104 protein-coding genes and 1 tRNA gene (2 of these 105 running past the window's edge) are annotated in these 115,343 nt (G+C 44.2%); 69 read left to right on the forward strand and 36 right to left on the reverse strand.

Going from position 1 to position 115,343, the window contains the following annotated elements:
* From L2096_RS05130 to tatA, 5 genes are all read right to left on the reverse strand, one after another.
* Positions 1-1,099, reverse strand: the 5' portion of a protein-coding gene (locus L2096_RS05130) for a PhoX family protein (protein ID WP_250364983.1). The gene continues 1,088 nt to the left of window position 1, outside the view; 1,099 of the gene's 2,187 nt are visible here — the first part of the coding sequence; the start codon lies at positions 1,097-1,099; its stop codon lies off the left edge, out of view.
* Between the two features lie 221 nt (positions 1,100-1,320).
* Complete coding sequence (locus L2096_RS05135; protein WP_250364984.1) at positions 1,321-3,348, reverse strand: PhoX family protein; 2,028 nt, start codon at positions 3,346-3,348, stop codon at positions 1,321-1,323.
* Positions 3,349-3,525: 177 nt separating this feature from the next.
* Positions 3,526-4,287: a twin-arginine translocase subunit TatC gene (tatC, locus tag L2096_RS05140; protein ID WP_004932804.1), complete on the reverse strand. Its 762-nt coding sequence runs from the start codon at positions 4,285-4,287 to the stop codon at positions 3,526-3,528.
* Positions 4,284-4,739, reverse strand: a complete 456-nt coding sequence (tatB, locus tag L2096_RS05145; RefSeq protein ID WP_119025633.1) for a Sec-independent protein translocase protein TatB — start codon at positions 4,737-4,739, stop codon at positions 4,284-4,286. The genes tatC and tatB overlap by 4 nt, the downstream gene beginning before the upstream one ends.
* 12 nt (positions 4,740-4,751) lie before the next feature.
* Positions 4,752-4,973, reverse strand: coding sequence for a Sec-independent protein translocase subunit TatA (tatA, locus tag L2096_RS05150; RefSeq protein ID WP_004932808.1), 222 nt, complete (start codon positions 4,971-4,973; stop codon positions 4,752-4,754).
* A 148-nt stretch (positions 4,974-5,121) separates the two neighbouring features.
* Between tatA and L2096_RS05155 the strand changes: the two genes are divergently transcribed.
* Positions 5,122-6,015 (forward strand): AEC family transporter, encoded by an 894-nt coding sequence (locus L2096_RS05155; RefSeq protein ID WP_227264984.1) that lies wholly within the window; start codon positions 5,122-5,124, stop codon positions 6,013-6,015.
* A gap of 30 nt (positions 6,016-6,045) precedes the next feature.
* On the opposite strand, the gene rdgB is transcribed toward L2096_RS05155, so the two are convergent.
* The 7 genes from rdgB to L2096_RS05190 form a co-directional block, all read right to left on the reverse strand.
* Positions 6,046-6,678 carry an RdgB/HAM1 family non-canonical purine NTP pyrophosphatase gene (rdgB, locus tag L2096_RS05160; protein ID WP_250364985.1) on the reverse strand — a complete coding sequence of 211 codons (633 nt, stop codon included), beginning with the start codon at positions 6,676-6,678 and terminating at the stop codon, positions 6,046-6,048.
* A gap of 79 nt (positions 6,679-6,757) precedes the next feature.
* Positions 6,758-7,345, reverse strand: a complete 588-nt coding sequence (locus L2096_RS05165) for a tetratricopeptide repeat protein (RefSeq protein WP_004932816.1) — start codon at positions 7,343-7,345, stop codon at positions 6,758-6,760.
* A complete protein-coding gene (metW, locus tag L2096_RS05170) occupies positions 7,342-7,935 on the reverse strand; it encodes a methionine biosynthesis protein MetW (RefSeq protein WP_004932817.1) in 594 nt (197 codons plus the stop codon). Before metW ends, L2096_RS05165 begins: the two co-directional genes overlap by 4 nt.
* Positions 7,935-9,098 carry a homoserine O-succinyltransferase MetX gene (gene metX, locus L2096_RS05175; protein ID WP_151814937.1) on the reverse strand — a complete coding sequence of 388 codons (1,164 nt, stop codon included), beginning with the start codon at positions 9,096-9,098 and terminating at the stop codon, positions 7,935-7,937. Before metX ends, metW begins: the two co-directional genes overlap by 1 nt.
* An 85-nt stretch (positions 9,099-9,183) precedes the next feature.
* On the reverse strand, positions 9,184-10,881 hold the full coding sequence (gene leuA / locus L2096_RS05180; protein WP_004943722.1) for a 2-isopropylmalate synthase: 1,698 nt from the start codon (positions 10,879-10,881) through the stop codon (positions 9,184-9,186).
* A gap of 451 nt (positions 10,882-11,332) precedes the next feature.
* Positions 11,333-12,016 (reverse strand): Fe2+-dependent dioxygenase, encoded by a 684-nt coding sequence (locus L2096_RS05185; protein WP_151796139.1) that lies wholly within the window; start codon positions 12,014-12,016, stop codon positions 11,333-11,335.
* A gap of 107 nt (positions 12,017-12,123) precedes the next feature.
* Complete coding sequence (locus tag L2096_RS05190; protein WP_004932828.1) at positions 12,124-14,319, reverse strand: TonB-dependent receptor; 2,196 nt, start codon at positions 14,317-14,319, stop codon at positions 12,124-12,126.
* 534 nt (positions 14,320-14,853) lie between these two features.
* Between L2096_RS05190 and tig the strand changes: the two genes are divergently transcribed.
* The 4 genes from tig (at position 14,854) to L2096_RS05210 (ending at position 19,189) form a co-directional block, all read left to right on the forward strand.
* On the forward strand, positions 14,854-16,188 hold the full coding sequence (gene tig, locus L2096_RS05195) for a trigger factor (RefSeq protein WP_004932831.1): 1,335 nt from the start codon (positions 14,854-14,856) through the stop codon (positions 16,186-16,188).
* 194 nt (positions 16,189-16,382) lie between these two features.
* Positions 16,383-16,988 (forward strand): ATP-dependent Clp endopeptidase proteolytic subunit ClpP, encoded by a 606-nt coding sequence (gene clpP / locus L2096_RS05200; protein WP_004932834.1) that lies wholly within the window; start codon positions 16,383-16,385, stop codon positions 16,986-16,988.
* A 28-nt stretch (positions 16,989-17,016) separates the two neighbouring features.
* Positions 17,017-18,330 (forward strand): ATP-dependent Clp protease ATP-binding subunit ClpX, encoded by a 1,314-nt coding sequence (clpX, locus tag L2096_RS05205; RefSeq protein WP_151753412.1) that lies wholly within the window; start codon positions 17,017-17,019, stop codon positions 18,328-18,330.
* A 145-nt stretch (positions 18,331-18,475) separates the two neighbouring features.
* Complete coding sequence (locus tag L2096_RS05210; protein ID WP_119690859.1) at positions 18,476-19,189, forward strand: DUF2846 domain-containing protein; 714 nt, start codon at positions 18,476-18,478, stop codon at positions 19,187-19,189.
* A 54-nt stretch (positions 19,190-19,243) separates the two neighbouring features.
* Here the strand turns inward: L2096_RS05210 and L2096_RS05215 are convergent, their stop codons facing one another.
* Positions 19,244-20,770: a fumarate hydratase gene (locus tag L2096_RS05215; protein WP_004943712.1), complete on the reverse strand. Its 1,527-nt coding sequence runs from the start codon at positions 20,768-20,770 to the stop codon at positions 19,244-19,246.
* A 162-nt stretch (positions 20,771-20,932) separates the two neighbouring features.
* On the opposite strand from L2096_RS05215, the gene L2096_RS05220 reads away from it, so the two are divergent.
* On the forward strand, positions 20,933-21,541 hold the full coding sequence (locus L2096_RS05220; protein WP_119690858.1) for a class I SAM-dependent methyltransferase: 609 nt from the start codon (positions 20,933-20,935) through the stop codon (positions 21,539-21,541).
* 68 nt (positions 21,542-21,609) lie between these two features.
* Here L2096_RS05220 and pta read toward each other — a convergent pair whose 3' ends face one another.
* Positions 21,610-23,772 (reverse strand): phosphate acetyltransferase, encoded by a 2,163-nt coding sequence (gene pta, locus L2096_RS05225; protein WP_151808453.1) that lies wholly within the window; start codon positions 23,770-23,772, stop codon positions 21,610-21,612.
* Between the two features lie 41 nt (positions 23,773-23,813).
* Complete coding sequence (locus L2096_RS05230) at positions 23,814-25,019, reverse strand: acetate/propionate family kinase (protein ID WP_004932868.1); 1,206 nt, start codon at positions 25,017-25,019, stop codon at positions 23,814-23,816.
* Positions 25,020-26,382: 1,363 nt separating this feature from the next.
* On the opposite strand from L2096_RS05230, the gene edd reads away from it, so the two are divergent.
* From edd to L2096_RS05255, 5 genes are all read left to right on the forward strand, one after another.
* Positions 26,383-28,230 carry a phosphogluconate dehydratase gene (gene edd / locus L2096_RS05235; RefSeq protein WP_104124594.1) on the forward strand — a complete coding sequence of 616 codons (1,848 nt, stop codon included), beginning with the start codon at positions 26,383-26,385 and terminating at the stop codon, positions 28,228-28,230.
* A 32-nt stretch (positions 28,231-28,262) separates the two neighbouring features.
* Entirely contained in the window at positions 28,263-28,892 is a 630-nt protein-coding gene (gene eda / locus L2096_RS05240; RefSeq protein ID WP_004943699.1) for a bifunctional 4-hydroxy-2-oxoglutarate aldolase/2-dehydro-3-deoxy-phosphogluconate aldolase, read from the forward strand.
* A 163-nt stretch (positions 28,893-29,055) separates the two neighbouring features.
* A complete protein-coding gene (locus L2096_RS05245) occupies positions 29,056-30,414 on the forward strand; it encodes a GntT/GntP/DsdX family permease (protein WP_004932875.1) in 1,359 nt (452 codons plus the stop codon).
* A 16-nt stretch (positions 30,415-30,430) separates the two neighbouring features.
* Positions 30,431-30,943, forward strand: a complete 513-nt coding sequence (locus tag L2096_RS05250; RefSeq protein ID WP_004932877.1) for a gluconokinase — start codon at positions 30,431-30,433, stop codon at positions 30,941-30,943.
* 149 nt (positions 30,944-31,092) lie between these two features.
* Positions 31,093-32,718, forward strand: a complete 1,626-nt coding sequence (locus L2096_RS05255; RefSeq protein ID WP_250364986.1) for an NADP-dependent glyceraldehyde-3-phosphate dehydrogenase — start codon at positions 31,093-31,095, stop codon at positions 32,716-32,718.
* A 122-nt stretch (positions 32,719-32,840) separates the two neighbouring features.
* Here the strand turns inward: L2096_RS05255 and L2096_RS05260 are convergent, their stop codons facing one another.
* Entirely contained in the window at positions 32,841-34,106 is a 1,266-nt protein-coding gene (locus tag L2096_RS05260; protein ID WP_004932889.1) for a glutamate-5-semialdehyde dehydrogenase, read from the reverse strand.
* 306 nt (positions 34,107-34,412) lie between these two features.
* Here L2096_RS05260 and L2096_RS05265 point away from each other — a divergent pair, with 306 nt between their 5' ends.
* Complete coding sequence (locus tag L2096_RS05265) at positions 34,413-35,747, forward strand: alpha/beta fold hydrolase (RefSeq protein WP_250364987.1); 1,335 nt, start codon at positions 34,413-34,415, stop codon at positions 35,745-35,747.
* Here the strand turns inward: L2096_RS05265 and L2096_RS05270 are convergent.
* Positions 35,744-36,601 (reverse strand): class I SAM-dependent methyltransferase, encoded by an 858-nt coding sequence (locus L2096_RS05270; protein ID WP_250364988.1) that lies wholly within the window; start codon positions 36,599-36,601, stop codon positions 35,744-35,746. The genes L2096_RS05265 and L2096_RS05270 overlap by 4 nt on opposite strands.
* Positions 36,602-36,709: 108 nt before the next feature.
* Positions 36,710-37,729: a beta-N-acetylhexosaminidase gene (gene nagZ / locus L2096_RS05275; RefSeq protein ID WP_212515077.1), complete on the reverse strand. Its 1,020-nt coding sequence runs from the start codon at positions 37,727-37,729 to the stop codon at positions 36,710-36,712.
* A 232-nt stretch (positions 37,730-37,961) separates the two neighbouring features.
* On the opposite strand from nagZ, the gene L2096_RS05280 reads away from it, so the two are divergent.
* The 31 genes from L2096_RS05280 to L2096_RS05430 all read left to right on the forward strand — a co-directional run bounded on the left by L2096_RS05280 (position 37,962) and on the right by L2096_RS05430 (position 67,480).
* Positions 37,962-40,145, forward strand: coding sequence for a carboxy terminal-processing peptidase (locus tag L2096_RS05280; protein WP_119025182.1), 2,184 nt, complete (start codon positions 37,962-37,964; stop codon positions 40,143-40,145).
* A gap of 160 nt (positions 40,146-40,305) precedes the next feature.
* Positions 40,306-41,589 (forward strand): glycosyltransferase family 4 protein, encoded by a 1,284-nt coding sequence (locus L2096_RS05285; protein WP_111812077.1) that lies wholly within the window; start codon positions 40,306-40,308, stop codon positions 41,587-41,589.
* A gap of 25 nt (positions 41,590-41,614) precedes the next feature.
* On the forward strand, positions 41,615-42,166 hold the full coding sequence (locus L2096_RS05290) for a phosphatase PAP2 family protein (RefSeq protein ID WP_004943680.1): 552 nt from the start codon (positions 41,615-41,617) through the stop codon (positions 42,164-42,166).
* 71 nt (positions 42,167-42,237) lie between these two features.
* Positions 42,238-42,438, forward strand: a complete 201-nt coding sequence (gene iscX, locus L2096_RS05295; RefSeq protein ID WP_004932909.1) for a Fe-S cluster assembly protein IscX — start codon at positions 42,238-42,240, stop codon at positions 42,436-42,438.
* Positions 42,439-42,546: 108 nt separating this feature from the next.
* Positions 42,547-42,978 (forward strand): nucleoside-diphosphate kinase, encoded by a 432-nt coding sequence (ndk, locus tag L2096_RS05300; RefSeq protein WP_004932912.1) that lies wholly within the window; start codon positions 42,547-42,549, stop codon positions 42,976-42,978.
* A gap of 121 nt (positions 42,979-43,099) precedes the next feature.
* Positions 43,100-44,344, forward strand: a complete 1,245-nt coding sequence (rlmN, locus tag L2096_RS05305; RefSeq protein ID WP_004932914.1) for a dual-specificity RNA methyltransferase RlmN — start codon at positions 43,100-43,102, stop codon at positions 44,342-44,344.
* A gap of 59 nt (positions 44,345-44,403) precedes the next feature.
* Entirely contained in the window at positions 44,404-45,162 is a 759-nt protein-coding gene (gene pilW, locus L2096_RS05310; RefSeq protein ID WP_004932917.1) for a type IV pilus biogenesis/stability protein PilW, read from the forward strand.
* A complete protein-coding gene (locus L2096_RS05315) occupies positions 45,153-45,935 on the forward strand; it encodes a helix-turn-helix domain-containing protein (protein ID WP_004943670.1) in 783 nt (260 codons plus the stop codon). The genes pilW and L2096_RS05315 overlap by 10 nt, the downstream gene beginning before the upstream one ends.
* Positions 45,936-45,960: 25 nt before the next feature.
* A complete protein-coding gene (gene ispG, locus L2096_RS05320) occupies positions 45,961-47,076 on the forward strand; it encodes a flavodoxin-dependent (E)-4-hydroxy-3-methylbut-2-enyl-diphosphate synthase (protein ID WP_004932923.1) in 1,116 nt (371 codons plus the stop codon).
* Positions 47,073-48,365, forward strand: a complete 1,293-nt coding sequence (hisS, locus tag L2096_RS05325; RefSeq protein ID WP_216197795.1) for a histidine--tRNA ligase — start codon at positions 47,073-47,075, stop codon at positions 48,363-48,365. The genes ispG and hisS overlap by 4 nt, the downstream gene beginning before the upstream one ends.
* Positions 48,366-48,396: 31 nt before the next feature.
* Complete coding sequence (locus L2096_RS05330) at positions 48,397-49,098, forward strand: YfgM family protein (protein ID WP_004932928.1); 702 nt, start codon at positions 48,397-48,399, stop codon at positions 49,096-49,098.
* Positions 49,098-50,252 carry an outer membrane protein assembly factor BamB gene (gene bamB / locus L2096_RS05335; RefSeq protein ID WP_250364989.1) on the forward strand — a complete coding sequence of 385 codons (1,155 nt, stop codon included), beginning with the start codon at positions 49,098-49,100 and terminating at the stop codon, positions 50,250-50,252. Before L2096_RS05330 ends, bamB begins: the two co-directional genes overlap by 1 nt.
* Positions 50,253-50,438: 186 nt before the next feature.
* Complete coding sequence (der, locus tag L2096_RS05340) at positions 50,439-51,848, forward strand: ribosome biogenesis GTPase Der (RefSeq protein ID WP_025095396.1); 1,410 nt, start codon at positions 50,439-50,441, stop codon at positions 51,846-51,848.
* 160 nt (positions 51,849-52,008) lie between these two features.
* Entirely contained in the window at positions 52,009-52,623 is a 615-nt protein-coding gene (locus tag L2096_RS05345; protein WP_025095397.1) for a beta-ketoacyl synthase chain length factor, read from the forward strand.
* Positions 52,596-52,916: a hypothetical protein gene (locus L2096_RS05350; RefSeq protein ID WP_004943660.1), complete on the forward strand. Its 321-nt coding sequence runs from the start codon at positions 52,596-52,598 to the stop codon at positions 52,914-52,916. Before L2096_RS05345 ends, L2096_RS05350 begins: the two co-directional genes overlap by 28 nt.
* 67 nt (positions 52,917-52,983) lie before the next feature.
* On the forward strand, positions 52,984-53,244 hold the full coding sequence (locus tag L2096_RS05355) for a phosphopantetheine-binding protein (RefSeq protein WP_004932939.1): 261 nt from the start codon (positions 52,984-52,986) through the stop codon (positions 53,242-53,244).
* A 117-nt stretch (positions 53,245-53,361) separates the two neighbouring features.
* Positions 53,362-53,916: a COG4648 family protein gene (locus L2096_RS05360; RefSeq protein WP_250364990.1), complete on the forward strand. Its 555-nt coding sequence runs from the start codon at positions 53,362-53,364 to the stop codon at positions 53,914-53,916.
* Positions 53,909-55,579, forward strand: a complete 1,671-nt coding sequence (locus L2096_RS05365) for an ApeI family dehydratase (RefSeq protein ID WP_250364991.1) — start codon at positions 53,909-53,911, stop codon at positions 55,577-55,579. The genes L2096_RS05360 and L2096_RS05365 overlap by 8 nt, the downstream gene beginning before the upstream one ends.
* Before the next feature lies 1 nt (position 55,580).
* Complete coding sequence (locus tag L2096_RS05370) at positions 55,581-56,318, forward strand: glycosyltransferase family 2 protein (protein WP_004932947.1); 738 nt, start codon at positions 55,581-55,583, stop codon at positions 56,316-56,318.
* A 2-nt stretch (positions 56,319-56,320) separates the two neighbouring features.
* Positions 56,321-57,244 (forward strand): lysophospholipid acyltransferase family protein, encoded by a 924-nt coding sequence (locus L2096_RS05375; RefSeq protein WP_250364992.1) that lies wholly within the window; start codon positions 56,321-56,323, stop codon positions 57,242-57,244.
* 25 nt (positions 57,245-57,269) lie between these two features.
* Entirely contained in the window at positions 57,270-58,817 is a 1,548-nt protein-coding gene (locus tag L2096_RS05380; protein ID WP_250365029.1) for an HAL/PAL/TAL family ammonia-lyase, read from the forward strand.
* The gene (locus L2096_RS05385) at positions 58,807-59,235 is read left to right on the forward strand and encodes an acyl-CoA thioesterase (protein ID WP_055414434.1); all 429 of its coding nucleotides are present in this window, start codon (positions 58,807-58,809) and stop codon (positions 59,233-59,235) included. The genes L2096_RS05380 and L2096_RS05385 overlap by 11 nt, the downstream gene beginning before the upstream one ends.
* Positions 59,236-59,285: 50 nt before the next feature.
* Positions 59,286-59,903 (forward strand): LolA family protein, encoded by a 618-nt coding sequence (locus L2096_RS05390; RefSeq protein WP_370685087.1) that lies wholly within the window; start codon positions 59,286-59,288, stop codon positions 59,901-59,903.
* A complete protein-coding gene (locus L2096_RS05395) occupies positions 59,878-62,202 on the forward strand; it encodes an MMPL family transporter (protein WP_171494865.1) in 2,325 nt (774 codons plus the stop codon). Before L2096_RS05390 ends, L2096_RS05395 begins: the two co-directional genes overlap by 26 nt.
* A gap of 21 nt (positions 62,203-62,223) precedes the next feature.
* On the forward strand, positions 62,224-63,516 hold the full coding sequence (locus tag L2096_RS05400) for an NAD(P)/FAD-dependent oxidoreductase (protein ID WP_250364993.1): 1,293 nt from the start codon (positions 62,224-62,226) through the stop codon (positions 63,514-63,516).
* 3 nt (positions 63,517-63,519) lie between these two features.
* Positions 63,520-64,083, forward strand: coding sequence for a DUF3261 domain-containing protein (locus tag L2096_RS05405; protein WP_250364994.1), 564 nt, complete (start codon positions 63,520-63,522; stop codon positions 64,081-64,083).
* A gap of 10 nt (positions 64,084-64,093) precedes the next feature.
* Entirely contained in the window at positions 64,094-65,299 is a 1,206-nt protein-coding gene (locus L2096_RS05410; RefSeq protein WP_048765576.1) for a beta-ketoacyl-[acyl-carrier-protein] synthase family protein, read from the forward strand.
* The gene (locus L2096_RS05415) at positions 65,296-65,739 is read left to right on the forward strand and encodes a hotdog family protein (protein WP_250364995.1); all 444 of its coding nucleotides are present in this window, start codon (positions 65,296-65,298) and stop codon (positions 65,737-65,739) included. Before L2096_RS05410 ends, L2096_RS05415 begins: the two co-directional genes overlap by 4 nt.
* Positions 65,736-66,461 carry a 3-ketoacyl-ACP reductase FabG2 gene (locus L2096_RS05420; RefSeq protein ID WP_250364996.1) on the forward strand — a complete coding sequence of 242 codons (726 nt, stop codon included), beginning with the start codon at positions 65,736-65,738 and terminating at the stop codon, positions 66,459-66,461. Before L2096_RS05415 ends, L2096_RS05420 begins: the two co-directional genes overlap by 4 nt.
* A 59-nt stretch (positions 66,462-66,520) precedes the next feature.
* Positions 66,521-67,165 carry a 4'-phosphopantetheinyl transferase family protein gene (locus L2096_RS05425; protein ID WP_250364997.1) on the forward strand — a complete coding sequence of 215 codons (645 nt, stop codon included), beginning with the start codon at positions 66,521-66,523 and terminating at the stop codon, positions 67,163-67,165.
* 42 nt (positions 67,166-67,207) lie between these two features.
* Positions 67,208-67,480, forward strand: a complete 273-nt coding sequence (locus L2096_RS05430) for a hypothetical protein (protein ID WP_151794849.1) — start codon at positions 67,208-67,210, stop codon at positions 67,478-67,480.
* A gap of 64 nt (positions 67,481-67,544) precedes the next feature.
* Here L2096_RS05430 and secF read toward each other — a convergent pair whose 3' ends face one another.
* The 5 genes from secF to queA form a co-directional block, all read right to left on the reverse strand.
* Complete coding sequence (gene secF / locus L2096_RS05435) at positions 67,545-68,513, reverse strand: protein translocase subunit SecF (protein ID WP_119025193.1); 969 nt, start codon at positions 68,511-68,513, stop codon at positions 67,545-67,547.
* Between the two features lie 8 nt (positions 68,514-68,521).
* Positions 68,522-70,423: a protein translocase subunit SecD gene (gene secD / locus L2096_RS05440; RefSeq protein ID WP_004932990.1), complete on the reverse strand. Its 1,902-nt coding sequence runs from the start codon at positions 70,421-70,423 to the stop codon at positions 68,522-68,524.
* Between the two features lie 54 nt (positions 70,424-70,477).
* Positions 70,478-70,807, reverse strand: a complete 330-nt coding sequence (gene yajC / locus L2096_RS05445; RefSeq protein WP_004919921.1) for a preprotein translocase subunit YajC — start codon at positions 70,805-70,807, stop codon at positions 70,478-70,480.
* Between the two features lie 102 nt (positions 70,808-70,909).
* Entirely contained in the window at positions 70,910-72,040 is a 1,131-nt protein-coding gene (gene tgt, locus L2096_RS05450) for a tRNA guanosine(34) transglycosylase Tgt (protein WP_250364998.1), read from the reverse strand.
* Between the two features lie 205 nt (positions 72,041-72,245).
* On the reverse strand, positions 72,246-73,292 hold the full coding sequence (gene queA, locus L2096_RS05455; protein WP_250364999.1) for a tRNA preQ1(34) S-adenosylmethionine ribosyltransferase-isomerase QueA: 1,047 nt from the start codon (positions 73,290-73,292) through the stop codon (positions 72,246-72,248).
* A 178-nt stretch (positions 73,293-73,470) separates the two neighbouring features.
* Here queA and L2096_RS05460 point away from each other — a divergent pair.
* Positions 73,471-73,557, forward strand: a tRNA-Leu gene (locus L2096_RS05460).
* Between the two features lie 59 nt (positions 73,558-73,616).
* Here the strand turns inward: L2096_RS05460 and L2096_RS05465 are convergent.
* A complete protein-coding gene (locus tag L2096_RS05465; RefSeq protein WP_250365000.1) occupies positions 73,617-74,990 on the reverse strand; it encodes an MFS transporter in 1,374 nt (457 codons plus the stop codon).
* A 395-nt stretch (positions 74,991-75,385) separates the two neighbouring features.
* On the opposite strand from L2096_RS05465, the gene L2096_RS05470 reads away from it, so the two are divergent.
* The 10 genes from L2096_RS05470 to L2096_RS05515 all read left to right on the forward strand — a co-directional run bounded on the left by L2096_RS05470 (position 75,386) and on the right by L2096_RS05515 (position 87,056).
* Positions 75,386-76,810 (forward strand): aldehyde dehydrogenase family protein, encoded by a 1,425-nt coding sequence (locus tag L2096_RS05470; RefSeq protein WP_250365001.1) that lies wholly within the window; start codon positions 75,386-75,388, stop codon positions 76,808-76,810.
* Positions 76,811-77,044: 234 nt separating this feature from the next.
* Positions 77,045-77,263, forward strand: coding sequence for a hypothetical protein (locus L2096_RS05475; protein ID WP_119690183.1), 219 nt, complete (start codon positions 77,045-77,047; stop codon positions 77,261-77,263).
* A 221-nt stretch (positions 77,264-77,484) separates the two neighbouring features.
* Positions 77,485-78,753 carry a sensor histidine kinase gene (locus L2096_RS05480; RefSeq protein WP_004943606.1) on the forward strand — a complete coding sequence of 423 codons (1,269 nt, stop codon included), beginning with the start codon at positions 77,485-77,487 and terminating at the stop codon, positions 78,751-78,753.
* Positions 78,754-78,821: 68 nt separating this feature from the next.
* Positions 78,822-81,572, forward strand: a complete 2,751-nt coding sequence (glnE, locus tag L2096_RS05485) for a bifunctional [glutamate--ammonia ligase]-adenylyl-L-tyrosine phosphorylase/[glutamate--ammonia-ligase] adenylyltransferase (RefSeq protein WP_250365002.1) — start codon at positions 78,822-78,824, stop codon at positions 81,570-81,572.
* Positions 81,573-81,600: 28 nt separating this feature from the next.
* Positions 81,601-82,527 carry a branched-chain amino acid transaminase gene (locus L2096_RS05490; protein WP_004933014.1) on the forward strand — a complete coding sequence of 309 codons (927 nt, stop codon included), beginning with the start codon at positions 81,601-81,603 and terminating at the stop codon, positions 82,525-82,527.
* Positions 82,528-82,594: 67 nt separating this feature from the next.
* The gene (locus L2096_RS05495; protein ID WP_250365003.1) at positions 82,595-83,482 is read left to right on the forward strand and encodes an ELM1/GtrOC1 family putative glycosyltransferase; all 888 of its coding nucleotides are present in this window, start codon (positions 82,595-82,597) and stop codon (positions 83,480-83,482) included.
* A 4-nt stretch (positions 83,483-83,486) separates the two neighbouring features.
* The gene (locus L2096_RS05500) at positions 83,487-84,515 is read left to right on the forward strand and encodes a glycosyltransferase family protein (protein ID WP_250365004.1); all 1,029 of its coding nucleotides are present in this window, start codon (positions 83,487-83,489) and stop codon (positions 84,513-84,515) included.
* On the forward strand, positions 84,512-85,267 hold the full coding sequence (locus L2096_RS05505) for a polysaccharide deacetylase family protein (protein ID WP_004933022.1): 756 nt from the start codon (positions 84,512-84,514) through the stop codon (positions 85,265-85,267). Before L2096_RS05500 ends, L2096_RS05505 begins: the two co-directional genes overlap by 4 nt.
* Positions 85,267-86,031, forward strand: coding sequence for a glycosyltransferase family 2 protein (locus tag L2096_RS05510; RefSeq protein ID WP_250365030.1), 765 nt, complete (start codon positions 85,267-85,269; stop codon positions 86,029-86,031). The genes L2096_RS05505 and L2096_RS05510 overlap by 1 nt, the downstream gene beginning before the upstream one ends.
* 11 nt (positions 86,032-86,042) lie before the next feature.
* Entirely contained in the window at positions 86,043-87,056 is a 1,014-nt protein-coding gene (locus tag L2096_RS05515; protein WP_208476837.1) for a glycosyltransferase, read from the forward strand.
* A gap of 5 nt (positions 87,057-87,061) precedes the next feature.
* On the opposite strand, the gene L2096_RS05520 is transcribed toward L2096_RS05515, so the two are convergent.
* Complete coding sequence (locus L2096_RS05520; RefSeq protein WP_250365005.1) at positions 87,062-87,952, reverse strand: glucosamine inositolphosphorylceramide transferase family protein; 891 nt, start codon at positions 87,950-87,952, stop codon at positions 87,062-87,064.
* Between the two features lie 67 nt (positions 87,953-88,019).
* Between L2096_RS05520 and L2096_RS05525 the strand changes: the two genes are divergently transcribed.
* The 4 genes from L2096_RS05525 to L2096_RS05540 all read left to right on the forward strand — a co-directional run bounded on the left by L2096_RS05525 (position 88,020) and on the right by L2096_RS05540 (position 90,417).
* Positions 88,020-88,787, forward strand: coding sequence for a glycosyltransferase family 25 protein (locus L2096_RS05525; RefSeq protein ID WP_250365006.1), 768 nt, complete (start codon positions 88,020-88,022; stop codon positions 88,785-88,787).
* Positions 88,788-88,805: 18 nt separating this feature from the next.
* Complete coding sequence (locus tag L2096_RS05530) at positions 88,806-89,579, forward strand: glycosyltransferase family 25 protein (RefSeq protein WP_250365007.1); 774 nt, start codon at positions 88,806-88,808, stop codon at positions 89,577-89,579.
* A 23-nt stretch (positions 89,580-89,602) separates the two neighbouring features.
* On the forward strand, positions 89,603-89,911 hold the full coding sequence (locus L2096_RS05535) for a hypothetical protein (RefSeq protein WP_250365008.1): 309 nt from the start codon (positions 89,603-89,605) through the stop codon (positions 89,909-89,911).
* A gap of 176 nt (positions 89,912-90,087) precedes the next feature.
* Complete coding sequence (locus tag L2096_RS05540; RefSeq protein ID WP_250365009.1) at positions 90,088-90,417, forward strand: hypothetical protein; 330 nt, start codon at positions 90,088-90,090, stop codon at positions 90,415-90,417.
* A gap of 47 nt (positions 90,418-90,464) precedes the next feature.
* On the opposite strand, the gene L2096_RS05545 is transcribed toward L2096_RS05540, so the two are convergent.
* The 3 genes from L2096_RS05545 to L2096_RS05555 all read right to left on the reverse strand — a co-directional run bounded on the left by L2096_RS05545 (position 90,465) and on the right by L2096_RS05555 (position 93,510).
* Complete coding sequence (locus L2096_RS05545) at positions 90,465-90,680, reverse strand: hypothetical protein (RefSeq protein ID WP_004943578.1); 216 nt, start codon at positions 90,678-90,680, stop codon at positions 90,465-90,467.
* A gap of 125 nt (positions 90,681-90,805) precedes the next feature.
* Positions 90,806-92,584 carry an aspartate--tRNA ligase gene (gene aspS / locus L2096_RS05550; RefSeq protein ID WP_250365010.1) on the reverse strand — a complete coding sequence of 593 codons (1,779 nt, stop codon included), beginning with the start codon at positions 92,582-92,584 and terminating at the stop codon, positions 90,806-90,808.
* A gap of 149 nt (positions 92,585-92,733) precedes the next feature.
* Positions 92,734-93,510 carry a DUF4184 family protein gene (locus L2096_RS05555; RefSeq protein WP_151745893.1) on the reverse strand — a complete coding sequence of 259 codons (777 nt, stop codon included), beginning with the start codon at positions 93,508-93,510 and terminating at the stop codon, positions 92,734-92,736.
* A gap of 151 nt (positions 93,511-93,661) precedes the next feature.
* On the opposite strand from L2096_RS05555, the gene znuD (L2096_RS05560) reads away from it, so the two are divergent.
* From znuD (L2096_RS05560) to L2096_RS05570, 3 genes are all read left to right on the forward strand, one after another.
* Positions 93,662-95,743: a zinc piracy TonB-dependent receptor ZnuD gene (gene znuD / locus L2096_RS05560; protein WP_208476834.1), complete on the forward strand. Its 2,082-nt coding sequence runs from the start codon at positions 93,662-93,664 to the stop codon at positions 95,741-95,743.
* A 233-nt stretch (positions 95,744-95,976) separates the two neighbouring features.
* Positions 95,977-98,037 (forward strand): zinc piracy TonB-dependent receptor ZnuD, encoded by a 2,061-nt coding sequence (gene znuD / locus L2096_RS05565; RefSeq protein WP_208476833.1) that lies wholly within the window; start codon positions 95,977-95,979, stop codon positions 98,035-98,037.
* A 142-nt stretch (positions 98,038-98,179) separates the two neighbouring features.
* Complete coding sequence (locus L2096_RS05570) at positions 98,180-99,643, forward strand: phospholipase D family protein (RefSeq protein WP_151808481.1); 1,464 nt, start codon at positions 98,180-98,182, stop codon at positions 99,641-99,643.
* Between the two features lie 33 nt (positions 99,644-99,676).
* On the opposite strand, the gene L2096_RS05575 is transcribed toward L2096_RS05570, so the two are convergent.
* Positions 99,677-100,123, reverse strand: coding sequence for a hypothetical protein (locus L2096_RS05575; protein ID WP_250365031.1), 447 nt, complete (start codon positions 100,121-100,123; stop codon positions 99,677-99,679).
* Positions 100,124-100,287: 164 nt separating this feature from the next.
* Here L2096_RS05575 and L2096_RS05580 point away from each other — a divergent pair, with 164 nt between their 5' ends.
* The 3 genes from L2096_RS05580 (at position 100,288) to L2096_RS05590 (ending at position 101,961) form a co-directional block, all read left to right on the forward strand.
* The gene (locus tag L2096_RS05580) at positions 100,288-100,749 is read left to right on the forward strand and encodes an RcnB family protein (RefSeq protein ID WP_250365011.1); all 462 of its coding nucleotides are present in this window, start codon (positions 100,288-100,290) and stop codon (positions 100,747-100,749) included.
* A 213-nt stretch (positions 100,750-100,962) separates the two neighbouring features.
* Positions 100,963-101,316: an RcnB family protein gene (locus tag L2096_RS05585; protein WP_004943554.1), complete on the forward strand. Its 354-nt coding sequence runs from the start codon at positions 100,963-100,965 to the stop codon at positions 101,314-101,316.
* Between the two features lie 204 nt (positions 101,317-101,520).
* Complete coding sequence (locus L2096_RS05590) at positions 101,521-101,961, forward strand: RcnB family protein (protein WP_048765445.1); 441 nt, start codon at positions 101,521-101,523, stop codon at positions 101,959-101,961.
* 48 nt (positions 101,962-102,009) lie between these two features.
* Here the strand turns inward: L2096_RS05590 and L2096_RS05595 are convergent, their stop codons facing one another.
* Positions 102,010-102,504 carry a phosphate-starvation-inducible protein PsiE gene (locus L2096_RS05595; protein WP_004943542.1) on the reverse strand — a complete coding sequence of 165 codons (495 nt, stop codon included), beginning with the start codon at positions 102,502-102,504 and terminating at the stop codon, positions 102,010-102,012.
* 140 nt (positions 102,505-102,644) lie between these two features.
* Here L2096_RS05595 and L2096_RS05600 point away from each other — a divergent pair, with 140 nt between their 5' ends.
* The gene (locus L2096_RS05600) at positions 102,645-103,274 is read left to right on the forward strand and encodes an FMN-binding negative transcriptional regulator (RefSeq protein WP_250365012.1); all 630 of its coding nucleotides are present in this window, start codon (positions 102,645-102,647) and stop codon (positions 103,272-103,274) included.
* Between the two features lie 49 nt (positions 103,275-103,323).
* Here L2096_RS05600 and L2096_RS05605 read toward each other — a convergent pair whose 3' ends face one another.
* The 3 genes from L2096_RS05605 to L2096_RS05615 all read right to left on the reverse strand — a co-directional run bounded on the left by L2096_RS05605 (position 103,324) and on the right by L2096_RS05615 (position 107,746).
* A complete protein-coding gene (locus L2096_RS05605) occupies positions 103,324-105,105 on the reverse strand; it encodes an acyl-CoA dehydrogenase C-terminal domain-containing protein (RefSeq protein ID WP_119690196.1) in 1,782 nt (593 codons plus the stop codon).
* A gap of 178 nt (positions 105,106-105,283) precedes the next feature.
* Positions 105,284-107,086 (reverse strand): acyl-CoA dehydrogenase C-terminal domain-containing protein, encoded by a 1,803-nt coding sequence (locus L2096_RS05610; RefSeq protein WP_004933074.1) that lies wholly within the window; start codon positions 107,084-107,086, stop codon positions 105,284-105,286.
* A 294-nt stretch (positions 107,087-107,380) separates the two neighbouring features.
* Positions 107,381-107,746, reverse strand: a complete 366-nt coding sequence (locus L2096_RS05615) for a hypothetical protein (RefSeq protein ID WP_004943537.1) — start codon at positions 107,744-107,746, stop codon at positions 107,381-107,383.
* A gap of 164 nt (positions 107,747-107,910) precedes the next feature.
* On the opposite strand from L2096_RS05615, the gene baeS reads away from it, so the two are divergent.
* Together baeS and L2096_RS05625 are read left to right on the forward strand one after the other, a co-directional pair.
* On the forward strand, positions 107,911-109,608 hold the full coding sequence (gene baeS / locus L2096_RS05620) for a sensor histidine kinase efflux regulator BaeS (protein ID WP_119026342.1): 1,698 nt from the start codon (positions 107,911-107,913) through the stop codon (positions 109,606-109,608).
* Between the two features lie 3 nt (positions 109,609-109,611).
* Positions 109,612-110,298, forward strand: coding sequence for a response regulator (locus L2096_RS05625; RefSeq protein ID WP_048765438.1), 687 nt, complete (start codon positions 109,612-109,614; stop codon positions 110,296-110,298).
* 92 nt (positions 110,299-110,390) lie between these two features.
* On the opposite strand, the gene L2096_RS05630 is transcribed toward L2096_RS05625, so the two are convergent.
* Positions 110,391-110,765: an MmcQ/YjbR family DNA-binding protein gene (locus tag L2096_RS05630; RefSeq protein ID WP_250365013.1), complete on the reverse strand. Its 375-nt coding sequence runs from the start codon at positions 110,763-110,765 to the stop codon at positions 110,391-110,393.
* Positions 110,766-111,076: 311 nt separating this feature from the next.
* Here L2096_RS05630 and L2096_RS05635 point away from each other — a divergent pair, with 311 nt between their 5' ends.
* A complete protein-coding gene (locus L2096_RS05635; protein WP_250365014.1) occupies positions 111,077-112,459 on the forward strand; it encodes a hypothetical protein in 1,383 nt (460 codons plus the stop codon).
* A gap of 49 nt (positions 112,460-112,508) precedes the next feature.
* The gene (locus tag L2096_RS05640; RefSeq protein WP_104124628.1) at positions 112,509-113,585 is read left to right on the forward strand and encodes a hypothetical protein; all 1,077 of its coding nucleotides are present in this window, start codon (positions 112,509-112,511) and stop codon (positions 113,583-113,585) included.
* Between the two features lie 3 nt (positions 113,586-113,588).
* On the opposite strand, the gene L2096_RS05645 is transcribed toward L2096_RS05640, so the two are convergent.
* Both L2096_RS05645 and L2096_RS05650 read right to left on the reverse strand, forming a co-directional pair.
* A complete protein-coding gene (locus L2096_RS05645; RefSeq protein WP_250365015.1) occupies positions 113,589-115,031 on the reverse strand; it encodes a protein adenylyltransferase SelO in 1,443 nt (480 codons plus the stop codon).
* Positions 115,032-115,142: 111 nt separating this feature from the next.
* Positions 115,143-115,343, reverse strand: partial view of an acyl-CoA desaturase gene (locus L2096_RS05650; RefSeq protein WP_250365016.1) — the 3' end only. The gene runs 969 nt beyond the window's last position; the window shows 201 of its 1,170 coding nt (coding positions 970-1,170); the start codon falls outside the window, past its right edge; its stop codon occupies positions 115,143-115,145.

Genomic DNA, 115,343 nt, shown 5'->3' on the forward strand with positions numbered 1-115,343 from the left:
CAGGGTTTTGGCGCACATCAAATGGATCGATTTCGACCATCCAGCCAAAGGTATTCGGGCTATTACGATAATCCTGCGCTGCCTGTGCTGCATTGACATCGGCATTCCAGCGGCTATAGAGGTCTTGTGCTTCAATTTGACCAATCGCCGTTTCCCAGCCGTAGCGCGAGCTTGCACCCGCTTTAAGGCCGTAACGGTTGAGTGCGATAATTTCATGCGGTTGACGTTTCAGGTCATCGCTGCTCGAACGCTGAAAATAGCCAATAAAGTTTTCTTCGGTGGTTAAATACGTGCCCCAAGGTGTGTAACCATTACCACAGTTGTTGTGGGTTCCTCGGGTTTGTTTACCGCTTGGCGAGTAGCTGGTCACCAACAGATCAGCACCGGCTGCTGCACCCGCAAAATCCATCACGGTCGAGGCTGTAATACGACGGTTAAACACCGAACTTTGAATGAATTCGACTTTTTGCGTGGTGGTGTCTTTTTTAATGTGGATAATCGACACACCGTGTGCGTTCATTTCGCGAAGCACTTCATCTTCTGGTCGGCGATTATCGACTTTGGTTGGGCCTTTCGGATGCAAAAAGGTTGGGTTGATGTACTCATGATTCATCACCAGCAATCCCTGTGTCGAGACGTTGTCATCAAAACGGTTGCTGCTCGTGTTTAAACCAAAATAATGCATGCCGTCGTGGCAGTCTCCAGAACGGAACTGGAAGCTCGGACCTGATGGAATATTGTTGTCGTCCCACGCACCAACACGCGGATTAATTGAATCGCCGAGCGCATAGAGTACTGTGGCCTGATAGCCTTCTGGTACTGTCACGATATCGTTTAAGTTTTTTGCAACAGGTTTGAAGTTGAGCTTTTCAGGGCGTTTGTTTGGATCAACCGCAGGGGTAGAGTTGTTATTGTCATCATTGCTATCGTTACAACCCGTCAATGTAGAGGCCAAGGCCAGTGCAACGGCACCGCTTGCCGTTTTCGCAATGAGTGAACGGCGAGACATCGATTGTTCTAAAATATCGCGGAAATGAATGTTGTCAGATGTATTGTTGTCTAACTCTTGATCTTCATGATATGGCGTTGGCTGTGTCATGTATTTTCCCCAAACAATAAATGGATATCAAAATTTTCCATTCAAAGTAGAGTTTTAATATGACGGTGTCTTTACATTCTGATTGCAATTCGATGAATTTAAGCAAGTTTTAAGTTTACACTGGATTGAAAAAAACTGGATGTATACCTGCAATTTACACTGATCAAAAAAACTGAGCCCGCAGTTGCGAGCTCAATTTTTTATGGTTCAAGCCATCTAGATTAAGATTTTTTTACACTCGACGGCGCAATTGGGTCTGCGGTGATATAGCCGACAGCCGCAGCATAACCGTTGCTGTAATTGGCATTGATATAACTTTGTAAAGTACCTTTTACATTTGAGTGAATGCCTTCCCAGTCACCCGGATGTTGGAAGTTGCTCATGATATAGGTCCAGCCATTAATCGAATCTACCGCATGCAAACCAGTCGATTCAGCGCCTGATGGCGTCGACAAAATACGCGAGAGCACTTTGGTATCAACGCTATACGCCCACAAGAAATTATTGACATGCATGCCGCTGTCTTCGCCAATAAATAAGGTGCGCAAACTTTCCGAAAACTTCAGGTTGTCTGGATTGGCAATTTTATTCGGATTTGCCGTATTGCCTAGCGCATCTGGCGATGCAAGATCTTCACCAGTAATCAAGACACGCGATTGATACGCAACCCAGTCACTATTGATGACCGCACCCGTCGAGTCGATTTGACCGCCTTTCATGTCGTGGGCAACCACAGCGCCTGAATTGATTGCAGCACTAAATGACACGTTATTAGATTCTGTCCAGCCAGCGCCATTTTTGACCATCGATTTTTGTAAATACGATACGGCAGAGTAAGCCACTTTATCTTTGATATTGACGGTTGTTCCTTCAAGTTTGGTAAAGGCCATACTACCGCCTTTAAGTGCTGCATAACGGTGTGTTTCAAGAAACGCCGCAGCTTTTTCCATTCCCGATTTAACTTTTACCCAGAGGGTTTTGGCATTGAGGATAATCTTGGTGTAACCAGTTAGATCGGCAGGTTGAGTGGTCAGACTCTCCATGATATCGCTTGGCTTGATTTTGCGAACGTTAATCAGGTCTGAAATCTCTTGGCTGGTGGCGTGACCTAAATTAATCCATTGAATTGGGGCAATGGTATTTTCAGAAAATACACTGGTGTATTTGGCGACATACAGTGTACCTGCAGATAAGTCTTTTTCTTTGTCTGCAACAAACATGAAAAAGCCACCGTTGGTATAGTCATCCCCCATAATTAAGGTACGGTTGTCTGGCATTACTTGCACCAGTTCATGAGAAATACGCCCCAAACAGAAATGCTTCTTCACGCTGCCTGTACCGTCTTTATTGACTGTAATTTCAGGCAAGTGACCATAGTTGTACGGATTGGCAGTCGTGCTATCACCAAAATAGTTTTGGCTATATGCGGTCACGGTACTCAACGCTGTACCAATACCCTGATCAAAGGCGTCTGGCTCGTATTCTTCGCTCGACAGATGTGTTCCCCACGGTGACATGCTGGCACCACAGGTGATCCAGAGTCCGTAGGCACTCGACATATCAACGTTGTAATATTTCTTCAGCTCTAAATGACCAGTTTTTTGGTCTTGATCGAGTGTCAAAATCGCAATCGGAGAAGGCAGCTTGCCATACATATTATTTTCATTACTGACTTTGCCTGTCGTTGCGATATCATTAAGACCAGCCAAATTTTTAGTGGTGTATTCAAATTGCACTACATGAAAAACCGGATTGGTGACACCTGCGACACTGGCATTGGGTACTGTAATTAATGAAGAACCATCTGGACAGTCAGAAAAGAATTGACGCTCTTTACCCGCCACCGACTTATCGACAATTGGGTTGCCTTTTGCATCGACATAACCCCCTGCAATGATGGTTCCACCACTCAGGTTAGGCACTGAATCGCCTGTTTTGAAGAATGGCTTATAGGCCAACTGATAGTCTGTTTGCGAGCCATCGTCCCAGCTTACGCTCAGTTTCGAGTTGACCGTTGTGGTGGCCATTGCAGCAGGATTGGCAAGTGAAGGGGCATCCATTGAGGTAAAGGTTGCCGTTTTTAAATTAACGGTTTTGGTTGGCATCGTAGTGGTGCCATTATCACTGTCATTGCAGCCTGCCAGTGTCGCGGCTGTTGCCATAGCCCCGAGTGGTAAAAAAGGAAGACCAGTAAACCATTTGAGTAGATCGCGACGGGTAGGATGTTGATTTGCCGGTGTCGTTGTCATGAGAGATCCGTGTTCATTATATGTGAGAAGGAAAACAGCACTGATTTTAGAAAAGCTTAATGACGCTTTTTTTGCACTTTGATGTCAGATTGAAGACAGTGTGATGAATGGCTTATAGGAATTTATGAAACTGATGATGCGTAAAATACGAAAATAGCGCATAAAAAAACGCAGAGATTAAGCTCTACGTTTTTCCAGCATTTTTCCAAACAGAAGTCCCAATTCGAACAATAGCCACATTGGTACCGCGAGCATGATCATCGAAATCGCATCGGGTGGTGTAATAAACATTGAGATAAAAAAGCATCCCACCACAATAAAGCGTCGCTTTTCAATCAAGCTCTGAGTGCTCACAATGCCGATTAAAATAAGCAGCAAGGTGGCGATTGGAATTTCAAAGGTAAATCCAAAAACCAGAAATAATTTTAAACAAAAGTCCAGATAACTGTTGATGTCGGTCATCGGGGCAACAGTTTCTGGTGAAACACTCATAAAGAAATGCAAGATACCGGGCAGGGCAATAAAATACGCAAAGGCAATGCCGGTATAAAAAAGCACAATACTGCCTACAAGTAGCGGAATAGCCAGATGTCTTTCCTTTGCGTATAGCGCGGGCTTAATAAAGGTCCAAAGCTGAAATAGGATAAACGGCATCGCCAACATGAGTGCAACACATAAATTGAGCTTGAACGGCGCCATAAATGTAGCGGTAACGTCGGTGGCAATCATCGACGATGTACTTGGCATCTGGCGACGCAGAGGCTCAGACAGCCACTGATAGGTGGTGTTTCGAAAAGGCAATAAAATAAAAAACAAAAGCAGTGTCACGCCCACAATCTTAAAAAGATGACGTCTTAAAGCAATCAAATGTTGAGTAATAGGCATCTGCTCCAGAGACTCTGGTGCAGGCATGATGTCATTTGAAGGAAGCTGGCTCATACGGCAATCTTTAACTCGACAGAAGAATGTTGAGGAATCACATCGTTTTGGCGTTCACATCTTCGGGGTTGTTGATGTGTACAAAACGGTACAACGTGTTGTGGTACATGACACAAGATGTAAGTTGTTTTAAGCTGGGGTACACAAGTGGCTTCAGGTTGCTCTGCGAGATGGATTCGTTGTTCTTGAGAGGCTTTTTCGATTTCTTTTAAACGGGCCTGCATACTTTGTTCTAACGAATGTAAACGGTCTAGCTCATCTTGCATTTCTTTTCTAAATTCAGACAGCTTGAGCTCACGATCAATCTCGTTTTGTATATTGGAAATGTAACGTTTGGCTCTGGCATACCAGCGGCCAGCAAAGCGTGCGGCAACCGGAAGTTTATCTGGGCCTAGTACCAGCAGGGCAATTATCCCAAAGCAAAAGAGTTCACCAAAACCGACATCTAACATAGCAGCGTACTCTTAGCTTTTGGCAGAAGAACGTTCAGCCGTCTTCACTTCTGCATCAATCGTGCGCGGGGTGTGTAATTGTGCATTTTCTTCTGTTTCATCGCGCATTGATTTTTTAAAGTCTTTAACCGCGCCGCCGACATCTTTACCCAGATTTTTTAGTTTTGACGTACCAAATAACAGCACCACCACCACTAAAAAGATAATCACGTGCCAAATTGATAAACCTGCCATTTTTTCTACTCCAATGTTTTGCAGATATTTGAGCAAGAAGGCATGACAGGAATGTGACTGATTTATTTCAGTTTTAAGACAAGCGTATTTTAAGCGAGTACTGTTAGACTCAAGTTGAATGAGTTTATTAAACATATAAGGCGATGTTGTGAATTTAGTTTTGCCCGTCGTGGCATTTATTGTTGGGCTTTTGCTGGCACAAGGTACATACAGTGAGCGACTCAAGCCATGGCTTGCCACTGTGCTTGCCCGTGTATTTATCCCAGTTGTCATTATTTACAACATGGTATTTTATCAGGCGGGAAGCCTTGCCTTAATGCTGTTTAGCTTCGTTGTCTCTTTAATCTTGTTTGCTGTCTATATGGCCTTGTTTAAAGAGCGACTGGGCGCACTGTGCTTTAGTTATGTCAATATGGCGTGGCTGGGCTTTCCTTTTGCAATTGCGATTTTTGGCCCTCAAATCAGTTCGGCCATGGTGGCGCTTTATATTGGCGGTTCTATTTTTGGCAATATTTGGGCAGTCACAGCTGTTTCTGATGCGCCGCAGTCCATGCGGATCATTGTGCAAAAGGTCGTACAGTCTCCGCCATGTATTGCGCTCATTCTGGCTGGGCTATGCCGTTTGATCGGGATACAAAATATTCACGATCCTCACATATTTGAGCTTATTTACAGTGCTGCGAAAATAGGGATGAGCTTTGCTGGCATGTGTGTGCTCGGCATGTGGTTACGACATACAAAAGTGCATGTTCAGGATTTAAAACGTAGTGCTGCCATTTTAGGTTTAAAAGTGATCTGCGGCGTCGTGCTCTGCACATCAGCTTATTTTTATTTACCCATTGCCAATATACAGCAATCGATTGGCGTAATGTTTTTACTGTTTTGCTTGCCACCCGCGGCGAATATTGTGGCACTGGAAACACATTATCAAGGTACCGGTGTATCGGCTAAATATATTGCATCAGGTACAATCATGAGCTGTATATTAATTGCACTCTATGCACTGATAATTCATACAACATCTTTGCTGAGTTGGATGTAAGGCGAGCCTCACATCCACTTCGAGGCGTGATTAAACCGATGTCGAAAGACTGTCGCGGAAAAGCTGCATGGCTTTACCACGGTGACTGATTTTATTTTTTTGTTCTTTTGGCATTTCGGCGCTACTCATACCGAGTTGAGGTAGCCAAAACAGCGGATCATAGCCGAAACCGTGCTCACCTTGCGGTGCATCGAGAATCTCGCCGTGCCAGAAACCTTCAAAAATACGCGGTAGCGGATCATCAGCATGTTCCACAAAAGCCAATACGCAGACAAACATACCGGCAATCGGCTGATTGCGCTGTCGATAAGGGCGTAAATCCTCTAGAAGCTTTGCGTTATTGGCGGCATCATTGCCATGATCGCCCGCATAGCGTGCTGAATAAATACCCGGCGCACCGCCCAAAACAGGTACACACAGGCCCGAGTCATCTGCAATAGCGGGTTTGCCTGAAATCTTGGCGGCATGGCGCGCCTTGATAATGGCATTTTCGATAAAGCTTAAACCATCTTCAATGGCATCGGGAATATTGAGCTGACCTTGTGGAATGACATTAACAGGAAGTTTGAGTTCGCCAAACATCTTTTCAAACTCACTAATCTTCCCTTTATTGTTACTGGCTAAGACCAGTGTGCCTTGATTTAACCATGCTGAATTGGACATAATAAATGCTCGAACAAAATTTTGAGGTGATTTTAACAAAAGAAAAAGCACCCGAAGGTGCTCTTAATGCTAAAAAAATTTACTGCGCTTGAATCCATTTGTCTGCACGGTCAACCGCTTGACGAATCTGATCTTGGGTCAGGTTTGCTGCCAAAGCTGTTTTTTTGCTTTGCGACATATTGATGACTTTATTGTCAAGCATGCCATCGCGGGTGGACAGTTCGTACCACTGATAAGCACCCTGATAGTTTTTCTTTTGCTCTTCCATCATTGCCAGATTGTAGCTGGCACGGTTATCACCATTGCTGGCCGCTTTTTCAAAATACTTACGCGCCATGCTTTCGTTTTTAGCTACACCCACGCCATCTGCATACATACGGCCTACATTTAACTGAGCAGGGGATAAGCCTTGATCTGCTGCTGCTTTAAACCAAGTAAACGCTTGCTTATCATCTTTGGCAACATCTTTACCATGTTGGTAATGTGCGCCCAGATAAAACTGAGCACCTGCCTGACCAGCTCGTGCAGCTTGAGTCAGTTCGCTGATACTCATCACTGAATAACGTGCAGCCTGTGCAGCAATCGATTGGGGTTGTGGAACGTAATCGGCATGTGCTTGAAAACTTAAAAGTCCAATTACTAGTGTGCCAAACAGTGCTTTTTTCATAGAGCGCTCACTCGATAAATTGCGACTTCACCAAACAAATTCGGGACATGCTTACTCAGAAGGCTCCCTTGCTGATTCCCATTCACGGCAAGTCGATTAATAATTTGAATATCATTTTCAGCACAGAGTGCTTCAAAATCCTTAAATGTACACAGGTGGATATTGGGTGTGTTATACCACATATACGGCAGCGCATCTGAAACAGGCATCATTCCTTTCAAGGCTAAAAAAGAGCGCGTTTTCCAGTGCGCAAAGTTTGGAAAGGTAATAATGGCTTGTTTCCCTACACGCACCATATCGCGTAATAACACGTCAGGTGCATCGACGGCTTGCAGTGCTTGTGCCATCACCACCGAGTCAAAAGACTGGTCGGCAAAACGGCTCAAGCCCAAGTTCAAATCCTGTTGAATAATATTTAACCCGCGACTGACCGCAATTGCAATCTTTTCTTGATCAATTTCTAGTCCATAGGCACGAATTTGATGTTTTTTGCTCATATGGGCCAATAATTCACCATCGCCACAGCCCAAATCCAGCACACTTGTACCCGGTTTAATCCATGTTTCTGCCAGTTGTTGGTCAATACGCATTAGATCGCCTCCAGATTTGGTGTCGATTTGAGATGTGCCTCACCACCTAAAAATGCGCGAAGCGTTTTGACGTAAAGTGGAATCGGAAACAAAAATGAATCGTGACCTTGCTCGGCATCGATATCGAGATAAGTCACAGGTTTATGATTGGTAATCAGCGCATCTACAATTTCTTGTGAACGCTCAGGTGCAAAACGCCAGTCGGTGGTAAAAGACACCACTAAAAAGCGACATTTTGTTTTGGCCATGGCGCGGGTCAGCGACTGCTCGTATTCACGTGACGGATCAAAGTAGTCGAGTGCCTTGGTCATGATTAAATACGTATTGGCATCAAAGTTTCGGCTAAATTGCTCGCCTTGATAACGTAAATAACTTTCGACCTGAAACTCAACATCAAAGCCATACATAAATTTACCCGATTTTAAGTCTCGGCCAAATTTTTGCTTCATGGCTTCTTCTGATAAATAGGTAATATGCCCCACCATACGTGCCAAAATCAGACCACGTTTTGGATAACTGTCATGTTCTAAATAACGACCGTGATAGAAGTCGGGGTCGGAAAGAATCGATTGGCGGGCCACCTCATTAAAGGCAATATTTTGTGCAGAAAGTTTTGGCGCACTGGCAATAATCACACAGTTTTTGAGACGATCTGGATAATCGACCGACCATTGCAGTGCCTGCATTCCGCCCAAAGAGCCACCAATTACGGCATACCATGCATCAATTTTTAGACGGTCTGAGAGTAATGCTTGTGTTTTGACCCAGTCACGCACCGTCACCAGTGGAAAGTCAGGACCATAAGGACGGTTTTCATTTTCAGGATTAGGAGATGTCGGGCCTGTCGATCCGTTACATCCGCCAATGTTGTTTAAGGCCACCACAAAAAACAAATTGGTATCAATCGCTTTGCCGGGGCCTATGCATGCATCCCACCAGCCTGCTTTTTTATCGTCTTGATGATGATAACCTGCTGCATGATGATGGCCAGATAAGGCATGACAAATCAAGATGGCATTCGAATGATCGGCATTGAGTGTACCGTAGGTTTCAACCATAAGTTCGAAACGCGGCAAGATACGTCCACATTCTAAATGCAAAGGATCTTCAAATTGGAATTTTTGCGGAGTAACCAACCCCACTGAGTCAGATGGAAAAGACACGGGAGCAATTCGCCTTTTATCTTTAAATCAATAATAAAAGAAAGGATACCATAGGTATCCTTTCAAAAAGAGGGTTTTAGCGAGATTAAACTGCGGCGGCGGCCACTTGATCCGTACTGAGCACGCCTTGCTCAATCAAGCGGTTGGTACAGGCTAAAATCGCTTCAATAGATGAGGTGACTGTATTGTCGTGTACGCCTGCACCAAATGCACTCTTGCCGGTTCCTTTAACCTGAATTTCAATCAAGGTGAGGGCTTTGGCATTGGCACCCGAACTGATACTGCGTTCTTCGTAGTTCAAAACATCAATTGGCAATTGAAGCGCATTCATAAAGGCCGAAATTGGTCCATTGCCTTCACCGCGAAGCTGCTGAACTTCACCGTCGATATCCACATCTAACTCAATAATTTGAGTACCATTAATATCTGAAAGACGATAGTTTTTGGCAGTATAGTGCTGTTCTTTCACTTTCACATAAGTGTCTTGAAACAAGGTCCAGATATCAGATGCACTGATTTCGGTTCCATTTTCGTCGGTACGCTGCTGTACAATCTGTGAAAACTCGATCTGTAAACGACGAGGCAACACCACGTTGTAATTCGATTCGAGCAAGTAAGCAATACCGCCTTTACCAGATTGGCTGTTCACACGAATCACGGCATCGTAGTCGCGGCCCAAATCTTTTGGATCGATTGGCAAGTATGGCATATCCCAGATGTCTTCGTTTTTCTGGAACTCAAAGCCTTTTTTAATGGCATCTTGGTGTGAGCCTGAAAATGCAGTGAAGACCAAATCACCCGCATATGGATGACGTGGATGCACAGGCAAGCCAGTACATTCTTCAACTGTCGCAATGATTTCATTAATATTAGAAAAATCTAGCTCAGGTGCAACGCCTTGGGTGTACATGTTTAATGCAATCGCAGCCACATCGACATTTCCGGTACGCTCGCCGTTTCCAAACACGCAGCCTTCCACACGGTCTGCACCAGCCATAATGGCAAGTTCAGATGCCGCAATACCACAGCCACGGTCATTATGGCAATGCACCGAAATAATCACACCGTCACGACGAGCAAGATTGCGATGCATCCACTCGATTTGGTCGGCATATACATTCGGTGTAGAAACTTCGACTGTAGCCGGTAAGTTTAAAATCACTTTGTTTTCAGGTGAGGCTTCCCAGATTTCGGTGACAGCATCACAGACATCTTTGGCCACTTCTAATTCAGTGGCAGAGAAACATTCTGGGCTGTATTGAAAAATCCAGTCGGTCTGAGGGTATTGTGCAGCGTATTCTTTTACTTTTTCAGCGGCGTTAATTGCCAATTTTTTGGCACCCTCAACGCCAACATTCAACACTTTTTGGCGGAAAGTTGGAGAGTTCGCATTGTAAATGTGCACAATTGCACGCTTGGCACCCACCAAAGATTCAAACGTACGTTCGATCAAGTGATCACGTGCCTGAACCAATACCTCAATGTACACATCATCTGGAATATGATTTTCTTCGATGAGTTTACGGGTGAAATCAAAATCGATTTGTGATGCCGATGGAAAGCCAATTTCAATATGTTTGAAGCCGATTTTGACCAACATTTGAAACATTTTAAATTTCTGTTCAATGCTCATCGGCTCAAAAATGGCTTGGTTGCCATCGCGTAAATCCGTACTCATCCAGATCGGCGCTTTGGTGATTTCGTTATTTGGCCACTGGCGATCAGGTAAATCGACACGTTGATACATACGGCGATATTTCTTGCTTGGATCTGCTAACATCATGAGAGTGCTCCTTGTTGCAGTGTGCATGCTGTCGTGTTATTGGCGTTGCGCACTGCTCTTATATGGGTATTCAATAAAAAAGTGAAAGTCAAAAATTAAGGCTGCCGATTACGGCATAAGGTTTATACGCGCGCGAGGCGCAGCATCAGGAGAGCCATGATGGATGTGGTGAGCGAGGGACAAGCAAAAACGTGTTTCATTTCCATATACCATGAGTTAAATGCTGAGGTATTTCAATTCACTCAATACCATTGTTGATCATTTGAGTCTAGGCGAAAAACCACAGGCATGCAAAATTATAGTGTAGATTTTAATTTGAAAAACTGGAAAATATTTCCCTGAGTTTTGCATATAATTTAAATTAAGTGGAAATTTTTCCCACTTAAAATTCTTAATTCGATAAAAATTATTATCTCTAAAACATTTTCCGAATATTGTAAGTATCTGCTTATTACAGCTCAGACCACATGCGCATGAGATTGTGGTAGATGTTGGTTAGCTTAACCACTTCAGCATAACCATCACCATGCTGCATGCGAAGACTGCGAACACTTTCATCTAAGTTAAACAACAAATGACGTTTACTGTCATCACGAATTAAGCTTTGCACCCAGAAAAAGGAGGCAAAACGTGTCCCACGGGTAATGCTGCTTACTTCGTGTAGGCTGGTCGCCGGATACAGTACAACATCTCCGGCAGGAAGTTTGACTTCGTGATAGCCGTAAGTGTCTTCAATCACGAGCTCACCGCCATCGTATTCGTCTGGTTCACTCAAAAATAGCGTACATGAAAGGTCGGTACGCATTTGCTGCTGTGTGCCTCGAATTAACCGAATCGAGTTGTCGACATGAAAGCCAAAGCTTTCCTGAACATCGTAACGGTTAAACAGGGGGGGAATCATTTGATGCGGAAGTGCAGCTGCCTGAAATATCGGATGATTCCAGATGGCTTTCATGACTCGGTCACTTAACTCGTGGGTCAGCGGGTCTTGCTCTGAAAGTTGTTGATTGTTTTTTACAGAGGCAGACAGTGTTCCCGCGGTAACTTTTCCATTAACCCAGTTGGCACTAAGCATAAGGGTACGAAATTCGGCAACTTGTTCTTTACTGAGAACATTTGGAATATGATGGATCACGTGTAAAACCTGTCTGTTCAGTGGATTTAAAATTAAAAAATAGCCCCATGCTGAGGCTATTTTAAATGATCAAGCATCAATCTCAACGAGGTTGAGCTGAATAGCGATTAGTATTTAAAGTTGATTGCCAACACTGCATTGCGACCGTCACCTTCAAAAGCATAGTGTGCCGCATGTGCGCTAGTGAAATAGCGTTTGTCCGAAATATTGTTGATGTTGAGCTGTAGATTCACATTCGGATTAATATCGTACTTGGCCATGGCATTATAAATGGTATATGCCGGTAAGTATTTCTCTGCTGTTGTACTTGAGTTTACAAAGACTTTGTCTTTGTACTGTGCACCTGCACCAAGGGTGAATTTTGGCATCACTTTATAAGTTGACCAAAGCGTCGCACTGTTTTTGGCTACAAAAGGAATTGGACCGCCCGATGGTACGGCTGTACCACGTGAATAGCCACCATTTTTCAGTTCGCTATCGAGGTAGCTATAGCCAGCAGAAATATCCCATTTTTGTGTGATATGACCGTTTAACTCCAGCTCAAAACCATCAACTTTGCTGTCACCTACATTTGAGTACAGACCAGATGCATCCTGAATGCGTGTATTTTGCTTTTCGGTACGGAAAATGGCAGCTGTTAAATTAGCACGCTTATCAAATAAATCCCATTTAGTGCCCAATTCGGCAGTACGTGCTTTTTCAGGTGAAAGATCTGCAATCGAGGTACTCACACTGGATTCGCTGCTGTCTCCTTGACCAATTCCCACAGGGTTTGCAGATGTGGCATAGCTTACATAGATGCTGCCATTTTCTGTTGGCTTAAAGGTCAGACCAGCTTGATAAGAGAAAAAGTCACTGTCACTGTCTACATCGACACCTGTAGATGCGACACCAGCATAGTTCATCGCGGCTTTATGATATTTCACACTGGTATCAAATTTATCCCAACGCACGCCTAAATTCAGTAACCATTGTGGCGTGAATTCAATGCTATCCAGTGCGTACAATGAAGTTGTTTTACTGCGTGTGGTATACATATTGGCATAAGGTGTAATGGTACCCGTGTATGCCGGATTACTTGGGTTATAGAGATCTGTGCATTGATAGTTGGTGCTGGTACAAGTGCTACTTGTGGCAGGTGTGATATATAGACCAAGATCAGTGCTTTGATCGCTGTATTCAATACCAGTATTAAAACTGTGCTTGAGCATGCCAGTATTAAATTTACCTGTTAGAGCCAGTTGATCTGCAAAGGCATCGGTATTTGAGATACGACTCAACGAATGACCACGCCATACGGTGCCATTAGCCACATTACCTTTTGAATCGTCAGCATTAGTATAAATGTAGTCAGTTTTGGATTTGGTATAGGTGGCTACATTCGATACAGTGAGATTATCACTTAAATCGTGTTCAAGCTTGAACGTACCAATGTGGTTTTCGCGTTTATCAAAATCACGATTTTTCCAGCCGTAGTAAGTGCCTTGCTTTACCGAAATCGGCTTGCCGCCTGTGGTTGGAAATGGAATACCTGCATCTGGTTCATCGTAGCTTTGTAAGTAGTAATAACTGAGCAAACCACGTGTTGCAGTACCCAGCCCCCACGCAATACTCGGGGCTAAACCGACACGATTGTATTCGGCACCATTGCTTTGGCCCGGCTTTTCATTTTGATGTCCCATCACGACCACACGGCCTGCAACACCGTTGCCGAAATCTTTGTTGGCATCGAGTTGAATATGACGGTAATTATCTGTGCCGCCAGCAACAGTCCCTTGGTATTCATCGCCTTGGTGTGCCTGTTTGGTGATCAGATTGATACTACCACCCACGCCGCCACCACCTGAAAGAGTAGAGCTTGAGCCTTTGGTGACTTCAATTTGTTCGACTGCAAAGTTATCACGATTTTGTGTGGTGGCATTTCTTACGCCATCTACATAAATGGAAGACTGCGCGCTATATCCACGGATATAAGGCGTATCACCAAATGGTGTACCGCCTTCACCGGCTGCAAAGGTAATGCCTGGTACATTTTGCAATGCTTGGGTTAAAGAAGTTGCACCCGTATCCTGTAGTAATTTTTGTGAAACGATCGCAACGGATTTTGGGGTATCGAGTAGCGGCGCGACATATTTTTTGTTGGCAGATGTATCAACTTTTAAGCTTTCTGTTTGTTCTGCTTGTGCACGAATGGTCGCAAGGTGAGAGACCTCGTCTTGCGCAATAACGGGAGTGGCCATAACAGCGAGGGAAGAGGCAATAGCAGAAGAAACAATCTTCTTTCGAGTGGTGATAAACGCCATAGAAGTCTCAGTATCAATAAGAAACAGTATGCGAATAATAATGATTATTATTAAAATTTGTAGTCGAATGTAATTGGATTTAATTATTAAAAATGGAGAAATTATGGAATTTAAACGATACCAAATTTGCTATTTTGGTATAGGTTATTGTTTTAATTTGTATTTTTTAAATTAATTAAATTTTAAGAAGAGAAAAAATCATTTTTTTATAAATTTTTTAAGACTTTTTTAATATTTCAATAAATTTTTTTGGTAGTAACGACTAAAAGACTTTATATCATTTAAGTAAATGCGCTGAGACTTTCTTTCAGCTATTCAATTCATCACGATAAAGTGGTGATCTAGCGCAATCTGTGCTGTAAAGATGCTACAAATCTGATTTGATCGCTTTATCAGACCTATTTCAGCCAACTTTACCTTGAAAAATGAATAAAAAAGTTGCAATTTCATGATCCGTTTTGTATATCGGTAAAGTTGTCATATAATGTGGCACTTTAAAAATTGTTACTACCTAACCAAATTATCGAGGAAGCCATGCAAGTAACGACTGAAGCGGTTTCGGGCGTTGCCCGTCGTTTAAATGTTTCTGTACCGACGAGCCGTATTAATGAGCAATTTGAAGCTCGTTTAAAACGCACTGCCAAAACTGTGAAAATCAACGGCTTCCGTCCTGGAAAAGTGCCTTTGTCTCGCGTTCGTTCAGATTTCGGTGCTGGCATTTACCAAGAAGTGGTCAATGACATCATTCGTGACACCGTATTCGAAGCGATTCAACAAGAAAAAATCAATGCTGTTGGCATGCCAAACATTGAAAAAGTTGAACATAAAGATGATGCTTTGGTGTACGAAGCAACTGTCGAAGTGTACCCAGAAGTTGAAGTAAACGCGTTTGATGCATTAGAAGTTGAGCGTAAAGCGACTGAAATCAACGACAAAGACGTTGATGTCATGATCGAAAACTTGCAAAAACAACGTCAAACTTGGGCTGTGACCAAAGGCATGGCGAAAAAAGACATGCAAGTAACTTTTGATTTCGAAGGCGAAGTAGACGGTGAGAAGTTTGAAGGCGGTTCTGCTGAAGACTTTAAATTGGTCTTGGGTTCTGGCCGTATGATTCCGGGCTTTGAAGACGGTATCGTGGGCATGAAAGCGGGTGAAGAGAAAGTCATCGATGTGACTTTCCCAGAAGATTACCAAGCCGCTAACCTTGCAGGTAAAGCAGCGAAATTCAAAATCACTGTGAAGCAAGTTGAAAAACCAAAGCTTCCAGAAATCGATGCAGAATTCTTAAAAATCTTCGGTCTTACTGAAGAAGAAGGCGTAGAAAAGCTAAAATCAGATGTACGCAAAAACATGGAGCGCGAAGTACGTAACGGTCTTCGTAACCAAGTGAAACAAGCGACTTTTGATGCACTTGTTGCAGCGAACGAAATCGAAGTGCCTGAAGCAATGGTTGCACAAGAAATTGATCGTCAGCGTCAGCAAATGATTCAGCAGTTCACGCAGCAGTTTGGTGGTGCAGGCGCTCAATCATTTGACAAGAGCATGCTTCCAGACGAATTGTTCAAGGAACAAGCTGAAAAATCAGTGAAACTTGGCGTACTTGTAAGCAAAGTACTTGCTGATGCGAAACTTGAAGTTGATCAAGCGCGTGTTGATGCCTACATCGACGAAATGGCGTCTTCTTACGAAGATCCAACAGAAGTCGTTGAATACTTCAAAAATGATCAGCAACAACGCGCTCAAATCGAAGCTGTTGTGCTTGAAGATCAGGTAGTGGACCACATCTTGGCTGCTGCAAAAGTAACAGATACAGCGGTATCTTACGAAGAGTTGTTAAAAGAACAGCAAGCTCGCCAAGCGCGTTAATTGTTGTTGATAAAAAAGGGCGCGCAAGCGCCTTTTTTTATGGTTGTAGTGATTTTGTTGTGTTTCAACCAAATCCGCTATCTTCAGCTGAAATTATCTGATATTTCCTTTGGAATCTTTTTGCAATTTCAGTAATTATCCCTCATATTGTGATTATGGGTTAAGTTACAAAAAATTTAGGAATAAATAAACGTATGTATGTTCCAACGATTGAAAATGCTTTAGTTCCTGTTGTAGTTGAACAATCATCACGCGGCGAGCGTTCATTTGATATTTTTTCACGTCTTTTACGTGAGCGAGTCATCTTTTTGACGGGTGAAGTCGAAGACAATATGGCAAACTTAATTGTTGCTCAGATGTTGTTTTTAGAAGCAGAGAACCCAGATAAAGACATTCACCTTTACATCAACTCACCAGGTGGGTCGGTGACAGCGGGCATGGCAATTTATGATACCATGCAGTTTATCAAGCCTGATGTCGTGACTTACTGTATGGGTCAGGCTGCATCTATGGGTGCTTTCTTGCTGAATGCGGGTGCCAAGGGCAAACGTTATTGCCTTGAAAATGCACGTGTTATGATTCACCAACCTTTAGGTGGATTCCGTGGTCAGGCATCGGATATCGAAATTCACGCGCGTGAAATTCTATTTATCAAAGAGCGCTTAAATCGTCTGATGGCAGAGCATAGTGGCCAAGACTATGAGCGTGTCGCACGTGATACCGATCGTGATAATTTCATGACTGCGCAAGCGGCAAAAGAATACGGTTTAGTCGATGCAGTGCTCTCTAAACGTCCCTAATTTTTAAGATTTAAGTTGTGGAGTAGATATGTCCGAACATCCTCAAGGACAAAAACACTGTTCATTCTGTGGCAAGTCTCAGTCTGAGGTTGGGAAACTAATCGCAGGCGAGAACGCCTATATCTGTAATGAATGCGTGGATGTGTGCTTGGATCTTGTTCAAACGAGCCAGCAAGTTGAAGCAGGAGATTGGGCAAGTCGTGATTTGCCAAAACCTCATGAGATTCGGGCGGCACTCGATCAGTATGTGATTGGTCAAGATCTGGCAAAGAAAACCTTATCTGTTGCGGTATATAACCATTACAAGCGTTTAAAAGCAGGACAGTCTGGGCAGGCCAACAAGCAACATGCAGTCGAAATTGCAAAAAGTAATATTTTGCTGATTGGACCAACGGGTTCTGGTAAAACTTTACTGGCACAAACACTGGCACGTTTGCTGGATGTACCGTTTGCAATGGCTGATGCCACCACCCTTACCGAAGCAGGCTATGTGGGTGAGGATGTGGAAAATATCGTACAGAAGCTGCTTCAAAAAGCAGATTACGATGTCGAGAAGGCGCAAAAAGGGATTATTTATATCGACGAGATCGATAAAATTACCCGTAAGTCTGAAAACCCATCTATCACACGCGATGTTTCGGGTGAAGGTGTGCAGCAAGCCTTGCTTAAAATGATTGAAGGCACTGTGGCTTCTATCCCGCCTCAAGGTGGTCGCAAGCATCCACAGCAGGAATTTATCCAGATTGATACTTCAAATATCCTGTTTATTTGTGGTGGTGCTTTTTCTGGTCTGGAAAAAATTGTACAGCAGCGCCATGAAAAAGGCGGTATCGGCTTTAATGCAGAAGTCAAAAAGAAAGACGAAAGCAAAAAGCTGGCTGAGCTTTTCCGTCAGGTTGAGCCAACCGATTTGGTTAAATTTGGTTTGATTCCTGAATTTATTGGCCGTTTGCCAGTGATTGCAACGCTTGAAGAGCTAGACGAAGCAGCACTCATGCAAATTTTGACTGAGCCAAAAAATGCATTAACGCGTCAATACGAATCTTTATTCCAGATGGAAAATGTAGATTTGGTATTTGAAGAGTCGGCTTTACGTGCCATTGCCAAAAAGGCATTAGAGCGTAATACCGGTGCACGTGGTTTGCGTTCGATCATGGAAAATGTATTGCTTGAAACCATGTACGACCTACCAAGCCGTCAAGATGTCGGTACTGTGATTGTCAATGAAGAGGTGATTCAGGGCAAAGCTGCGCCTGTTTACAAGAAGGAACATTTAGCCAAAACATCTGGTCAAGCGCAAAGTGCTTCAGACCTAAAGGTGATTGATTCAAAATCGGCTTAATTTATTTCGTCTGAAAAAGCATGATTTGTTTACGCATTTCATGCTTTTTTATTGGCTTTAAAAACAGCTGGTGTTAATCTAAAAAAACAAAAGATGCAAAGTGATTGCTCAAAAATAATTCAAAAAAAGCGCTTCGAGGGATGTCATGCGTAATCTATGTTTTTTATTATGTGGTGTGGGGTTGCTTACAGGATGTCAGCACAGTGTGCCTCAATCGTCTGATGCGCAAGCACTGCGCTCGACTTTACCGCCTGTCGATGTGACGCAGAAACCCGGAATTACCGATCAGTATCATGTCGGGAAATTTAGCGTGGGAGGGTGGGTCAATCAAAAACTGGGTCAATACTTTCAACCCATTCAGCCACAAAATCCACAAGCGGCCGTGGTATATCTATATCGACCCGACACGCGCTGGAATCAGCAGGAAATCGCGGCAGCCAATTTATTTATCAATGGTAAACGCATTCCAAGCTTGTTAAACAATCATTATTACTGGATTGAGCTTCCCGCGGGTACCTATCGACTGTCGAGCAGTCGTCCACTCACAGTGTTTCATTTTCAAGACCCTAAATATATCGACATGAGTGTTGAGGCTGGACAAAGCTATTACGTGAAATACGATGAAGAAAATCCGGGGCGCAAAGAGCGCTCTGGACCATTTTTAATCGTGCCTGAAAAAACTGGGCGCAATCAGATTGCATTTACCCGTCTAAAATCATCGAGTTATAATTTTGTTGCACAAGATCAAAACGGTAAGATTCGAAGTAAAGCGCAAGAGCTTAAACCGGCAAAGTACGATGAAAAGAGTGATGTATTGTTGGTCAAGCCGTTTAAACTGTGGAATCCACTCACATGGTGAGTGAGCGTAAAATCTGAAGAATAAAAAAGCGCCCGAAGGCGCTTTCTCTTTTGATTAACCCGCAGTGGCATCAATCACAGGGATTTTGCCAATTTTTTCTTGCCAGATTTTAGGTGCAATGGCATGTACCGATGTACCGTTTACATCAACTGCAACGGAAACCGGCATATCTTCAACTACAAATTTGTAGATGGCTTCCATCCCCAAATCTGCAAAGGCAACCACTTCGGCTTCACGAACTGCTTTTGAAACCAAATACGCTGCACCACCGACAGCCATCAGATAAGTGGCTTGATTGTCTTTAATCGCTTCAATGGCTGTTGGGCCACGGTCTGCTTTACCAATCATGCCAAACAGACCCGTGTGCTCAAGCACTTTACGTGTGAATTTGTCCATACGCGTTGCGGTTGTTGGGCCAGCAGGTCCAACCACTTCGTCACGTACAGGATCAACCGGGCCAACGTAGTAAATAAATTTACCTTTTAAGTCGACAGGAAGCTCTTCACCGTTGTCGATCATTTCGACTAAGCGTTTATGCGCTGCATCACGGCCAGTATACATGGTACCACTGAGCAACAAGGTATCGCCCGGCTGCCAAGAGTTCATTTCTTCTTGGGTGATGGTATCAAGATTCACGCGTTTTGATTTAGACGCATCCCACGTCACTTCTGGGTAATCTTCAAGTTTAGGGGCTTGAATATGCGCTGGGCCTGAACCATCTAGCTGAAAGTGGGCATGACGAGTTGCGGCGCAGTTTGGAATCATACCAACTGGCTTACCTGCTGCATGACATGGATAATCTTTAATTTTAATATCGAGGACTGTGGTTAAGCCGCCCAAACCTTGTGCACCAATCCCGAGCGCATTTACTTTTTCAAAGATTTCGATACGAAGTTCTTCGATTTTGTTTTCTGGCCCACGGCGAAGTAGCTCGTCCATGTTGATTTCTTCCATCAATGCTTCTTTGGCAAGCATCATGGCTTTTTCAGCAGTACCGCCAATCCCGATACCGAGCATACCTGGCGGACACCAGCCAGCACCCATGGTTGGAACTGTTTTGAGTACCCAGTCTACAATCGAATCTGATGGATTCAGCATGGCAAGTTTAGATTTGTTTTCAGAACCGCCACCTTTTGCTGCAACAGTAATATCAACTTTGTTGCCCGGAACGAGCTTATAGTGAATCACGGCAGGTGTATTGTCTTTGGTATTTTTACGACCAAAAGCCGGATCTGCAAGCACTGAAGCACGCAGTACGTTGGTATTTTCAAGATAACCTTGGCGTACACCTTCATTGATTGCATCGTCTAGGCTCATGCTCAGATCAAACTTAACGTCTAGACCTACATCAACAAAAACGTTGACGATCCCCGTATCTTGACAGATTGGGCGATGGCCTTCTGCACACATACGAGAGTTGATGAGAATTTGCGCGATTGCATCCTTTGCAGCTTGGTTCGCTTCACGGTCATACGCGCGGCTCATGGCCTGAATGAAATCTTGCGGATGATAGTAGGAAATGAACTGAAGGGCGTCCTTGACCGAAGTGATCAAGTCTTCTTGTTTGATAATTGTGGTCATACCAAAAAATCTCTTGAGCGGGCAGTTAGCTAGCGGGCTAAATTATATGATAAAACGATCAGGCTGTGGGGAGTTTTGGCGAGATTTTGGCTAAAGGTCGAAGGGATACATAGATTGCGATTCAGAGCAGGAAATTGTGCTTTTAATACAGAGAAGATCCTAATGCAGTATAGTGATTTAGCAAAAAATATTATTGAAATTTATCAAAAACATGGTCGTGATTGGACACAGTTAAGAGGCGATTTTCTACACGAAAAAATATGGCTTGATCGTTTTTTAGGTCTATTACCCATGTCTGCAAAGGTAGTTGATTTGGGATGTGGTTCGGGGATACCTATTGCAAAATATTTGATTGAGCAGGGTTGTCAATTGACGGGAGTTGATGCGTCCACAGTCATGCTAGATATGGCACAGCAAAATTTTTCTGAACAGATATGGATAAATGCCGATATTCGTCAGTTTCGTGCTGAGCAAACCTTTGATGGTATCTTGGCGTGGGATAGTTTTTTTCATCTTAACCCTGAAGATCAGCGCCAAATGTTTGCACAGTTTTCAATGCTTGCTGCATCAGGTGGTGTGCTTATGTTTACCAGTGGGCCAAGCGATGGGGAGGCGATTGGTGATATGTTTGGTGAGCCACTTTATCATGCCAGTTTAGATGCCGCAGAATATCGGAACTTACTGGCTCGATATGGCTTTAAAATCATCAAAATGATTGCAGAAGATCCAGAATGTACTGGACATACGGTATGGTTGGCTCAAAAGAAGTAACACTGGTAATCAATTTAAAAAGCCACTTGATCGTGGCAAATGGCTTTTTAAAGAGCGATTAAAAGTGATTATGAGGCTAGCGCAGCAGCTTTTGCTTCAAGTTGCTGCTCGGCCTGAATCGCGGTCAGCGCAATGGTAAACACGATGTCATCGACCAATGCGCCACGTGATAAATCATTAACCGGTTTATTTAGGCCTTGCAACATCGGGCCAACACTCACCACGTTTGCCGAGCGCTGAACTGCTTTATAGGTGGTATTACCCGTATTTAAGTCTGGAAAAATAAATACATTGGCGCGGCCAGCGACTTTTGAATCTGGTGCTTTTTGTCGACCAACACTTTCAACCGAGGCGGCATCGTATTGCAGTGGTCCATCGATCAGTAAGTCTGGGCGACGTTGTTTGGCAATTTCAGTGGCACGGACCACTTTTTCTACGTCTGCACCTGTGCCCGAAGTGCCGGTAGAGTAACTGATCATGGCAATGCGCGGTTCAATGCCAAAGGCTTTTGCAGAATCTGCCGATTGAATGGCAATCTCGGCCAGTTGATCGGCATCTGGGTCTGGATTAATTGCGCAATCACCATACACATAAACTTCATCTGGAAGCAGCATGAAAAAGACAGAGGAAACTAAAGAATAGTTGGGTGCTGTCTTAATCAATTGAAAAGCGGGGCGAACTGTATTGGCGGTGGTATGAATTGCACCAGAAACCAATCCATCCACCTGATCGAGTGCCAGCATCATGGTGCCTAAAACTACGGTATCTTGAAGCTGCTCTTTGGCTTGAAGATCGCTCAGCTTTCCTTTACGTAGCTCCACCATTGGTGCGATGTACTGATTGCGAATCAGATCGGGATCAATAATTTCCAGATCATCGGGCAATTCAATTCCTCGTGCTTTGGCTACCTCTACCACAGTTTCAGGTTTGGCCAACAAGATACAGTGCGCAATTCCGCGAGACTGGCAAATGGCAGCGGCCTGAACGGTGCGTGGTTCATCGCCTTCTGGCAGTACAATGCGCTTTTTGGCTGCAATTGATTTTTGTACCAGTTCATGACGAAATGCCGATGGAGATAAACGCGGTTGAACCCCTGTATTAATCTGGGCTTGCAGCCAAGTCACATCGATATGACTTGAGACAAAACGCGTGACTTGTTCTGCACGTTCGGTGTCATCAGTGGGGATCTCGTTTCCAAAATCGGCCAGTCGTTGTGCAGTTTCCAGTGTATTGAGTTGAGTGTGTAAAATCGGTAAGCCTTGCTTGATGGCATGCTGACAAAAATCCAGAATTTGTGGATTCGGCGCTTTACGTTCGGTGAGCACCAAGCCTGCCAGTGGAATACCGTTACTGGTGGCTAAGCTACTGGCCAACAGGACATCTGTGCGCTCCGATGCACTGATAATCAGTTCACCCGCAGTAAACTTATTCAGCTCATATTCGATACTGGACGCAATTAGACTCGAATGCAAAATACGACGATGTTTGGCATCACCCTGATGAATCCAGTCACCTTCAACCACAGAGGCAATATCGAGCGTGCGCGGTACACTTAAGGTATTGCTAAAAGGCACCATGCCAATAATTGGCAAGGTTGGTGAGCCAAGATGTCGATTATAGCGTTGTAGCTCTTTGCTAAAGTCTGCAATTTCAGTATCTAGACGCAATGACGGATCAATGGTCAGTGGAATATGCGCAGTTTCTTCAGGTAAGCCACGGGTACGCATAAACAGCACACCAGCGGTACGATTTGAGGATGTACCGCCAAACTGATGTAGATGTGCTTCAACTTTCTCTGCTGTACGACGCGGATTTTGCACATCTGCTGTACTCACCAGCACCACCTTTGCATCGAGTGCTTGAGCCAACGCTGCATTCAATTCAGTCGCAAAATGATCTTGAGCAGTGGGTAAAAGGCCTTCCACAATGATCACGTCATAATTGGCTGCAACATTTCGATGTAGACTCACTGCTTCTTCAAGTAGTTCGTCGCGCTCACCGAGTGCCCAGCGTTGTAGCACTTTTTCGTGCGCAATCGAAGTCACGGTGGTGCCTTGGAAAAGATGGCTGAATAAGGAGGTGGTTCGATCCACCTGATTTGGGAGTTCCTGTGAAAATGGCTTTAAAAATCCGGCCTTAATACCGTTGCAATCGAGTGCATAAATCAGGCCTAAACAGGCTGAAGTCAGGCCAACGCCTTCCCCGGTAGGAATCAGTAAAAGAGTATTCATAACTGCCTTATCAAAAAAGAATTATAGAAATCATTGAATGCTTACGCCATTTGCACATGCACATCAGCAGTTTTAGCCTGTTCGACGACCTGTTCGGTTTCTTTGGCAATCCGGCCTTCTTCATCGGTTGGAATAACCCAGATTTGAGGTCCAGTGCCATTGTCGATTCGACCTTCCGTACCACGTTTTAAGCCGTTATTGCGTGTTTTGTCGAGCGCAAAACCAAAGTGTGGCAAATATGCCATGGTTTTTTCACGAATATATGCTGAGTTTTCTCCAATTCCACCTGTGAAGAATAAACCGTCAAGGCGTGGAAGTGCGCAGCTTAATGCAGCCAGCGATTTGGCTAAACGATAGCAGAACACTTCAATTGCAAGTTGGGCATCTTCATGCCCTGTATCTGCGGCCTCAATCAGCGTGCGCATATCATTGGAGAGTTGATCTGAAAGCCCCAGTAAGCCACTTTCTTTGTTGAGCATGGTGTCGATCTTGGCAATATCCCAACCTAGATTGCTGGCTAAAAAGCTATGAAGACTAGGGTCAATATCACCACTACGTGTGCCCATAACAACACCTTCAAGTGGGGTCATGCCCATCGACGTATCTTGGCTTTCGCCGTTCCAAATGGCGCAGGTCGAGCTCCCATTACCTAAATGAGCAGTTAACCAACCCCCTTGTTTAACTTGCCCTGCCAACTGACTTCCACGCTCTGATACATAAGCGTGACTGGTGCCGTGGAAACCATAGCGGCGAACATTGTGTTCGGTAAACAAAAATTTAGGTACAGCATAGCGGTAGGCATGTGCCGGCATGGTTTGATGAAACGCCGTGTCGAATACAGCCACTTGTGGCAATTCTGGGAACAAACGCATGGTGGCGTCAATACCAATTAAATGTGCTGGATTGTGTAGCGGAGCCAGCGGTGTGGCAGCGCGGATTCGATCAATAATTTCTGGCGTGAGGAGTTCGGCTTTGGTTAAGCTGCCACCATGAACGACGCGATGCCCGATGGCTTGCGGTTTGTAATTGGCGAGTCGAGCCAATAAGGTTTCTAGTGCTTTTTCGTGATCTGCATATGGAATAGAGAGTTCAAGCGGCTCGCCTCCAACGGTAATACCTTTGATACGCGCATCTGCACCACCCAAATTCTCTGCCAGCCCATAGATCCGATCTTCACGTCGTTCAGAAACCAACGCATATTTGATAGAGGAAGAACCGCAGTTAATAACTAATACTGATGTAGACACGATAGGTTACCCGATTGCTGTTGTAAATTATTTGTTCACTTGAAATTCAAATTCATGAACGATTCGAAGGTTAGCGCATACTTAATGTTTTAACATGTGTTGTTTTTATGTCCAAGATAGACTTTAGCAGATTAGACTTAAGCACTATCGACGATTAAACAATTTATAGCCTACTGCCAAGCACCAATCACACTGGCATTGAAAAAAGAGCACGATATTGGTTGTAAGGAATTGCACCACGCACAAGATCCATGCCGAGCTTTGATCATAGCGAATTAGACTGTCTGTCAGGTAAATGATTGATGAAAATCGCGTGATCTGGAACTCTATAGGGGCGAACCTCCTGTATAAAGATTTGGCTTTTGGTAAGATAATTTCATTTAAAAATGGTTTTAATTTTAAATAAATGAATATAAATCAATCCCTTAAGTTGTTTTTGTTTTTCGGATATTTGATTAGTGTGAATCTAAACAGCGCGATGCAAACTATAAGCCAGCATCAATAGGGATAGATAAAGCGAAAAGAATATTCGCTGATAAAAATGAAGCATGACTAAGAAGCCATTACGAACAGAAAGGCAGTTTGGTTTTTTTATAAAAATTGAAATAATTAAGTTTGGTGCCTAATTAATACACTTTAAGATTTATATATATTAAGTATTAATCACTCAGAATAATCTTCTTCAAACCATTTCTCACTAATCTTAATTTCGTCCATATTTTAATCGATGTGTTTATTTTCACAGCAGTGAATAGTTCGGTTTTTTGTACATAAATAATTTATGGCTCATACAATTAATTTTTTAAATACCTTTAGATTTATTTGAATAAATTCTTTCCATTCAGAATATAAATAAGCTGTATTAACTTAACAAGGTATACAGATAAGTATATGTACTATTAAAATTGGTAATCATGAATTGATATAAAAAATAGAAATACTACTATTAATTTTGAAAATATAATGAAATTTTTCTATTAAATTTCTTGTATAATTAAAAGAAATAATCAAAATAAAAACATAAAAATCAAATATTTAATTTGTAATATGATTTTATTTTATACAGTCATTGGATGGTGTGTATTTAAATGTATTTCTTGGTATTGATATTGAGATAATCTTGCTGTAGTTTTAAAAACCGGTTTTGAGTGTAATGATATATAGGCTTTTTTAAGAGCTTCTGATTTTAAAAATCTAATTTCTCTATACCATTTAAAGTATGTATACGGACTGTCGAATTAGTATTCACTGAGATAGCACGTGGCTTTTTACCCCAATACTATTATTTATTTTTTCAAATGATCTTAGAATCATTTGGTTTATTTTTTTGCCAGCTTATCCGGTTGTAAAAGGAGCGCCCAGCATGGACTTGCCGAATCCGATATTAGTAAAAGTGACCGAGCGTGTGATTGCACGTAGCCAAAAAACCCGTGCTGCATACTTACAGCGTATTGAAGATGCGCAAGGCAAATTTCCTGCTCGTGGTGCGCTTTCATGTGCCAATCTGGCACATGGTTTTGCCAGCATGGACGATTCAGAAAAACTCATTATTAAAGTCGGACGCGAACCCAATATCGGCATTGTATCTTCTTATAATGAAATGCTCTCGGCGCATGCACCTTATAAATCATTTCCAGATTTGATTAAAACAGCAGCGCGAGAAAATGGTGGTGTAGCACAATTTGCCGGCGGTGTACCCGCAATGTGTGATGGCATTACGCAAGGTAATGCTGGTATGGAGCTGTCGTTATTTTCTCGTGAAACGATTGCGATGAGTACTGCCATTGCGCTGTCTCACAATATGTTTGATGCGGCATTGTGTCTGGGTGTTTGCGACAAGATCGTACCGGGCTTATTGATTGGTGCGTTGCAATTTGGCTATTTACCGACCATTTTTGTGCCTGCTGGCCCAATGACCAGTGGTTTGTCGAATGACGACAAGGCCAAAATCCGCCAACAGTTTGCAACAGGTGAAGTCGGGCGTGACGTGTTGTTAGAGGCTGAGTCTGCTGCTTACCATGGTCAAGGGACCTGTACATTTTACGGTACCGCGAACAGCAACCAAATGCTGATGGAAGTGATGGGCTTGCATTTGCCGAGTGCGGCATTTGTTCATCCTCATACGCCGTTGCGCGATGCGCTGACGGCAGAAGCAGCAATTCGTGTGCTCGATTTAACTGTTGAACGCGGCAACTATACGCCAATTGGCCATGTTGTGGATGAAAAATCAATTATCAATGGCATTGTGGCCTTACTGGCCACAGGTGGATCAACCAACCATACCTTGCATCTGATTGCGATTGCCCGTGCGGCAGGCGTTTTAATTGACTGGGATGACTTCGATGAGTTGTCTGCTGTTGTGCCATTGCTTGCGAAGATTTATCCAAATGGCAAGGCCGATGTCAATCACTTCCAAGCTGCCGGTGGTGTTGCCTTCCTCATTCGTAATTTGCTTGAGGCTGGATTGTTGCACAACGATGTCAACACGGTAGCTGGTAAAGGTTTGCAGCACTATACCAAAGAGCCAAAACTTATAGACGGTAAGCTGACTTGGGTGGATGCAGTCGCGCAAAGTTTAGATGAAAAAGTATTGCGTAGCATTGATGCGCCGTTTCAGCCTGATGGTGGTCTGCGTTTAATGCAGGGCCGTTTAGGTCGGGGTGTGATCAAGATTTCTGCGGTTGCACCGGAGCACCGTAAAGTCAAAGCGCCTGCCATTGTGTTTGATTCACAAGAGGCGGTACAGGCTGCATTTGATCGTGGTGAGTTGCATCGTGATTTTATCGCAGTGGTTCGCTTTCAAGGTGCACGCGCCAACGGAATGCCAGAACTACATCGTTTAACACCTTTGCTGGGTGTATTACAAGATCAGGGTTTTCATGTTGCTTTGGTCACCGATGGGCGCATGTCGGGTGCATCGGGCAAAGTTCCAGCCGTGATTCATCTGTCTCCAGAAGCCTTGCTCAATGGTCCGATTGCCAAGGTACAAACCGGCGATATGCTGATCATCGATGCCGAGGCTGGCGTACTTGATGTGGAGCTTGATGAGCAAGTTTGGCAATCACGTCCTGTTGCACAGCCAGCGCATCAGGCTGAAAACGAAGTTGGTTTTGGTCGTGAGTTATTTGGTGTATTTCGCTCGGCGGCCGCACCTGCCGAGCATGGTGCTTCTGTATTTGGTGCCTTGGTCGGCGAAGACGTTCAAGTTTAACGTTGAAGAATAAAGAATAGGAACAAAAAATCATGATCAAGATGGAAGATGTTGTTCAGTTAGGTCCTGTGATTCCGGTACTGGCATTTGATTCGGCGGAACAAGGTGAGCATGTATCTCGTGCATTGCATGCTGGCGGTGTGAAAGTGCTTGAAATCACCTTGCGCACGGCTGCCGGGTTGGCTGCAATCGAGCGGGCAAGTCAGTTGGCTGATGACATTGTGGTTGGTGTCGGTACCATCACCAAACCGGAACACTGCGCCCAAGCCAAAAAGGCAGGTGCACAATTTGGTGTGTCGCCGGGTTTGACTAAAGACTTGCATCTGGCAGCACAAGACGCCGGTTTGCCGCTATTACCTGGTGTGATGACGCCAAGCGATTTGATTCAGGCGATTGAGCTCGGCTATGACATGGTTAAGTTTTTCCCAGCCCAGCAAGCGGGTGGTGTGGCAATGCTTCAGGCATTTTATGGCCCATTTCCAAATTTACGCTTTTGTCCAACCGGTGGCATCACAGTTGAGACCGCTCCAGATTTCTTAAAGCAACCGAATGTTGTGTGTGTGGGTGGCTCGTGGTTAACACCTAAAAAGGTAGTAGCGGCGCAAGACTGGGCTGAAATTACGCGTTTGGCGCAAGCCGCAAGTCAGTTACGTACTGAATAAGTATCAATTTTAATTAGTTTTTAGATATTGCATGAACGTGATCATCTGATATTGATCATACTTAAAGATAAAAAATAGTGTCTCAGTCGCAGGAAATTAATCGATTGAAGACACTCGTTTGGGTGGTTTGCTCAAATTGAATTAAATCAAGGAGAAGTGTCACATGGAGACCGTACAGGGTGGCATGTTACTTATTTACACCATAGTTGCGATTATTGCCTTAGTGGTCATGATCGCGAAGTTCAGAATTTACCCGTTTCTGGTGCTGATTATTGTTTCACTCGGTTTGGCCTTAGCTGTTGGTATGCCAATGGGTGACATTGTTAAATCATATGAAGCTGGTACTGGTAAAACTTTGGGCCACCTTGCGATCGTGATCGCACTCGGTACCATGCTCGGTAAGATGATGGCCGAGTCGGGCGGTGCAGAACGCATTGCGATTACACTGATTCAATGGTTTGGCGAGAAAAATATCCATTGGGCCATGATGGTGATTGGTCTTGTGGTGGGTTTACCTGTGTTTTTTGAAGTCGGATTTGTACTGCTCATTCCGATTGTTTTTAATATTGCCAAGCGTACGGGTAAGTCGTTACTGATTGTGGGTTTACCTATGCTGGCAGGCTTATCTGTGGTGCATGGCTTGATTCCGCCACATCCAGCAGCACTACTCGCGGTGCAGGCCTACAATGCTGATATTGGCAAAACCATTGCTTATGCACTTTTAGTCGGTGTGCCTACCGCGATTGTTGCGGGGCCTGTATATGCGCTCTGGATCAACAAATATGTCAAATTGCCTGAACATAACCCTTTGGCTCAGCAGTTTATTGATGCAGACAGCAACAGAACACGCGAATTACCAAGCTTTGGTATCACGATCTTCACCATTATGTTGCCTGTGGCCTTGATGCTGGTAGGTAGCTGGGCGGATCTATTTTTTGCACCTAAAACTTTTGCCAACGATTTGCTGCGTTTTATTGGAACCTCTGATATTGCATTATTAATTGCAGTATTGGTGAGCTTTATTACCTTTGGCACCATGCAAGGTTTCACCCGCGTACAAATTGAAAAATTCTGTGGCGGCTGTTTGGCTTCGATTGCCGGCATTATGTTGATCGTTGGCGCGGGTGGTGGTTTTGGTGGCATTTTGCGTGATAGCGGGATTTCGAATGAAATTGTCTCTACAGCATTAAAAGCAAATTTATCACCATTACTCTTAGGCTGGTTTGTTGCAGCCTTGATTCGTCTGGCAACGGGTTCCGCTACTGTTGCAATGGCGACAGCCTGCGGTATTGTCGCGCCGATTGCGGCCACAGCGGGCGTTGAAGTTAGACCGGAACTGTTGGTTCTTGCTACAGGTTCAGGCTCATTGGTGTTTTCACATGTCAATGATGCAGGCTTTTGGCTGATCAAAGAATATTTCGGTATGACGGTGGGGCAGACACTTAAAACTTGGTCTGTATTGGAAACCATTATTTCGGTGTTGGGTTTGGCTTTTACGCTGTTACTCAGCGTCCTCATATAGTTAAAGGTGAATCGCCATGATTGTGATCGCAATGGGTGTCTGTGGAACAGGTAAGTCGTTAATTGGCAAGTTATTGTCCGAGCGGTTGTCTTGTGATTTTCTTGATGGCGATACGCTGCATTCCGCTGCCAATAAAAGCAAGATGAGCCAAGGGATTCCGCTCACCGATGAAGATCGGTTGCCGTGGTTACACGCCATTCGTCAGGCAATCGAGCAAAAACAGCAGATGGGCCAGACCGCAGTGTTTACTTGTTCTTCGCTCAAACATGCATATCGCGAGATCTTGCGCGCGAATGATCAAGATGTGCGGTTCGTCTATTTAAAAGGTTCGTTCGAGGTTTTGCAAAAGCGACTTGCTGAACGAGCGGATCACTTCTTTGATCCATCGTTGTTGCAAACCCAGCTAGATACACTCGAAGAGCCGAGTGTCGGTGAAGCGATTGTTGTGGATATCACGCTTTCACCGAGACAAATTATCGAACAAGTGACCCAAAAATTAGGCATAAGCAACAGTGTCTGTCGCGGGTAGTAGTTTTTAGAAATATGCAATTCTCGAAGGCTTGTGACCCCTATGGTACAAGCCAAGATCCATACCAGCTGCAATGCTGGTATTTACAGGAGCTAAATCTGACCGTTATTGATCAGGTTTAGACATATAATTAATTGGAGATAACAACAATGGGCTTATCAAATCATTTGCAGCAGAAGTTCCCTACAGTAGACGGCGTTCCTGAAAATATGCGTCTACCTCAGATTCATCAACGTGTTTCACTGGTCGATGGTGAACTCAAGACATGGGCAGGAGCAACCAAGACCACATTGTCTCCGATCTGGACACAGCAGCCAGATGGCAGCCTACAGCAAGTTGAGCTAGGCAGCTATCCGTTAATGGGTGAAAAAGAAAGTGATGAAGCACTAGACGCAGCCGTACGTGCTTACAGCAATGGCCGTGGTGAATGGCCAATGATGAAAGTGGCCGAGCGCATTGTGTGCATGCAAAACTTCATTCAGCGTATGGTGAAACAGCGTGACTTGATTGTGAAGCTGATCATGTGGGAAATTGGCAAAAGCTTGGCAGATTCTGAAAAAGAATTTGATCGTACTGTGACCTATATGCGTCAGACCATTGATGCCTTAAAAGATCTGGACAACGCCAACTCACGTTTTGTGATGGCCGAAGGAACCATCGGGCAGATCCGTCGTACGCCATTGGGTGTCGTGCTGTGTATGGGACCATACAACTATCCGCTCAATGAAACCTTTGCAACCCTGATTCCGGCCATGCTGATGGGTAACACCATTGTATTTAAGCCACCTCAATTTGGTACTTTATTGTTCGAACCACTGTTAGAGGCATTTCGTGATTCATTCCCGAAAGGTGTGATCAATACCATCTATGCGCCTGGCTCATTGGTGGTTCCTCATTTGCTGGCATCGGGTAAAATCAATGTGCTGGCTTTGATTGGTTCGAGTAAAGTTGCAGATTACTTGAAAAAACAACATCCAAAATCACATCGTCTGCGCTCAATTTTAGGACTAGATGCCAAAAATGCAGCGATTATTTTGCCAGATGCAGATTTAGACCTGACAGTGAAAGAGTGCTTGCTCGGAGCATTGTCGTTTAATGGTCAGCGTTGTACGGCGCTTAAAATGTTGATGGTACATCGCTCGATTGCCGATGAATTTGCACAGCGTTTAACGGCTGAACTAGGCAAGCTTAAAGTCGGTATGCCATGGGAATCAGGTGTATTTATTACGCCATTACCAGGTATGCATCGCACAGCCTATATGACCGAAGTGATCGAAGATGCTGAAGCCAAAGGGGCGAAGGTAATCAATCCAGAGGGCGGCGAGCACTGTAAAACCATGTTCTATCCGGCCGTGGTGTATCCAGTGACAGAGGAGATGCGACTGTATCGTGAAGAGCAATTTGGTCCAGTTGTGCCGATCTGTGTGTATGATGATGTTGAAACAGTACTGGACTATGTCACAACTTCTGATCACGGTCAGCAGGTGAGTATTTTTGGTAGTGATCCTGAGCAGATTGGTCATTTGGTCGATCCATTGGTGCATCAGGTTTGCCGTGTCAATATTAACAGTCAGTGTCAGCGTGGTCCGGATGTATTCCCATTTGGCGGCCGTAAAGATTCTGCGGAAGGAACCTTGTCTGTGCATGATGCCTTGCGTGCCTTCTCTATCCGCTCAATGATTGCAACCAAACAAACCGATGACAATAAAGGCATGTTGGCTTCTATGGTGTCTGAGCATTACTCGAAGTTTGTAAATACCGACTTTATTTTCTAAACACTAAATATAAAAAAACCAGCCTGAGGGCTGGTTTTTTTATTTAAACATTTAAAGATAAAAATAAAAGCGCCTGAGATTGATCAGACGCTTTGATTGAAAGTTATGAATGGTTTATTAACTTAATGGCGAATTTGACCGTCGCCAAACACAATCCATTTTTGTGAGGTTAATCCTTCCAAACCAACCGGACCGCGTGCGTGAATTTTATCTGTCGAGATGCCAATTTCAGCACCTAAACCATACTCAAATCCATCGGCAAAGCGTGTAGAGGCATTGATCATCACTGAGCTTGAATCGACTTCGGCCAGAAACTTACGGACTTTACTGTAATTTTCGGTCACGATGGCATCGGTATGATGCGAGCCATATTTATTAATGTGTTCAATGGCTTCATCAATATTGGCAACCACTTTAATGGCCAAGATAGGGGCCAAATACTCGGTATACCAGTCTTCTTCAGTCGCTGTTTTTACACCGCTACCGAGGATTTTACGCGTTGCATGACAGCCGCGCAGCTCGACATGTTTTTCTGCATATAGTTCGGCAATGCCCGGCAAGAATTCTTCGGCAATTTCCTCATGAACCAGTAAGGTTTCCATGGCATTACATACGCCATAACGATGTGTTTTGGCATTGAGTGCGATGGGTAAGGCTTTATGCAAATCAGCTTCAACATCCACAAACACATGACAATTGCCATCGAGATGCTTGATGACTGGAATACGGGCCTCGTTGGTGATGCGTTCGATCAGGCTTTTTCCACCACGTGGCACAATCACATCTACATATTCAGACATGGTAATGAGCTGACCTACGGCAGCGCGGTCAGTGGTTTCAATCACCTGAATGGCTGCTTCTGGTAGGCCCGCACGTTTGAGACCGTGCTGGATGGCTGCTGCAATGGCTTTATTTGATTCAAAAGCCTCAGAGCCGCCACGCAAAATAATCGCATTACCCGATTTTAGGGCTAGCGCAGCAGCTTCTAGTGTCACGTTAGGACGAGACTCATAAATCATGCCCACTACACCAAGCGGAACACGCATCTTGCCAATTTGAATACCAGATGGACGATAGGCCAGATCGGTAATTTCGCCAATGGGGTCGACCAATGCGATGACATCGTTTAAGCCTTGCAGCATTCCTTTAAAGCGTGTGGGGGTAAGTTCCAATCGATCCAGTAATGCGCTGTCAAGATGCTGTTCTTGGCCTTTTTTCATATCAATGGCATTGGCCGCAAGAATCTCGTTCTGACGGTCTGCCAAAGCTGTATAAATCGACGACAGTGCATGGTTTTTGACGGACGTAGATGCGCTTGAGAGCAGTCGAGATGCACGACGTGCCTGCTGACCTACTGTCTGCATATAATGTTCAATTGAATCTTGCATACGCTTTCAAAGAATTATTCTTGGACTTTCCATAGTAGCAGGCAATTTACAAACAATGAATGCTTGCAATGCAAAAAGCGTGCATAAATAGCGCGCGATATATTTTGTAATCTATTTAAAAATGAATCTGGATAAGTGGCGGTGAAATGTATTGCTTAAAAATCCTGCATCTGTATAGAATGAAAACACGGTCACTTAACTCTTTTTTTTAGTGAAATAACAGCGTTACCTGTAAAACTCAAATTTTAATGAATGGTTGAACATAGCTTGTAGAAATAAAAATCCAATGCAAGCAGGAGGGAGAACATGAATTCCATTATCCGCATGGATGAGGATGTTCATCGTGAAGGGATGTCATCAGGTTTTTTTGATTTATACCACCGAGATAGCTTTAAACAGCCAGCAAGAGAAACTTGGATCGCAGGCTGGAAAGTCGAATACATGGCGATTGCCACACCAGAAACCGCGCATAAAACGCCGATTTTAATTGTTGGCGGTGCCTTTCAAAACTTTAATTCCTATAAATATTGTGTCGAACAGTTATTCCAGTGCGGCCCTGTGATTTTAATCGATCTGCCATCGATGGGCGCAAATCAGCAAATTACCAACCGTGACAGCGGTGTATCGGCAGCAACCTTGGAGCTGCCTGATCTGGCGCGAATTCTCGTACAGTGGCTTGAGCAGGTTCAACTGAGTAAAATTTCGGTCATGGGAATGTCTTTGGGCTCGGTGATCGCTTCTTGCTTTGCAGACTTACGCCCCGATATGGTCGAGCGCTTGGTGCTGATGGGAGTTATGCAAAAAACGCGAAAAAGCTGGCGCATGATTTTGGAAGAGTCGCTCAAACTCATGCAAGAAGACCGTATGTCTGAATTTGGTCAGGCGGTGATTTTATATTTGGTCAATCATGCCAAGCTAGATCAGACCCGAATGTCACCTACAGCAAAACGTTTGTTTTTTCAGCAAATGTCAGACTTTAATGCCACTGAACGACTACGCTATCAAATCAACTGTGAGCGTTTGTTACGTCTAACCGATGTGCCCGTACCAACATGCGAAACACTGGTCGCGGCAGGGCAGTTCGATAGTTTTACCTTGCCTTATGAAAATGCCAACTTTGCACTGCAATGTCCGAATATGCAATTTGCGCTTATTGCCAATGCCGATCATGTTCCCCAGCTTCAGCGCCGTAAGGAAACCATGCGTCTGTTTGAGGCATTTTTAAGTGGTCGTTCAATTCATCAGTTAGACGGAATTTTACCGATGACTCGCGATCAGATGCAGATGATGGAGCGTCGCGGCGAAATTCGCATTCAGGTTAATCCGTCTAAAACGAAGCTGACCCATCGATTACACGATCATTCGATTAATGTGCAAATTGTCGATCTGAGTTTTTTTGGGGTATTTTTTCGATTAGAGCAGTTGAAGGATTTAAATGCAGTCAATGATGCACCTCGTGATTTGGCACTGCATTTACATGATGACGAAGGGAGCTTTCAGATTGAATGTCTGATCTTTGAAGCTGAAGCCTCTGGAGTTAGAGCGATCTTTAAACATGGTAGTTTCACGCTTGCCGATCGCTTATTGCGTTATGTCGAGCGTCAAAAGCAACGTCAGCAGCACTTTGCAGCGGTCGTCTAGGATTGCGCCAAGTGTTGTGCATGGACCATCCAGACCAAATCACCTAAATGTGCCTGTTGTTCTGGATTCACTGAATTAAATGGTTGAGATAATTGTGCAGGTTGAAGAATTTGAACCTGCGCAAATCCGTGCTGATTAAAAAAGCGCTGAATTTCTTGTGGGGTGGTGAAGTGAAAACTGAATGCACTGCGTGACACCCATTTAAGAAGCTTACTGCTATGCCAAATTATAGCAGCCAGTTTGTTTTGTGTAGGCTCGGGATACCAGTCGGTCAAATAATGTAATTGTTTAAATTCATGACCATGAGTCGAGAGTGCATCTAACAATTCGCCCAGCAGGGCTTTGCTAAAATAATTGATCAATCCTTCACTGATAATCACCAACGGTTTTTTAGGGTCGAAAAGTTCAAATACTGTTGCAAAATCAGGTGTAAACAGATCCACCGACAATACATCCGGACTATTTGGGTCAAGTTGTTTAAGGGCGGCCTGTTTGACAGCTGCCATATCTGGTAAGTCCAGTTCGCGAAACTCAATATTCGGATATTGCTGCCTAAACCACCAGCCACGCGGTGATAGGCCACAAGCAATTTCAAGTACTTGAAGGTCTGGATATTGTGCAATCAGCGCTTCAAGTGTCTGATCCAGCATTTGATGGCGTTGTTTGAGTGTGCTGCGCATGCTGCCGCCCACAAATTTTTCTGCCCAAGTTTCCAGTGGGTGCGCCAAAGAGACCAGCGATCGACCTTTACGGGTGGCAAACACCTGATGTGAAATACCCATTTTGTACCAAATGTAACCGGTATAATGTGCGGTAAACGAAATATGTCGATGTTTGGAAAGAGATGGCTTCATATCGTCCTGACTCATTTTTATTTTAATCGTTGTGTTTTGCTTCTCGCGTTTTACCAGAAGCTGCGTACAGCTTCTGGTTTAGATTAGATCCTTGCTGCTCTATGCAAGTTAAAATGAATTTTTAAACGCTTCAATAGCATTTTTAGTCGTTTGCCATGTTTCTCCGAGCGATAATGCACTTGAAATTTTCAGTTCAGGGCATTGACCACGCATGCGGCTTAAACGATCTTGATTAGGAAGTGCATAAGTGGAAATGGCATCCAGCGCCAAACATGCTGCTGCGCGATCATTACAGACCAGTCCCATATCACAGCCTGCATCAAGTGCCGCTTTTAAGCGTGCATCTGCGCCACCAGCCACGCAAGCGGCTTGCATCGTCAAGTCATCTGAAAACAAAACGCCATCAAAACCAAGTTGCTTGCGCAGCACCTCTTGAATCCAAAACGGTGAGAAGCCAGCCGGATGTGGATCGACCTGATCATAAATCACGTGTGCAGGCATCAGGGCATCCAGTTGAGGCATCAACTGAATAAAGGTCTGCATGTCGGTCCGATAAATCTCATCGTAGTGACGCGAGTCAATCGCCGCGGCTACATGCGAATCGGCTTTGACAGAGCCGTGTCCCGGAAAATGTTTTCCTGTAGTCGCCATGCCTGCTTGTTTCATTCCACGCATAAAGGCCGCCGCAAGCACGGTAATATCATGCGGATTGTTGGCAAAGCTCCGATCGCCAATCACATCACTGATGGCATTGATATCAAGTACTGGCGCGAAACTAAAGTCGATTCCGACAGCCAGTACTTCGGTGGCCATTAGCCAGCCGCATTGTTCGGCCAGAGCAACTGCCTGCTCGGGTTGCTCAAGATAATATTCACCGAATTTACCCATGGCAGGAAGTGCGCTAAAACCGGTTCTCAGGCGTTGCACACGTCCGCCTTCTTGATCCACGGCAATTAAAATGTCGGGACGAATTTGACGCATGTGATCGGTCAGGGCGCGTACTTGAGCGGGTGATTCGATGTTTCTTGAAAATAAAATCATGCCGCCGACTTGCGGAGCGCGCAAGAGTTCAATATCTTCTTGAGTAAGCTCTGTGCCAGCAATGTCGAGCATCAATGCGCCAATCATATAAGAATCCGTTTTGGGGTGTGAATTAAAGAACGATAACGGAATTTTGCAATGATTTGCTACATTTTGTCAGCACAGAATATGATAAAACTACACGACGTACACAAATTAAGTTGATTAAGATGTTGAATCGACGATAAAGATCGAAGACTCGGCGTGTGGGGTGAATTGCATTTTCAACGGCTAGGCAATCCACCCTGATAATGGAAAGCTCAGGACGTATTAAGAATTTATGAAACTTCAAGTACTCGCATGTGCAGTTGCGCTCGCAACTGGCGGTTTTTTCTTCTCCCATGCAATTAATGAGGCAATCGCCGCGACCGATACTGTTTCTGTTTCTCAGTCGATTCAACCTACCAAAGAACAAGCGCTGGTGTCGCGCCAACTCGCAACGCTGGTGGATCGTCAGCATTATCTCAACATGCGTCTGGATGCCACCACATCGAACCGCATCTTAGATATGTATCTCGATAGCCTCGATCCGGATCATTCGATTTTTCTTGCTGCTGAAGTGGCTCAATATAAGCAAAAATACGGACCGACCTTCGGTGCTGCCTTAAAAGCAGGCGATTTATCTGGTCCGTTTACCATTCATGCGCAATACCGTGAACATCTTAAAGCGTTTTACGAGTTTGTACTTAATGAGCTGAAAAAGCCGCAAAATCTCAAACAGCCAAATGTCTATATCGAGACAGACCGCGAAAAAGCACCATATTTTAAAACGGCTGCCGAGCAGCAAGATTACTGGCGTAAAATGCTGGTGTCGCAGTTGATCAACATGACCATCAGCAAAGAAGAGGATCTGGCCAAACAAAAGGCACTTAAAGACAATCCTTCACTTGCAAATGGGCAGGACTTGGCCAGTGCAGATGATTTAACCCCTGTTCAAACCTTGGTGAAACGTTACACACGTCAGTTGGAACGTTTGAAGCGGGTGAAAAGCGATGACGTGCTCGATAAGACACTCAACGCGATGATGGCCACTTATGATCCACATAGTAATTATTATCCGCCAATCGATGCCATTGAGCTCAACCGCCAGACAACGTTACAGCTTGAAGGGATTGGGGTATCGATTCGTCCTGAACGTGGCAATGAAGACTACACCAAAATTGAAACCATTGTAGAAGGTGGTCCGGCAAGTAAGTCGGGTCAAATTAAATCTGGTGATCGTATCATTGGGGTGGCTCAAGATGGCGATAAGATGGTCGACGTGATTGGCTGGCCAAGTTCGGAAATTGTAGGACTGATTCGCGGTAAACGCGGTACCAAAGTCACGATTCGTGTGTTGGGGCCGGGGGCGCAGATGAGTCAGGCCCGCAGTGTGACTTTGGTACGTGATGTCATTCAGGAAGAAGATGCCGGTGTGCGTTCACGTACTGTAGAGCTGACTCGTGACGGTAAAAAACATGTGTACGGTGTGATTGAAATTCCATCGTTTTACTTGAACTATCGCGCCCGTCGTGCCGGTACCGAGTATCGTTCGGTCTCTGAAGATACCAACAATGCCTTGAAGGCACTTTCTGCCAAAAATGTTGAAGGGATTATCATCGATTTACGTAACAACCCAGGTGGTTCGCTTGAAGAAGTGGCGCGTATGCTTGGGCAAGTGATTAAATCTGGTCCTGTGGTTCAAATTCGAGATGGCAACGGTAATGTCAGTGTCTTTGAAGACAACGATGGTGGCGCACAGACCTACGCAGGTCCGCTGGCGATTTTGGTGAATCTGGCGTCTGCATCGGCGAGTGAAATTTACTCTGCGGCCATACAAGACTATGAGCGTGGCGTGGTGATTGGTAGTACCACTACAGGCAAGGGAACGGCACAGGTGCAGTTAGACAGTCTGGCCTACGGTCAGGCGACCTTGACACAGCGTAAATTCTACCGCGTGACCGGTGGAAGTACCCAAAATAAAGGGGTTATTCCAGACATCAAGCTGGTGGATATTTACGATGAAGAGTTTGGTGAGCGTAAAGCCAAAAATGCATTGAAGTGGGATACCATTCCAACCGCACCGTTTAAACGTGAAGGTTCAATTCAGCCTTACGTGACTAAATTGGCGCAGTTATCAACGCAACGTGTTTCGAAAGATCCGCAATTTAACTACTTGGAAACACGTAAGTCGATTGCACAAGAAACCAAAGATCAGAAGCGCACTGTGCTCGATATCGATCAACGCAAGGCTGAAATTTTGGCATTAGAGAAGCAAACCCTAGATGCGGAAAACAAACGCCGTGCGGCGACAGGTTTGAAGCCTTATGCTAATTGGGAAACCTATCAGGCTTCTTTGGATGCGCTCAGTGAATCGCGTGCCAAAATGAAAGCTACGCAGCGTCCGCCGCTTCCTGAAGAAGAGGCTTTTGTGAATGAGGCGATGAATGTGTTGCTAGACTACTCAAAGCTCCAAGGAAAATAAGCCTTAACATACTTTAAAAAACCTTCTCGCGATCAATGTATAAGGATGGCGAGGAGGTTTTTTTATAGGGTTGTCAGAAAACTGTCATATCAAGATCATGAAAGTGTCAAAGAGGCTGCTTAAACTTTGAGCTATGATAAATACGCCAATGGACGCTTGTATGTACGGTATTCCCGCTACAACGCTACTAAAACAACAACAGATTCCAGAAAGTTTTAAATTTTATTTTAAACGTCGCTTCAATCCTTTTTCACGGGATCTAGATTGCCTGAATGAGCTGGTTCGCCCACGTTTAAAAATTGCGATCGTAACCGAAACGTGGCCGCCAGAAATCAATGGGGTGGCCATGTCTTTACTACAGCTCTGCAAGGGCTTACAGGCACAAGGTCATAAAATTCTACTGATTCGACCACAACAAAAACGGGCTTGTGCTGAATTTACGCCGCATCGTGAATGTTTGGTGCATGCACAAAAAATTCCCAAATATCCAGAGCTGCAATTCGGCTGGCCACAGTATCTGAAAGTATCTAAAGCTTTAGAAAGCTTTGTACCTGATGTGGTGCATATTGTAACGGAAGGGCCATTAGGACTCTGTGCGTTATATGCGGCGCAGGCCCGAAAAATCCCGCTTTCCAGTGGGTTTCACTCGCCGTTTCAGGATTTTAGCCGCTTTTTTGATTTGGCATTTTTACTTAAACCTATACAAGGCTATTTACGCTGGTTTCATAATCATACCCAAATGACCTGTGTGCCCAGTAAAGACACCGAGAAAGCCTTACGTGCATTTGGTGTAACCTGCCCGCTAGCGATTGTGGGGCGAGGGGTTGATCCAGATTTTTTTTCACCAAGCCATCGAAATGAATCTTTAAGGCAGTCTTGGCAGGCTGCACCCGATACATGCGTGATGCTTTATGTCGGGCGTCTGTCTCCTGAAAAAGAGATTGATCTACTGATTGAAAATTATCTGGCGATGCAGCGTACCGAGCGGGTACGCCAGAAACTGGTGATTGTTGGGGATGGCCCAGACCGAGCACGATTGCAGGCACTTGATCAAAATCGTGACGTAATATTTACGGGAAGTTTAAGTGGCAGGAATCTTGCAGAAGCTTATGCAAGCGCAGATGTATTTGTGTTTGCAAGTCAAGTAGAAACCTTTGGTAATGTGGTGCTCGAAGCCATGGCCAGTGGTCTGCCTGTCGTGGCTTACGATTACGCCTGTGCGCATCAATATGTGCAACACGGTGTAACAGGATGGTTGAGCCCTGTCGGGCAACCTGCTACGTTTATTCACAACATGCGTCAGCTGCCTACTGCTATGATGCTACGGCAAATGGGACGTCTCGCGCGGCAGCGCGTAGAACAAGATGGCTGGCAATTTCCCGTACAACAAATGGAACAAGCCTTATATCGGGTGGTCAAGGAGCCCTACATGACATCATTCTAAGCGTTAAGCGTGAGGAGAACACACCATGAATTTTAAGAATGCAAAAATAAGAATACTGGACCTCGATTTAAGAGGATGTGTGTATCTAAATCATTTTTCACACTCACAGCGTGTTGCCACATTTTTTAAAGTGGTCAGCCGTTTGGGTGACGGTTCGTTTTGGTACGCTATGCTGGCGATGGTCTGGATAACAAAAGGTTTGCCTTATGGCATACAAATCGTGTACCTCGTGCTGGGTAGCTCAATTGGAACCGCGCTATACAAATTTTTGAAGCATAAAACGACTCGGCCTCGCCCTTACCAAGTGCATCAAGTGATTGTACTGGGAGAGCGTCCGCTAGATCATTTCAGCTTTCCGTCTGGGCATACCTTACACGCGGTCATGGCAACCATCTGCTTAGGTTATGTTATGCCTGTACTTGTAACGCTCATGCTGCCGTTTACCTTGCTGGTGGCGTTATCTCGCATGATTTTGGGTTTACATTATCCAAGTGATGTGATGGTCGGCGCACTGATTGGTGCATCAATCGCTGGCATGATTATTTTTTGTGCGCCAATGTTGGGCGTTGTGCTTTGAGAAACGATTCTCTCTGTTTTATAAATTTGCTACAGTAACCAGACTTCATCTTAAACAGACAGGAACCTCGAATGGGCCTACGTTGGACAGACACCATTGATATTGCCATTGAGCTTTCAGAAGCACATCCAGAGGTCGATCCGCAATGGATTCGTTTTACCGACCTACACGCATGGGTGTGCGCCTTACCCGATTTTAATGATGATCCGCAAAAATCGACAGAAGGACTGTTAGAGGCCATCCAAATGGCCTGGATTGACGAAGTTCGATAAAAATCACAGAAAAAACCAAACTTTTACCGATTCGAAGCTGATTATTGGCCCGGACATCGGTATAATGCGGCAAATTTTTTTCACGTTTAAAGCGTATAGGAGCCACTCATGGCAATTGAACGTACTCTGTCTATTATCAAGCCAGATGCTGTAGGTAAAAATCACATTGGTGAAATCATCGCTCGTTTCGAAAAAGCAGGTTTGAAGCCAGTTGCTGTTAAATACAAGCACTTGACTCAAGCTGAAGCTGAAGGCTTCTACGCTGAGCACAAAGAACGCGGTTTCTTTGCTGACCTCGTTGCGTTCATGACTTCTGGTCCAGTGGTTGTTTCTGCGCTTGAAGGCGAAAACGCTGTACTTGCTCACCGTGAAATCTTGGGTGCAACTAACCCGAAAGAAGCGGCTCCTGGTACAATTCGTGCAGACTTTGCAACAAGCATTGACGAAAATGCTGCGCACGGTTCTGACTCAGTTGCATCTGCTGAGCGCGAAATTGCGTACTTCTTTGCTGCGGACGAAATCTTCCCGCGCACTCGCTAATTAAAAGCAATTAAACCAGATAAGTGGTATCATACTTATCTGGTTTTTTTATTCTCTCATGAAGTGATTGTTTTATTTTTAAACAATCGAATTTCATCTCTATTTTGGTTTAGGTAATCTCATGACATCTGCAGTAGGCGTTTCAGTGCCAAATACAGACGCACCGCATTCTTCATCTACATCTCAAATGGCTGTGGACAAAGACGTCGTGAAGCCGAAATTAAATCTTTTAGGGATGTCGCGTAAAGAACTCGAACAATTTTTTGAACAGATTGGCGAAAAGAAATTTCGTGCCGGTCAGATCATGAAATGGATTCATCAGTATTTTGTTACCGATTTTGCCGAAATGACCAATATTTCGGGCAAACTGCGCGCCAAACTTGAGCAAGTGTGTGAAGTCAAAGCGCCGCATGTGGTGCATCGTCATTATTCTAAAGACGGCACGCGTAAGTGGGTGTTTCGTGTGGGGGATGGTGAAGGCTCACTGGTCGAAACCGTTCTGATTCCAGCAGAAGATAAAACCGGTTCACGTAAAACCCTATGTATCTCTTCACAAGTGGGCTGTGCATTGGATTGCTCGTTTTGTTCGACGGGTAAACAAGGCTTTCAGCGTGATTTAACGCCTGATGAAATTATTGGTCAGCTTTGGGTGGCCAATCAGTCTTATGTTGAAGATGTACCCGTCGCAGAACGTACCCGTTCGGTGACCAATGTGGTGATGATGGGCATGGGCGAGCCGTTATTGAACTTCAAGCCTGTGGTTCATTCGATGTCGATCATGTTAGATGACTTTGCCTACGGTATGTCGAAGCGTCGTGTGACTTTGTCGACGTCGGGTGTCGTTCCAATGATCGATAAGTTGGCTGAAGAGTTGGATGTCGCCCTCGCGATTTCTTTACATGCGCCAAATAACGAACTGCGTGATGAGTTGGTGCCGATCAACAAAAAATATCCGCTTGAACAGCTTATTCCGGCAGCACAGCGTTATATTTCCAAAGATGGCAATGAAAGTGCACGTAAGCACGTGACCATCGAATATGTGATGCTCGATGGCGTAAACGATCATCCTGAACATGCACAGCAGATGATTAAACTGCTGAAAAATTTACCAAGTAAAATTAATTTAATTCCGTTTAATCCGTTTCCGCACGCGCCGTATGGTCGCTCAAGCCGTAATCGTATCATGGCGTTTCAAAAAGCTTTGTCTGATGCTGGTTTTGTGTGTACGATTCGACAGACACGTGGTGATGACATTGATGCGGCATGTGGCCAGTTAGTCGGGCAGGTAGCTGACCGTACACGTCGCGCCGAACAATGGAAAAAGAAAGTTGCGCAGCGACAAGAGATTATGCGCTCACAAGGATAAGCATTGGGAGTGGTAAGTTGAGTAAGGCCTATACAATTAGAAAGTCATTCGCTGCCACTATGCTGGCGGCGCTTCTTTTATCTGGATGCCAAACGACTTCAATAAAAAAAGATCCGCAAAAAGGCGCGAAAGTCCGGACTCAACTTGCAGCCGAATATATCAAAACAGGTGATCTTGATGCTGCCAAGCGTGCGCTAGATCATGCACTCAAAGTCGAACCGAGAGACAGCAATGCCAACATGATGATGGGGGTGTTGTTGCAGCAAGAGGGCAGTCGCCCAAATCTTGAAAAAGCCGATGAATATTTTGCACGTGCTGTAGCGCTGGATCCGGAGAATGCTCAAGCCAGAAACAACTATGGCGCTTATTTGTATCAGATGAAACGTTATCATGATGCAATTCAACAATTGACACGCGCCGGTAGTACATTAGGATATGACCAGCGCTATCTGGCATTGGAAAATTTAGGTCGGATTTATTTGCATCTGGGGGGTGTTTCGAATGCTGAAAAAATGTTCAAACAGGCACTTCAGGCAAACCGTGATTCAACTGTTTCAATGTTAGAGTTAGCAGAAATTTATTATTTGCAACACAAAATTCCTGCCTCGACAGAGATGTATGAACAATATGTTCGAACTGTTGGGCAGAAAAATCAGAGTGCTCGTGCACTTTGGGTGGGAATTCGCGTCGCGAGAGCGAATGCCGACCGGACTGGGGTGCAAGTATTGGTAAATCAGCTTCGTATTTTTTACCCAGATAGTCCAGAATATCAACGTTATATGCAATTACAGTACAGTACTGAGGCCGTATGGAAATAAATCCTAATTCACAGCAGCCAACTGGCTCAAGTTTACCCACTTCTGCATTAGGAAATGTACAACGTCCCGGTGAGTATTTACGTCAAATCCGTATTGCGAAAAAGCTGGAGCTCGAGCACGTTGCGGACGCGCTGAAAATGCCGGTAAAAACCTTAACGGCACTTGAAAGCGATGATTATAAAGTGTTGCCAGAAGCCACGTTTATCAAAGGTTATTATCGTTCGTATGCAAAGTATTTAAATGCGGATGCATCGATCATTATTCAACGTTTTGATGAAATCTATGCCAATGATACGGGCTTATTGCCGAATCATGCGCTGACCAACTCGCCGATTAAGATCATGGGTAAATTGCCGGGTTCAAACAGCGAGCGTAATCGTAAATGGTTAAAACGTAGTGTGCTGATTGTATTGGTTCTGGTTATTCTTGGACTGATTTTTACCGCCATTCAAAACTGGTCAAGCAAAAAAAATGATGCCACTGCGCCTGCGGCATCGAACGTTGAAATTTTACCGATGGGAAATGCTTCGGCAGCATCGGGCGACCAATTGGTCTTGAACTTTACCCGTCCGACCTCTATTCATATTGTAGATTCAACCGGTAAGGTGCTTGCAACAGGTCGTCAGGCATCCACACTGGAGTTGTCGGGCCAGTCACCTTTTCAGATTCGACTTGATGATGCGTCTGCTGTGTCGTTGAGTTTAAATCAAGAGCAAATTTCATTGTCGCCTTATACCGTAAACGGCAAAGCAGAATTCCGTTTATCGCGTTAAGACAGAGAAAGTAGAGCACCCAACGATGATCGAAAATCCTATAAAACGCCGTCCGACCCGTAAAATTCGTGTTGGCTCTGTCTATGTCGGTGGCGATGCGCCTATCAGTATTCAAAGCATGACCAACACAGAAACCTGTGATGTCGATGCAACTGTTGCACAAATTCAACGATGTGCAGATGCGGGTGTTGATATTATGCGTGTCTCTGTGCCTTCTATGGAGGCTGCTGAAGCGTTTGGTCAAATCCGTAAACGTGTTTCAGTGCCATTAGTGGCGGATATTCATTTTGATCACAAAATTGCCTTGGCTGTGGCTGATTACGGAGCAGACTGCTTGCGTATCAACCCAGGCAATATCGGCTCTGATCAAAAAGTGCGTGAAGTGGTGGCCGCGGCTCGTCATCATGATATTTCGATCCGTATTGGTGTCAATGCTGGCTCGCTAGAAAAAGATTTGCAAAAAAAGTATGGCGAACCGACAGGTGCAGCCTTGCTTGAATCGGCCATGCGTCATATCGATATTTTAGATCGTTTGAACTTTCATGAGTTTAAAGTCAGTGTGAAAGCATCGAATGTATTTTTAACCATGGATGCTTATCGCTTGCTTTCGCAGCAGATTGATAATCCACTGCATTTGGGTGTAACCGAAGCTGGGATTTACCGCACAGGCACGGTCAAATCTGCGATTGCACTCGGTGGCTTGCTGATGGAAGGCATTGGCGATACTATGCGTATCTCCTTGGCAGCTGAGCCAGAAGATGAAGTTAAAATCGGCTTTGATATTCTCAAATCACTTGGTTTGCGTTCAAACGGGATTAACTTTATTGCGTGTCCAAGCTGTTCTCGTCAAGAGTTTGATGTGATCAAGGTCATGCAATCGCTTGAAGAGCGCTTAGAAGATGTTCGTACCCCAATGGATCTGTCGGTGATTGGGTGTAAGGTAAATGGTCCGGGTGAGGCGAAGGAAGCTGATATCGGTGTTGTGGGTGCTTCTCCTCGTTCATTGGTCTATCGTAACGGTGAAAAAAGTCACCTGATCGATACGGACCAGTTGGTTGATGAAATCGAATCAATGGTTCGTCAGCGTGTGAAAGAGATCGAAGAAGCTAAATCTAAAGAAATTATTCGTAGTTCATCATGAGTTCAATTGTCGCAATTAAAGGTTTTAATGACGTTCTTCCTGCTCAAACGCCAGCATGGAGACGTCTTGAACAGCATCTCGCTTCTTTGATGGATGCATACGGTTACCAACAGATTCGCTTGCCGATTGTTGAACAAACAGGCTTATTCAAGCGTGCAATTGGTGATGCAACGGATATTGTCGAAAAGGAAATGTACACCTTTCTCGACAAAGGAACACCACCAGAATCTTTAACACTGCGTCCTGAAGGTACTGCAGGTTGTGTACGTGCCATGCTCGAACACAACTTACTGCGTGGCGCCACTCCGCGTGTTTGGTATGTTGGACCTATGTTTCGCTACGAAAAACCACAGAAGGGACGTTATCGTCAATTTCATCAGTTTGGTGTAGAAACCTTTGGGGTGGCAACGCCAGACATCGATGCCGAACTGATCATGATGACGGCACGTTTGTGGAAACGCATGGGTGTATCCGATAAAGTTCAACTTGAGCTCAATACCTTGGGTGAAATGGATGAGCGTGCTGAATATCGAGCTGCATTGGTCGATTTTTTAAATCAGCACAAAGATGCACTTGATGAAGATTCTCAGCGTCGTTTGGGCACCAATCCACTACGTATTTTAGATTCGAAAATTGAATCAACTCAAAAGATTTTGGAAAATGCACCGAAATTACATGATTTTCTTAAAGAAGAAAGTCTGGCTCATTTCCAGCAATTGCAAGATTATCTGACTCAGGCGGGCGTATCGTTTGGCATTAACCAAAAACTGGTTCGTGGTCTCGATTACTACAACAAAACGGTATTTGAATGGACCACAACGTTGTTGGGTTCGCAAGGGACGGTATGTGCAGGCGGTCGTTATGATGGTCTGGTGGGGCAACTCAAAGGTAAGGCGGATCAATCTGTACCTGCGGTAGGTTTTGCCATGGGCATGGAGCGACTTTTACTCTTGCTTGAGCAAGTTGAACAGGTTCAAGCCGTGCGTGATTGTGATGTCTTTTTAGTGGCCGAACCGGCCTATCAAGGCAAGGCACTGGTGCTGGCAGAACAGGTGCGTGATCAGCTCGAGCAGCTCAACCATCCGCTTCGAATTAAAACCGGTTCTCAGGGCAGTATGAAGAGTCAAATGAAAAAAGCCGACCAATCTGGTGCGCGCTTTGCTGTGATTCTTGGAGAACGAGAGTGGACTGCACAGGAGCTTGCGATTAAAGAGTTGGCAACTGCAGAACAGTCTCAGGTTGCGCTCTCGGCGCTTGTACCATTTTTAATTGAAAAAATTGCAAATTAAGCTGAAGATTTGAAGGATAAAGGACACACGCATGAGCGCATTAAGTGAAGAAGAACAACTCGATAACTTGAAGTCGTTCAGTAAAAAATATGGTTCAGCTCTTATTATCGGGATCCTTATTGCGCTCATTGCCTTTTTGGGTTGGCAGTATTGGCAAAAGAAAACCTTGGCTGAAAACCAGACTCGTACCGCAAAAGTTCAGCAACTGATGGATCAGGCGCAAGCGGCTGAATCGAATCCAGATGCACTCAATAATCTTTATGCAGCAGCAGACAAGATTGTCAAAGATGCACCAGATTCAATTCAAGCGATTCAAGTTGAATTCATGTTGGCTAAAATTGCCTACGACAAAGGTGATTATGCAGGCGCTGAAAAATCGCTGAAAAAAATCGAGACTACAAAAATAAATGATGAAGGGCTTGTGCAACTCATCAAATTACGTTTATCTAATGCGCAACTTGCGCAAAAGAAGTATGATGAGGCGTTAAAAACGCTATCATCTGTTACCGATCCAGCATTCAAAGCCACAGCTGAAGAAGCTCGCGGCGATGTCTACGTTGCAAAAAATGATATCGCTTCTGCTCGCAAGGCGTATCAAAGTGCATGGGATGTTTTGCTAGAACGTAAACAAGAGCGTCAAATTTTACAAATTAAACTCGAAAGTGTAGGCGTTTTAGTAGATGATCCTGAGATCGAGCGCCCGATTCTAGACACACAGGTGGATGAGTCTTAATGGATATAAAGTATAAATTTCCGTTTGCATTAATGATTGTATCAGCCGCCTTAGTCGGTTGTTCAACCAACAAGTTAAAAAAGGAAGAGGCCAAGCCGAATCCTTTGCCTAAACTTGCACAGACGCAAACGCAAGCGCTCGTACCTGTTTATTCTCAACGTGTGTCATCAATGCCTAAGGCAGATCCTTTGCGTCTTCAGCTTGATAATGTCAATGGAGTCATTTTTGTACCAGATCCGAAAGGTAAAGTTTCGGCATATCGTGGTAAAGATCGCCTCTGGACTACACGTGTGACCAAGCATCGTCTGACTGCGGGTACGGTCGCAGGTGAAGGTATTGTCGTGGTCGGGACTGCAAAAGGTGAACTTTTCGCGCTTGATCAGCAAACGGGTGAGCAAAAGTGGAAAGTACAGCTTAGTGGTGCTGTGCTTAGTCCGTCTCTGATTTATCAAGGACGCGTCACCACCATCGCCAATGACGGTACAGTGTTTGCACACGATGCTGCCACAGGTCAGCAGGTCTGGACCTACAAAATGCCAAGCATTCAATTTAGTTTGCGCGGCCAGCCATCACCTGTCATGCTCGACGACCGTACAGTTGTTGCAGCCAGTGCCAACGGCTATGTTTATGGTATTGACGTCATCAGCGGTATTCCACGTTTTCAGCGCCGCGTTGCTGTAAGTGAAGGACGTTCTGACGTACAGCGCCTGATCGACATCGATGGTGATCCGGTCGTTTCTGGCCAATATTTGGTGACGGTGAGTTATCAAGGTCAAGTGACAGTTACTGACCTCACTAATTTGAGTGTGGTATGGAATCAGGATTCAAGCAGTAACAAGCGTCCGGCTGTCTATGACAACAAAGTGTTTATTTCGCAAAGCGACGGTAAACTTAGTGCCTTTGATTTAGGTACAGGTTCGAAGCTCTGGGAAAGTGATGTACTGCTCAATCGTCAGTTAAGTAATCCTGTTATGCTCGGAAAAGACTTGGTGGTGGGTGATCTAGATGGCGTGATTCATTTGATCAATCCAAATTCTGGTCAGCTCATCGGGCGTGCCAAAACACGTGGAGAAGTCAGTTCGCTGCGTGTAGTAGACGGTCATTTATATACCTCTACCGCAAAAGGTGCCTTAACCATCTGGGAAGTACGTTAATTTTTCCTCAGCTTGTGTTAAACTAGCCGCTCGGCGAAACGCTTATCAAATTCATCGGGGTATTTTGAATACTAAACCATTCAAAACCCCGTATTTTTATTTGGGCCTCTGGCCTTTTGTCTTCCTTATTTATCGTTTCTGATGCAGATGCCATGAGAGATGGCAGATCTTGAAAAAGGTTACTCTATGAAACCCGTTATTGCGCTCATTGGTCGTCCGAATGTCGGAAAATCAACATTGTTTAACCAGATTACCAAGAGTCGTGATGCACTCGTGGCTGATTTTGCAGGGCTTACCCGTGACCGTAAATATGGTGATGCGGTTTACCAAAATAAATCATTTATTGTTGTCGATACCGGTGGTATTGGTGAGGGTGAGGCGGGCATTGATGCCTACATGGCTGAACAATCCAAAACAGCCATTCATGAAGCAGACATCATCATTTTTGTGGTCGATGCCCGTGCAGGTCTGTTGGCATCGGATGAGCAAATCGCACGTGAAATCCGTAGCTTAGGTAAAAAAGTCTACCTTGTAGCCAACAAAGTAGACGGAGTACATGCAGAAGCCGCTGTGGTTGAGTTTTACAAACTTGGCTTTGGTGAGCCGTTACATGTGGCGGCCAGCCATGGTCGTGGCGTGGCACAAATGCTTGAAGATGTGCTAGTAGATGTGCCTGAAGATGAAAATCCTGAAGAACACGACAAAGCCACAGGCTTGCGTTTGGCGATTATTGGTCGCCCGAATGTGGGTAAATCGACCTTGGTCAATCGCCTGTTAGGTGAAGAGCGTGTAGTGGCATTTGACCAGCCAGGCACAACGCGTGACTCGATTTATATTCCATTTGAGCGTGATGGACGTCAATATACGCTGATCGACACTGCGGGTGTGCGTCGTAAGGGTAAAGTCGATGAAATGATTGAGAAATTCTCGGTCGTTAAGACGCTACAAGCCATGAAAGATGCGCATGTGGTTGTGGTGGTGGTCGATGCGCGTGAAGGCATTGTCGAGCAAGACTTACACTTGATCGGTTATGCGCTTGAAGCTGGCCGTGCCATGGTGATTGCCATTAATAAATGGGATAACATGACCGAATATGACCGCAAGCAATGTAAGCTTGATGTCGAGCGCCGTTTTGACTTTATTCCATGGGCAAAAATTCACTTGATCTCTGCTTTACATGGCACAGGTGTTGGTGAGCTGTATCCATCGATTCACCGTGCTTACGAGTCGGCAAATCTGAAAGTTTCACCAGCCAAACTGACCCAGATTTTGAATGATGCCACCGAAGCGCATCAACCTCCAATGGTGAGCGGTCGTCGTATCAAGATGCGTTATGCGCATATGGGCGGACAAAATCCACCAACGATTGTGATTCACGGAAACAAGGTTGATAAAACACCAGCGGATTATCGCCGTTACCTCGAAAATGTATTCCGTAAAGTATACAAGCTTGAGGGTACACCTGTTCGCATCGACTTTAAAACCTCTGAAAACCCATTTGAAGGGCGTAAATCGCAAGTCGATGAACGTGTGGCTGCTCGTCGTCGTCGTTATGTACAGAAGTTCAAGAAAGCCGAGAAGAAATTTAAGCGTTAATTGCTCAATCGAGAAACCCCGAACATGTTCGGGGTTTTTTATTGCGTGTTTGTGTGGATGCATCCTCATGCATCGCCTTTAGCGTTTGTTTTTACTGAATCGACTAATGCTATAATTCGTGCGGTTTCAACACAATAATGAAAATAGGCTGAAATTTTACATGCTCAAACTTCATCTTTCTTCTTTACGACATTGTTATGCTGGTGAGGGGCTAAGTGCTTTAGAATCTGTACCCGCCATGCAGCGTCGGAGACTTTCGGCATTGGCCAAGCTGGCCTTAAATGTGGCCATCGAGACCGTGAATGAGCAAGCAGTCGACTATATTGTCTGGGCTTCATGTTATGGCGATGAAACCAAAACCTATGGCATCTTAAAAGATGTTTTGACCGACCAGACCCCATCACCTACGCAGTTTTCAACATCGGTTCATAATGCCATTGGCGGCCTATATTCGATTTTATGTCAAGATGACACTATTTCGACGAGCTTAAGTTGCTCATGGTCGAAAGCCATGATTGAAGCCTACGCCATTTTAAAAACACAACCACAGGTAAAACGCGTCATGGTGGTGTTTTACGAAGAGCCATTGCCAGAGATTTACGATGATAAAGTGACATTTGACGCTTTTGCTATGTCGGCAGTGGTCAGCTTGGAGGCGCCAAATTTATCGCTTGAAGGATTAATCTCTTCGCAGGAAATAGAAGCACTTGGCTTTTATGCGTTTTGGAATGCATCGGAACAACACGCATGGCGCGGCTGGCACAAGCTGAAGTAGTAGCATTTATCTCGATGGTGCAGCGTGTTGGCCTGATTACATTTCTGATGCAAGATCTCATCAATTTATTCATGATTGTGTTCCACGTTTATCGCACAATATTCCCGAACGTTTCACGGATGATGGCAAATTGTGACGCATCAAAACTGCATCGCAGTACACGCGAATCGATAAATGCAGGCTATAATGGTGCGACGTGGGCCTGTCAATTTAACAAAAATGCAAGAAGGTCGCGTGATGGGTTGAACATTCTCGATCAACAAGACAGTTTTCAACTTTTTTCGCTGGTTTAAGTGTCACATTTAGATGTGTTTACGCTTTTAATCGGTATGGGTCAGATTTTTGATATGAGTGATTTACATGAGCAATCTTGCGAATGAATTAAAACAAATGATCATTGATGTATTGGCATTGGAAGATATTCAAGCCGCTGACATTGATGATACTGCACCGCTTTTTGGTGAAGGCTTGGGGCTCGATTCTATTGATGCCTTGGAGCTAGGTTTGGCCCTTAAAAAACGCTACAACATTCATTTGAATGCTGAATCGGATGAAACTAAACAGCATTTTCGTTCGATCCAGAGCTTGGTGGCTTTGGTTGAAAGTCAGCAAAAAGCCTGACGGATATGAGTGATACGCACGGGGTGACTGCATGATGGTGATAAACGCTCATGCTGGTGACATTGGCCGATATCGAAGTGGACTCATCCACAAATATGAAATAGGAATCGCCTATCCATGCAAAAATTAATGCAGGTGTTGATTGCCCTCATGTTTGTGGCCTATCCCTTTTTGGTCGGCTGGAGTCTGGCCCGAGGCAGCTTTATGGCAGTCAGTATTATGCTGATTGCGCTTGGTTTACTACGTTTACTGGTCAAAAGTAGCGCTTTTTTATGGCCTCTCAGTCTATTTACTGTGGTGTGTGGTGCCATGAGCGTCTTGTTTAATGACCATATGTGGCTAAAAGTCTATCCTGTATTGACCAGTCTGGGGACCTTTGCCATTTTTGCATCGACTTTGTGGCGCCCACCTTCCATGATTGAACGTTTTGCCCGAATCATGCAGCCTGACTTACCAGCCTCGGGCGTACAGTGGACGCGCCGAGTGACCTTTGTATGGTGTGGTTTTTTTATTCTCAATGCGGCCATTTCATGGTGGACCAGTGTGTATGCGTCCACCGAGATCTGGGTACTTTATAATGGTTTTATTTCCTATGTCCTCATGGGAATTTTATTAATTGGCGAATTTATTTTAAGAAAACGCCACCAGCGTTTGCAGCACAATAATGAATGATCTTTTAAGTCAGCGTATAGCGTCAACTTTGCCTCTGGCCTTTAACCGAGACTTACACCCCATATCATTTGCCGATTTCTGGCAGGATGTGGGTGAGCAAGCCGCCTGGATTGCCCAGCGGATCGAGCCTGTTTGGGCGCTCTGGGAACAAGACAGCTATGACTTTCTGGTGCTTTTCTTTGCCGCTTTGCAGGCTGGAAAGCATTTACGTTTGCCGCCACACAAAGTGGCGCAGCTTGAACAGAAATTTAAAGCTGAATCGATTTATTTTTTAAGTCGTCAGGAAGTTGACCGTACTCTTGCGCCGCTCGTATTGGATGTCAGTCCGAATTTTGCTGCTCGGGCTCAAATTGATTTTTATACCTCAGGTTCGACCGGAGAGCCAAAGCTCATTGCACGAACGCTCGAGCAATTGCTGCTTGAGGTAATCGGGCTTCATGCAACATTTGCAATTTCATCTACGGCCGTCAGCTTGGCAACAGTTAGCCATCAGCATATTTATGGCCTGCTGTTTAAAGTACTTTGGCCCTTGGTCGGTGGACGGAGTTTCTATGCGCCGCAATTGACATTTCCTGAAGAAATCCTTGCTGTTCAGAATGCTTTTGCTGCGCAGGGAATCGCGAATATATTGATTTCAAGCCCTGCATTGCTCAAGCGATGGCCTGCAGATCACACCTTGAGTCGTAACGAGATCGTCTTTTCATCGGGAGGCAAACTCGATGATGGTGTGCGTGCACAGGTCGATTTTACGATTACCGAAATTCTGGGGAGTTCTGAAACCGGTGGGATTGCCTTTCGGGATCAGGATTTGCACCCATGGCGGGCATTTGACGATGTTCAGATTCGTATCGATCAGCAACATTTAATGGTGCAAACCGCGCATGCGCATACCGATGACTGGATCATCACGGGTGATTTGGCTGTATGGGCAGATTCGGATCATTTGGGGCATGGCTTTCATTTGGGCGGACGTGCCGACCGATTGATTAAACTTGAAGAGAAACGTCTGAGTTTAGATGCCATTGAGCAGGCGATTGCCACATTATCATGGGTCAAGCAGTGCCATGCATTATTGATCGATCGTCAGCAGCGTCAGTTGCTGGCCTGTATTGTGGTGTTGCATGAAGAAGCACATCAACAGTTGAGCACCGAAGGCAAGCAGTACTGGGTGGCAAAAATTAAACAGGCATTGCAAGAAGCGCTGGAGCCTATTGCAATTCCACGTTTGTGGCGCTTTTTAACAGAGCTGCCACACAATACGCAGTCCAAGCTCGATCATCGGTATTTAAAGCGGCTTTTTGAGCCGATGCAGCAGCCTGTGATACTTCAGCGCCTATCATGCGATGAGGCTTGGCGTTATCGGCTGGAATTTGTGCCAGAACTGGAATGCTTTAAAGGGCATTTTCCGAATCAACCTGTTTATCCGGGCGTAGCCTTAATTGGCTGTGCCGAAGCCTTTGCTCGGGAGGTTTGGCCAGATTTGGTGTGGTGCAATGGTTATGAACAAGTGAAATTTCAGCAGGCAATTTTGCCATATTCTATTGTTGAGTTAACGCTGATACGTAAGGCCAACAAGATCAGCTATACATTTGCTCAAGCTCAAACCAGCATGGCCACTGGACGTTTAAGCTTTATCGAAACAGATTTGGGTCAGGATGTTTAACATGACGAATTATGGTTTTATTGTTCCGGTGTTTAATCATCCGCACCATTTGGATCAGCTCGTGGCCACGCTTGATCAATTCGATTTGCAGATCATTTTGATTAATGACGGCAGTGATGCCCATTGTACCCAAAAGATGCGTGAGCTGGATCAGAAATACATCAAGGTTCATCTGCTCGAACATCCATATAATCAGGGCAAAGGGCAGGCCGTCATCACAGGCCTGATCTATGCCGATCAGTTGGGCCTGACCCATGCCTTACAAATCGATTGCGATGGCCAACACCACTGGGATGATATTGAAAAATTTCTGACGGTCTCGCAGCAATATCCCGATCGCGTGATTATCGGGCAGCCTATATTTGATGACTCCATCCCGAAAGAACGTTTGTATGGACGTTATCTGACGCATATTTTGGTCTGGATTCAAAGTTTATCGTTTGAGATTAAAGACAGTATGTGTGGTTTTCGCGTTTATCCGCTGGCACCCACCCTTAAACTGATTCAAGCAAGCAAGTTCCAACCGCGTATGGGCTTCGATACCGAAATTTTAGTACGTCTCAAATGGGAAAATCTGCATTTTATTAATGTACCAACGCCAGTGATTTACCCTGATGATGGAATCTCGCACTATCATTTGTTGCGTGACAATATTGGGGTGACGCAGGCACATATTCGCTTGGTGGGCGGTATGCTCAAGCGCTTACCACGATTGTTGAAACAAAAAATTAAGGGCTAAATATGCAGCAGCCGACACAAGATTGGAGCAAAATCCGAGAGCGTGGCAGTTCAAGCCTGCTGATGGTCGTGCTGTATTTTTATCGCTTGGGCGGGCGCTGGCTCTGCCGCAAATTGATGCTTATCGTGATTGCATGGTACTGGCTATTTGCGGTGACTGCACGTCAGGCATCGCTGGCTTATTTAAGGCAATTACACCAGTTTGCTGGTACACGTTCGCCCTTTATTTCGGCGCCTTCATGGCTACACAGCTACCGTCATTTTATGAATTTCGGCGAATGTATTTTAGATAAAATGGAAGGCTGGCTGGGCGATGTTTCTGAACAAAAATTAAAGCTATTTGGCGATCAGCATTTTCGTGAAGCCTACCAAAAAGGTACCTTAATGGTGGTGTCTCACTTTGGTAATATCGAATTATTTCGGGCGATTAAAGCGGAACATCCGCAGAAAGTCACGATTTTGGTGTATCAAAAAAATGCCACTGAATTTAATCGCTTTTTAAAACGTCTCAATGATCAGGTCGATGTCAATCTAATTTCAGTCGATGAACTTGGACTTGAAACCGCCATTTTACTTGAAGAAAAACTCAAACAAGGGGAATGGGTGATTATTGCGGCAGATCGAACGCCTGTAGATTCTGATCGCGTTCAGCATCTTGCATTTTTAGGACGTGAAGCCACATGGCCACAAGGTGCCTGGATACTGGCCAGCTTACTCAAGGTGCCGGTTTTAGCCGTGTTTTGTTATCGACATCAGCAGCAGTTTGAAGTGCATGTGCATAAGATTGCTGATGTCGTCAATTTACCTCGAAAAGATCGTCTGCACGCCATGCAACAGGTCACAGGGCGCTATGTTGCATTATTAGAGCAGCATTGCCTACGCGCACCGTATCAATGGTTTAACTTTTATCATTTTTGGAACAAATAATTTGAAGATCGCAGCCAGCACACCCATTACCGTTGGACTACAGCCACTTCAGATTGAAGACGTGGTTCAGGTTGCACATGTGGGGGCCATGGTGGCCTTGCCGAACGATGCCGAGTGGCGCGGGCGTATCCAGCGTGGAGCAGACTTTCTGGATGAATTGCTGCAACGAGATGGTGTTATTTATGGTGTGACCACAGGTTATGGTGATTCTTGCTTGGTCAATGTGCCTGCACATCAGGTGCATGAGTTGCCGCTACATTTGTCACGCTTTCACGGCTGCGGACTAGGGCAAAATCTGGATCTGGTGAGTGCCCGTGCGGTGGTCTTGGTGCGCTTATGCTCATTGGCACGTGGCTTTTCGGGCGTATCACTAACGCTGCTTGAACGTCTCACATGGATGCTCAATGAAAATATTATTCCGGTTATTCCCTCGGAAGGCTCGGTAGGCGCAAGTGGTGATCTCACACCGCTGTCTTATATTGCTGCAACCCTGATTGGCGAACGTGAAGTCTATTATCAGGGTGAAATCGTGCCTGTGGCCGATGTGTATCGTGCAAAAGGCATACAGCCGTTGGTGTTACGCCCTAAAGAGGGGTTGGCACTAATGAACGGAACGGCGGTCATGACCGCGCTGGCCTGTCTGAATTATATGCGTGCAGCACAATTGAGTACGGCGGCGACCTTGGTTACTGCACTGAATGTGGTCGCACTCGACGGTAATCCTAGCCATTTTGATGAAGTTTTATTTGCTCAAAAACCGCATCCGGGTCAGCAAAAAATCGCGGCACAATTGCGTACGTGGCTTAACGAGGCGGCTCAAACAGCGGCGCAAAGTCCGCGTCTGCAAGATCGTTACTCGCTACGTTGTGCGCCTCATGTGATTGGTGTATTTGAAGATTCAAAAGTCTGGCTACGTCAGTTTATCGAAAATGAACTTAATTCAAGCAATGACAATCCGTTGATTGATCCCGATCAGTTACGGGTCTTGCACGGCGGTCATTTCTATGGCGGGCATATTGCACAGGCCATGGACAGCATGAAAATCATGGTGGCCAATCTGGCCGATTTGATGGATCGTCAGCTGGCGCAATTGGTCGATCATAAAATGAATCACGGCCTACCGCGTAATCTGACGGGTGCCACAGCAGAGCGTTTGCCGCTCAATCATGGCTTTAAAGCGGTTCAGATTGCCGTATCTGCTTGGACTGCAGAAGCCTTAAAACATACATTGTCGGCTTCAATTTTTTCTCGTTCTACCGAATGCCATAACCAAGATAAAGTCAGTATGGGCACCATTGCCGCCCGAGATGCAAGCCGTGTGATTGCATTAACCGAGCAGGTGATGGCAGCGCTGTGCTGTGCCAGTGTACAAGCACTGCATTTAAAAGGACGTTCGACTCAGATTAGCCCTGTATTGGGCTCATTTCGCGATTGGACCTTAGCCTCATTTGAATTACTCATTGAAGACCGACCATTGCAAACCGAACTGCAACAGATTGTTGATCGTTTCGCCAACTTTGAATTGTCCAATACATCTTGGATGCAGCAACAGGAGCAGCAATATGCAGGCTGAGGTTATCATTGAAGTGCCTTTTCACGATGTGGATGCCATGAATGTGGTCTGGCACGGCTATTATTTGAAATACTTCGAAATTGCGCGCTGTAAATTGTTGGATCAATTTGATTATAACTATCGGCAAATGCAAGCCTCGGGCTATCTCTGGCCAGTGATTGAAAGCCATGTCAAATATGTGCAAGGCATTCAGTTTCAGCAAAAAATTCGGGTTCGCGCCATTTTAAAAGAATGGGAGACTCGTTTGAAAATCGAGTATGTGATCTTCGACAATGAAACAGGTCAACGTCTAACCAAAGGCTACACGACACAAGTGGCAGTGGATATCCAGAGCAAAGCCATGTGTTTTCAGTCGCCCAAAATCTTGTTCGAGCGTTTGAATGCATGGGCCGACTTCCATCCTTCAAAGGAGTCATAAGCATGAGTACACAGCATTTTGGTCATGTGGCACATCGCTGGCACAGCGCCGTGATGGCGGTTTTGAGTGCATTGTTATTGGGTATCGTTCTTTTCAACAATGCGCATGCTGCATCGCCTGAGGTAAACCAGATCTTTAAACAACTGGCACAAACCTCGACAGTACGTGCTGATTTTGAGCAAAAAAAGAAGCTGGCGTCGTTAAATAAAACTTTTGTTTCAACAGGTCAGCTCGTATTTTCAAAAAACAGCGGTGTGCTGTGGCAGTTACAGCGTCCTGTACAAGCCGATATTGTGGTCACGCCGACTAAACTGATTCAAAAAACCAGTAAAAGCATGAGTCAGTTAGATGTGGCCAAATCACCTTATGGTTCTGTGGCGACATTGTTTTTACAATTGATGTCGGGTAATCCAGCAGTATTGGATCAGCACTTTAATGTGACGCAGGCCAAGATCAATCCACAAGGCTGGTCGATTCAAATGACGCCAAAAAGTACTTTATTTAAAAAGCTTTTTTCACAAGTAGATTTAAATGGTCAGCAATTTATTAACCAAATCGTGATTGTTGAAAAAGGCAATAACAGCACTGTTCTGAATTTTAGCCAACAACGCGCTCAACCTGCGACACTCACTGCTCATGAAAATGCACTTTTCCAATTGGCAAAATAAGCTCGGCTTGGTATGGCTCATGATCTTATTGGTCATTAGCCTAATCTTGGGCGTTGCATGGTTAAAAAAAGACATTCATATTCAAACCAACGTTTTTGCCCTACTGCCAAAACTCAGTCAAGATACCCAGTTAGAACGTACGCAACAGTATGTCGCGGGACAGCTCAACCAGACCGTATTTTTAGTGCTCGATGCCAAGACACCCGCGCAGATGCAGCAGGCCACGCAAAGTTTGCAGCAGTCATTGCGGCATAATCCGTTATTTACACCCTTAAAGCCTCAAGCCGACGTAGAGCAGATTGGTCGAGTGATGTACCAGCATCGTGATGGCCTGCTTAGCCCAGAGGATCAAGCCCTGCTACAAAAGCAGGACTATGCCGCACTGACCGAAAAAAGTTTGCTGCAATTGATGACGCCGGGTATGCCCGTGACAGCAGAAGGACTAACCCAAGATCCATTCATGCTGTTTAGTCGCTATCTGATGGCCAATGCACAGCACCTGCAAAGCAGCAATATTGAACTGGAAAATGGTTTTGCCACGCTGCATGAGCCGGGAAAAATCTCTCGCTTATTTACCTTGAATCTGAGCAAAAGCCCGTACAATATCGACTATCAAGAGCAAGTATCGGCATGGATCGATACGACTCGACAACAGTTGAATCGCATGCAGGTGACCAGTCACTGGACAGGTACGTTGCTGTTTGCCAATTATGGTACCCAGTCGGCCAAACAAGAAATTTCCACGATTGGCCTAGGCTCTACGCTGGGATTGGTGTTTCTGGTTTGGTTTGGTTTTCGTTCACTTCGCCCACTCCTTACCGAGTTTATTGCCGTCACTACAGGCAGTTTGGTGGCTTTTGCTGTCACTCACTGGATTTTTTCTGAAATACATCTGATGACCTTGGTATTCGGCGCAAGTTTGATCGGGGTATGTGTCGATTTTTCTTTTTACTTTATGGCGATGCAGTCACAACATCGCAAGCTCAATGGATTTGCCGTTTTAAAACCGCTATTGCCCAGCTTGTTTATGGGGCTTATGACCACTGTGGTGGCCTATCTGTTTTTAAGTATTACGCCATTTCCGGGCTTTCGCCAGATTGCCGTGTTTTCTATTGTGGGGCTGGTCTCGGCGTGGATCACCAGCATTTTGCTATTGCCTCGATTGCCTCCATTGCATGCCGAAGCAGCTATTCGACATTTGGCATGGGTGGGCAAAGTGCGTGTCTGGTTCTTGCAGCACACACGCGTGCGCTACCTGACGCTGCTTTCGATTGTTGTAATTGGTGGTGTCAGTCTGTTGTTTTTAAAACCTAATGATGACATTCGCAACTTGCAAAGCATGGATCAGGTGCTTAAGCAGGAAGATCACTATGTGCGTAGCCGCTTTACCGGACAGCAAGGCAGTGAATATTTTATTGTGCGCGGCGATACACCCGAGCATATGCAACAAAACGAACAGCGTTTGCTGGGGCAGCTTGCCCAGTTACAGGCAAAAGGGCAGTTGACTGGTGTGCAGGCACTCGGGCAATGGATTCCAACGGTAGCGCAGCAACAGCAACATATTGCAATGCTCAAAACAATCCCAGCAACTGAATTGGCACAATATGCAACAGCGCTGGGTTTGCCGCTGGAGACGTTGCAACGCTGGCAGCAACAGCTTGGAAAGACACCTGCGCTGACCTTAGACGCATTTAGCGAGCATCCACTGGCATTTTTGCAGGTGAGTCCGACCGAACGACTGGTCATGCTAAGTGGTATTCAGGACAGTAGTTCATTACGTGCGCTGGAAAATAATCAGATTATTTTGCAGCAGCCCGTACAAGAATTGTCAGATTTATTCCAACAACACCGCATACAGGCCCAGCACTTGCTGTTTTACGCATTGATCGCCTTGGCTGTTGGATTGGGTGCTATTTATGGGCCAAGGTCGGTTGTTCCGTTGGTGATGCCTGTATCGCTGGCCTTACTGACGACTTTTGCAATTCAGGCATGGCTTGGTGTCGAGATCAATCTGTTTAGTATTATGGCCACCTTTTTGATTGTTGGAATTGGTGTGGACTATGCCATTTTCTATCGTCACGGTCACGATCATCCACAGGTCGTGGGGATGGCATTATTCTTGTGTATGATGTCGACTTTGCTCGGTTTTGGTTTATTATCATTAAGCAATACCTATGCAATTCATTGTTTTGGTCTGACGGTTTTGTTTGGCGTCATTTTTTCCTTTGTATATGCGACGCTATTTACCAAAGCCGATGAAGCGCATCAGGTGATTTCACATTATCCGTCCAATAACTAAAATTTACAGGTCATGTGTCGTATGCAGCCATCTAGTTTAAAACACTCGAATGAATACACCGATGTGGTGATTATTGGTGCTGGCCCGGCGGGAAGCTCGGCCGCTGCATTGCTGCGCCAGCATGGCCTTAATGTGCTAGTGCTAGAGAAACAGCATTTCCCGCGCTTTTCCATAGGCGAATCTTTACTGCCGCAGTGTATGGTATTTTTAGAAGAAGCAGGGCTGCTGGAGACCATTCGAGCACATGTTGAACCCTGTGCTTTTCAGTTTAAGAATGGCGCCGCTTTTTTACGTGGAACCGAACGTAGTTTCTATGATTTCACCGATAAATTTAGTGATGGCCCAGGCACCACATGGCAAGTTCGCCGCAGCGACTTTGATCATCTTTTAGCGCAGCAAGCCCAACAATTGGGTGCTGATCTGCGCTTTGGACACGATGTGCTCAGCGTCGATGTCGACTCAAAAGAGCCGTGCGTGACCGTGCGCAGCGAAGATGGACAAAGCTATCAAATTCAGGCCAAATTTTTACTCGATGCCAGTGGTTTTGGTCGCGTGCTGCCAAAATTGCTTGATTTGGAGTCGCCGTCGAACTTTCCTGTTCGTCGGGCATTGTTTACCCATATTGAAGATGGCATAGGCGATAACCCTGCCTTTGATCGTCAAAAGATTTTAATTACAGTGCATGATAAAGACCGCCGTGCTTGGTACTGGCTAATTCCCTTTGCGGATGGCCGCAGCTCTTTTGGGGTGGTGGCCGAACATGACTTTTTTGAAACATACCTAAGCCATGATCCTGCGCAAGATCAACCTGAACCTTTATTGCGCCGCATTCTAGCCGATGACCAGAGTTTGTCGAAGGTTCTTGCGCAGGCGAAGTTCGATATGCCTGTAAATAGCCTGACCAGATATTCCGCCAATGTGAAACATTTGGCTCAGTCCAATTATGCACTGCTTGGCAATGCAGGCGAGTTTCTCGATCCGGTTTTTTCGTCGGGAGTCACCATTGCCATGAAATCATCGAGTTTGGCGGTGCCTTTGGTTGTGCGTCATTTACAAGGTGAGTGTATCGATTGGCTGAACGAGTATGAAAAACCGTTGCGTGAGGGGATCAGTGTATTTCGTGCCTATGTCGAGGCATGGTATTCAGGTGAATTTCAGGATGTCGTATTTTCTAGCAAAAAAAATCACGAGATTGAGCGCATGATTGCCTCATTATTGGCAGGTTACGCTTGGGACATGAAGAACCCAATGCATAAAAATGCCAAACGGCGTTTGAGTAACTTGGCTGAATATTGTCGTCAGGAGGCCGTATAAGTCATGCCGATGTATTTAACAACATGCGGACGATGGATGGTGATTGGCGCAATCATGGCGGTGCTGAGTGCATGTCAAAGCTTTACGCCCAAAGCACCTGGATTGCCGCAGCCACAGTGGGCACAATTACAGCAACAACATCGCGATTACGTCCGACAGGATCAGGTCGATGTCCGTTGGCGCAGCAAGCAGTTTAGTTTTTTGCTGTATCAGCGTCAGCAAGGCGAAGCATTGCAAATGGTGGCATTGACCTTGACAGGACAGCAACTATTTGATGTGGACTACGATGGCCGTCGGGTGATCGTGAGGCAGCGAATTGATGAAATGCGACTGTTGCCATTTGAATTTTTAGTCCGCGATATTCTGGTGGCCACTTACCCTGATTTTACCAAGCAATCAAACGCTACGATAACGGTAAAACCCACCGCAACTGGCCAAGACGTTTATATTCAAAATCAAAAAGTATTGAATCTTCGGCACAGCTCCGACACGATCGATCTTGATAATATTCAGGTGCCGTATCATATGACCTTTTCATCCATTGAAAACACTTTAGAATCCAACTAGAACCATCATTATGCAAGATCAACATCACCATGCTGCTGCCGTTGGGATACAACTGAGTGCCAGCCTGTCGGCATTGGGCGACCAGCCGAGTCAACTGCGCACACAATTAGGCTGCTCGGATGTTGCGCCGAGTTTAAGCCTCCGTTCGGATCTACTTGTAGAGCGCGAGGTCTGGGTGGGTGCTTATACTGGTGAGATGGTTGAGCATTTACCACCTGAATGTGAAAAATGGCAATCACGTAACCTTAGGTTTGCTGTTACCGCATTACAGCAAATTGAAAAGCCACTTCGTCAAATGACAGCGCACTTAGATTCAACGCGATTGGCAGTGGTTGTGGGAACGTCAACGTCTGGTATTTCCGATAATGAGGCACTCTTTACCGCCCATTTTCATGATCAGCCGCATGCCAAAATTAATCATCACAAACAACAAATGAATGCATTGGCAAAAGGATTGCGTGCCTATTTGGGCTGGCAAGGACCTGCTTATACCATTTCAACAGCATGTTCATCGAGTGCCAAAGCTTTTATTTCCGGCCAGCGCTTGCTTCAAGCTGGATTGGTCGATGCAGTGCTGGTGGGTGGGGTCGATACGCTTTGCCGACTCACTTTAAATGGCTTTAACAGTTTAGAAAGTCTTTCACGCGAGATTTGTCAGCCCTGTGGTGACAAGCGTGATGGAATCAATATTGGAGAAGCAGCGGGGCTATTTTTACTCACCCGTGAGTCGGCCCCGATTATGCTGGTAGGTGTAGGTGAATCGATGGATGCTTGGCATATTTCTGCACCGCACCCAGAGGGTGTTGGAGCAGCACAGGCTATGCAGCGCGCACTTGATACAGCAGGTATTTTGCCTGAACAAATTGATTATCTGAATTTACATGGCACAGCAACCCCGCAAAATGACCAGATGGAAATCAAAGCAGTGCGTCAAGTTTTTGGCAAACAAGGCCCTCAACTGAGTAGCACCAAACATCGTACTGGACACTGTTTAGGTGCTGCGGGCGCGATTGAGGCATTTATTTGTCAGCACGTATTGCTTGATCAGTCGTGGCTGCCTCTCCATCAACAACATACGGGCTTAGACCCTGAACTCAATGATCAGCGCTATGTGATGGCTAATGATCATGCGCATACTTTGAATTATGTGATGAGTAATTCCTTTGCTTTTGGTGGCAGCAATGTCAGTTTGATTTTTGGACGGTGCCTAAAATGATCCTACAAGAAAAAGCCAGCCAGTATATTCCGCATGAGGCACCGATGCTGTTGGTGAATGATCTGATTGAAATCACCGATACGTATGCGGTGGCAAGTTTAAGCATTCAGCCGGACTTAATGTTTTGTACTGCACAAGGGCTACCCACCTGGACCAGTATCGAGCTAATGGCACAAACCATTAGTGCATTTTCAGGTTATCAGGGTCATTTAAACAGCGCAGGGCCCAAGGTGGGATTTTTGCTCGGGACACGTAAGCTGAATCTGCCTGTGCCATTTTTTGCCTTGGGGACACAGTTGACTATTCGGGTTGAGAAACAGTCGATGCATGATGGCTTAGGACAATTTGAGTGTTGTATTGATGAGGGTGGGTATCGTATTTGTGCCGTTCTTACCGTATATGAACCTCCTTCAATGACGCCAGAGCAGAGTCAAATATGAACAGACGTATTTTAGTCACAGGATCAAGTCGAGGCATTGGAAAAGCGATTGCGTTGGCGTTGGCACAGGCGGGGTTTGATGTGGTGGTGCATGCACGTTCACGCATTGACGAAGCCAATCACGTTGCTGATGAGATTCGAGCGCTGGGACGTCGCAGTGATGTCTTGATGTTTGATGTGACCGATCGTGAGCGAACTAAGCAACAACTTGAGGCCTTCATTGAACAGCATGGCGCTTTTTACGGGGTGGTGCTCAATGCTGGCTTGACCCGTGATGCAGCCTTTCCGGCACTGCTAGATGATGACTGGGATCAAGTGATTTCTACTTCGCTCGATGGTTTTTACAATGTATTGAAACCCATCATCATGCCGATGATTCAGTTGAGAAAAGGCGGCCGTATTGTGACGTTGTCTTCTGTTTCGGGCGTGATGGGCAATCGAGGGCAGGTCAACTATAGTGCAGCCAAAGCAGGACTGATTGGTGCAACCAAGGCCTTATCTCTTGAACTGGCCAAACGTAAAATCACCGTCAATTGTGTGGCACCAGGACTGATCGAAACCGAGATGGTCACAGAAGAGGTCAAGTCGCATGCTTTAGCCATGATCCCAATGCAACGCTTAGGTCAAGCCAACGAAGTGGCCGGTCTGGTTCGGTTTTTATGCTCCGATGAGGCATCCTACATCACCCGTCAGGTTATTTCCGTCAATGGGGGAATGCATTGATATCGCGTTGCTATACTCAAGCTGTGTTTGGCTCAAGACACCTGATTGAGGCTTGAGCTTTGAAAACGATTCAGGTTTATGTGTGTCCGCTTTCGGCAATTGTTCAGGCAGAAATGATCGATTTTGCTTCCAGACGTGATTATCAGCAGTATAAACGCGAGCAAATCTATGACTACCGCGACCAGCAGATTACCCGACATTTACACACATCAATCGATGCTCTGGATTATGCAGTAACCGCGCACGGAAAACCGTATTTACGCCATTCAACCTTGGCGTTTAATCATTCACACAGTCAGGATGACTATGCCTTGGCAATCAGTGATCGCGTGGTAGATATCGGTGTAGATATCGAAAGTTTGAATCGTAAAATCCGCTTTGATGCCTTGGCTCAGCATGCTTTTCACCCCGATGAGTATGCATGCTGGAAAGCTTTAGACGAAGATGTGCGTTATTGGTTCAAGGTATGGACCACCAAAGAAGCGATTTTAAAAGCGCATGGTATGGGTATACGACTCGATTTAAACACTCTAAATACGCACATGCATCCCACTTCTGATCAAGGTCAAATCGTAGATGATCGATTGGGGGTTTTTGCCTATCAGTGCTTCGATCTTGGCGCTGCCATGCTGTGTGTGGCATGGCGCTCAGACATCGGATGTGGTCAATTCATTCTGCCAAAAATACAAATTTTTCGTCCTTAAAATTAAATTTTCTTATTGTTGTTAACGTTTTGGACCATAAGTATGAAATTAAAAATACGTGATAAAGACATTCAATTTATTTACTATTTTTTTGCCACGATGATGGTGGTTTCGATGGTGGCTGCCTGTTATAAAAAATTTTTTCAGCATGCAGACCAGTTTGACCTATCTGTATTTTATACCTTTTTTGTCATGATGTTATTTGCCCGATTTTACTATGCGATTCAGTATGCACTCGAAAAGATTGAGCAGATTAATCGGCGAGAGCGCCAGCGTCAGCTCGATTTCGAGGCCAAAACCAAAACACAATCTTAAATGTAATTATTAAAAAAAATGCCAGCAGATTGCTGGCATTTTTAATAACACTCAAATTTAAAGATTATGGAATATCATCTTCAAATTCAGGTTTGACTTGAACCACAAAGTCTTGACGGTTCAGACCACGCCACAGTGCAAATGCTGTTCCGATATAAATCGAAGAGTAGGTTCCGACAAAGACACCTACAAACATTGCAACAGAGAACCATTTCAAGCCATCACCACCCAAGAACATCATGGCAAGAACCACGAGTAATAGGGTCATGGAAGTATGAATGGTACGTCTGAGAGTTTCGGTCAATGCAATGTCGACAATTTCACGTGGTGTTGCACCGCGAATCTTACGGAAATTTTCACGTATACGATCTGATACCACGATGTTATCATTCAGTGAGAAACCAATGACCGCCAAAACAGCCGCAAGCACGGTTAAATCGAACTGCCATTGAAACAGCGCGAAAGCACCAATGATAATAATGATATCGTGGAATAACGACATCACGGCGCCCATCGCAAGCTTGAATTCAAAACGAATGGTCACGTAGACCAGCATCAGAATCAATGCCAAAGCCACAGCGCCAGCAGAGCGTAGGTAAAGCTCGTTACCCACCTGTCCGCCAACAGCATCGACCTTGTGTACCATGGCCGTGTTATTTGGCAATTGCACTGCCTTGGTCAGCGCATTGCTAAGATCATCGACTTTGAGATCATCTTGTACAGGCATACGCACGATCAGATCTTTATTACTGCCAAGTGTTTGTACGACAGCATCTTTAAAGCCGGCTTTATCAAGCGCTTGTGAAACAGCGGACTGATTCACCGGTTGCGAATAATTCAGCTCTGCCGAAACGCCGCCAGTAAAGTCCAAACCGAGGTTAAGGCCCTTGGTTACAATAAAGAAGATACTGGCCAAGGTGAGCAAGACCGAGAAAATTGCCGCTGGTTTGGCAATTTTCATAAACGGAATTACCCGCTCGTTGTCTGGACGGCCATACTGCTTGGGTTTAGGTTGAGTCATATCAGTCATCATCGATCTCCTTATATGCTCAACTTTTTCAAGTTACGACGTTTGCCATAAATGAGCTGTACAATTGCACGGGTCACGGTAATGGCAGTAAACATCGAGCAGACAATACCAATCATCAGCGTCACTGCGAAACCTTTGATTGGACCTGTACCAATTGCAAACAAAATGAACGCCACCAAAAATGTGGTTAAGTTCGAGTCAAAAATGGTGTTGTAGGCACGATCATAGCCGGCCACAATGGCCTGCTTGGGTGAAGCCCCCCATTTGATTTCTTCACGTATTCGTTCACAAATTAGTACGTTCGCATCGACCGCCATCCCGATGGTAATGACGATACCGGCAATCCCCGGCAGGGTGAGCGAGGCACCAATCCAAGACATTACGGTGAGAATCATTGCCAAGTTAAACACGAGGGCAAAGTTTGCAATCAAACCAAACAAGCGGAAGAACACCACCATCCAGATCGCGACCAGAAGGAAGCCGACTTCAGTAGACAGAATCCCTTTGTCGATATTTTCCTGACCAAGGCTTGGACCAACCACGCGTTCTTCAACAAAGTACATTGGTGCTGCAAGCGCACCCGCACGAAGCATCAGCGCAAGTTCAGCCGCTTCTTGAGGAGAATCGAGACCAGTAATTCGGAACTGTGAGCCCAAAACAGCTTGAACAGTCGCGGCATTGATAATGACCGATTCGGTATATGGTGTACGCACTTCGGTTTGTGCACCAGTTGCCGGATCCGTCACATAACTGACGCGTTGTTTATTTTCGATAAACAACACCGCCATACGTTTACCCACTGCATTTCGTGTCGCATCTGCCATGAGCTTACCGCCAGCGCTGTCGAGCGTGATATTCACTTCGGCACCGCCTGTATCCTGACTAAAGCCAGAACTTGCGTTTTGCACACGTTCACCGGTCAAGATACGGTTGCGATTAAGCAACAACTGACGACCACTGTCGAGTGACTCATAGGCAAACAACTCTGTGCCCGGTGGCAATGGCTGACCATTATATTTACCGGTATACGGGTCGATATATTGATCATTTTGATCGGCAACCAAACGGAACTCAAGATTGGCCGTACGACCTAGAACACGCTTGGCTTCAGCAGTATCCTGAACGCCAGGTAATTCCACCACAATACGGTTGCTGCCTTGAGTTTGAACCAAAGCTTCAGCCACGCCCAACTCGTTAATACGGTTACGCAATGTGGTTAAGTTTTGGTTGACCGCATACGACTCGATCTCCTGACGACGAGCATCGGTGTAGCTCAGACGCAGTGATGCACCAGTTGCCGTTGCGACCGCCTGTTGTGTGTATTCGTTGCCATTACGACGTAAAAAGTCCATAGCCGTGTCGCGATCTGCGTTATTGGCAAATTGCAGTACAATCGCATTGTTGTTAAGCGATAAGCTATTGAACTTGATATTGTTGTCGCGGAATTGGCGGCGAATATCACTGACCGACGTTTCCATGCGCTGCGCAATCGCCTTGTTCATGTCCACTTCGAGCAAGAAGTGTACGCCACCACGTAAGTCGAGGCCCAGTTTCATTGGCTTGGCGCCAATTTTCTGAAGCCATTCTGGCGTGGTCGGGGCAAGGTTTAACGCCACCACATAGTTGTCGCCTAAATCACGACGCAATACGTCCTGTGCCTTGAGCTGATCTTCCGATGAGTTAAGACGTAACAGGGCAGCATTGTTGGCAAAGCTGTTGTCATGACTGGTGATGTTGGCAGTTTTTAAAATTTGCTCTGCTTTTTGCACCATGCTCTGGTCGATTTGAGTACCGGCTTTGGCACCAGAAATCTGAACAGCAGGCTCGTCTGGATACAAACTTGGCAGTGCGTATAAAGTGCTGATAATCAAAACAACAATGATCAGCACATATTTCCATGCAGGGTAACGCATTCGCTTTCTTCTTAAAATGAAAAAGTCGTGCGGGGTGCACGACTGTCTTTTTGATTAAAGGTTATTGAGTGTGCCTTCAGGTAAAACTGAAATCACACTAGCGCGTTGGATTTTAACTTCTACGCCACGGCTCAATTCAACCACAGCATAATCGCCTTCGATTTTGGTGATACGGCCCATTAAGCCACCAGCAAAAACAACTTCGCTGCCCACACCTAGGCTTTCAACCAAAGTACGATGTTCTTTGGCACGTTTCGATTGAGGACGCCAGATCAAGAAATAGAAGATTGCAACAAATACAACAATCATCAATATGTTAGCCATCATGCCTGGACCTTGCGGCGCCGCATCTGCAGCGTGAGCAGTAGAAATTAAAAAGCTCATTTTGGTTTCCTAAAGTTAAAAAATGGGCGTCAAATTATGACAAAAATACCAGTTCGCTCTGCAATTTACCTTGTCTTTTTGTTGAGCGCAAATTCTGATGAATTAATCCACCGGTGCGGGTGGTACATCTAAACCACGACGCGTGTAGAAGTCGGTGACAAACTCATCAAAGGTACCCTGCTCAAGTGCATCACGAATGCCTTGAGTCAGGCGTTGATAATACCGTAAGTTGTGAATTGTACCGAGCATTGATGCCAACATTTCACCACATTTTTCAAGATGGTAAAGGTAGGCACGTGTAAAGTTTTTGCAGGTATAGCAATCGCAATGTGGATCGAGCTGGCTTTGATCATGACGATATTTACTGTTGCGGATACGCACCAAACCGTCTGTCACAAAGTAATGACCGTTACGCGCATTACGGGTCGGCATTACGCAGTCAAACATATCGACACCACGGCGCACCGCTTCGACGATATCTTCCGGTTTACCCACACCCATTAGGTAGCGCGGCTTATCTTCTGGCATTTTAGCTGGCAGATAATCGAGTACCTTGATCATTTCTTCTTTCGGTTCGCCTACCGATAACCCACCAATGGCATAGCCATCAAATCCAATTTCGAGCAAACCATTAAGGGATTCATCACGCAAATCTTCATACATACCGCCCTGAATAATTCCAAATAGCGCATTGGTATTATTGAGTTGCTCGTGATGATGGGTTTTACAACGTTTGGCCCAGCGCAAAGACAACTGCAACGATTTTTGTGCTTCTTCGTGAGTGGCTGGGTAGGGCGTGCATTCGTCAAAAATCATCACGATGTCGGAGTTGAGCACTTGCTGGATTTCCATAGAAATCTCAGGTGACAAAAACACTTTTGAACCGTCAATCGGTGAGCGGAAGGTCACACCTTCTTCCTTGATTTTACGCATCGCGCCAAGGCTAAACACCTGAAAGCCGCCTGAATCGGTCAGAATCGGTTTATCCCACTTGATGAATTCATGTAATCCACCATGCTCTTTAATTACCTCAAGGCCCGGACGCAAGTACAGGTGAAAGGTGTTGCCTAAAATAATTTGCGCTTGAATTTCTTCGATATCGCGCGGCAACATCCCTTTTACAGTGCCGTATGTGCCAACAGGCATAAACACAGGTGTTTCGACCACACCGTGTGCAAGGGTTAAACGACCACGGCGGGCGCGGCCAGATTGACCTAATTTTTCAAACTTCATGCAACTTTCCAAATCAAGGCGAAAAAACAGTTCGCTGATTAACCTATTTAAAGGCGGCTATTTTCCTTGATTTGACCTGAGAGTGCTACTACTAAATGTACAAGATAACGAAAACACTAAAGGCGTTGCCTTAAGCATAAAAAATACCCGACGATATGTCGGGCATTTTTGAGTCAAACAGATACAACCTAAAGTATTAAACTTGTTAGTTGACTTGGGTTGCTGCGCGATCAATCAGCATGGCATCACCATAACTAAAAAAGCGATATTGGGCTTCTACAGCATGTGCATACGCATTTAAGATATTGTCGCGATTTGACAAGGCCGACACCAGCATCAGTAAGGTCGATTCTGGTAAATGGAAATTGGTGATGAGGCGATCAACCGCACAAAATTGATAGCCCGGATAAATAAAGATCTGGGTGTCGCCTGTCCATGCACCGATTTTTCCGCCATTGGCCTGTGCTGCACTTTCCAAGGCACGCGTGGCCGTTGTCCCGACAGCAATCACTTTATTGCCACGAGCTTGCACCTGACGAATCAATTCTGCGGTATGTTCAGGCACGTCACACCATTCACTGTGCATAATGTGATTTTTGATGTCGTCTGTACGTACCGGTAAAAAGGTACCAGCACCCACATGTAAGGTCACGAATGTTTTTTGAATGCCTTTGGCTTCAAGCTTGGCCAAGAGTGATTCATCGAAATGCAGGCTGGCGGTAGGTGCGGCCACACTGGCAATTTTATCTGGATTGTGAAACACCGTTTGATAGCGCTCGGTGTCGATGGCTTCGGCTTCACGGTTAAAATACGGCGGAATAGGCAATTGACCATAACGGTCAAGCACGCTCAAGATCGGCTGAGAAAATTCCACCACATAGAGATTTTCATGACGCCCTTGTACAGTGACAGAGACTTGATCTTCACCAATAAATAGCTCTGCACCAGCTTTAGGTGAATTACTGGATTTGATATGACAATGTGCAATCCGGTTATCGAGCATACGCTCTACCAATACCTCAACTGCTCCACCTGATGCGCGCTTGCCTTTGAGTCGGGCTTTCATGACCTTGGTGTCGTTTAATACCAAAAGGTCACCTTCATCGAGAAGCTCTAGAATGTCGGTAAAGGCATGGTCGTGATATTGACCCTGCGCATCAAGATGAAGCAGACGCGATGCGGAGCGTATTTCAAGTGGATAACGGGCAATCAGCTCGTCAGGCAGGTCAAAATTGAAATCGGAAAGTTGCATAACTCGAGTACAAACCAAAACGTGGCGATAGTATAGAGCTTTTCAAACCGATTGGGCAGCGCGCTTTTTTTATGATTTTTTACTGTTTGTACTAAAAGTGAGCAAAACTCAATATCTTAGCGTTGACAAGATTTTAAAATCAGATAATATACGCATCACAAAGCAGCATCATGCTCTTCCCGAGGTGGTGAAATTGGTAGACGCGGTGGACTCAAAATCCACTGTTCGAGAGAACGTGTCGGTTCGAGTCCGACCCTCGGGACCAAGATTCTAAAAACCCAGATCATTTAAATGGTCTGGGTTTTTTCTTGTCTAGACTCAATATTATTCTCTTTTTGATGACCATATAAAAGGCGCTGCTTTTTGTTGTTCTTCATTATCGGTTTCTAGGCGAATGCCTGTGCGATCTTTAAACACACAAATAGCCAGAAAAGCCAGCGTTGCCATCAAACATAGATAACTACTCACCCAAAAAATGCCATTTGGTTTGATAATCAGGGCCGCTGCAATTAGGGGCGCAAATGCACCGCCCATAATCGTGCCAATTGCATAAGTAATGGAAATGCTGGTAAAGCGAATAGATGCGGGAAAGAGCTCCGCATAAAACACGGCTTGTACGCCATAGGTCATTCCAATGCCCGCAGACAGTAACGCCAGACCAATCATAATATTAAGGTAGTTACCAGTTTGTACCAGCGGAAATAGGCAAAGTGCGGTCACAATTTGAATCACTGAGCCAATCACATATAAACGCTTACGACCATATTTGTCTGAGAGCACGGCAGTAAACCAAGTAAAAAATGTCCAGATTAGAGCAGAAACGCTGACCAGTGATAAAATGGTTGGTCGATCCAAGGCGAGGCCATTTGGATTGGTGGTATAGCTTTGCAAAAAACCACCTGCGGTCATGTAGCCCAGACATGTCGTGCCAGCAATCAGAAGTGCAGCCGTGAAAACGACTTTTTTATAGCTTTTAAACAGTGTTCGAATCGGCTGCTCGGCAGTGCCTTTTTGCTTCAGATCATCAAAAACTGGGCTCTCATCGACCGAGCGTCGAATCCAGTGTCCCAGTACAAATAAAAAAATACTCACCAGAAAAGGAATGCGCCAACCCCATTGTACAAATTCGTCCCCCGGTGAAACGTATCCGGTCATGATCACGAGCATGAGTGACGCCAATAACAAGCCCAACGGGACTCCCAGTTGAGGAAAAGCACTAAACATGCCGCGCTTGTCTTGAGGTGCATGTTCAACCGCCATGAGTACGGCGCCACCCCATTCGCCTCCTGTCGAAATGCCCTGAATGATTCGAAGTACTATGAGTAAAATGGGCGCTGCAATGCCAATCGTGTCGTAGCTGGGGAGTAACCCGATGGCCACAGTACTCATTCCCATCATGATGAGAGTGACACTTAAAATAGTTTTACGGCCAATTTTGTCACCAAAATAGCCTGCCACGAAGGCACCAAGTGGACGAAAAATAAAACTGATTCCCACCGATGCAAACACCAATAGTGTCGCAAAAACTGGGCCTGCGGGTTTAAAAAACAACTGATTAAAGACCAGTCCGGCCACTGCGGCATAAATAAAATAATCATACCACTCGATGGTGGTGCCGGCTAAAGTGGCAAAGGCGATTTTTTGTGTACTCTGCTGTGCATGTGGCCTGCTTAAGGGGAGTGACGTGGCTTTTTCCATGTGGTGTTTTCCTTTTCAATTCTTGTCATATTTTTAGCTCTTATGCTGCCGATGTTGGTGAATTCCTGTTCAAAACATCGCCACTTGAGTATGATTTAAAAAATAAATAAAAGATACATAAAAATAAATAATAAAATTAAAACGTATCGTAAATATTTTTTTAAAATTATATTAATCATTGGTTTATTATTTTTTTAACTATATATGATATGAAATAATAAACGAATACAATATTATGTATGAATAAATAAGTATGTTGATACGACATGATCGGCAGAATGCTAGCTCATCTGTAAAAAGCATCTGCCAGTCACAAGAAAGAAAGTCGGGAAGTACAAGCGTTCGATACAACGTAATAAAAAACGCATCAACAAAAAATGCCAAGGAAAAATACAATGACGGAGATCACCATGAATACAGCGATGTATTATGCAGGCAAGGCAATAGAAGGACAGGGCCCAACATTTGAGGTCATTAATCCTGCGACCGAAAGCGTCATTGTCAAATGCAAAGTGGCAACCACAGCACAGGTCGATGATGCTGTTTTGGCTGCAAAAAAAGCCTTTGAACAATGGCAATATACCTCTGACGAACAGATTCGCTTGAGTCTGGATCGAATTGCACAAGATATTAAAGCTGAGCGTTCAGTATTGGCTGAGCTGATTACTCTTGAGCAAGGTAAGCCGCTATTTTTAGCCGAAATGGAAGTGGATATGGCGCTGTACTGGCTTGAGGTGACCAATCAGTTTGAAGTGCCAGTTTTGCAGCATACCGATCCAATGGGTAAACAGATGAGCATTTATCATCGTCCATTGGGCGTGATTGCCTCGATTACACCGTGGAACTGGCCGTTTATGATTGCCATCTGGCACTTAATTCCGGCACTGAAAACCAAAAACTGTGTCATCAACAAGCCTTCAGAATTTACGCCACTGAGCACCATCAAACTGATTGAAATCATTCAGCGACATGTACCCGCAGGCGTATGTAATCTGGTGCTGGGTGCGGGTGAGGTAGGTGCTGCATTGAGTCAGCATCCAGAAATTGAGAAAGTTGTATTTACAGGCTCTACTGCTGTGGGCAAAAAAATCCTGTCTGCGGCAACCGATCAACTCAAGCATGTGGTGCTTGAGCTTGGGGGGAATGATGCCGCGATTGTGTTGCAAGATGTCGATGTGGCAGAAACGGCGCAAAAGATTTTTATGAGTGCTTTTTTAAATGCCGGCCAAACCTGTGCCTGTATTAAACGTTTGTATGTACATGAGAGCATTTTTGATCAAATGGTGGCGACACTGGCACAAATTGCCGATGCTCAGGTACTGGGCAATGGTCGTAATACGGACACCACGCTTGGTCCAGTGCAAAACCGCAATCAGTATCTTAAAGTCAAAAATATGATTGAGGATGCCGTTGCACAAGGCGCCAAAATTGCGAATCAGAATCTTGCTCGAGTACCTGAGGCGGGCTATTTTATTGCACCTTTAATTTTAACCCATGTCGATGAGCACAGTGAAATCTTTGCAAAAGAGCAATTTGGGCCAGTATTACCTGTCGTAAGCTTTCGCAATATTGATGAAGTGATTGCGCAATCTAATCAGTCTTCCTATGCATTGGGTGGTTCAGTATGGACGCAAGACATGGCTCAAGCCCACCAAATTGCAGCAAAAATGCAGACTGGTACAGTGTGGATTAACAGTCATGCCGATGTGTCACCGTTTGCAGAGTTTGGAGGCTGGAAACAGTCTGGATTAGGGTATGCGTTTGGTTTAGATGGCTTACTGATGTTTACTAAAAAGCAAGCCATCCAGTACGCAGTCTAGCTGACTCAGTATTCATCTAACCACTTTTTGAGACGATGTACGTTAAAAATACAATCACCATCTAAAGTAGCTTTTTAATGAACTCAAAATAGTGTTGCAAATGAGATGGATAGCAGCACAGATCAAATTGATATTACACATTGAAACAATGCCATAAAATTTAACAAGTTAGCGAGATGGTTGAGCAAAAATCATGCTATACAAAAAGGCAGTAAAAAATTTAGGAAGAACACGATGAATCGTTTAGAAATTAAGGTGAAAGATCAATTTGAAAAAGTATATCCTGCGATTGCGCTATTAAAAGATCAGCTCAAATCGCCTACAGGTGCAGAACTGAGCCTGTATCAGCGTGTCGAGAAAATCGAGGTGGAAAATGAAACGATTCTCCCTTCGACAGAGCTACTCTTTGAAAGCCAAGAGAGCAACCGTATTTATCGGATTGTCGGTGGATAGCAAATACGCTCACGCATAAAAAATTCAGTCACCACCTCATGTTCGCATGGGGTGGTTTTTTATACGTGTTTTACGTTGGTAACAGGAGAGGGTCTGTCGTTTTCTAATTGCTTTTATTAGAAAAATTTGTTAAATGTATAAGGTGTATCCCTATTTTGTTGCGCTGTTGTTTAAATTTATTAAATCTACTCAATAATAATCACAATCGTGGCGAGGCTCGCATGAAAATGCAACTAATACGACTTGATCAAGCAGATCAGCTAAGTGCATGCCGCCTATCGCTTCTGCTTGGACTCAATAGTGACAATGACCTAGTACAACGCTATGTCAGTTTTACCACTAAGCTTCTCAATGTCAAATATGCCATTCTAAGCTTTGAGGAAGAACCGTACGTATGGCATATCAATCATGACGGTCTTCATGCTTTATCTAAAATCGAATTAATACCATCGTTGCGTGCAGTGCATAACATGGATGTTCTCGATGCTGTGCACCCGCAATATATGCATTTATGTCAGGTGCTACAGACATTGGGTGTAAATTATCAGCGTTTAATTGCGATTAATTTACAAAAATCCGATCAGCAGTCGATAGGGGTTGCTATCTTTTTTGATGATGAACTGACATCTTTTGATCCAACCAGTATTGAACTGGTACAGAGCTATACCGCTGGATTTGTGCGCCATGCCGAACTCAAGTTTAATTTTGAAGAGCTCAGAGAACTTTATGAGCAGCAGTCAGCGCTGAATTTTAGTAAAAACAAATTCTTTTCAATTATTGCACACGACCTACGTGCTCCATTTCATGGTTTGCTGGGTTTCTCTGAAGTATTGGCCAAAGAGCGTGAAACATTAGATGAGTCAAGTGTTCAAAATATAGCAGACTATCTTTATGACACTTCGCAGTCGACCTACAACTTGCTTGAGAGTTTACTCAATTGGGCGATGGCTGAGGGCGGGCGATTCGTATACCATCCCATCAGTTTTAATCTTAAGCAAGTGACCACCATTGTCATGAGCATTTTGAATACCTTTGCGCTGAAAAAAAATATTCAGCTCATCGACGATGTACCTGAAGATATCAAGCTTTTTGCCGATATCAACATGATTACTTCGCTGATTCAAAACTTGGTGTCGAATGCACTGAAATTCACGCCTATGGACGGTACAGGCCGGGTCAGTATTTCGGCTAGGCAAATTGCTGAAAATGTTGAAATTGCTGTACAGGATACGGGTCATGGCATGACCGAGTCGCAGCTTAAAGAAGTCTTTCAGCCACGTATTACGGTAAGTTTTCGTGGAACCGCTGGAGAAAAAGGTGCAGGTTTAGGGCTCACCTTGTGTAAGCGCTTTGTCGATTTAAATCTTGGTTCGATTAAGGTTGAATCAAAAGAAGGCGAAGGTACAACTTTTCGTGTGATATTGCCTGCGGCGCAGCACGTAACCGACAATGTGATTGAACATGCTGATACAGAAGTAAAATTGGTTTAAATAGATTTCCCATCTTTAGCATGTAACTGCTATAACTATGCAAACACTCAAGTTGCAGGTTTGATTCAATGAATGCTGAGCAGTTACAAATAACTTTAAGATCAAGTCAATACGCAGAACACGTGCTCGAATTACACCGCACCTTTCTCGAGCAGGACTTTCAACTTGATCGGTTTACTGCTCACCTTTCCCGTGACGATATTTTTCAAACAGTTGAACAAACACTCGAGGGTATTGAAGACGAAGCCACATGGATGAAAAGCCTGCGGATTCTTCGTGCACGTTTGATGTTTCGCTGGATCTGGCAAGATGCCAATCAACAGACCGATGTGGTCACGCTCACCCGCGAACTCTCCGATTTTGCCGATGCCAGTATTTGTGCCGCTAAACGCTTTGCATTAGGGCCTTTGCTGGCCAAGCACGGCGAACCGCTGGGTTATTCTGGTGAAGTTCAAGATTTAATCGTGATTGGTATGGGCAAACTAGGTGCTCAAGAACTCAATCTCTCTAGTGATATCGACCTGATTTTTGCCTTCGATGAACAAGGTGAAACGCAGGGCAGAAAATCCATCGATGTACAGCAATTTTGTATTTTGTGGGGACAAAAACTCATTTATCTGCTCGATCATATCACCGCAGATGGCTTTGTTTTTCGTGTTGATATGCGTTTAAGGCCGTGGGGCGATGGCTCAGCCTTGGCGATTAGTCATGTGGCCTTGGAAAAATACTTGATTCAGCACGGACGCGAGTGGGAGCGCTATGCGTGGATCAAAGCCCGTATTATCAGTGGGGGCGTTCATGGCGAACATTTGATGGAGATGACTCGGCCTTTTGTATTTCGTCGTTACGTCGACTATTCGGCATTTGAAGCCATGCGTGAAATGAAAAGCATGATTGAGCGTGAAGTCGCACGTCGTAATATCGCCGATGACATCAAGCTTGGAGCAGGTGGTATTCGCGAAGTCGAGTTTATTGTTCAGGTATTTCAGCTCATTTATGGCGGTTCAAAACGTGAGCTGCAAGATCGGCAGTGTTTGGTAAGTTTGCATCATCTTGGGCAAGTCGGGCTACTTACGCCTGAGGCAGTGGTGCAACTTGAAGATGCTTATCTGTTTCTCAGACGCGTCGAACATGCGATTCAGGCCTTGAATGATCAGCAAACCCAATCTTTGCCACATGATCCAGAGCTGCGTCAGCGTATTTTGGATACCTTGCATTACCCGACTTGGGATGCGTTTTTAAATACACTCAACACCAAACGTGAAAAAGTCAGTGAACAATTTAAGCATTTGATTCAGGATGAAATATCAGCACCTGAGCAGACCGATACACAGCTTGAGCAGCGACTTGCCGAAGTGCTAGATGATGCATCTAAAAACTTGATTTACGAGTTTTGGCACGGTAATGCCCTAAAAAAACTACCTGCGAAAGCTGTACAACGTTTAAAAGATTTTTGGCCATACTTGATTGAGGCAATTTTACAATCTGAACACCCTCAACTGGCCTTGATGCGTTTGATGCCTTTGGTCGAGTCGGTTATGCGCCGGACGGTCTATCTGGTCATGTTGATGGAAAGTCGCGGTGCCATGCAGCGTTTGGTCAAAATGGCTACCGTCAGTCCATGGATCTGTGAAGAACTGAGTCAGTATCCGGTATTGCTCGATGAGTTTTTGACCATGGATTTTGGTCTGCCTACCCGTCAAGATCTTGAAGACTCATTACGTCAGCAGCTATTACGGATTGAACTAGATCAAGTCGAAGAACAAATGCAGGTATTGCGCTTGTTTAAAAAAAGCAATGTCCTGACTGTGGCAGCCAGTGATGTGCTGGCTGAAAGTCCACTCATGAAAGTTTCTGATGCATTGACCGATATTGCAGAAGTCAGTGTGGCGGCCACACTGCAACTGTCATATCAGACCGTGGCTAAAAAACACGGCTATCCACAAGATGTTACGGGTAACCGCTGCTCAGCCGATCATTTAGGATTTGCCGTAATAGGCTATGGCAAGCTCGGTGGCATTGAGCTGGGTTACGGCTCAGATCTGGATCTGGTCTTTATTCATTCTTTTGATGAGCAAGCCGAAACTGATGGCAATAAAACCATTACCGGATTTGAGTTTGCCATGCGGGTGGCACAGAAATTTCTCTCATACATGACCACACAAACCCTCGATGGTCGTGTTTATGAAATTGATACGCGACTCAGACCTTCTGGAGAGGCCGGGCTTTTAGTGACGAGCCTAAAAGCCTTTGAGCAGTATCAGCTTAAAAATGCATGGCTCTGGGAACATCAAGCGCTGGTTCGTGCACGCTCGATTGCCGGTGAGCCTGAACTACGCGAAAAGTTTGAGGCGATTCGCTGTCAGATTCTGACTCAGCCGCGCGATGAAGCACATGTGCGCGCTGAAGTGCTCAAAATGCGTCAGAAGATGAAAGATCATCTAGGCTCATCAAATGAACAAAAAAAACATGGGATTTTTCATTTAAAACAGGATGCGGGAGGTATCGTTGACATCGAATTTATGGCACAGTATGTGGTTCTAGCATGGAGTGGGTCGAATTCTGATCTCGCCCATTTTTCCGATAATGTGAGAATTCTAGAAGATGCTGCTCAAGCAGGCTGCTTATCCAGTGAAGATGCCACAGCATTAATACACGCTTATCTAAGCGAACGAGCCGAGAGCCACCGTTTAGCACTTGCAAATCAATCCATGCAAGTGAACGCTGCGGATTGGCACGATACCCGAGTGATCGTTTGCAAGTTATGGCAAAGATTAATAGATCCAACGGCAAATTTTATGGCGTTGGAGAGTAAATAATTGTGTAAAAAAATTTGGAGTGTGTGCCATGAATTTGGCTGATCGTGATGGTTTTATTTGGCAAGATGGACAATTAATCGACTGGCGTGATGCAAAAATCCACGTCTTAACTCATACACTACATTACAGTATGGGTGTGTTTGAGGGTGTCCGTGCCTATGAAACGCCTCAAGGCACAGCAATTTTCCGTCTTAAAGAGCATACAAAACGTTTGTTAAATTCAGCAAAAATTTATCAAATGAAAGTGCCATTTGATCAAGCAACGCTTGAACAGGCACAAATTGATGTTGTACGTGAAAACAAGCTCGCATCATGCTACTTACGTCCACTGATCTGGATTGGTTCTGAAAAACTGGGTATCGCTGCAACCGACAATACCATTCATGCTGCTGTTGCGGCATGGAGCTGGGGTGCTTACCTTGGCGAAGAAGCAATGGCGAAAGGGATTCGTGTGAAAACATCATCGTTTACGCACCATCATCCTAACGTGACCATGTGTAAAGCCAAAGCGTCAGGTAACTATACCTTGTCGATTCTTGCACATCAGGAAGTCGCGCATTCAGGTTATGACGAAGCGATGTTGATGGACCCACAAGGCTATGTGTGTCAGGGTTCTGGTGAAAACGTATTCTTGGTAAAAGATGGCGTGCTGCATACCCCAGATATCGCAGGCGGTGCGTTGGACGGTATTACACGTCAAACAGTGATTACTATTGCCAAAGACTTAGGTTATGACGTGGTTGAGCGCCGTATCACCCGTGACGAATTCTACATCGCCGATGAAGCGTTCTTTACTGGTACTGCCGCAGAAGTGACACCAATTCGTGAATACGATGACCGTGAAATTGGTGAAGGATGCCGTGGCCCAATTACCACAGAAATCCAGAAAACCTTCTTTGATGCGGTTCAGGGTAAAAATCCAAAATATGAACACTGGTTAACTTACGTGAAGTAAGCGAATCAGTTAAGATCAAGGCGAAACGAAAGTTTCGCCTTTTTTTGTGGTTTTGGATAATTCAGATATGCAGATTGTGTACGTGAGTGACGGTAAAGCAGGGCATCGATCACAGGCACTGGGATTGTTTGGTGCGATTAAGCGCAAGGTGCCACATGCACAGTTACAAGAATTGCCACTCGATCAGTTACCCGTGCTTTCATTAATTTACGCACTCTGGACGCATCGGTTGTCATACCTTGAACACGCACCAGATTATATTGTAGGAGTGGGCAGTCATACACATTTACGGGTATGGTTGCTGGGAAAAATTTATCCAAAAGCCAAAACCATCATTTTGATGAAGCCGAGTCTGCCTATATCATGTTTTGATTACACCGTTGTGCCAGCACATGATGGTGTTGCAGCATCGCCGCATGTATTGGTCACTCAAGGGGCACTTAATCCGCTTCAAAATGAGCAGCGTCATGTCACTGGTCGCATTCTGATTGCACTCGGTGGAAGTTCTAAACGCCATCAATGGAACGAGGCGCAGGTACTCAAAGCCATTGGACAGATTGTGCAGCAGCATCCACAATCGAGCGTCATCTTGACCACATCGCGTCGTACCCCTGAAAATTTTCTGGCACATCTGGGCCAAAAATCCTATGCAGCGCGATTAGATATTTATCCGGTGGAGCATACGCCGCAAGGCTGGATCTTTGAGCAAATGCAACTGGCCGATACGGTTTATGTGACCGAAGACAGTGTCTCGATGATCTTTGAAGCCCAAACTGCTGGGTGTCGCGTGGGGGTAATTGCAATTGACCGGCTGAAATCTGATAGAATCACGCACATGATCGATCAACTGGCACATGATCAGATTACGGATGTTATTCGTCTATTGCATCATGCTGCTCCACTGAGTGAAGCCGATCGGGTGGCATCTCAAATTTTGGGCTTATCGAGTTCTTAAGTTAATGAAAATATTGCATATTGCAAATTTTGGTTTTAACAAGCAAGGCGCGCATTTCTACTGTACCGATCGTAAAATTTCGGCGGGACTGGTAGAAAATGGACATTTTGTTTACGATTTTAGTTTTCGTGACATGGCGCGCATGGGCACAATTTTTAAAACAAAAAAATTAGGTGCCAGTTGGGCCAATAAAGAAATTCTAAAAATTGTGAATAATCTGGAGCCTGATTTGGTATTGATCGGGCACAGCGACCTGATGAGTCCTGAAGTGCTTAAGCAGATCAAACAGCAATATCCAGAGACCAAAATTGCCTTTTGGTATGTCGATCCATTGTATCTAGAACATAAGCTTGATTTTATTCGTGCTTTTTCGCCGTATCTTGATGCGATATTTTGTACCACGGGTGGCACATACCTACAAAAACTGAAACAGCCGCATTTAAGTGTGGGGTATATGCCTAATATTGGGCATCATAATGTTGAAACATTAGTACAATTTGAAAATCAAAATACTGACAAGACCTTTATTTTTTGTGGTGTGGTGTACAAAGAACCTGAGCGCGAAAAATTCTTGAAAGATCTGGCCAATGCACTGACGCAGGCCCAGGTTAATTATCAGTACTATGGCTGCTTTGATCAGCCAGGGGTCTATGGTAAAGCTTATTATCAAGTGTTGTCAGAGTCGAAAATGGGGCTGAACTATTCGCGCCGAAATGATGTCACCTTGTACAGCTCCGACCGCATTGTGCAACTGACCGGCAATGGCTTATTGACCTTTAGTCCGCGTATTCCGGGTTTTGAGCATTTATATACCGACCAGCATGTGGTGTATTTTGATGATCAGTTTGATCTGGCTAAAAAAATTCAGTTTTATGATCAGCATCCAGATCAAGCCGTACAGATTGCACGTGCCGGCTGGCAGCGAACACGCCAAAGCTTTAGTAGTAAACGAATTACGCAGTACATGCTGGAAGTAACGTTCCGCCAGCCGCTGACCGAAGCGTATGAATGGTCACATGAGGTTTATATATGATGTGGTTGTTGTATATCATCATCGGTTTGGTCATTTTGGCCGCGTTGCTTTATGTATTAGGCAATTACACTTTTTGGTTGCCATTTCGCTCCAATAAGTTACCCCGCATCGTGATGCTACATCAGGTCACGCCACATGCCCAAGCCTCGGGAATGAATATGCCACCCGAAAAGTTTGAGCAACTGCTGCAACTGCTGGTGAAAAAAAATGCGGTATTTTGCTTTGTATCTGAACTTGAGCAATATCGTGAGCAAAAAAATGTAGTGGCCCTGAGCTTCGATGATGGCTTTATGGATAATTACGTTTATGCCTATCCACTCTTAAAAAAATATCAAGCCAAAGCGACGATCTATCTGGCAACCCAGATTGAAGGCATTGAGGCATTGACCGTCGATCAGGTGCAGGAGATGGCTCGATCAGGTTTTATCGAGTTTGGGGCACACACGCAGCATCATGTGAATTTATTAAAACTCGATGATGAAACGGCCTATCAGGAAATGCTGCATTCCAAACAGGATGTAGAGACGCTAGTAGGAGCATGTCCGAGTTTTGCCTATCCATTTGGCCGTTTTAATGAAAAGCATCAACAGATGGCCCGTAAGATTGGCTTTAAAAATGCCGTGTCTACACGTAAAAAGATCGAGCCGTATGATCCAGCGCATCCATTTAATATTCCGCGCGTGAGTACCCACGGCGCAATGAATGCCCTGCAAATGCGCATTGCGCTTGCCAAAGGACGCTATAAATTATGATCCCTAAAATTGCGTGTAGCGTGTATATCGTGACCCTCAATTGTGAGGCGTGGTTATTCAAGACCTTGCAAAGTGTGCAAGATTTTGATGAAGTCATTATTTTAGATTCGGGCAGTACCGATGCTACCTATGCCATTGCACAGCAGTTTGATAATGCGCACATTGAGCATCAGGACTGGCAGGGCTATGCGGGTCAAAAAAGTTTGGCTTTAGCCAAATGTCGCAATGATTGGGTATTGAATTTAGACGGCGACGAAGTACTTTCTGAAGGACTAAAGCAGGAAATTGCTGAGGTGATTCAGCATAACCAGCTTGATGCCTTAATTACGCCGATTAACGATGTGTTTTTGGGTGTACCGAATAGTAAACATACCAAGAAACATGCCAAGGTGCGTTTCTTTCGCAAGGCCAAAGGGTATTATGATCTGGCCAATAAAGTCCATGAAAATGTGATTGTAGAAGGTGAATCTCGCCGTGCCGTGCATGATATTTATCATTTTGGTGAGTCGAGTATTTTCGTCAAAGTAGAGAAAAATAATCAATACTCCAATTTAAAAGCCGCCGAAAAATTCCAAAAAGGTAAATCCCCTAGTTTGGCAAAACTGGTATTGGTGATGCCGATGACGTTTATTAAGTCGTATTTTATCCGTCGTAGCTTTCTGAATGGCTGGCGCGGTTTTGTTAACAGCATGGTCAACGCCTTTTATGCTTTTTTAAAAGAAGCCAAATTATTTGAGCAAAGCATGAAAAACGATAAGAAATAAACGGATCATCGATGAAAATAGTGCAAATAATGGCCACCGACGGCGGTCGAATTGGTGGGCTTGAAAAACATACCTTTCAACTTTGTGAAAAGTTAGCAGAGGCGCATGAGGTACATCTGTTTTTAGATGATCACTATCGTGCGCAGGCACCGGTTGCGTCTAGTTTACATTGTCATTATTTTGATTTTTCTAAAGGACGCATGAATCTGTGTCTTTTATTGTCAATGTATCGAAAGCTTAAAAGCATACAGCCCGATCTTATTCATGCACAAGGCGGCAAAGCCTCTAAAATGCTGAATTTTTTACTCCCATTTCTAAAGTTACCGAGTGTCGCGACGATTCATGGTATGAAAAATAACATGAAAAGCTATCGTCACTTTTCTGAAGTCATTACGGTGAGTCAGTCGGTTGCCAAAAAAATTCTGCCCGTCCGTCCTGTACATGTGGTACATAATGGCGTGTCGATTCAAGCCGTTCCAAATAAGCATCAGCAGCCGATCAAACCGATTCGAAAAGCAGTTGCAATAGGACGTTTAGATCCAGTCAAAGGCTTTGATCGCTTGATTGACGCTTGGCAAGATATAGATATGCAGCTTGAAATTTTGGGGGATGGTCCAGAACGTGAGCAGTTATCTCAAAAAATTAGGGCGCTTAAACTTGAGCACAAAATTCATCTGCTCGGTCATCAGACCGATATTTACCGTTATTTAGCCTCCGCAAGCTTTGTGGTGATCAGTTCATCACGTGAGGGTGGGCCCATTATTTTAGCTGAAGCTTTATTGGCTAAAATTCCTGTCATTTCAACAGATGTAGGTATGGTAAGGGAATTTATTCCAGAAGCATATATTGCAGCTGGCTTTGATGTCGAGCATCTGCGTCAATTGATCAACGAGGCGGTAACGCACCTTGATCAACTCGACCAAGAATTCCAAACAGCCTTTCATCGAGCAGCAAGCCAGCTCTCACTTGATGCCATGACCCAGCACACATTAAAGGTGTACCAACAGGCGTTAAAACAAGTTTAAGCCAGTTATTTTTGTTTGGGTGTTAAGCGAATTGCATCTAATACCACAAAATTGGAATGAACATCGATGGTGTGACAACCATCATCTTCTGCTTGCCAATCGGGCAGTACGGTTTCAATTAATTCTTCGGCATATTCAGATGGGCTTAAAGTTAAAATACGCTTGAGTTCGATATGCCCGCCGTAGCGTTTGAGCGAATCCTGACTTGGTCGAACCAGCATGTCTTTGTAGATGAACGGTTTACCTGCCATTCGACATTGTAACTTTCCTGTGCATACTGGGTTTTGTGGATGCTCTTTCCACTCAGGCTGTAATAGATTTTCGGTAAAAAACAAATCCAGACGATCACCAAATTTTTTACAATTTCTGCGTGTGGATGTAAACAGATACCATAAGCCTTCATGATAAAACGGGGTGGTATCTACAGCCTCAATATTGTCCATGAGCACTGAATGCTGCTCCCAAACAAAGGGGAATTTTGTGCATTTCCAGAGCTCGATGGTTTTATTGGCTGTTGTTTCTGGAATCATGTACCAGTCATGATCTATTTTAAAAACACAGGGATAAGAAAGGTGATAATCTAGTTTTAATATGGCGGTCGGTTCGGTATATGTGCCATCTTTAAATACCTCTAAGACAGACAAGAATCCTACTGGATGCTGATCGTCGACTTCTTCAAAAAAAATAAAATGACGGCCATCTTCTTCGGCATAGAAACTGTCTGCAAAAGTAAAGCGGCGAGGGGAGTGGATCTCAAACAGATCATTAAGTTGATCTAAACCTGAAAAGGGCTGCGTTAACCAGCCAAAACGTATATACCAGTGAGAATCAAAAGTTTTATCTTGTTTTTTTTGTTGGTATTTATACCATTTTTTTAGAATTTCACGCTTTATCATCAAATTTTACACTCGAAAAAAGAAAAATTAAGTAAAATGTTGGCGTTTATTTTAGCATTTGATTGAAATGAAAAAATATTTAATTAGTATTGAATCGCAAGACAGTAAAAGGTTACAAGGATTTTACGAACAACGGACTTTTCATAACTATAAAGATGAATTTAAACAATTTGGAATTATTGGAAAAAACTTAACTGTTAGCCAATATTTTGAAATGGGTGTTGCAGGTAAAAGCAAGCCCATGACGCCTGGTGAGCTGGGTTGTACACTTTCTCACTTAGAAGCACTCAAAGATTTTCTTAGTTCCGATGAAAAGTATGCGATTATTTTTGAAGACGATGTCATCGAACGTTTCGAAATCGATTTTGAACATTTAGAAGCAAAGTTAGAAGAACTACATCTGGGTGAAAATTTTCTGTTCAGCCTAGGCGGTATTCAAATGAAAATTTGTCGAAAAGTAAAAGGACAATTCATCAATAAAAATATCCTAGACCAAAAAGTTTTAAGAGTAGATCCCTTTTTTTATGAAAACTTAGCCTATGCTTATGCCTATATAGTTGATCGTGGGATGGCTAAAATATTATTAGATTTTCATTCTTCCCCAAGAGTTTATGATCAATGGTTTGATCTTATAATGGTATCTAAAAACCAACTCAGTATTTATGTATCCTTTATTTTTGATCATCCTAAGATTGATAACATAGAAGAGAGAAGTTATCTTGAGAATGAAAGAGATAAATTGATAACAACGAAATTTAAATCCAATTTAAGCTATTTTTATATTAAAAAAAAGTTAAGAGGATTATGTCTTAAAACCTATGAGCTAAATAGTTAAATATTGAGGGAAATCATCTTGAAAAAATATCTTATTAGTATTGAAACATATGATAGTCCAAGATTGGAAAAATTTTTTTCCCAAACTATCTTTCATAAATATAAAAATGAATTTATAAAAATTGGTATTAAGGGTAAAGATTTAACTGTCAATGAGTATTTTGATCTAGCAATTTCAGGACAAAAAAAAGCTCTGAGTCCTGGGGAATTAGGTTGCACATTATCTCACGTTGAAGCTCTTAAGAATTTTATTGAAAGTAATGAAAAATATGCTTTAGTACTTGAAGATGATGCTATCCAAATTCAAGATTTAGATTTAAAACAATTAGAATTTAAAGTAGAAAATTTGAATTTAAAAAACTGTTTCTTTATGAGTTTAGGGGGGATTCAACTTAAGGTAAATGACCGTATTTATGGTAAAATACAAGATAATAAAATTTATAATAAAAATATTTTAAAACTTCATAATTTTAGTATATGTAGCTTATCTTACACTTATGCATATATTGTGGATAGAGAAATGGCTCAAGTACTAATTGACTATCATCGAAAACCACATGTTTGTGATCAATGGGATGAATTATATCAATTCAACTCTGAGATTAATTTTTATGCTACTTTTCTATTCGACCATCCTGAGATAGAAAATCATACACCTTTAACGAGTAGTATAGAATTTGAGCGAAAAAAATTATTAGAAAAAAATAGAAAGGAAAGAGGTTTTCTTGAAAAATTGAATAGATCATTAAAGAAAAGATGGCTAAAATTGTTTTATGAAACATATCGTAATTGATAAAGATATAATTGGTTGTATTTATGAGTTTTAGAAAAAAATATTATAGCTTATTTCGATTTTTTTATAGAGAGTGGTTTTCTTCTATAAGAAAATATAAAGTAATATATGAGGAAAATAAAAAAATTTCTTCAAAAAATATTTTGATCATCGGTATTTATTTGACTGACTATGACAATCAAGCACGTACATTGGTGAAACAGTTCCGTCAAACTAAAATCCATAATATTAAACAGGTATGGTACGCTATTGGTATTAAAGATTTACCAAATGATATGAAAGATGTAACCATCGGACATTCTAGAAAAAAATTCCAAAATTTACTTTATTAAATTTAATACTTAAAAACTTAGATTACAAAAATTATGACCTTATAATTTTTTCAGACGATGATATTTTTGTTCGTGAAAATTTTATTGACACATATACTTATCTATTAGATAAATATCAATTCAAATTAGCACAACCTGCTAGAACGAAGTATAGTTACTATGATCATAAAATATGTTTGCAAGCGAAGGAAAAAGTTATAGCCCGAACTACAAACTTTGTCGAAATTGGTCCTATTTTTTCAGTTTCTCAAGATATTTTTAATAAAATTTTACCCTTTCCTGAGGAAAGTCCAATGGGATATGGATTGGATTATATTTGGCCTATTATATCACGAGAGAATAATTTCAAAATTGGGATTATAGATGCATCGCCTGTAGATCATAGTTTTAGAGAACAAGGCAAAACCTATTCTTCAAATAACAATCTTTACCAAATGGAGAAGTTTTTGAAGGATAAAAAGAGTACTTTTCATGAGGAAAAGTTAGTTTATGAAACTTTCAGCTAAATGGATTTTAGTCGCTGTTAATTTTATCAATTAACAGCGATAGCCTACTAATTATCGGCATTTCCCTTTAACACCATATAAATGAGTGCAACAAAAATCAGTAATGCACCAGCCAAGCTACTCACACAGAAAAATAGAATGCGTTGATTCGTATCTAAATTGAACAGTTCGTTAGCCAAGATATAACGCATAAATAACCATTGAGCTAATGAAAAACCAATAACCACAAGCGCGTGACGACGCACATCAGAACGCATAGCCATAATGAGTTATCCAAAGGGGGAGAAAGCTATATTATGCCATTATGAACAATCAATCTCAATTCATACTATGTAGTGGCGCCGATAGTAAAAAAGCCAGCTACAGCTGGCTTTTTTACTAAATATAATTATGATTCTTTCTTTGGCTGCTCGCGTAAACGAATACCCAAATCACGTAGTTGATTCGCTTCAACTGGTGCTGGTGCCTGAGTCAATGGACATTCAGCAGTCTTGGTTTTCGGGAATGCAATCACATCACGAATTGAAGACGCACCAGTCATGAGCATAATTAAACGATCTAGACCAAATGCCAAACCACCATGTGGAGGCGCGCCATAGCGCAAGGCATTCAGCAAGAAGCTAAACTTCTCTTCGGCTTCTTCGTCTGAAATACCCAATGCTTCAAAGATGGCTTTTTGCATTTCAAGCGTATAAATACGTAATGAACCACCACCGACTTCGGTACCATTCAATACCATGTCATAAGCAACGGAAAGTGCTTCACCCGGATTTGCTTTCACATCTTCAACGCTTGATTTTGGCAGCGTAAATGGGTGGTGAACTGAAGTCCATTTACCATCATCTGTTTCTTCAAACATTGGGAAGTCGACCACCCAAAGCGGCGCCCATTCACAGGTTGCAAGTTTAAGGTCGTGACCGATTTTCACACGAAGTGCACCCATGGCATCATTTACCACTTTGGCTTTATCTGCACCAAAGAAGACGATATCGCCATTTTCTGCGCCTACACGCTCAAGCAATTGCATCACGATCGGTTCAATGAATTTCACGATTGGAGACTGTAAGCCTTCTACGCCTTTTTCAATTTCATTGACCTTGATGTAAGCGAGGCCTTTAGCGCCATAAATGCCCACAAATTTGGTGTATTCATCAATCGCACTACGTGGCAAAGCGCTTGCGCCCGGCACGCGAAGTGCTGCAATACGGCCTTTAGGATCTTTGGCTGGACCCGCAAATACTTTAAACTCGACGTCTTGCATCAGATCTGCAACATCAACCAGTTTAAGCGGAATACGCAAGTCTGGTTTGTCCGATGCATAGTCACGCATCGCTTCGCTGTATGGCATACGCTGGAACTTGTCGAACTTAATACCGAGCAATTCGTCAAACAGCTTAACGGTCATGCCTTCCATCAGATCCATAATGTCATCATCATTTAAGAATGATGTTTCGATGTCGATCTGGGTAAATTCAGGCTGACGGTCTGCACGCAAATCTTCGTCACGGAAACACTTTGCAATTTGGTAGTAACGATCAATACCGCCCACCATCAACAATTGTTTGAACAACTGTGGTGATTGTGGAAGAGCATAGAAGCTTCCATTTTGTACGCGGCTTGGAACCAAATAGTCACGTGCGCCTTCAGGTGTTGCACGCGTTAAGATTGGGGTTTCAACATCTAAGAAACCATGATCGTCTAGGTAGTTACGAATCAGGTTGGTCACTTTAGAGCGAAAACGCAAACGATCTAGCATTTCTGGACGACGAATGTCCAAGAAACGGTACTTTAAACGATGCTCTTCAGAAATATTAATATTGTCATCATTTAATGGAAATGGCGGAGTTTCAGATTGTGCGAGAACTTCGATCTCTTTGCCCAACACTTCAATTTGACCACTGACCATATTTGAATTTTCAGTGCCCTCATAGCGGCGACGTACACGACCTGTAATTTTCAGTACAAACTCAGAGCGTACTTTATCTGCGGTCGCAAATGCCTCTGGCGTATCTGGGTCAATAACCACTTGAACCAAACCATCGCGGTCACGCATATCAAGGAAAATTACACCACCATGATCTCGGCGACGGTGTACCCATCCACATAGGGTTACGGTTTGGTCAATTTGGGCTTCTGTTAAAGAGCCACAGTAATGAGTTCGCATCATGTCGTAAAAATCCAAACTATATTGGCTGTTGGGGCGTATACGTAAACAGCGTACCGCCAGTGAATCAGCGATTATGCCTTTTTGAGTGGCGGGTCACAAGAACTAGCGCCAAAAACTGTAAAAAATGCGCTATTTTTGAACGGATTTAATCAACTTTGTGGATCTGGTTGTGTGGAAAAACCAAACCATGCCAAGAATACAATTGACCATAGCGCCATACTGCCAAGAAACCCGCGGAAAAAGTAATTGATCGATTTACCCACATGATCGTAGGTTTCTGCTTTCCACGAATCGAGGCTGAGTGGTTCGGTATAGCCCATCACCCAATATAGGCCGCTTAACATAGAAAAAATAAACGCAGTCCAGCAAAAACGCTGAATCAGTCGTGATACCAGTTTAGTCTGCTGATGCTGCTTAAAATAGTGTAAACACATCCAGATCAAAATTGGCAGAGTTACCACCGAAGTACCAATCTGCATGAGCATATGTACATGGGTGTGATAGCCCAAAATCGAAATTTCTCTGCTCAGTGCATCTTGAAAGACAAAGGTTCGAAAATCGGCATGGGTAAAACCATCCCAAATAATATGTGTGGCTGCGCCAATTAAAACTGAAATCACACAGCCAATCAGAAAGCCACAGGTACGGTCTAGAGTATTCAGATTAAGTGGATCGTGTAGAGACAGCCAGCGATAGATAAATGGACGATACAGCACATACCACACTGCACAAAAAAATAGGCCAACCAACAGATTAGGCACAATCATCCCAGACCACTCATGACTGATGGTCAAGCTGGCATTAGTAAATAATCGAAACAGATCGGGAGTCATACAGCCGATTGCCAGAGCAGCAACGGGTAAGCGCTGGCCGCTCAGTTTGGCAATGGGAGGTGCCAAAATGGCATGTGAAAGCGTAAACGGCATATTGAAAGCAAAATTATTTTGTCTTTTAGGTCGCGCCTAGTGTAGTCGACAATTCAGTTTGAGAATGTTTTTTATTGCAAAAATAGTGCAATGTTATAATATTACAAAAATTAAGCAGATTTTAAGATTTTAAGAATTCGAGGGGAATCCAATGTTGTTCACCAGAAGTGTGCTCACACTTTCAATTTTTGCTGTATTGTCGAGTGTGGTACATGCGGCCAATGAAACAAACACCGTATCAAAACTCAAAACTATCGAAGCAACCGCACATCCATTGGTTCAAACTGCGGTCGATTATGCTGCGGCAGACAATATTATTCAAAATCAGCAATTGGTACAGGGCGGCGCTACCATTGGTGAGGCGTTAAGTGATCAGGTGGGTGTGTATTCGAACCAGTTTGGTCCTGGCGCAAGCCGTCCTGTCATTCGTGGTCAAGACAGCGCACGCGTGAAGGTATTACAAAACGCCTCGGAAACGATTGATGTTTCAACCTTGTCTCCAGATCATGCCGTGATGGTCAATCCGATTTTAGCCAAGCAAGTTGAAATTGTACGTGGGCCTTCAACGTTGCTGTATGGTGCAGGTACAGTCGGTGGACTCGTCAACGTGACAGACAACAAGATTCCCACCCAAATGCCTGAACAAGGATATGAAGGGCAGGTGGGACTGCGTTACAACACGGGCAGCGACGAGAAGTTAGGGAGTGCAGGCTTAACGGTAGGTTTAGGCGAGCAAGTCGCATTAAGACTTGAAGGCTTGAAACGAGATGCCAATAATTACATTGCACCGAATTATCTGCATGAAGGTGAAAAAGAGCGTCGCGTTGACAATACCTTTTCCAAATCTGAAGAGGCGACAGTAGGTTTGTCTTGGATTCATGATCGCGGTTTTACCGGCATTTCTTATACCAACCGTCAGGATAAATATGGCTTACCCGGTCATAGCCATGAATATGAGAGCTGTCATCCGCATGGTTTAAAATTGCATTGCGGCAGTCACGATGATCATGACCATGAAAATCATGCCGCAGAAGAGGGTCATGACCACGATCACGAACATGCACACGATCATGCAGGGCCATGGGTCAATTTAAAATCTGAGCGCTACGATTTTAGAACCGAACTGAATGATCCCTTTTCTGGTTTTAGCAAACTACGTGCACAAGCCAGTTATACCGATTACAAACATGATGAAATCGAAGAAGGAGAGGCCGCAACCACTTTCAAAAGCCAAGGTTATGATGCACGTCTAGAATTGGTACATCAGCCTTTAGCCAAGTGGGAAGGCGTGGTAGGTGCACAGTTTGGTCGCCAGAAACTCGATATTACTGGCGAAGAGTCGCTCTTTGCTGGCCCGAGTACCACCGACAAATGGAGTCTATTTGCACTTGAACATACCCAGTGGAACGATGTGCATTTTGAAGTGGCTGCGCGTTTTGATCAGCAAAAAATCGATATCGATTCTCCGCAAAAAAACTATGATGATCATGCCTTTTCGTATTCAGGCGCTGCCAACTGGGCATTTGCACCAAATTATAAATTATCCTTTGTCGCATCACATCAAGAACGGATGCCACTGGCGCAAGAGCTATATGCCAATGGTAAACATTTGGCCACCAATACCTATGAACTGGGCAATCAAAACTTAAGTACTGAAAAATCCAACAACCTTGAGCTTGGCTTTCACTACGATGCAGATAAGCTAAATTATCATGTGCATGTGTTTCATAACTGGTTTGACGACTACATTTATGCCCGCACGTTGGATCGTTTTGAAAACTTCCGTCTGGTTGAATACACGCAAGATCAAGCACGTTTTTATGGTGTGGAGGGAGAGTTGTCTTATCAACTTTCTCCACGCTATACAGCCACAGTATTTGGTGACTATGTACGTGCCAAAATTGAAACCGAAGGCAATGCCCCACGTATTCCAGGTGGCCGTTTAGGTACGCGGGTCAATGCAGACTTTGGTGATGGTTTTTCTGGCTTAGCCGAATATTTCCATGTGTTTAAACAAGATAAATTTGCGGCTTTTGAGAATGAAACCGCGGGCTACAACATGGTGAATTTAGGCTTAGCGTATGCGGCACGTGCCAGCAATCGCACTGATTATCGTGTTTATGTGAAAGCCAATAATTTACTTGATGAAACGGTGTATAACCATGCGTCATTCTTGTCGAATCTTCCGCAGGTGGGGCGTAACTTTACTGTAGGTGTAGATTTTAGCTTCTAAGTGATTGATGAAATTACTAATGTTTCACGTGGAGTGCCCTAAGGGCGCTCTGCATGATTTAAGTTAACCGCTATACCGTTTTGGCCTTCATATTTGCATTAAAATCACCTTAATTTTCAATCAAAGCCATAAAACTCAAGCTTTGAATGGAAATATAAATACCCAGTTAAATTTGCTTGTAAAAAAATAGATATATTATAACGTAACGAGTGATTGGCTTTTGGAGCATCACGATGCTTACTCGTTCTCATGTCTTTGCACTTTCTATTCTCTCACTATCGATTCAGCATGCTTTTGCACAAACCTCACCCAGTGATGCTGCTGTCAACGATTTGCCAACCATTGAACTTCAAGCTCAAGCCACGCCCAAACAGCCATTCAATGAGACGGCTGGAGATGTAAGCGTTGGACGCGATCAACTGATTCAAGGCGGAACCACCATCGGTAACGCCTTGAATGGTCAATCGGGAGTTTACTCGGCGCAATATACAGGTGGGGTGAGCCGGCCTGTGATTCGTGGCTTAGATGGTGCACGCGTCAAAATTACCCAAAATGGCGGTGATACGCTCGATGTTTCCTCGGTTTCTCCCGACCATGCCGTGACGGTCGATCCTAATGCAGCCGATCAGATCCAGATTTTAAAAGGCCCTGAAGCGCTGCTCTATGGTGCAGGCTCTGTGGGTGGATTGGTCAATGTCATCGATCATAAAATTCCATCTAAAATGCCAGACAACGGGTATGAAGGGCAGTTGGGTGTTCGCTACAACACGGGTGATGATGGTTTGGTTTATTCAGGTGATTCGACTGTCGCACTGGGCAGTCAGTTTGCATTGAATGTGGGCGGTTTAAAGCGTGATGCCAACGATTATATTTTGCCGCATGATTTGCAGGAAACATCGCGCCGTGAAGACAATACCTATGCCAAATCCAATGATTACCATGCTGGACTGTCATGGATTTATGATCGGGGCTATACCGGAGTTGCCTATAGCGAACGACACGATCGCTACGGGATTCCGGGAGATAATCCGTTATATGGTTTATGTAAACCTAGTGCGGGCAAGCTCGATTGCGGCACTTTAGCTGATCAACAGGCCGCTTTGCAGGAGCAAGATGGCGCAGCAGCATGGATTAATCTCAAAGAAAAGCGATACGATTTCAAAACTGAGCTGAATGATCCATTTGCAGGGTTTTCCAAGCTGGCTGCACAGGCCACTTATACCGATTACCAGCATCAGGAAATGGACGGAGACGAACCAGATACCACTTTTATCAGCAAAGGCACCGATGCCCGCATTACCTTAGACAACATGGCTTGGGCAGGCTGGACTGGGCAGTTTGGCACACAATACACTCAGCAAAAACTCACCATTAACGGTGATGAAGCACTCATGGACCCAACTGTCACCAAACGCTATAGCGTGTTTGGTATGCAGGAAAAACAAGTTGATCAACTACATTTTCAGGTGTCATCGCGTATCGATCATCAAACCATTGATATCGATGGCAATGATGTAGATGTGGGCGCCAAAAATTATACTGGTACGGCGTACTCCTTGGCGGGTTCAACCGACTGGGCATTTAAGCCAAATTACAAGCTGTCTTTGACAGGCTCACATCAAGAGCGCCTACCGCTGGCACAAGAGTTATATTCGAATGGCGCACATATGGCCACCAATACCTATGAGTTAGGCAATGACGATTTGCAAAAAGAAAAATCGAATAATCTTGAACTCGGTTTACATTTTGACAATGACCAAGGCCTTAAATATAACTTGAGTGCTTTTCAAAGCTGGTACGACAACTTTATCTATGCCAATACTTTAGATCGTTTTCAGGACTTTCGTCTGATTCAATACGATCAAACCAATGCCCGCTTTTACGGAGTAGATGGAGATGTGAGCTATCAACTCAGTCCACGCTACAATGTGGGGGTATTTGGGGATTATGTACGCGGTAAGCTAGATGATGCTGGAAATGCCCCACGTATTCCGGGTGGACGCTTAGGCACGCGGATCAAGGCAGATTTTGGACAGGGTTACTCAGGAACAGCCGAGTATTACCATGTCTTTGGTCAGGATGATCTGGCCAATTACGAAACTGAAGGCAAGAGTTACAACATGCTGAATCTCGGATTGGCGTATGATGGGCAAATCAATACCAAAACGGGTTATCAGCTTTATGCCAAAGCCAATAATCTGCTTGACAGCAAAGTATATCTACACGAGTCATTTTTATCGGATGTTCCACAAATCGGGCGTAATTTTACCATGGGCATCAACTTTAAGTTTTAATGTGTTTATCGCTACACACATAAAGGAAAGCCTCGGCTTTCCTTTTGTTTTTAAGCAGATTGACGCGCAGAATTAACCAAATCAGTCTTGAAACATCTCACGAGACTCTCTAGTCTGAACCCAGTGATTGGGATAACTTGTTATGCGTATTTTTCAACGAATTCATACCAAACTGAATTGGTCTGGGCGCCGTTATTTTTCTTTAATTGTCGGGATGTTGGTTTTAGGCTATGTTGCATCGGCAATTTATCATATCTATAAGCCCTTGCCGCAAGGCCTCAATTATAGCGGTAAGCTACGACATGCCGAACTCAAGTTTTTAGCAGATCAAACGTTTCTCGATGCACAGGGGCGTCAACAATACGATCATCAGATCTTTGATCAAATGTTGGCGCTGATTCAGCAAGCCAAGAGTACCATTGTGCTGGATATGTTTCTGTTTAATTCAGAGGTAGGTGACAGCAAAATTCCACAGCGTCCTCTGATGCAAGAGCTGACACAGGCATTAATTCAAAAGCGCCGTGAGCATCCGAATATACAAATTGTGTTTATTACCGATCCGATCAATTCCGTTTACGGTGGTATTTTTCCTGAGCAATATCGTCGGCTTCGTCAGGCAGGCGTCGATGTGATTGAAACCAATCTGACTCCGCTGCGTGCTTCAAATCCGACTTGGTCTGGCCTGTGGTATTTATGCTGTCAAGGCATTGGGAACAACGCCGAAAAAGGCTGGTTGCCCAATCCCTTTGGCCAACAGAAAATCACCCTTCGTAGTTATCTGGCACTGGCCAATTTAAAAGCCAATCATCGAAAAACCATGGTGGTCGATACCGATCAAGGCTGGAAAAGTCTGATTACGTCTGCCAATCCGCACGATGGCAGTTCGCGTCATTCTAATGTTGCTGTGGTGGTCTCTGGCCCGACGGCAATGGATGTGTTGCAATCTGAACAAAGTGTGGCTCAAATGTCGGGTGGTACATCACCTGTTGTGATTATGGGTGAAATCAATGCACCCACGACTGAGCCTCAGGTGCAGCTTTTGACCGAAGCGGCAATTTATCACGCTGTTTTAGATTTAATTCAGCGTGCCAAAGCCAAAGATCAACTGGATCTGGCAATGTTTTATTTGTCTGAGCGCCAGATTATTTCGGCTTTAAAGGCAGCACACGAGCGCGGGGTAAATGTTCGAGTGTTACTAGACCCAAATAAAGATGCCTTTGGTCGACAAAAAAATGGAATTCCAAATCGGCCTGTGGCCTCCGAGTTGCATGCTGCAGGTATTCCGGTACGATGGTGTGATACGCATGGCGAGCAGTGCCATAGCAAAATGATCATCAAATCCAGTGCGACTCAAGCTGAAATGATTTTGGGTTCAGCGAATTTTACCGCAAGAAATCTGAAAAATTATAATCTCGAAACAGATATCATGGTCAAAGGTCAAACGCAGGCAGCCGTTTTTCAGGATGCTACTCGATATTTTAATACAGCGTGGTCAAATCTGAATGGCCGTCAGATGAGTGTGGACTATGCGCAATACGCCGATGAATCCCAACTGAAGTATTGGACCTATCGATTTATGGAGTGGTCGGGTCTTTCGACGTTTTAAATTTTAAAGAGAGGCATCGCCTCTCTTTGCTTTTTAATGCGTAGGAGGAATCAGTTGATCGAGTTCTTGCGGGCTCATTTGATCAAACTCATCTAGGCTGGTTTTGATTTTCCACTGGCTTTCGTCTTCAACCGGATTTGGCAATCGCGCCTCTAACCAGTCACACACCACATCGGGACTAAACTCAGGGTGATCACATTCAATGACCCATGCCAAAAAGTCTTTGGCTTCACCGTTCATATACGGGGGAGGTGAAACTGGAAAAAACTGTGTGGGCAGGCGTTCATTGGTCGAGAGGTAGTTCAGTACATGCCCAAGCTCTTGTACGGTTTGCCATGCTAAAGCATGTTCGGTGTCGATGCTAAATTTAATCCACCATGCATGCTCACCGTTTGTGCCGTGCGCTGAAATGCGCTGTTGCTGAATACTTGGGACTTTACTAAAAAACTGATAAAGACGTTCAAAATTTAATTCTGCCACTGTATCTTGTTCCATGCTCCACATTGCAGCTTAGTATAGTCGCTATTTTATATCGATAAAGCCCGATTCTTGTGCATAGACGATTTATATACAGTTTGTCATGTAGGGTCTGACTGGTTTTCCTCTACACTAGAGAAGATAACTGTATGGTTTGGGAGAGGCGCATGTTGATTCATATGGTTCGAAACCTGCGACGCGTGATGATGATTGGAGTATGCTCAACGAGTCTTTGGGCACACGATGATCGAATGCAACAGCAGTCAATACGCCCAAATACATATTACTCACCATCTGCGCCTGTTGTTGGATTTTCCAATCAAAAGGTGCCTCTGGTTTATCCGTCACGCTCGGCGAATCAGCCTCCTGTACCCTCCGTCGGCTTTAGCAATCAACAAGTGCCATCTCCTCGTCCTTATCGACCCCATCATTGGCATACTGGACAACCCCGCTACGTATTCGTAGTGGGCCAAATTTTACCGACTGAATATCGTGATGACCGCTATTGGGTCGAAAACTGGTCCGACAATCGCTTGTATCAGCCACCGCAAGGTCGTCGCTGGATTCGGATAGATCAGCATTATCTTCTTATTTCCTCACCAGATTTTACAATTGAAGGTATTCGCTAATCGTTTTTGAATGTACGAGCCTTTGATTGTGCTGGCTTTATTTCTTGAAAATGGTCTTAAGATAAAAATGAGAATGAATCTTAGGTGTTACATCTCTTCATGATTTCTTTATGATGATTACAATCAGATAGTAAAGCCTGTGTTTTTGTCCATCCTTTCTTCTTGGGCGGCCATTACCATGAGTCCATAGAGAGATGAAGAAAGGACATCCAGATGAATACTGTATTCAAAGCGCTTGTGGTATCTACAATGATGTTAGGGGTATCGGCTACTGCGTTTGCAGGCCCTGACTGGGATCGTGGTCATGGCCCACGTGATCGTCACCATGCACCTGCTGCCAAATGGGATCATGACCGCCGTCATGATAACGGTCATCGTGACTACCGTGAGCATCGTTTTCAGCGCGGTGATCGCTTACCAGCGGCATGGCGTCATGACCGCTATCAAGTGAACAACTGGCGTGCCTATCGCTTGAAAACTCCACCGCGTGGTTATCACTGGGTGAGAGCAGATGGTCGTTATTTGCTGGTTTCAAACTACAACCATCGGATCTATCAAGTTTACTAATTTGATTCAATTTAAGAGCCACCGCCATGCGGTGGTTTTTTTATATTTAGAGGATGACTGACGCTACTTCTCCATGATTTTAAGCTAAGTTACATCGTGGCAAAAACAATAACAATTGCTTGCACTACACGCTGATTTATACATTATTTATCCTTGCCATAGTTTTATGCTGATTCAAGCGTCACATGCTGTGGACATTTCGAAATGAAAAAAATTATCGCTGCTTCACTCGCTGTCGTCCTGCTTGGAACTTCCACTTTATCCTTGGCAGATCCACCTGATTGGGCCGGTCATCAATGGAACCGTGAGCATGATGGGCCATATCATCATCCAGATTGGCACCGAGATGATTGGCATCGTGGTGACTGGCGATCTTATGGGCCACCCCCACACATGCGTATTGTAGAAAACCGGTATTACTATGCTTCGCCAGCTCCGCGTTATTATCGCGTGCATGAAGGTTTTCGTCCCGGTTATCGCTTACCGCCGCAGTATTACTCCGACCGTTACTATGTAAACAACTGGTATGACTATCAATTGCCTCCACCACCGCCACAGCATCGTTGGACGTACATTGACGGTCGCTATGTACTGGTGGCTGTCGCAACCGGCATTATCGCGCAGATTTTGCTGGCGCATCGTTAATTTTGACAGCTTAACAAGCCCATACTGCTTGAGGCAGGATGGGCTTTTCTATGCCAGTTCATCGTCTTCAGGACGTGGTGTTTTGCCTTGTTCTAAAGGGCGTGTCTGATGCTTTTCACGGATCACAGAGGGGAAGTTCCATGAGGCGTAACGTACAATCAAAATGGCTAAGGCCAAGATTAGAATTGAGCCGGTAATGATCAACTGGCTAACATCTGCTTTATGGTTATGCTGAATATCTGAAATGAGCAATCGCGTTAGGGCGGTTATGGCCACATAAATTAAAAAGCGCACTGGCATATGGTTGGTTTTAAAATAAATCCCGACCATTGCGCCCAATTCCAAATAAATAAACAACAGCAAAATATCATCAATGGTGGCGTAAGATTTTACCGTGAAGATGTCAATGGTGGTGTGAATGGCTGACCACACCACCATACAACCAATAATAAATAGGGCAATATAGTGAAATGCTTCAACAGCATAGTTGCCAAAGCGATCGAGTAACGCTTCAAGCCTGTTTGGACGTTTAGAAGAAGACATAAATGAACTCGGCAATCAATTAAAGGTATGATGTACACTAAGCAAATTTCATGCGCATGACACAAGACATTAGGCTCAAGTGGATGTTTTTAAGCCTTTTGGCCGAAATTTAGATCAAAAATATAAACAAGGGGGAATGAATGTATCTACCGCCACATTTTGAAGTGAATGATATACGGGAGTTACAGACTCTCATCAAGCAGAATCCTTTGGGAACCTTGATTGTGACAGATGATCATGGTGAGTTAGAGATTAATCATTTACCGTTTGAGCTAGATATGTCTGTAGCAACTGCTCATACATTGCGTGCACATATTGCAAAAGCTAATCCACTCTATGCACTGTTAGCCTCTACACGTCCAGCTTATGTCGTTTTTCAGGCAGAACAACACTACATATCACCGAATTGGTATGCTTCCAAACATGTAGATCATCATGTCGTGCCGACATGGAATTATCGAGTAGTCCACGCCAAAGGAACGTTGCGCTGTATTCAAGATGAAAGCCATTTGCGCGGTATTTTAGCGCGTTTAACGCGGGAGCATGAAGTTGAGCAGTTAAACCCGTGGCGAATCGGAGATGCACCAAAAGCGTTTATACAAGAACAGCTTGAGAAAATTGTAGCAATTGAGTTGCAGGTTGAATCAATTGTTGGCAAGTTTAAAGTCAGTCAAAATCGTACAGTGGAAAATAAAGAAAGCGTGGTCGCTGCATTGCAAGAGATTCAACCTGATATGGCAGCTGCTGTAGAACGCTTCTTCCCTAAATAAGGCAATAAAAAAAGCCTGCATGTGCAGGCTTTTTTTTTAATCGAGCGGATTAAGACTGTGCGGTAAAGTAGGCTTCATCAAAACTCATGACCAAATCAGAACCCGCTTCGATTTTACGAATACGTGATTCAAGCTCCGGCAAGATGCGGGTAACAAAGTACCGTGCCAACGACAATTTATTTTGGTAAAACTCACCAGATTTGTCTTTGGCCGCTGCCGCGATTTTGGCAAACATGTAGGCAAAGCTGAGTAAACCGACCGCATGTAAATAATCGACTGCTGCTGCGTTTGGAAAGTCTGGATTTTCAGCGGCTTGTTCAATAATAAACTGCGTTACAGCCTCAACTTCAGTGGCAGCATCAAGTGTTGCATCCTTAATGAAGTTTAAATCTGCGGCAAGCGTATTGGCGAAATCACGAATTTCATTGATGTATTCACCGATATACGCACCGCCACATTTAATGGTTTTACGGCCAATCAAATCTTGAGACTGAACACCATTGGTACCTTCGTAAATCTGTGAAATACGTAAGTCACGAACACATTGCTCCAGACCCCACTCGCGGATAAAGCCATGGCCGCCAAAACACATCTGGGCATCTAGAGTTGCCTGAAAGGCGGTGTCGGTGAGGTATGCTTTGGCAATTGGCGTCAGCAAAGCCACGCGGTCGTTGGCTTTCTTTACGGATTCTGGATCGGTTGAAAACTTGGTGATATCCAGTTGCTGCCCAACATACACGGCAAAGGCACGTGATGCTTCATTGTTGGCACGTACATTCAGGAGCATACGGCGTACATCACCATGAACCAAAATGCTGTCGGCTGGTTTGCTCGGCGATTGTACGCCTGATGCGCTACGACCTTGTAAGCGGTCTGTGGCATATTGTGCCGCATTCTGGTAGGCAAACTCTGAAGCCCCCAAGCCTTGAATACCCATCGATAAACGTTCATAGTTCATCATGACAAACATTGCGGCTAAGCCTTCATTTTCTTTACCCACTAAAAAGCCTTTGGCACCGTCAAAATTCATTACACAAGTGGCCGATGCCTTAATTCCCATTTTATGTTCGATCGAACCTGGGCTGACTGCGTTACGCTCGCCAAGACTTCCATCGTCATTGACTAAAAACTTCGGCACAATAAATAAAGAAATACCACGCGAACCTGCGGGTGCATCAGGCGTTTTGGCCAATACCAAATGAATGATATTTTCACTTAGGTCGTGATCACCACCGGTAATAAAGATTTTGGTTCCAGTGATGTTGTACGATCCATCTGCGTTCGGTTCGGCTTTGGTTTTAATAATCCCTAAATCGGTACCGGCATGTGGCTCAGTCAAACACATGGTGCCTGACCATTCACCTGAATAGATTTTAGGTAAATACGTTTCTTTTTGCGCTTGTGATGCATAGCTGCTCAAGGCCATACCTGCACCAACCGATAGGAGCGGGTAGAGCAAAAAAGAAGGGTTGGTCGCAAACAGCATTTCATCGGCCAGCACGGTCAACATTTTAGGCATGGCCTGACCGCCCCATTCTTCGTCGGCACCCAATCCGATCCAGCCGCCTTGTGCGTACTGTGCAAAGGCCTCTTTAAAGCCCGCTGGCGTGAAGACTTGGCCATTTTCATAACGTGCACCTTCTTCATCACCTGAACGGTTTAAAGGGAGTGTGACATTTTGAGCAAATTTTGCCATTTCTTCCAAAATAGCTTCTGCAGTTGCTGCATCGACATGGGCAAGATGTTCGTTGGCTTGCCAGAATTGTTCAGCTTGAAATACATCATTTAAGATGAATCGCATGTCTGCGAGTGGCGCATTATAAATTGGCATAATTCTTCACCTTGAATATTTTTGCATAGTTCTATGTCTTTAATATTGCACAGAAAATGCATTGAGTCACAGCGTTGTCAGTGGTTTTAATGTAACATCTAATTTGAAAAAAAAGGACTGTCAAAACTGATCAGTCCTTTTCTGGTTGGGGGCCGTTGTAATCGATCCCGAACTGTGATTAGAACGCGAAGTGTTCTGCTTCTAAGGACATCAATGACTCAACACCCGTAGACAATACGTCGACATGTGAGCGAACGCGCGGCAAGATTTTCTGGAAGTAGAAACGCGCCGTGGTCACTTTTGCGTTGTAAAAATCTACATCGCTTGAGCCTTCTTCGAGTTTGCTAAGCGCGACCTGTGCCATACGCGCCCATAAGTAGGCCAAGGTCACATAACCTGCGTAATAAAGGTAATCGACTGCGGCAGCACCCACTTCATCTGGATTTTGCATCGCGCGCATTCCAATTTGCATGGTGATGTCGCCCCATTCTTTGTTTACAGCCGCAAGCGGTTCGATAAACTCTTTCATGGCGCTGTTGTCTTTGTGGGCTTCAACAAATTTGTGAATCATTTTGGTGAAGTCACGCAACATGGCACCTTGGGTTTGCAGTACTTTACGGCCAAGCAAGTCGAGTGCCTGAATTTCAGTGGTACCTTCGTATAAGCAAGCAATTCGCGTATCACGTACAATTTGCTCCATACCGTGTTCAGCAATAAAGCCGTGACCACCAAAGACCTGAACGCCTTTGTTAGCTGCTTCATAACCGGTTTCGGTCAGGAATGCTTTACCAATTGGTGTCAGCAACGACAAGATATTGTCGGCAAACTTACGCTCTTCTTCATCAGCGCCTTTTTCGACGATATCGGCATAAAGTGCCAGCAAGTACACCAAAGCACGGCCGCCTTCTGCAAATGCCTTTTGGGTAAGCAGCATGTTACGAACTGCTGGATGCACAATAATCGGATCGGCTTCTTTCTGTGGTGCTTTTGGTGAAGAGAGTGAGCGCATCGCCAAACGGTCTTTGGCATAGCTCAAAGCACCTTGGAATGATGATTCCGATGCTGCCAAACCTTGAACAGCCGTACCAATACGTGCGGTATTCATAAAGGTAAACATGCAGTTGAGACCACGGTTTTCAGGTCCGATTAAATAACCTGTTGCACGATCAAAGTTCAATACGCAGGTCGCATTACCATGGATTCCCATTTTGTGCTCGATTGAACCACAGCGGACGCCGTTGCGTTCACCAATTGAGCCGTCTTCATTGACCAAGTATTTTGGCACAATGAATAGTGAGATGCCTTTGGTACCTTTCGGCGCATCGGGTAAGCGTGCCAAGACAATATGTACAATATTGTCGGCCATATCGTGTTCACCCGCCGAGATGAAAATCTTTTCACCCGAAATGGCATAGCTACCGTCTGCATTTGGTTCTGCTTTGGTGCGAATAATACCTAAGTCAGACCCTGCATGTGATTCGGTCAAACACATCGTACCTGTCCACTCGCCTGAAACGAGTTTTGGTAGGTAGGTGTCCTTTTGTTGCGCTGAGCCATGGTGCTCAAGGGTACGCACTGCACCGTGCGATAAACCCGGATACATACCCCATGCCCAGTTAGCCGAACCGACCATTTCTGAAATCACAATACCGAGTGAATTTGGCAATGCTTGACCGCCGTAAGCTTCTTCTGCGGCTAAAGACGGAAAGCCCAGCTCGATATATTTTTGATAAGCTTCTTTAAAACCTGTTGGCGTCGTGACTACGCCATCATTCCATGTACAGCCTTCACGGTCGCCAATTTGGTTGAGTGGAGAAAGCTCGTTTTCACAGAAATCTGCAGCCGCTTCTAAATATTGATCAACCAGTTCACGGCTTACGTTCTCTTGGAATGCAGGAAGTTTTGCATAGTGCTCTTCAGCATTTAGTAACTCATGCAAAACAAATTGCATATCACGTAAAGGCGCTTTGTATTGTGGCATATCGGTTTCCTCAATACTGGTTAAACCAGCGTTTCTAATGTCCTGTCGATTACGGTTGGATACCCGAAGGTACCTTTCTTATGAATTACATCGTGCAATAACTTATACCCCTGTACAAGCATTTCGGGGAGTCTAATCCATGACTGTAAAGTCAAAGAAAATTATCTTGAAATATACAAGTAATTAAATCATATAAATTTTTTATGAATTTCAAATGAAAGGAATAGTCAAAATCGTAAAAAGATGTGACCAGAAAAAAAGGCACCGAAGTGCCTTTTTTATGATGTGCTAAATTTATGCGGCTGGCGCTGGAGGAGGGGCCATACGATCATTCATTTTGCTGGGCTTAAAGCGTAACTCACAGGTTCCATCAATTGTTTTGTCTCCCATTTTTACCTGAATGGTCTGACCTACAGCTTGGCCTGTACATGCTTTTTGAATCTGTTCAAATTCAGCCTTGCGCTCAGCGCGTCGCTGTTGCATGTCTGCTCGTTGTTCTGGGGTAAGTTTGTGATGTTTCATCCAGTGTTTGCCTGCCGGGCCATCCATCATTTTAGGTGCATTGGGATCTTGAGGTGGCATGGTGGATTGACAGGCTGCCAAACTCCCCATACTGATCACTGTAGCCATACAGAGTGTAATTTTTGCCATTTTGTTCATGTTGAATCCCCGAAGTGAATGATTTAGTGTGTGAACAACGCTAGGATGTATGCTGACTAAAAACCTAATAAAGATTAAATAATAAACATGAAGGAACAATGGAGACTTTTTTGCCTGAGTGTTGATTACAATAGAAAAGATAAACGAATCATGAGAGCTCGCTTTTGAAAATACGCCGCGTTCCCATTGCGCTTCGGTTGTTTCTAACCGTACTGCTCACCACCTTGCTGATTACCACAGTGAGTCTGAGTGTTTTGCACTGGACCATGCAGAAAAATTTTGCCAAATATGTGGCCGATGTCGAAATGCAAAAGCTGGATCATTTGATCACCAATTTGGCCAATGTGTATACCACTTATGGCGATTGGGGCAATGCCATTCAGGCGCAGATTTTACAAATTGAAGGACAGGCCGCGCCAGATGATTATGATCGTCTGTCACGCTGGTGGTTACGCCGTCAGTACGATATTGCGTTGCAGCAGCGTTTTTTCAATGAGCAAAACATGATTATGCTCTCGCCCGATCTGACCAACGAAAACCGTCTTAAAAATAGACCCGTACTGGACGAGCAAGAACGGCAGTTTTTAAAAGATAATTTGCCTTCTGAGTATCAGCCTTTTGAAGGTCTGAAATTTCCACTCAGTTCGAATCAGAATTTTTTCCGTCCAGATGATGGCAAAAAGAAAAAAGCACCAGCGCGTGGTTCCGAAATGGCCAACATGATGCATCATGACGGTAAAAAGCGTTTTATTGCCATGCCAGACCGATTGGGGTTGAGTTCGCGGTTATCGTTATACGATGCCAAGCATCAGTTTGTGGTGGGAGAAAGTGCCAATGAGCAGATTTCCTATCGTCCGATTATTGTCAAAGACCAGATTGTGGGATATTTGGGCTTAAAACCGGTACTCGATGAAGACGATGCCTTAAGTATTAATTTCTTTAGCAATCAAAAGCGCTTTTTATTGCTGATTTATGCTTTGTCGGTCTTGACCAGTTTAATTGCGGCGCTTTTATTGGCGACTTATTTTAAAAAGCCGATTCAACGTCTGCTCAATGCCACACGTGAATTAACCCGTGGAAATTATAAGCATCAGGTTGAAATTAAACGTAATGATGAGTTAGGTGATCTGGCAACCCAATTAAATCAATTGGCTAAAATTCTGTATCAGCATGAAGAGTCTCGACGTCAATGGGTGGCCGATACGTCGCATGAGCTAAAAACTCCGCTAAGCGTTTTACAGGCACAAATTGAAGCGATGCAGGACGGCATCCGTAAAGCCACACCGCAGCATTTGACGGCCATGATGAGTCAGGTCAGTAGCTTGAAAAAACTGACCCAAGATCTGGCCGATTTGGCCCAAGCCGATGCCCAGCAATTGAAATGTTATATGGCCGAGGTCAATCCGTGGGAGGTCTTGGTACAGGAAGTTGAGCACTTCAAGCCAAAGTTTGAGCAGGCCGAACTTCAAATTTCGATTGCAGGAGAAGGCACTACGTTACAATTAGATATAGATCGCTTCAAACAAATTGTGGTGAACTTATTGAGTAACAGTGTGCGTTATACGCAAGCTGGCGGGCAGATCAAGATTCATACTGAACAAAATGAATCGGAGTGGACTTTAATTGTCGATGACAGTCCGCTTGGGCTGAGCGACGAACAGCTGGCGCGCTTGGGTGAACGTTTTTATCGTGTTGATGATTCGCGTACACGAAGCACCGGTGGTACTGGACTCGGCTTGGCATTGTCGTCGAAGCTGGCACAAGCGCTGGGTGGCCAATTGCGTTTTGATCATTCGCCTTTGGGTGGTCTGCGTTGCATTCTGACTTTTCCAAAAACACAATCAAAGATTAAGGAAATTTGATCCATGAAACATGTGATGTTAGTTGAAGATGAAGTGGAATTAGCTCATCTGGTTCGTGATTATTTAGAGGCGTCTGGGTTTGAAGTCAGTATGTTTCATGATGGCCAAGAGGCGTATGACAGCTTTGTTCAGCGTAAACCCAATCTGATGATTCTGGATTTGATGGTGCCGCGTATGGACGGTTTGACCATTTGCCGTAAAGTGCGTGAACAGTCAGATTTACCGATTATTATGGTGACCGCGCGTACAGAGGAAATTGATCGAGTATTGGGGCTTAATATGGGCGCGGATGACTATGTCTGCAAACCATTTAGCCCCAAAGAACTGGTAGCACGTGTTCAGGCAGTCTTACGTCGTCTTGATCGTAAAGCCGAACCTGAACAAAATGATATGTTTCGTATTGATAAGGCACAGCAACGAATCTGGTATAAACAAAAAGCCTTAAACCTGACCCCAACCGAGTTTCGCTTACTGGAGCTATTTTTGGAGCATTTGGGGCAGGTGTATTCACGGGCGCAACTGCTAGATCATATCAATCCAGACAGTTTTGATGTGGCAGACCGTGTGATCGATAGCCATATTAAAAATTTACGCCGTAAGATCAGTGAAGCCGCAGACACAGGTAATCGCCATGAATGGGTGCAGGCGGTATATGGGGTTGGGTATCGTTTTGAATATCCTGAAGACTAATGGATAAATACATCTAATTTGAGACTAACGCACTGTTTAAACGGTGCGTTTTTTATTTTTAAGATCATCTCGCATGTCGATACGGAGTCAATTTAGTTGTCAGTCCAATTTAACTGATTTTTTTGAGCTCGATTTAGCGTTTTCACTACCAATAAGTAAGAATCTTGAATTAAATCATGAATGAGATCTGCACTTATTTCAGAGCCTGCATAAATTGAAATCCAGTGGCGTTTATTCATGTAATAGCCACCTTGAATACAGCTATAGGTATCTTTGAGCATTTCGCCTTGAACGGGATCTACTTTTAAAGTAATACAACCTTGGCCGTGCGCATGCCCTGCAAGCATAAAAATTTTATCAAAAACTTTGACCACATCTGAATCGGCTGAAAATGGCTGACTTAAATTCGTCTGTGGAAGGCTAAGCGCCAGACTGAGCGCATAGCTTTTCATCTCTTCAGTGTTCATTTTTTCTTATCCTGAATAAAGGTCGATATTAGAAGAATCAATAAAAAATTGAGATCTGTTATCTTGCATACAAGTTACTTATCCTGTGGATAATCACAATGTTATCCACAGAAAATGGGGATAAGTGTAATCACTTAATCGAAGCACATATACTTTGTTATCTTTAAAAGTGAATGATATGAAAATAATAAATTTCATAAAAAATAGAAACTTAATTTTAAATATACAGAATAGTCTGTTTGGGGTGTTGTAAAAATTGAGGTCTTTATGTAGATTTTGTTTTTTTGTGTAATTATAAAAAAGGATAAAAAATGATATTCAAGAAAACAGTCTTGGTGATCGCACTCGCTTCTTTACTCGTTGCTTGCGGTGGTGGTGGGGGAGACTCATCGAGTAACTCTGGCTCATCCAATAATGGAAGTGGTTCTTCTAATACGATGAGTGACCTAGACAAAGCAAAACAACTCATTCAGACCACAAATACAATTGTGTCGTATTACGATAGTTTTGATGAGATTCAAAAGACCTATCAACCGTCTATCGATGCAGTCGCCGAAATTAGTCCGGACATTGAAGATAGTACCAATTTGTTGCTGACACTGTCTGAGTTGGCGCTTCAAGATGCAAAAGGTTCAACCAAAACGTACTCAGCACAAGATATAGATCGGCTTTATGCAGCATCCGAATTGTATGCGCCAGATTTCAAATTGACCAATAATGCACTTAAAATTGAAGTAAATGGATTGACCGCAAAAGTATCTGGATCAACCGATTTCGAACGATGGGCGGGTTTCAAGTTTGTGTCTGGTCAAAACCCAATCTCATTGTATGCAGATAAAACTACCTTACAGGTTAAGCAGTTAAACCTATCACAGCCATCAGTAGTAACGGCAGAATCAACGCACGTGTATAGTATTTTTGCAAACAGTGAACTTGAAACCGTCAATGCCAATAAAAAGAAAGCGATAGTTAAATTTAAAGATAATTCTTCAGTTTCGATTCTTTACGCTGATGCCAAAATCTTCGATGAGCGTACCGAAAATGAAATGGCGACTTCGGTAACGACAACGCTTAAAAATATTGAGCTCACTACCGACGAAAGCTTTGTAGGCACATTTAAAGAGCTGTCAGGACAGGCAAAAGCCGTGACCATGGTCGATAACGGAAATAGTTTTGTTCGATTGATCCCGTATGAACTTAAACTAGATGGCGTGGCAACTGTCAAAGATCAGGATAACATTAGTATTCAAGCCAGCGCTAAGTTAAACAATGACTTGAACAAACCGATTGATATTACAGGCAACAAGGAATCAATCAATAATTTCTTAAATATTTCTCTAAATATCGTTTTGACAGGAAATTTAAAAGCCAAAAACAAGCAGACACCATTTAGCTTAAAGGTAAATGGCTTAAGAAATGAATTTAAAGTGGGCAATGCAACAGCGGATATTGATGTAGATGGCAATGCGCTGAATATTCAATTCGTTTCTTCAAATCTTGATCAAGACAAACCAACAGTTGCTGCAACAGTGAAACATAAAAATGGCGCTTATGTTTCAATTCCAGATTTGGATAACTTTGTTCCAACCAAGATCATGGTCGGTAGCACGAGTTATGGCGATTTATCCAAAGTATCGGGATCATTGTATAACGCGAGATTTACCGATAACACCATTATCACGATTGCACCTTAACATTTACAACAAGGGCAGCTTATGAAGCTGCTCTTTTGTTTGGTTTATCATGAAAATTTATTTTTTAAGCTTTGCGTTTGTATCAAGTTCTATTTTTGCTCAAGCCGAGCAAATTGAATATCGTGTAAATGCTGATCTCTATAGCCAGCCAATTGCAATTCAGTCCTTTTTAGATGATTGGCAAGATCCAAAATTGAGATCTGGAAACAATGCATTTGCTCATGGCAAAATGCAATTGGGCCTCCAACAAGGCAACTGGAACTATGCCTGGGTATGGCGCTACGATTATGTTTTAAACTTTAGTCATGATTTGGCCAAACTCTACTATCAGATTGAAAATGATCAACCGATTGATGCAGACCAGCGCTATTACTTAAAACTAAATGCAGCACATGTGGATGCAGTCGGGACAAGATTTGCCTATGACTGGTCTTTACAGGACAATTTGACGCTTACAACAGGATTAACGGCCTTGATTGGTCGTCATTATGTAGATGGAAATTTTCAGGGAGCAGGTCAAACCACTCAGATGCAAGAGCTTCTAGAGCGAGTAGATTGGTTGAATGCTTCACTAAACTATAGTTATGACAAGCCAGCGCTGAAAGAGGAGAATATGGGCTGGGATGCCCGAGCAAATCGTGGCTATGGTTATGCTTTGGATGTTGGATTAGCAGGACGATTATTCGATCGAGTTGATATCCGCCTGCATGCAGAAGATATCTTCAGTTATCTATACTGGAAAAATGCACCCTATACTCAATACGAACTCAAGTACGATCAAGATCAACGACCAAGATTTGATATTCAAGGTAAACTCGGTGTGCATAAACGCTATAACCAGCGTTTACCTTATAAAATCACATCATCAATCAATTACGCGCCAGCCTCTTCATTATGGAAAGCGGGGATTTCTACGCTATCGAATGAATACCTGACGCTCTATCAACTCAATGTATTTCATCAATTCACACTCGGTGAACTAGGGATTCATTATGAGCCACAGTCTCGCGCCTATGGACTCTCTTTTGAACATGAAAATATTGGATTTAAATATCTAACAGATAATTTAAATACCAATCGTGCGCATCGTATGGGAGCCTATCTGTACGCCAGATATCAATGGTGAATTTTAGGATGAACAACTCACCATCACTTCAGGAACATCACTTGCCAAAGGTGCTAGATCCTGCTCTCGTTCAAGTGCAGGTTGGCGTGTAAAAGGTGAGGCAAGTAGGGTAAATAAACGCTCTACTTCTGAAAAGTCACCGCGTTCAGCTTGTTCAATTGCGTGCTGCGCCATGTGATTACGTAAAATGTAAACGGGGTTCACTTCAGACATCGTCTGATCAAGCGCTACAATATCTTGATGTTCTCGAATCTGATGGTACTGCTGCAGAAAAGTATCAAATTGCCGGATGTCTAGGCAGTCATCTCGAAGTGCAGTGTAATCATGCTGTTGTAGGCGGAGAAAACTTTGGGTGTAATCCAGTTGTTCGCTTTGTAAAATGCGTAAAAATGCCATGCCACAATCGAAACTGTCATGATGAAACTGCGGTAAGCCCATTTTCTTACATAGGCCTTCGGTATAGTAGGCCAAGAATGCTGGTTCAAAAGCCTCAAGGCAGCTGACCAGTTGTTGCTTAAATTCTTCTTTATCTTGTTCTTTGGCCAATGGAATCAGATTATTAAGCCATACCCATAAATTCCAGTGTCCGATACTCGGCTGATTTTGATAAACATAACGGCCTTGATGATCGGAGTGGTTGTTGATCCAATTAGGGCGAAAACGTTCCATAAATCCAAATGGCCCAAAATCCAGAGTCGATCCCGTAATATTCAAATTATCAGTGTTCATGACACCATGGGCAAAGCCGACCAACTGCCAATCCGCGATCATTTTAGCGGTTTTTTGAATCACGCCCTCGGCAAATGTCAAAACAGGATGTTCTGCTTCAAGTGCTTCAGGATAATGCCATTCAATACACTTTTGGGTGAATTCTGTCAAAAGCTCAGGAGCATATTGATTAATCCATTCAAAATGCCCAAGTCGAATATGACAATCCGAGGTGCGTAGTAACATGGCACCCAATTCAAGAGTTTCTCGTTGTACACCTTGGGTTGACGTTGTAAAACCAACTGCATTACTAGATGCAATGCCAAGTGCATTGAGTGCATGGCCAGCCAAATATTCACGAATTACCGAGCGCAGCACTGCACGTCCGTCGCCCATACGAGAGTAAGGCGTTAGCCCGGCACCTTTAAGGTGTAGGTCTATATTACGTCCAGATCGATCTAACACTTGAGCAATCAACACACCGCGGCCATCGCCTAATTGTCCGGCCCATTGACCAAATTGATGGCCCGCATACACCATCGCAAGTGGAGGGCATTGCTCAAATACAGTTTGACCACTACAAATCTCAACCCATGCTGCTTTATCTTGTTCGTTCCACTGTAACTCATCTGCCAGAGCAGCATTGAAATGACCTGCTTTTGCTCCTTTAAGAGGAACAGGTGATTGTTGGTGAAACAATTTAGCGTTTAAAGTCGAGTAGCGTGAATTGAAAAGCATAATGGTGAGAACTCATCGGTTGAACGGTCACTATAGCAAAAATTTAGATTGAACCAAATTCGCGAGCAACAGACCTAAAAAAAGCCCCAGTGGGGCTTTTAAAATTCTGGTTTATTCTGAAACAGCATTGCGCTTTTTGACATTACGCATCAGGGTTTCCAGACATTCACGATGATGACTCAAACGGTGTTCAAGCAATTGAAAATCAACTTTGAGCTTGTGATCCATCTGGTGAATTTTTTCTGCCACCGCTGCCTTTTTGGCATGCAATTCTTGCTCTTTTAACTTGGCCCAGTCATTGAGCGTATGTGT

Origin of the sequence: Acinetobacter sp. ACZLY 512, assembly GCF_023614015.1 — a bacterium.
GTDB classification, from domain to species: domain Bacteria; phylum Pseudomonadota; class Gammaproteobacteria; order Pseudomonadales; family Moraxellaceae; genus Acinetobacter; species Acinetobacter soli.

Bases quoted from the DNA above. Each gene is read 5' to 3' on its own strand.
- L2096_RS05135 (WP_250364984.1), bottom strand. From the start codon at position 3,348: ATGACAACGACACCGGCAAATCAACATCCTACCCGTCGCGATCTACTC.
- tatC (WP_004932804.1), bottom strand. From the start codon at position 4,287: ATGAGCCAGCTTCCTTCAAATGACATCATGCCTGCACCAGAGTCTCTG.
- tatB (WP_119025633.1), bottom strand. From the start codon at position 4,739: ATGTTAGATGTCGGTTTTGGTGAACTCTTTTGCTTTGGGATAATTGCC.
- tatA (WP_004932808.1), bottom strand. From the start codon at position 4,973: ATGGCAGGTTTATCAATTTGGCACGTGATTATCTTTTTAGTGGTGGTG.
- rdgB (WP_250364985.1), bottom strand. From the start codon at position 6,678: ATGTCCAATTCAGCATGGTTAAATCAAGGCACACTGGTCTTAGCCAGT.
- L2096_RS05165 (WP_004932816.1), bottom strand. From the start codon at position 7,345: ATGAAAAAAGCACTGTTTGGCACACTAGTAATTGGACTTTTAAGTTTT.
- metW (WP_004932817.1), bottom strand. From the start codon at position 7,935: ATGCGTATTGACCAACAACTGGCAGAAACATGGATTAAACCGGGTACA.
- leuA (WP_004943722.1), bottom strand. From the start codon at position 10,881: ATGATGTTAGCAGATCCAAGCAAGAAATATCGCCGTATGTATCAACGT.
- L2096_RS05190 (WP_004932828.1), bottom strand. From the start codon at position 14,319: ATGGCGTTTATCACCACTCGAAAGAAGATTGTTTCTTCTGCTATTGCC.
- tig (WP_004932831.1), top strand. From the start codon at position 14,854: ATGCAAGTAACGACTGAAGCGGTTTCGGGCGTTGCCCGTCGTTTAAAT.
- clpP (WP_004932834.1), top strand. From the start codon at position 16,383: ATGTATGTTCCAACGATTGAAAATGCTTTAGTTCCTGTTGTAGTTGAA.
- clpX (WP_151753412.1), top strand. From the start codon at position 17,017: ATGTCCGAACATCCTCAAGGACAAAAACACTGTTCATTCTGTGGCAAG.
- L2096_RS05210 (WP_119690859.1), top strand. From the start codon at position 18,476: ATGCGTAATCTATGTTTTTTATTATGTGGTGTGGGGTTGCTTACAGGA.
- L2096_RS05215 (WP_004943712.1), bottom strand. From the start codon at position 20,770: ATGACCACAATTATCAAACAAGAAGACTTGATCACTTCGGTCAAGGAC.
- L2096_RS05220 (WP_119690858.1), top strand. From the start codon at position 20,933: ATGCAGTATAGTGATTTAGCAAAAAATATTATTGAAATTTATCAAAAA.
- pta (WP_151808453.1), bottom strand. From the start codon at position 23,772: ATGAATACTCTTTTACTGATTCCTACCGGGGAAGGCGTTGGCCTGACT.
- edd (WP_104124594.1), top strand. From the start codon at position 26,383: ATGGACTTGCCGAATCCGATATTAGTAAAAGTGACCGAGCGTGTGATT.
- eda (WP_004943699.1), top strand. From the start codon at position 28,263: ATGATCAAGATGGAAGATGTTGTTCAGTTAGGTCCTGTGATTCCGGTA.
- L2096_RS05245 (WP_004932875.1), top strand. From the start codon at position 29,056: ATGGAGACCGTACAGGGTGGCATGTTACTTATTTACACCATAGTTGCG.
- L2096_RS05250 (WP_004932877.1), top strand. From the start codon at position 30,431: ATGATTGTGATCGCAATGGGTGTCTGTGGAACAGGTAAGTCGTTAATT.
- L2096_RS05255 (WP_250364986.1), top strand. From the start codon at position 31,093: ATGGGCTTATCAAATCATTTGCAGCAGAAGTTCCCTACAGTAGACGGC.
- L2096_RS05260 (WP_004932889.1), bottom strand. From the start codon at position 34,106: ATGCAAGATTCAATTGAACATTATATGCAGACAGTAGGTCAGCAGGCA.
- L2096_RS05265 (WP_250364987.1), top strand. From the start codon at position 34,413: ATGAATTCCATTATCCGCATGGATGAGGATGTTCATCGTGAAGGGATG.
- L2096_RS05270 (WP_250364988.1), bottom strand. From the start codon at position 36,601: ATGAAGCCATCTCTTTCCAAACATCGACATATTTCGTTTACCGCACAT.
- nagZ (WP_212515077.1), bottom strand. From the start codon at position 37,729: ATGATTGGCGCATTGATGCTCGACATTGCTGGCACAGAGCTTACTCAA.
- L2096_RS05280 (WP_119025182.1), top strand. From the start codon at position 37,962: ATGAAACTTCAAGTACTCGCATGTGCAGTTGCGCTCGCAACTGGCGGT.
- L2096_RS05285 (WP_111812077.1), top strand. From the start codon at position 40,306: ATGTACGGTATTCCCGCTACAACGCTACTAAAACAACAACAGATTCCA.
- L2096_RS05290 (WP_004943680.1), top strand. From the start codon at position 41,615: ATGAATTTTAAGAATGCAAAAATAAGAATACTGGACCTCGATTTAAGA.
- iscX (WP_004932909.1), top strand. From the start codon at position 42,238: ATGGGCCTACGTTGGACAGACACCATTGATATTGCCATTGAGCTTTCA.
- ndk (WP_004932912.1), top strand. From the start codon at position 42,547: ATGGCAATTGAACGTACTCTGTCTATTATCAAGCCAGATGCTGTAGGT.
- rlmN (WP_004932914.1), top strand. From the start codon at position 43,100: ATGACATCTGCAGTAGGCGTTTCAGTGCCAAATACAGACGCACCGCAT.
- pilW (WP_004932917.1), top strand. From the start codon at position 44,404: ATGCTGGCGGCGCTTCTTTTATCTGGATGCCAAACGACTTCAATAAAA.
- L2096_RS05315 (WP_004943670.1), top strand. From the start codon at position 45,153: ATGGAAATAAATCCTAATTCACAGCAGCCAACTGGCTCAAGTTTACCC.
- ispG (WP_004932923.1), top strand. From the start codon at position 45,961: ATGATCGAAAATCCTATAAAACGCCGTCCGACCCGTAAAATTCGTGTT.
- hisS (WP_216197795.1), top strand. From the start codon at position 47,073: ATGAGTTCAATTGTCGCAATTAAAGGTTTTAATGACGTTCTTCCTGCT.
- L2096_RS05330 (WP_004932928.1), top strand. From the start codon at position 48,397: ATGAGCGCATTAAGTGAAGAAGAACAACTCGATAACTTGAAGTCGTTC.
- bamB (WP_250364989.1), top strand. From the start codon at position 49,098: ATGGATATAAAGTATAAATTTCCGTTTGCATTAATGATTGTATCAGCC.
- der (WP_025095396.1), top strand. From the start codon at position 50,439: ATGAAACCCGTTATTGCGCTCATTGGTCGTCCGAATGTCGGAAAATCA.
- L2096_RS05345 (WP_025095397.1), top strand. From the start codon at position 52,009: ATGCTCAAACTTCATCTTTCTTCTTTACGACATTGTTATGCTGGTGAG.
- L2096_RS05350 (WP_004943660.1), top strand. From the start codon at position 52,596: ATGGCGCGGCTGGCACAAGCTGAAGTAGTAGCATTTATCTCGATGGTG.
- L2096_RS05355 (WP_004932939.1), top strand. From the start codon at position 52,984: ATGAGCAATCTTGCGAATGAATTAAAACAAATGATCATTGATGTATTG.
- L2096_RS05360 (WP_250364990.1), top strand. From the start codon at position 53,362: ATGCAAAAATTAATGCAGGTGTTGATTGCCCTCATGTTTGTGGCCTAT.
- L2096_RS05365 (WP_250364991.1), top strand. From the start codon at position 53,909: ATGAATGATCTTTTAAGTCAGCGTATAGCGTCAACTTTGCCTCTGGCC.
- L2096_RS05370 (WP_004932947.1), top strand. From the start codon at position 55,581: ATGACGAATTATGGTTTTATTGTTCCGGTGTTTAATCATCCGCACCAT.
- L2096_RS05375 (WP_250364992.1), top strand. From the start codon at position 56,321: ATGCAGCAGCCGACACAAGATTGGAGCAAAATCCGAGAGCGTGGCAGT.
- L2096_RS05385 (WP_055414434.1), top strand. From the start codon at position 58,807: ATGCAGGCTGAGGTTATCATTGAAGTGCCTTTTCACGATGTGGATGCC.
- L2096_RS05395 (WP_171494865.1), top strand. From the start codon at position 59,878: ATGCACTTTTCCAATTGGCAAAATAAGCTCGGCTTGGTATGGCTCATG.
- L2096_RS05400 (WP_250364993.1), top strand. From the start codon at position 62,224: ATGCAGCCATCTAGTTTAAAACACTCGAATGAATACACCGATGTGGTG.
- L2096_RS05405 (WP_250364994.1), top strand. From the start codon at position 63,520: ATGCCGATGTATTTAACAACATGCGGACGATGGATGGTGATTGGCGCA.
- L2096_RS05410 (WP_048765576.1), top strand. From the start codon at position 64,094: ATGCAAGATCAACATCACCATGCTGCTGCCGTTGGGATACAACTGAGT.
- L2096_RS05415 (WP_250364995.1), top strand. From the start codon at position 65,296: ATGATCCTACAAGAAAAAGCCAGCCAGTATATTCCGCATGAGGCACCG.
- L2096_RS05420 (WP_250364996.1), top strand. From the start codon at position 65,736: ATGAACAGACGTATTTTAGTCACAGGATCAAGTCGAGGCATTGGAAAA.
- L2096_RS05430 (WP_151794849.1), top strand. From the start codon at position 67,208: ATGAAATTAAAAATACGTGATAAAGACATTCAATTTATTTACTATTTT.
- secF (WP_119025193.1), bottom strand. From the start codon at position 68,513: ATGATGACTGATATGACTCAACCTAAACCCAAGCAGTATGGCCGTCCA.
- secD (WP_004932990.1), bottom strand. From the start codon at position 70,423: ATGCGTTACCCTGCATGGAAATATGTGCTGATCATTGTTGTTTTGATT.
- yajC (WP_004919921.1), bottom strand. From the start codon at position 70,807: ATGAGCTTTTTAATTTCTACTGCTCACGCTGCAGATGCGGCGCCGCAA.
- tgt (WP_250364998.1), bottom strand. From the start codon at position 72,040: ATGAAGTTTGAAAAATTAGGTCAATCTGGCCGCGCCCGCCGTGGTCGT.
- queA (WP_250364999.1), bottom strand. From the start codon at position 73,292: ATGCAACTTTCCGATTTCAATTTTGACCTGCCTGACGAGCTGATTGCC.
- L2096_RS05465 (WP_250365000.1), bottom strand. From the start codon at position 74,990: ATGGAAAAAGCCACGTCACTCCCCTTAAGCAGGCCACATGCACAGCAG.
- L2096_RS05470 (WP_250365001.1), top strand. From the start codon at position 75,386: ATGACGGAGATCACCATGAATACAGCGATGTATTATGCAGGCAAGGCA.
- L2096_RS05475 (WP_119690183.1), top strand. From the start codon at position 77,045: ATGAATCGTTTAGAAATTAAGGTGAAAGATCAATTTGAAAAAGTATAT.
- L2096_RS05480 (WP_004943606.1), top strand. From the start codon at position 77,485: ATGAAAATGCAACTAATACGACTTGATCAAGCAGATCAGCTAAGTGCA.
- glnE (WP_250365002.1), top strand. From the start codon at position 78,822: ATGAATGCTGAGCAGTTACAAATAACTTTAAGATCAAGTCAATACGCA.
- L2096_RS05490 (WP_004933014.1), top strand. From the start codon at position 81,601: ATGAATTTGGCTGATCGTGATGGTTTTATTTGGCAAGATGGACAATTA.
- L2096_RS05495 (WP_250365003.1), top strand. From the start codon at position 82,595: ATGCAGATTGTGTACGTGAGTGACGGTAAAGCAGGGCATCGATCACAG.
- L2096_RS05500 (WP_250365004.1), top strand. From the start codon at position 83,487: ATGAAAATATTGCATATTGCAAATTTTGGTTTTAACAAGCAAGGCGCG.
- L2096_RS05505 (WP_004933022.1), top strand. From the start codon at position 84,512: ATGATGTGGTTGTTGTATATCATCATCGGTTTGGTCATTTTGGCCGCG.
- L2096_RS05515 (WP_208476837.1), top strand. From the start codon at position 86,043: ATGAAAATAGTGCAAATAATGGCCACCGACGGCGGTCGAATTGGTGGG.
- L2096_RS05520 (WP_250365005.1), bottom strand. From the start codon at position 87,952: ATGATAAAGCGTGAAATTCTAAAAAAATGGTATAAATACCAACAAAAA.
- L2096_RS05525 (WP_250365006.1), top strand. From the start codon at position 88,020: ATGAAAAAATATTTAATTAGTATTGAATCGCAAGACAGTAAAAGGTTA.
- L2096_RS05535 (WP_250365008.1), top strand. From the start codon at position 89,603: ATGAGTTTTAGAAAAAAATATTATAGCTTATTTCGATTTTTTTATAGA.
- L2096_RS05545 (WP_004943578.1), bottom strand. From the start codon at position 90,680: ATGGCTATGCGTTCTGATGTGCGTCGTCACGCGCTTGTGGTTATTGGT.
- aspS (WP_250365010.1), bottom strand. From the start codon at position 92,584: ATGATGCGAACTCATTACTGTGGCTCTTTAACAGAAGCCCAAATTGAC.
- L2096_RS05555 (WP_151745893.1), bottom strand. From the start codon at position 93,510: ATGCCGTTTACGCTTTCACATGCCATTTTGGCACCTCCCATTGCCAAA.
- znuD (WP_208476834.1), top strand. From the start codon at position 93,662: ATGTTGTTCACCAGAAGTGTGCTCACACTTTCAATTTTTGCTGTATTG.
- znuD (WP_208476833.1), top strand. From the start codon at position 95,977: ATGCTTACTCGTTCTCATGTCTTTGCACTTTCTATTCTCTCACTATCG.
- L2096_RS05570 (WP_151808481.1), top strand. From the start codon at position 98,180: ATGCGTATTTTTCAACGAATTCATACCAAACTGAATTGGTCTGGGCGC.
- L2096_RS05580 (WP_250365011.1), top strand. From the start codon at position 100,288: ATGTTGATTCATATGGTTCGAAACCTGCGACGCGTGATGATGATTGGA.
- L2096_RS05585 (WP_004943554.1), top strand. From the start codon at position 100,963: ATGAATACTGTATTCAAAGCGCTTGTGGTATCTACAATGATGTTAGGG.
- L2096_RS05590 (WP_048765445.1), top strand. From the start codon at position 101,521: ATGAAAAAAATTATCGCTGCTTCACTCGCTGTCGTCCTGCTTGGAACT.
- L2096_RS05595 (WP_004943542.1), bottom strand. From the start codon at position 102,504: ATGTCTTCTTCTAAACGTCCAAACAGGCTTGAAGCGTTACTCGATCGC.
- L2096_RS05600 (WP_250365012.1), top strand. From the start codon at position 102,645: ATGTATCTACCGCCACATTTTGAAGTGAATGATATACGGGAGTTACAG.
- L2096_RS05605 (WP_119690196.1), bottom strand. From the start codon at position 105,105: ATGCCAATTTATAATGCGCCACTCGCAGACATGCGATTCATCTTAAAT.
- L2096_RS05610 (WP_004933074.1), bottom strand. From the start codon at position 107,086: ATGCCACAATACAAAGCGCCTTTACGTGATATGCAATTTGTTTTGCAT.
- L2096_RS05615 (WP_004943537.1), bottom strand. From the start codon at position 107,746: ATGAACAAAATGGCAAAAATTACACTCTGTATGGCTACAGTGATCAGT.
- L2096_RS05625 (WP_048765438.1), top strand. From the start codon at position 109,612: ATGAAACATGTGATGTTAGTTGAAGATGAAGTGGAATTAGCTCATCTG.
- L2096_RS05630 (WP_250365013.1), bottom strand. From the start codon at position 110,765: ATGAACACTGAAGAGATGAAAAGCTATGCGCTCAGTCTGGCGCTTAGC.
- L2096_RS05635 (WP_250365014.1), top strand. From the start codon at position 111,077: ATGATATTCAAGAAAACAGTCTTGGTGATCGCACTCGCTTCTTTACTC.
- L2096_RS05640 (WP_104124628.1), top strand. From the start codon at position 112,509: ATGAAAATTTATTTTTTAAGCTTTGCGTTTGTATCAAGTTCTATTTTT.
- L2096_RS05645 (WP_250365015.1), bottom strand. From the start codon at position 115,031: ATGCTTTTCAATTCACGCTACTCGACTTTAAACGCTAAATTGTTTCAC.